The sequence below is a fragment of the Vibrio sp. ZF 223 genome (assembly GCF_003050585.1).
In the GTDB taxonomy this organism is placed as follows: Bacteria; Pseudomonadota; Gammaproteobacteria; order Enterobacterales; family Vibrionaceae; genus Vibrio; species Vibrio crassostreae.
The window spans coordinates 1-114,886 of record NZ_PIGB01000005.1 but is presented as its reverse complement, the minus strand read 5'-3'; the positions used below and the strand labels follow the sequence as shown (position 1 = coordinate 114,886).

The window sequence follows — 114,886 nt, the reverse complement described above, 5'->3', positions numbered from 1 at the left end:
GAGCGTTCAAACCGTATGGGCTTAGCACCTATGGTTCAAGACAACAATGCACAGTACACCACTAACTTTACGGTTTCGATTGAAGCGGCAGAGGGTGTAACAACCGGTATTTCAGCATCCGATCGTGCAGTGACGGTTCAAGCTGCAGTAGCGAAAGACGCAAAAGCGGCTGACTTAGTTCAACCTGGTCATATCTTCCCACTGACAGCTCAAGAAGGCGGCGTATTAACGCGCGCTGGCCACACTGAAGCGGGTTGCGATTTAGCTCGATTAGCAGGCTGTGAACCAGCATCGGTTATCGTTGAGATCCTAAATGACGACGGCACCATGGCACGTCGCCCTGATCTTGAAGTCTTCGCTGAAAAACACGATATCAAATTAGGCACCATTGCTGACTTGATTGAATACCGCAACAACACAGAAACGACGATTGAACGTGTAGCACAATGTCATTTGCCAACAGAGTTTGGTGATTTTGAGCTTGTGACTTACCGTGACACGATTGATAACCAGATCCACTACGCGATGCAAAAGGGTGATTTGTCTGTAGGCGCTCCTTTAGTGCGTGTTCACCTGCATGATACATTTACCGATCTGCTTCACTCAGACCGCGGTACCGAGCGCAGCTGGTCGTTAGATAAAGCGATGAAGCGCATTGGTGATGAAGGCGGCGTGTTGGTTATTCTTGGCAACGAAGAGTCGTCTGATTCTTTGATCCACAAAGTGAAGACATTCGAAGCGCAAGATAAGAACGAGCAGCCAACCATGGCTAAGAAGCAAGGTACTTCTCGTCGTGTTGGTGTCGGTTCTCAGATTCTTCAAGATCTAGGCGTGCACGATATGCGTCTGCTTTCTTCGAGCACTAAGCGTTACCACGCATTGGGTGGTTTTGGTCTTAACGTTGTTGAGTACGTTTGCGAATAAATCCTATGTCAACGAGCAGACGTTTCTCCGTTTGTAGCGACATAATTTACCGTTGATTTCAGTGGCTCTTTTGGTGATAAATCTTGCTAAAAGAGCAAAGTAGCCAAGTTCGACTCAAAACGTGTTCAATACATAAACTTGGCTACTCTCTGTTCCCATATGCTTGGGATTAGCGCTGCATTATCATCTTTACATTGCCGGTGTCTGTTCTTCTAAATTACCATTAGATATTGCTCACAGTTTTGTGCTAGAATCCGGCGATTCTCACTTGATGAAAATAGTTAAAGGAAGGCTTATGAAAGTGATCGAGGGTGGCTTCCCAGCGCCAAATGCAAAAATTGCTATCGTTATTGCTCGTTTCAACAGTTTTATTAACGAAAGTTTACTTTCTGGTGCAATCGATACTTTAAAGCGTCATGGACAAGTAAGCGAAGACAACATCACTGTTGTTCGTTGCCCTGGTGCAGTTGAACTTCCACTTGTAGCGCAGCGCGTTGCAAAAACAGGCAAGTTCGATGCGATTGTATCTCTTGGTACAGTAATTCGTGGCGGTACACCTCACTTTGACTATGTTTGTAGTGAATGTAATAAAGGTTTGGCACAAGTGTCTCTGGAATACTCTCTTCCAGTAGCGTTTGGTGTTCTTACTGTTGATACGATCGATCAAGCTATTGAACGCGCAGGAACCAAGGCTGGTAATAAGGGTGCAGAAGCAGCACTTAGCGCACTTGAGATGATCAACGTTCTTTCTGAAATCGATTCCTAATGGGGGCCAGTGTGAAACCAGCCGCACGTCGTAACGCACGTCAATTTGCTCTACAAGCAATTTATTCTTGGCAAATTACTAAAGAAAATATTGCTACCGTTGAAGAACAGTTCTTATCTGGTGGTAAGTATGATGAAGAAGAGCATCATGCTGCAGAACCTGCACTTGCTATGCCAGAAACAGACGTTGCATACTTCCGCGACCTGCTAACTGGTGTTGCTCTTAGCCACATGGAACTTGATAGCAAGCTTCGTCCATTCGTATCTCGCCCTATGCAAGATCTGGATCTGATGGAACTAGCGCTTCTACGTTTAGCTATGTACGAGATGACTCGTCGCGAAGATGTACCATACAAAGTGGTTATCAACGAGGCTATCGAGCTTGCGAAAGTATTCGCAGCAGAAGACAGCCATAAGTTTGTTAACGGTGTGCTTGATAAAGCTGCACCGCACGTTCGTAAGAAATAAGACGTTCGTATATTGAATCTAAAGGTCAGCTATCATGCTGGCCTTTTTTGTAACTAAATTTCTGTAATATCAATAATTACGGTGATTTGTATGAAGACTAAGGATAGGGCATGTGATGTCTGGCGAATTTAACCTGATTGAAAAATATTTTGTAAATCGACAACCACAACGTAAAGATGTACATCTGGCTGCGGGTGATGATTGTGCTTTGGTCAAAGCGCCAAGCAATGTTGAGATAGCGATCAGTACGGACACCTTAGTGGCTGGTACCCATTTCTTGGCTGAGGCTAATCCTGCATGGGTGGCACATAAAGCCTTGGCGTCTAACATTAGTGACCTGGCTGCTATGGGGGCGACGCCTGCTTGGGTTTCATTTGCGTTAACCATGCCTGAAGTGGATGAGGCATGGCTTGCTCCTTTCTGTGACTCCTTTTTTAAACTCGCAGACTACTTTGGTATCCAGTTAATTGGTGGTGACACAACTAAAGGACCACTAAGCCTGACATTGACTGTACAGGGCTTTGTTCCTGAAGGACGAGCACTGCGTAGAGATGGCGCTAAAGTGGGTGACTGGATTTACGTAACGGGTAACCTAGGTGACAGTAAAGCTGGCCTCGAAGTGCTACTTAACCCTGAACAGAACAAAGCTAAGCCTTATGCACTTGAGCTTGAAGAGAGACACTACATCAGCTCTCCACGAGTGCTCGCGGGCCAGGCGCTCGTTAATCTTGCTTCGTCTGCTATTGATATCTCTGACGGCGTGATTGCTGACCTAAAGCATATCCTGAAGCGTTCAGAGGTTGGTGCAAGCATTGATGTGAGTTGCCTTCCTATCTCTCCAGAGCTACGCCAGTTTGCTTCTGATGTCGCTTCGGCTCAACAGTATGCGCTCACCAGTGGTGAAGAGTACGAACTGTGCTTTACTGTGCCGGAAGAGAATAAAGGGTCATTGGAAAGTGCTTTGTCACACACTGGCACAAAAGTCACCTGCATTGGCCAGATAAGACCTGTAGAATATTTTGAATTACACAATAATGGTGAACCACTGAGTTGGAACTTAACTGGTTACGATCACTTTAAGGTTAATTGATGACAAATCCACTTTCTCTTATTTCTCTTAAAAACCCTTGGCATTTCTTAGCAACGGGTTTTGGTAGTGGCTTATCGCCTATTATTCCCGGCACCATGGGTACGCTCGCGTCTATTCCATTGTACTTATTGTTGGTTCAGCTACCGTTCCCTGCTTACGTTGCTGTGGTGGTTGTAAGCTGCATTATTGGTATTAAGATCTGCCAAGTAACGTCTGATGATATGGGCGTGCATGACCACGGTTCTATCGTTTGGGATGAGTTTGCGGGCTTTTGGATCACCATGAGCTTGGTGCCGATGCTGAATATCCCTGCTGATGACTGGAAATGGCTTCTGACTGGTTTTGTGCTTTTCCGCTTCTTTGACATGGTAAAACCATGGCCGATTGGTTGGTTAGATGCGCGAGTTCATGGTGGTTTGGGTATCATGATTGACGATATTGTGGCGGGTATTATGGCGTCGATTTCGTTGTATGCCGTAGCGCATTTCGCAGGTTGGTTAGTGTGAGTTAGCTGAAGGCTTAGTTGGTGGTACACCAAACTAATTAACGGATACTAAAAAGGTTGACCCTAGGGCCAACCTTTTTTGTTTTGTCGTTTATGCCGCTTGCTTGTGAAAGTTATTTAGCAAGGTAGTCAGAAATAGACTTCTCAATACCTTTCGCGTCTAAGCCTAGCTCTTCATGTAGCTCGCCTTGAGTGCCTTGAGCAATGAACTTGTCAGGTAGGCCAAGGTTCAATACTGGCATCAGTAGTTTCTCTTGCATCAAGAATTCAATCACACCCGCACCCGCACCACCTGCGATTGCGTTTTCCTCGATAGTAACCAGTACATCGTGGTCAGCAGCAAGTTGCTTGATCAGAGCTTCGTCTAGCGGTTTCACAAAACGCATGTCTGCAACGGTCGCATCGATAGCGTCAGCGGTTTGAAGTGCGCTCTCAAGGAAAGTGCCGAAGCTTAGGATAGCGACTTTCGAGCCATCTTTTGCTTTCGCACTTTCACGAACGATACGACCCTTACCAATCTCAAGCGCAGTAAACTCACTTTGGATCTCAGTGCCCATGCCATTACCTCGAGGGTAACGAACGGCACTTGGACCTGTGTGTTGGTGGCCAGTGTATAGCATTTGGCGACATTCGTTTTCGTCACTTGGTGCCATGATCACCATGTTTGGAATACAACGCATAAAGCTTAAGTCGAACGCACCTTGGTGTGTTTGACCATCGGCACCGACAAGACCTGCACGGTCAATCGCGAACATGACCGGTAGATCCATGATCGCTACATCGTGGATCAACTGATCGTAGCCACGTTGTAGGAAAGTCGAGTAGATAGCCACAATCGGTTTATCACCCGCAATCGCCATACCGGTTGCTAGCGTCACAGCGTGCTGCTCAGCAATAGCAACGTCGAAGTATTGTTCTGGATATTCTTTAGAGAAACGTACCATGCCAGAGCCTTCACGCATTGCAGGCGTGATCGCCATCAGCTTAGGATCTTGCGCGGCCATATCACACAGGAAGTCGCCAAAAATCTTAGAGAAAGTTGGTTTAGAGCTGGTGCTCTTAGGCAGACTTGAGTGTGCTGGATCGAATTTCGGTACGCCGTGGTAACCGATTGGATCTTTCTCTGCTGGCTCGTAACCTTTGCCTTTCTTAGTCATGATATGCAGGAACTGAGGGCCTTTAAGGTCTCTCATGTTCTTCAGCGTTTTAATCAGCTCATTCACATCGTGCCCATCAATTGGACCAATGTAATTAAAGCCTAACTCTTCAAACATGGTGCCAGGAACAACCATGCCTTTTAGGTGTTCTTCTGTACGACGAACCAGCTCTTTAATCGGCGGAACGCCAGATAGCACTTTCTTGCCGCCCTCACGAATAGACGTGTAAAGACTGCCAGAAAGAACTTGAGCTAGGTGGTTGTTCAGAGCACCTACGTTTTCAGAGATCGACATCTCGTTATCGTTAAGGATAACCAGCATGTCATTGTGAATATCGCCCGCGTGGTTCATAGCTTCGAATGCCATACCCGCAGTAATCGCGCCGTCACCAATCACACTCACGACTTTACGATTCTTGCCTTCTTTCTTTGCACTGATAGCCATACCAAGTGCAGCACTGATCGAAGTTGAAGAGTGACCAACCGAAAGGGTGTCGTATACGCTCTCTTGACGCCATGGGAATGGGTGTAGCCCATCTTTTTGACGGATAGTCGACAAGCGGTCGCGACGACCAGTAAGAATTTTATGCGGGTATGCTTGGTGGCCAACATCCCAAACCAACTGGTCAAAAGGTGTGTTGTACACGTAGTGCAGAGCAACGGTTAGCTCTACTGTACCTAAGCCTGACGCTAAGTGACCACTTGATTGGCTCACCGAGTTAAGAAGATAGGTACGTAATTCATCACAAAGCTGTGTAAGCGTCTCTTTCGGGAGGAGACGCAAATCCTCTGGCTTATCAGCTAAAGCAAGAGTAGGGTACTTTGATATATCAAGAGTCATAGGTAATGCGCGCTTATTGTCTAGTTCTTGCGCTCGATGACGTATCGGGCGAACTCTTCGAGTAACTGGGTATTGTATGGGATTGCAGCCAAAGCTTGAAGCGCTTCCTGTAGCAGAGTTTGCGCTTTTTCTTGAGCGCCCTCTAAACCTAGCAAAGAAGGGTAGGTGCTTTTGTTCAATTCTTGGTCAGAACCCTGTGGTTTACCCAAAGTTTCAGTATCGCTGGTGATATCTAAAATATCATCTTGAACCTGGAATGCTAATCCAATGGCATCGGCGTACTTGTCTAATTGAGGCATCACTTCAAACGCTTTTTCGCCAGCAGCGAGTGCACCTAAACGAATCGCACATTTCATTAGAGCGCCCGTTTTATTGCGGTGAACCTCTTCTAACTCTTCTAGCGTGACAGAGCGGTTTTCAGCTTCAATATCAAGTGCTTGTCCAATACACATACCTTGTGCACCAGAGGCTTCTGCTAGGCGTTGAATCATTCGAACGCGATTGCTTTCACCGTCAGCATTTAATGTGCCTTCCGCAAGTATAGTAAAGGCGAGAGTTTGTAGTGCATCGCCAGTTAAAATTGCCGTTGCTTCATCGTATTTGATGTGACAAGTCTGATGACCACGACGCAGTTCATCGTCATCCATTGCTGGAAGGTCGTCGTGAATCAGAGAGTAGGCATGAATACATTCGATTGCAGAGGCTGGAGTGTCGAGTTCTTCAGCGGTGCAGCCGAGCATTTCCCCTGTAATGTAGACAAGAAATGGACGTGCGCGTTTACCGCCTAAAAGTAACCCATAACGCATTGCGTTGATCAGGTTCTGATTTTGGTGTGGCAGGCGATCAAGCCAAAGGTTCAGTTGCTCGTTATTACGTGCTTGATAAGACAATAAAGTCTCGATCATAGGGGATCTCATACAATTCGTTATTCTGGTTGTGGGTTAAAGTCACTAAGTTCTGCGTTTTCATCATTTTGCAGTAGGATGCTAACACGCTGTTCAGCATCGTTTAGTTTGCTTTGACCGGCACGAGCGAGGGAGATACCTCGTTCGAACTTCTTCAGCGCATCATCTAAAGCTAGATCACCATTTTCTAGTTGATCAACCAAGCCATCAAGCTCTTCGATTGCTGCTTCAAAGCTCATATTTTCAGGTTTCTTAGTAGCCATAATAAATCTGCGTTTGGAAAGATGAACGAACGTTACCCTAGGCCGCTAAGATGGTCAAATGTAACCAAGAAATTTTGCTAGAAAGTTCGTTTTTAAGGGGCTTGAACTCACTTTGCTTGAATAACCTTAGCTTTATCGAGTTTATGCGCTACTTATAAGAGCAAAGTAAGCCAATAGTTGGGATTCAAAAACGAAAAGTGTGATACTTAGGCCAAGAATTTACTAAAAGATCTTATAGTCTTGCCGATACAAAGATTATCGTCGACATAGAGCTACAAAAAAGCATGAGGAGTGCTCAGTGGATTTAGCAACCCTAATAGGTTTGATTGGTGGATTTGCCTTTGTAATCATGGCAATGATCCTAGGTGGAAGCCTCGGGATGTTCTATGACACGACATCCATTTTGATCGTGGTTGGTGGCTCAACCTTTGTTGTTCTGATGAAGTTCACCATGGGGCAGTTCTTTGGTGCGACTAAAATTGCAGGCAAAGCCTTCATGTTTAAAGCCGATGAACCTGAAGATCTTATCGCTAAAGTGGTAGAGATGGCGGATGCAGCGCGTAAAGGTGGCTTCTTAGCACTCGAAGAGATGGAAATCAGTAACAGCTTCATGCAAAAGGGCATAGACCTGTTGGTAGATGGCCATGATGGAGATGTAGTACGTGCAGCATTGCAAAAAGACATCGCATTAACGACTGAACGTCACGAGCAGGGCGCGAAAGTGTTCTCTGCATTTGGTGATGTTGCTCCTGCGATGGGTATGATTGGTACCTTGGTTGGTCTGGTTGCCATGCTTTCGAACATGGATGATCCAAAAGCGATCGGTCCTGCGATGGCGGTAGCACTTTTGACCACTCTGTACGGTGCGATTCTTTCGAACATGGTGTTCTTCCCAATTGCTGACAAGCTTGCGCTACGTCGTGACCAAGAGACACTTAACCGTCGTCTAGTTATGGATGGTGTACTGGCTATTCAAGATGGTCAGAATCCACGAGTTATTGATGGTTACCTCAAGAGCTACCTCAACGAAGGTAAGCGCACGATTGATGGTGAACCCGCGTAAGAGGAGTTTAAGATGGATGAAGAGAATCCATGTAAATGTCCTCCTCCGGGGTTACCTCAATGGATGGGGACATTTGCTGACTTGATGTCACTGCTGATGTGTTTCTTCGTACTGCTGCTCTCATTTTCTGAGATGGACGTACTGAAGTTCAAACAGATCGCTGGCTCGATGAAATTCGCGTTTGGTGTACAAAACCGCTTGGAAGTGAAAGACATTCCTAAAGGCACCAGCATTATTGCACAAGAGTTCCGCCCTGGTCGCCCAGAACCAACACCTATTGATGTGATCATGCAGCAGACTATTGATATTACGCAGCAAACGCTTGAGTTTCATGAAGGTGAATCTGAGCGAGCTGGCGGCACCATGCGTGACCAAGGCAAGATGACCGGAGGCAAGTCGCCAGAGGTTTCGACTCACGACAATCAAAATTCTGAGTCAGACCAACAGCAACAACAAGCTGAAGCTCAATCGCAAGAGATGGAAACCTTGATGGAAAGCATCAAGAAAGCGTTGGAACGAGAAATCGACCAAGGCGCGATTGAGGTGGAAAATCTTGGCCAGCAGATTGTTATTCGAATTCGTGAGAAAGGCGCATTCCCATCGGGTTCTGCTTTCTTACAACCTAAATTTCGCCCATTGGTGAGACAGGTCGCTGAACTAGTAAAAGATGTACCGGGCATTGTCCGAATCTCAGGACATACCGATAACCAACGTCTTGATTCAGAGCTTTATCGCTCAAATTGGGACTTGTCATCACAGCGAGCAGTGTCTGTTGCTCAAGAGATGGAGAAGGTTCGTGGGTTTTCTCATCAACGCTTGAGAGTGCGTGGCATGGCCGATACTGAGCCAGTCGAGCCGAACGATACTGAATGGCAACGTAGCCTTAACCGCCGCGTTGAAATCAGCATCATGCAGGGTGAACCGCTTTACAGTGATGAAGTGCCTGTTATTAATGAGTAGCCGATATGTGCACGCGGTAGTTAACAGATAGCATCGAAAGCCCAACCTTACAATGAGGTTGGGCTTTTTGTTTGCTGGTCTTCAATCATCTCTCTGCTGTATTTATGTCGTTTCGAAACCTGCTACTTTTAATAACAGGCAGTTTAATGATGGTGTTGCAGCAAGCACTCTTTTCCTTGCTTCACTTTCTCATGTATAATTCGCGCCCTTAGATTTAGATATGATCTATTCTTGCTTCAAGTGCTGGGTAAATTCTCTAATTTGTTTGGCGATGAGCGTTTTCAAAATTTTGAACATTAATGTTGTGAAAGTACTATGAAATTTATTGTTAAGCCCCATCCGGAAATTTTTGTAAAAAGTGAATCGGTGCGTAAGCGCTTCACAAGGATTCTAGAGTGCAACATTCGTAACGTTATTCAACGTCGCTGTGAAAGTGTTGCGGTATTCAACCGTCGCGATCATATAGAAGTGACGTCTGAGAGTGACCAGTACTACACAGAAGTGTTAGAGGCTCTGACTCACACTCCAGGTATTCACCACTCTCTTGAAGTACAACAGTCTGAATTCAAAGACTTGCACGATATTTACGAGCAAGTACTAGAACGCAGCCGTGCTGACATTGAAGGCAAGACTTTCTCTGTTCGTGCTAAGCGTCGTGGTAAGCATGACTTTACATCTATTGAACTTGAACGCTACGTAGGTGGTGGTCTAAACCAAGCCGTTGAGTCAGCGAAAGTTCGACTTAAGAACCCTGATGTAACCGTTAAGGTTGAAGTGGCTAACGATAAGCTAAACCAAGTTCTAGCTCGCCATAAAGGCCTAGGTGGTTTCCCTCTTGGTACTCAAGAAGACCTACTGAGCTTGATCTCTGGTGGTTTCGACTCTGGTGTTTCAAGCTACCTGCACATCAAGCGTGGCTCTAAGGTTCACTACTGTTTCTTCAACCTTGGTGGCCCAGCGCACGAGATTGGCGTTAAGCAAGTAGCTCACTACCTATGGAACAAATACGGCTCATCTGCAAAGGTGAAGTTCATTTCTGTAGATTTTGAACCCGTGGTTGCTGAAATCCTAGAGAACGTTGAAGACGGCCAAATGGGCGTTGTTCTTAAGCGTATGTTCATGCGTGCTGGTGGTATGGTTGCAGAGCGTTTCGGTATTGAAGCGCTAGTAACGGGTGAAGCACTTGGTCAGGTTTCTAGCCAAACGCTAACTAACCTTCGCCACATCGACAACGTGACTGATACTTTGATTCTTCGTCCGCTTATCAACTGGGACAAAGAAGACATCATTGACCTTTCTCGTATCATCGGTACTGAAGACTTCGCTAAAGTAATGCCTGAGTACTGTGGTGTTATCTCTAAGAAGCCAACAGTGAAAGCGAAGAAAGGCAAACTGGAAGCAGAAGAAGCTAAGTTTAACTTTGAAGTGCTGGATCAAGTGATCGAGAACGCTCGTGTTATGGATATCCGTGACATCGAGAAAGAGAGCCAAGAGCAAGCGCCTGAAGTTGAACAAGTTCAAGCTGTTGCTGAGCACGCTATCGTTCTTGATATCCGTAGCCCAGAAGAAGAAGACGAAAGCCCACTAGAGATCGATGGTGTTGAAATTAAACACATTCCGTTCTTCAAGCTTTCGACTCAGTTCGGTGACCTAGACCAAGATAAAGAGTACTTGCTGTACTGTGACCGTGGTGTAATGAGCCGTCTACAGGCGCTCTACCTACAAGAGCAAGGCTTCCATAACGTTAAGGTTTACCGCCCATAGTGGAGTGTTGACCAACCGTTAATCATTTGCAAAGCCGCTTACTGAAAAGTAAGCGGCTTTTTTATTTTCTATTGTGAATGATTTACAGTAGTCAGACAGAGTCGTGAGTTTGGGCGTCCTATCGTCATGCTCAGATTCAAAATTTTTGATTGATAGAGAGAGTGAGCTCTAAACAGGTTTATAAGTACCGAAGAAGTGTGAGTATCTTGAAGTATTCTGTTACTTTTTAGTGCAACTCAATGGTGCTGTTTGTATGTGTTCAGTTGATTATTTGAGTGGGTATCTGATTCTGTGATTAGTGATGAAAAATAATAAAGATTAATTAGCACAGCTATTGATAAACTTGTTGTTACATTTCTTTGCACATAAAAAAACACCGCCCATAAGGCGGTGTAAACAAATTTGACAGACAGGTCAAAATAAATACAGGAAGTACATGCCTCGTTTCAGTATAGAACTGCAACAAAACATTTGGTAGAACTCTACCCAACTCGAAAAGAACGAGTTTGCAAACACAACATCGCAGGAGCTAAGCCAATTGATTCTAGAGAGAATCAAGCCGTTCAGGCTAGCTGCTGCGGGATGAAATATAGAATTTCTCTGGCCGCTAGGCAATGGACAAATTATAATGTTTCAGATAAAAAAAACTAATGCTTATTTAGAGAGTAACTATGTCTCGTCGATTACCCCCATTAAACTCGCTAAGAGTGTTTGAAGCTGCTGCTCGACACTTGAGTTTTACGCGTGCCGCAGAAGAGTTGTTTGTTACTCAAGCGGCGGTCAGTCATCAGATCAAAGCGCTTGAAGAATTCTTATCTTTGAAGCTGTTTCGCCGAAGAAACCGCTCTTTGCTGCTGACTGAAGAAGGCCAAAGCTACTTCTTGGATATCAAAGATATTTTCACATCACTGGCAGAAGCGACGGACAAAGTGCTTGAGCGAAGTGAAAAGGGCGCATTGACCATCAGTTTACCGCCGAGTTTTGCCATTCAATGGTTGGTACCAAGGCTTGCCGACTTTAATCAGCAAGAACCTGACATTGATGTAAGAATCAAAGCCGTTGATATGGATGAAGGTTCGCTGACTGATGATGTAGATGTGGCTATTTACTATGGCCGAGGTAATTGGTCAGGGCTTAGAGCCGATAAGCTTTACCAAGAATACTTGATCCCTCTTTGCTCACCTTCCGTGCTGCTAGGAGCTAAACCATTAGAATCTCTCAGCGATTTGGCATGTCATACGTTACTGCATGATACTTCTCGAAAGGATTGGAAACAGTTTGCTAAGCAAAATGGCATTGACGGGGTTAATGTTAATCACGGTCCTATCTTCAGTCACTCAACCATGGTGCTGCAGGCGGCTGCTCACGGCCAGGGGATTGCTCTTGGTAACAATGTGTTGGCGCAGCCTGAAATCGAAGCAGGTCGTTTGATTGCGCCTTTTGATGAAGTGTTGGTGAGTAAGAACGCCTTCTATGTGGTTTGTCATGAGAAACAAGCTGACATGGGTCGTATCGCCACTTTCCGTGACTGGATGCTAGCGAAAGCGCAAAGTGAACAAGAGGACTTACTCGATGAATAACGTCATCATTGATGGTGAAAACAACCCAATCACCTTTATCTTCGCTCACGGCGCGGGTGCCGGCATGGACCACGAGTTCATGCAGTCAGTGACAAAAGGGTTGACCTTTAAAGGGATACGAGTGATTCGTTTCAACTTCCCTTACATGATCAAGCGTGCTGAAGATGGCAAGCGTCGCCCACCTGACAGAGCCCCTAAGCTCCTTGAAGCCTACCAAGAGATCATAGAGCAATGCGACGCTGATAAGCTTGTGATTGGTGGTAAGTCGATGGGAGGGCGCATGGCGAGTCATTTGTCTGAAGTTGATAAAGTGGCAGCGATGGCGTGCTTGGGTTTTCCTTTCCACCCTCCGGGCAAACCAGAGAAATACAAAGGCGAACATCTCGCTGAGTTAGCTAAGCCGTGTCTTATTTTACAAGGCGAGCGCGATACCTTTGGTAAGCGAGAAGAGTTTGCTGACTTCAATCTATCGGATTCAATTCGAGTTGAGTTTATTCCCGATGGCGACCATAGTTTTAAGCCTCGTAAGAGTTCTGGTTACACCGAACAGCAGAATATTGCGTTAACCGTTGAGAAGTTGTCAGCGTTTATCAAAGAGGTGCTCAATGAAAAGTAAGTATTTACTCACTTTTGCAGGCATTTCTGGTGCGATCGCTGTGATGCTTGGGGCATTCGCCGCGCACGGTTTGAAGGCTATCTTGCCAGAGTATCTTTTAGGTGTGTTCGAGACCGGTGTTCAGTACCAATTTATCCATACTCTAGCGATATTGGCGTGTGGTGCTCTGCTACAGATGAAACTTGGCGCTAAATCACAAAAATATTTTTTCATTGCGGCAATTTGCTTTATCATCGGCATCCTTTGTTTTAGTGGCAGCCTTTATGGCTTAGCACTGACAGGAATAAAATGGTTTGGCCCTATAACACCGTTTGGTGGTCTACTATTTATCATTGGTTGGGGAGTCTTCTCCTTCGCTGCTTTGAATATAAAAGAGGTAACTCAGTGAAACACGTACTACTTTATTGTCGCTCTGGTTTTGAAAAAGAATGTGCTGGCGAAATTCAAGACAAGGCAACACAACTGGAAGTGTTTGGTTTTCCTCGCCTAAAGAACAATACAGGCTTTGTATTGTTTGAATGTTACCAAGCAGGTGAAGCGGACAAGTTGATTAAAGAGATCGACTTCCAATCACTGATCTTTGCTCGTCAGATGCTAGCAGTGGCAGTTGAAATCAAAGACCTGCCAACCGATGACCGTATCTCTCCAATTCTTGAAGCGCTTTCTGAAAAAGAAGGTTTCCCTCGTTGTGGTGATATCCGTATCGAAACACCAGATACTAACGAAGCAAAAGAGCTTTTGAAGTTCTGCCGTAAGTTTACTGTGCCGATGCGTCAAGCGATGCGTGGTAAAGGCCTGATGACAGCGAAAGATAACGCTAAGAAGCCTGTGCTTCATTTATGCTTCATCGCTCCGGGTCACTGCTTTGTGGGTTACTCTTACCCAACCAATAACTCACAGTTCTTTATGGGGATCCCTCGTCTGAAATTCCCATCAGATGCGCCAAGCCGTTCTACATTGAAGCTAGAAGAAGCATTCCACGTATTCATACCTCGTGATGAGTGGGACGAGCGTCTGGCTCCAGGTATGTGGGGTGTTGATTTAGGTGCATGTCCAGGTGGTTGGACTTACCAATTGGTTAAGCGCTCGATGTTCGTTCACTGTGTTGATAACGGCATGATGGCAGACAGCCTAATGGAAACGGGTCAAATTAAGCACCACATGGTGGATGGCTTTAAGTTTGAACCAGACCGTAAGAACGTAACTTGGATTATCTGTGACATGGTTGAGAAGCCAGCGCGCGTTGCACACCTTATGGGTGAGTGGATTATCAAAGGCTGGGCGAAAGAAGCACTATTCAACCTTAAACTGCCTATGAAAGGCCGTTACGATGAAGTACTGCAAGATATCGAGAACCTAAAAGTGTTCCTTATTGAGAATAAAGTGAAGTTCAAGATGCAGGCTAAGCACCTTTACCACGATCGCGAAGAGATCACGGTTCACATTCAGGCGCTTTCAAACATCTCACCGCACTAATATTTACGTTAGGGTGTCAGTGAAAAAATGCTCCTTTAAGGAGCATTTTTTGTATCAATACCATCGAGTCACAGCGACTTAAGCGTGTGCTTCGTAGCGAATATCTTGCAGATTGAACCCTAAATCGATATCGGTTTTGAGTGCCGATACTTGCTTACATACACGAGCGGATTCGATGTGCTCGTCGAACTTCTTACGGTATTTTTTCGGTAGATCTTCTGCTTGGTAGGCCGTTTCAATATCTGGGTAGGTGGTTAATATCTCTTTGGCTGCTTTTGGTCCGACACCTGGAATTCCCGGTACTTGGCTAGAGCTGACACCTGTTAACCCCCAGTAATCCGCCAGTTGTTCAGGCTTAACGCCAAACTCAGCTTCGATAAAGGGTTTGTCTAGCCAACGGTGCTGGAAGTAGTCACGGATCTGCAGAGTGGGTGATAGCAGTTGGCAGTAGCCTTTATCCGTCGAAATGATGGTGACGGTTTCTCCGTGGTCAGCCACTTTCTTTGCCAGTGTTGCGACTAGGTCATCCGCTTCATCGCCATCAGACAGCAGTGAATCAATGCCTAATTCCCACCAAGCTTGTTGAATAGCATCAAGACCTTTCATCAATGGCTCTGGCATCGGTTTACGGTTCTGCTTATAAGAAGGGAGCACGTCTGCGCGCCAGCCACGGTCTTGTAAATGGTGATCAAATACCGCGATGATGTGGGTGGGTTTTGATTCATTCAGAATCTTATTGAGAGTGCGAGTTGTCGTGGTGATGGTTCTTGCTATATCGGTTGGGTCCGGCTGAACAGAGTGCACGCGTCGGATGAGGTTTAAGGCATCGATAATAACAAGATGGATAGACATAAGTTTCCACTAAATAGGCAATAAAAAAGGGGCTGCTAGCCCCTTATAGTAACGTATCACTTGGTGAGTTGAAACGTTAGCGACGTATACGTCATGACTTGTTTAGTTTTACGCTTGTCACCTGTTATCAGTTGCTTGCCATTATTAGCTACTAGACACAATCTGATAGCAAGGCACGTAGTCCGTACCACCCGGTAGCTTCATTCGATGTTGCTCCACAAAGTCATTTAGCAGTTGGTCCATTTTGGTCATTAGCTCTTTGTCGCCATCAATCAGGAATGGACCGTGCTTCTCGATCTCTAGAATACCCTCAGCTTTGACGTTACCTGCGACAATGCCTGAGAACGCTTTACGTAAATTAGCGGCTAGGCTTTCTGTTTTTTGGTCCATATGAAGATCAAGCGCCGCCATAGATTCGTGTGTCGGATCGAATGGCAGTTGGAACTCCGGCTCAATATGCAGTGACCAGTTATAGCTGTAGGCATCGCCGGTCTCTTTACGGTGAGATCGCACATCTGGCATCGCTTGTTTCATGATTTTTGCAGCGCGAGCAGGATCATCAATCACGATCTCATAGTGTTTCTGCGCATCAGGCCCTAAGGTTTCACCGATGAACTTATCGATAGAGCGGAAGTAAGCCTCACTCTCTTTCGAACCCGTTAAGACAATCGGCATTGGCTGCTCAGCGTTGTTCGGGTGCATCATGATCCCTAAGATGTACAGCAGCTCTTCGGCTGTGCCTGGGCCGCCTGGGAAAATGATGATGCCATGCGCCATACGAACGAATGCCTCAAGACGTTTCTCGATATCTGGCATGATCACCAGTTCGTTCACGATTGGGTTTGGTGGCTCAGCAGCAATGATTGAAGGTTCTGTCAGCCCTAAGTAACGATGATCAGTATAACGTTGCTTAGCGTGACCAATAGCCGCGCCTTTCATTGGCCCTTCCATCGCACCCGGTCCACAACCGGTACAGATGTTCAGCTCACGTAGGCCAAGTTCATTACCCACTTCGCGAGTGTATTGGTATTCAGTGGCATTAATAGAGTGACCACCCCAACATACAATCAGGTTAGGCTCGATACCCGGTGTAAGTGCGCCTGCATTTCTCAGAATACCAAATACGAGGTTGGTAATGTGAGTGGCATTAGTCAGGTTGAGCCTTTGGTTATCTGCGAGGTGCATGTTGACGTAAACAATGTCACGCAGCACTGAAAATAGGTGCTCTTGGATACCTTTGATGATTTCACCATCGACAAAGGCATGCTCTGGAGGGTTGCTCAGCTCGAGTTTGATACCACGCTCACGTCGCACTACCTCAACATCAAACGATTGATACTTGTCGAGTAACTCTTTGGAGTTGTCGGTGTGGCTACCTGAGTTGAGTACCGCTAACGTACAGTTACGATACAGTTGGTACAGATCACTAGACGCGGTTTTCTTAAGACGCTCAACCTCAAGTTGAGAGAGTAAATCCATGCTACCGGCAGGGCTGATATGAGTGATCATAGTGCCTCCTTGTTGAAAAGAGCAGGGGACGTTGAAGTGACCCTCTGGCTCGAGAGTGAGAAGCAAACGTTGAAAGTGTTTGGTTAAAGGTGGGAGAGAGTTAACCAGACGAAACGGATACGACAGCGTTGCTTGCCAAGAATGCTTGTTAAGCGAATGTTAATCATTAGCTTAGCAAACATTGAGGGAAATGGTATGTGATAAGTATTTGAAAAAATGAAATAAATTAAATCTAAGGTGGCTTAGTTCCAAACAAGTTGGTTAGTGCCGCGTTGTTTTGCTTTGTTTAGCGTCTTATTGAGTCTTTCCAATACTTCTTCTGGTGTATCTGACTCTTTAAACTGAGTGCTTGCCGCACACAAGGTAATCGTGATTTGTTGGTCACGGAACTTAAAGGGCAAACGACTTACTTGAGTTTGGATGTTTTGAATGACCTGGTGGCAATATTCATCAGTTTGCTCTGGCAGCAATAAGACAAATTCTTCACCTGAAAAACGCGCCACAGTATCAGTGGTGCCTGCTTCTTTGGTGATGGTTCTTGCGATGATTTTGAGTGCTTTGTCGCCCGCGGTATAACCAAAGCTATCGTTAATCGCTTTGAAGTTGTCTATATCGAGCAGTACTACGCGCAGTGAGTGTTGTGCGCGGATCCAGCGGCGATACTCAAGCTCTAAGCGGTCAGTAAAGGCGGTGCGATTGTAAACCTTTGTTAGCGGGTCAAGCAGCATGCGTTGAGCCTGATCTTCCAAACGCTTACGGTAATCTTGGGTGACTTCATACAGTGAATCTAACTGAGTCTTTCCGTAATTCATTCTCTCTATTAGAGCTTGTTCTTTTTGCTCTGCGTGGTTCAATCTTTCCGAAAGAGAGGCTATTTCACTGAGCAGCGGGTTAATCGAGCGCTTTAAACTATCAATATCTTTTGCTTTCTCTACAGAGTTTTGGCTCTTAGTGACAAGTTCATTTAACTCAGAGTTAAGCCCTTGGCGGTGCTCAAAGTAGCTTTGGCTCTGGTCGGTATTTTGGTCTGCCGTTTTGATGCTGGAAGCTAGAGATGAATTAAGCTGATCAACAAATTGTTCAGACTTCTTACGTTCTAGGTTGGTGCCTTCAATGACCAGTTTGAGGATCTGAAGTGTCAACTCAAGTAGGTTTTGTGTGGAAACACCAAGCAGCAGCTTCGCTCGAATATCGGTAAGGAGATCACCCGATTCACCCTCGAAATCAAGTTCAGTGATCAGATGTTGTAATTCATTTGATAGGTCGGAAAGGAGCTCTTGTTCCGGAGAATACGTAGCGTCGGCAAAATGAGTGCGTGAGTTATTCGCCATAATCTTAATGGCACGCTCATAAATACCGAGAAGTTTCATGGCATGATCGACTTTTTGACTGCCATTGCATTCGGAGAAGCTAAGTAAGTTTCGTAGGTCGCGTTTAAGCTGCGCTGGAAGGCCTGTTATGCGCTGCAGCGTTTCCCCACTGTGCTTAATGCTATCGTCCAGATATCCGTTCTGTTTATCCATAGCCAACGTTTTCTGCTTAAGCATCCTTTCTAATACTGCCAGCTTTGGGATCATTGAGCTAATGTCTTTTTGCTTTTCTAGCTCTTCCCTAAGGGCAATGAGGTTTTCATCTAAATGACTGTTACTGCCAACACATGCGTCACTTAAAGATGTGACGATACGCTTTAGAACTTTCTGTTCTCTAATAAACTTGAACGAGGTGTCTCTTTGCGTCAAACGAACCTGCTCCAACTGAGATTTCAGCTGGTGGAGTTGCGCCTGAATGTCTTTTTCAAGAATGCCCATAGATGTATTAATTAGCGCCGCGTAGACCGATCTCGATCATTTTGATGAAATTCCGTTACATCGATAATAACAAAACTAAAAATAAGGTCACGACTTGCCGCTCTTAACCGCTCGCAAATCAGTCATCTTTTAGCATTTTTTTGATGTTGTCCTCATTCTGGTACGACGATTGTATTTTTATTAACCCTTGATTAATCGCATGTTTACACGCTTCTCTTATGTTACCAGTTGCAAGGCTCGCTGCTGGTGCATTATCGATAGCTTTTAGGTATACCCATTGGCTGCTGCGCTCTTTGAGACTGATCTCACGAGCTAGATTGGTCGACATTAACAATACGTCGAGCAGCTCTTGATCGTTAATTGCGGTGTAAGCGCGTGGTAAAAACGGGTAGTCAGCGATGCCCATGCGGACCGTTCGATTGATGTTACGCTCTGTTTCGAAGTCATTCACCCAAGACTGAATCTTTCTGAACATGGCCTCAGGCGATAAATCACGGTCGGCGTTGGGCTCGATATAAAGCAGGTTCGCATCCGAGAAATGGTAAACACGAGCTGGACCTTCAAGCTTAGATTTGAGGAATTCACCGAAAGCATCTTCCAGTTCTAAACCGGCTTTGTAACCGTTCTGCGTGTACATGTTGCGCAAGAACGGCAAATCAATCATCACAAAGCGCAAACGGTCGTTCAGTGGTTCATGAATCAATTCCCCCATCTGCCATTGCTCAAAGGTCTGGCTGGTTTGCTCCAAAGAGTTCGAGAGCTTCGCATTGAGCATTCTTAGGTTAGGAAGCTTCGAACGCGAGTGCGTAAAGAGATCTGTGCGTAGTGAGTCCACTTCTTTGGCCAAGGTTTGAATGAGGTAGCCTCGGCGTAGCACAAAGAAGAACAAGACAATGCTGAACAAGAATAGGGCGAACGATATTTTTTGGAACTTACGATGCTCCAGTTTGTATTTTTCTAGCTCTTGCGCTTGGCCTGCATAGTGCAAGGTCTGCTCGGCAAACTCTTTCTGTTGGCGGAATGCATCTTCGCCAACACGGTTAAGTTTTTGCTGCTCTAAAGAAACAAGGCTGTTGTACTGCTTGAGGTTTGCTAGCGCCTGCTGTGGACGACCAGCCTGCTCATAACCTAAAGAAAGTAAGTAGTACGAGCGTTGTGAAAGGCGCATGTTTTCTATCTGGCGTGAGATCTCAAGTGCGCGTGTTGCATGCTTAATCACGTCTTCGCTTTCTTGCAGGTGATAAGCCAACCCAGCCGATAACAGTGCGGCACGACCTTCCAGCTTTGGTATGTCGGTGTATTCCAGCAGCTCAAGGGCACGTGTTAGGTACTGTTCTGCTAAAGGGTAATTATAAAGGCGTAGGTAAGTCGCTGATAGGCTTAGGCGAATATCAATGACTTCGTGGATATCTCGGTCAGTACTTTCGTGATCAAGAACGTTGAAGAAGTGCACCAGGGCAAGGTTATATTTCCCTTGATAGAAGTACACGTCACCCATTTTCTTAAGCACTTGCGCTAAGACAGGTGAGTTTTCAAAGTTATCATAGAAATCAGCAGCTTGAGAAAGGTGCTCTAGCGCTTTATCTAAAACTTGGCGCTCAAAGAAAAGCTGAGCAAGTAGGCGGTTTACCTTGGCCAAGCGTGAACTCAGGTTGCCTTCGACTGATTTCCAATAGCCATACAACAACTCAGACAGCGCGTGGTTGTACTCTTTGTGGGTCAGATAAAACTCACCGACTGAGATGTGGTAGTCGATGGTGACTTTTTCAGAGTAGCGCTGGTCGAGGTAGGTTTTGGCTTCTTGATAGAACTTCTCAGCTTCGTCGACCTTGTTGTCGTAAGAGGCGATGTCGGCTTTTAACATGATCAAGCGATAGGTGATGCCTTCCGTCAAGCGTAAGGTTTTATTCACCGATTCTAGGTTTGCTTCAATACCTGCTAGCTCTGATTTTGCTTTGGCTGATTTTCTATCATTAAGCCAAACCAAGCGAACTTTTAGGATCTGGAGATCCAGCTTTAGGTAATCAAGCTTATAGGTTTTCGCTAGCTCAGAGGCCTTTTCGATGTGCTTGATAGCAATGCGAATATTGCCAAGGTTGTACTCTGCTTTAGCTAAGATCTTATACGCATCGATACTGCTGTTTGGTGTTCGAATAGAAGAGTCTGTCTCTTCGCGAGAAATAGCAGAAGGGCTTTTCTCGCGTTGATCGGAAAGGACACGAAGCGTGAGGTAGCTGTTGGCCATTTGTTTTGCTTGGCTCGGCTCGATCTCAACCAAGTTATTGGCTTCATTGAGCAGCGCCGACGAGTAGACCGACGCATTAACCGATGTGCTTAAGCTTAAAATAAATAGGCTAACGACGTATAACCAACGCATTTCAATGTCCCTTTAAAGATGAGGTAGGTTCCAATAAGTGTGTGGTTTGTATGCCTATTATTGGCGAGCCATACGCTTGTTGTGGCTTGGTCTATCTTGCTCTGTTGAACGGTACGGGTTGATATCCAGACCACCACGACGCGTGTAACGAGCAAATACGGTTAGCTTCGATGGGCCACAGTATTTCATGATGTCAGTGAAGATACGTTCGACACATTGTTCGTGGAATTCGTTGTGTTCACGGAAAGAAACTAAATAGCGTAGCAGAGCTTCACGGTCAATTTGCTTACCTGAATATGCGATCTCAACGCTGCCCCAATCCGGTTGATTAGTGATCAAACAGTTCGACTTCAATAGGTGGCTGTGCAGTGTTTCTTCGACTTCTTGTTCGCCAGCAGCGCCCTCAAGCAGTGATGCTTCAAAGTCATAGCTAGTGATGTGGATGTCTTGGTTGTCGATACATTCGCCTTCCATCGTTACGATAGGTTGGTTGGTGTAGTCGGTTACTGAGTTTACATTCACAATGACGGTTTCGCCTGCACATGCTGACAAATCTTGGGTCAGGCGCTCAGTGACTTGTTCCCAGTTTTCAAATTGAGTCTGGTTGTAGCTGTTCAGGTACAGTTTGAAAGATTTTGATTCAATTAAATTTGGGCTGGTTGCCGGGATGAAAACTTCGCCAACAGCCACTTGTGGTAGGCCATTGGTGTTTAGCCACGAAAGCTCGTACATAGTCCAAATATCATGACCAACAAAAGGCAGCTCGCCGTTTAGCGCAAGATCATCGCGATTAAGGCTACGAGGCACTGGTTGCAATAAACTTGCATCGTATTGGTTAGAGTACTCAGTTTTTTGGCCTAGGGTTAAACCCGCTAGCTCTTTTGCGTCAGAATATTTGCTCATACTTTCGTTTCAAATTCGATTAGAATGGGGTCGATTTTACTGAATCCCCATTACCCTGTCATTAAGTCATCGCTTATTCGGCAAGGAAAGGCCCAGATTCTATTTATTATTATGTGTTTAGGAGATTTTCATGACTCAACGTGCTCAAGACGCACTACTTTCTTTCAGTCAGCGATACGTTGACGCGTGGCAGCAGCAACACCAAAGCTTACCTCGTAATGAGGAGTTGGTGGACATCGTATCGCCATGCGTAGAAGAAAAGAGTGGCGACGCCGTGTTGTGGAAGCACTATCCACGTGAGCAATTCGCGGATTTCACCAACGTTGAAACCGGTATTGAGTTGACTCTGCATGAAGACATCAAGACTTTCTATGGCGCACAATTCAGCGCAGATATGAATGCGACTTTTGATGGTAACGAGCTGACTCTATTACAGATTTGGAGTGATGAAGACTTCGAATGCCTACAAGAAAACATTTTGGGTCACCTAGTGACTCAGCGTCGCTTGAAGCTAAAGCCTACGGTTTTCATTGCCGCGACCGATGCAGAGCTGGATGTTATCTCTATCTGTAACCTAACGGGTAACGTGATTTTGGAGCGCTTAGGCACCAAAAATCGTGATGTACTAGCCGAGACATTGGCAGAGTTTTTAGAAAAGCTACAACCAGCGGTATAAATAGATGTACGTACTAGAACTTCAATTTGAGTGTTTTGACAACACAACGGTAAGCGCTGTCGACAAGGCTGTTAATGGCTTAATGGATGCACTTCGTTATAACGGGCAAGTGTTGGGTCGTGAATTTCCTATCGTGATGGGTGACGGCGAATTTTATGTTCGCGTTGTCTGCCCAGAGCAAGACAGCTTGCACCCGCGTAACCACTCAGATTTCGTAAAAGTGTGTTTTGATCGCTTGTCTAACGCGAGCCTGCTTGCGCCTAAAATGCGTTTACTGGGGCGAGATCTTAACTCTGAAGAAGTGGCCGAAGACGAAGCGCCAAGCTGGCAGGTGTTGTACACGACGTTCGTTCATACCTGTTCGCCGCTACGCAGTGGTGACAGCTTGTTGCCGATCCCTCTGTATCGCAACCCGCCAACCTTCAATGGTGACCATAAAGCCGTATTGAAATGGCAGACTGAATGGCAAGCTTGTGATGAAGTCCAAATGGGTGGTGGTTGTCGTGCTGAACACGCAACTCTGACAGAGATTAGTGATACTAAAAGTGTGTTGTTCAAACGCGGTTGGGGCTTGAGAGGACGCATTGAATATCTCACGAAGATCCCGACTTATTACTACTTGTACCGCGTGGGTGGCATTAGCTTAAAAGCTGAAAAAGAGCGCAAATGCCCGCAATGTGGTGGCGAATGGCTGCTAGATGCGCCTATCCACGATATTTTCTATTTCAAGTGTGATGACTGCCGTCTGGTATCAAACATCTCTTGGGATCATCTTAAGTAATCCATAAAGCTTAATTTTCGATTCAAGGTATCGAAGTGTTGATCAATACTTCGATACTTATTCCTCTGTTTTCTCTCTGCTAGCTTCTCGTCTGTTTCTCTTTCTTTGACCTCCATATTGAGCATTAATCAGTATTGGGCTTTTCCAATATTGTCGAATCTATTTCGCCCTTAAGTACGCTCATTCTGTGCTGTATGTCTATCTCTGTAGTCCTCATGTATTCACAGAAATAATTCCACACCCATCAACTTTTAGTTACCTCAATAGTTAGCCTGATCACAATAATCAATCAGTTCTCTTTCAATTTATATTCTTCTCAATATAAATGGGATCGATCCCATGGGAATGTTCCCATTTATAAAAATAACCTGATTCTAGATCTGAAAGGAATGGACGATGAAACTGTTACCTATTGCTGCTGCACTCTCTACTGCTTTACTTGCCCCTAATTTATACGCTGATGAAACCAAGCCATTGGAGTTCAATGGTTACATGCGCGGAGGCGTTGGCCTGAGTAATGAAGGCGGCTCAAACAGCAAGTGGGAGGTGAGTAAAGTTGGACGACTCGGCAACGAAAATGACCTGTATGGCGAGTTTGGTTTTAGAAAAGAAGTGTATGCTGAGGACGACGTTTCATTTTTAGTTGATTCCATGTTGTCGTACTGGCAAGGCCAAGATGAGAACGCGGCGGATAAAAGCGTTGATGTAGTTCAACTCAATGTTCAAGCAGTAGGGCTTTTTGAAGATAAAGATATTGGTATTTGGGCGGGTGAGCGCTACTACCAACGCCATGATGTTCACATCGTTGATAACTACTACTGGGATGTAAGCGGTATTGGTGCGGGGGTTGAACACATCAATATGGGACCAGGTAAATTATCGGTGGCTTTGATTCAAGACACGGTTACTGGCGATGTGTTTGATGGCAAAGAAACCACAGCCATGATTGCTGATATACGTTATGCGGGTATTCCATTGTGGAAAAATGCTGATCTTGAGGTCGGTATTGATATGAACTTCGCCAATGAAAAGCAGGGCCAAACGGTGGACGCGGATGATAGCGTGATGCTGACTGCCAGCCTAAATCAAAAACTAGCGGGTGGTTTCAACAAAACCATTCTCCAAGTGGCTAACTCTGGTTATGCGGAGCAGATGACAACCTTTGGTACAGGTAAGGGCATCGTTCGTGATGTAAATAACAACGATGCGGATGGCTTCCGATTGATTAACTGGGGTGTGCTTGCTATCGGTGAGAACATCGAATTTGGTCACACGGTTCGTTATGCCGCGTCATCGGGTGTTGGTGCGAATAACAGTGATGACGAGTCGTTCAGTGCTGTAATCCGTCCGCTTTATAAGTGGGACAAGCGCATGCGTACCATTCTTGAAATTGGTGGTTTTGTAGAAACGATTGATAACAAAGATGGGGCGGGTGGTAAATTTACAATCGCTCAGGCTTGGGTTCCACAAGTGGGTTTCTGGTCTCGTCCTGAATTTCGTATCTTCGCCACTTACCTAAATGATGCAGAAAACGACAATGCCTTCGGTGAAGGAAAAAACAGTGAAATGAGCGTTGGTATGCAAGTGGAAGCTTGGTGGTAAGTCGAGCCTTTTTAACTAATTGCGGTACATAAAAAACTGCCGTAAATAAAAAGGGGCTGACGTTATGTCAGCCCCTTCGGGTATCTATACGATGCTGCAGTTTAGGTGATTACCAACCTTTAACTACGCCACCTTGGAAGATATCAGAAGCTGCGTTGTACACTTCTTCAGTTTGGTAAGCTTTAACGAAGTTCTGTACGTTTTCAGCGTTTAGGTTGTCTTCACGAGAAACGATTAGGTTTACGTAAGGAGAATCTTTGTCTTCAACGAATACGCCATCTTTTTGTGGAGTCAGGTTGATAGAGCTCGCGTAAGTTGTGTTGATGATAGAAAGCGCTACATCATCAAGAGAACGTGGCAGTTGTGCTGCGTCTAGTTCAACAATTGTTAGGTTCTTAGGGTTCTTAACGATGTCACGAACAGTTGCTAGAAGACCAGCACCTTCACGAAGCTCAAGAAGACCTTGTTGCTCAAGAAGCAGAAGAGAACGACCTAGGTTTGTAGGGTCATTTGGTACTGCAATACGAGCACCGTCTTGGATTTCGTCGACAGATTTCACTTCTTTAGAGTAACCAGCAATTGGGTAAACAAACGTGTTACCAGCGATAGTCAGTTTGTAACCACGGTCAGCCACTTGCTGATCTAGGTACGGAGCGTGTTGGAATGCGTTGATGTCGATAGAGCCATCATCCAGTGCTGCGTTTGGTGTTACGTAATCTGTAAAAGTAACCAGTTCAACGTCTAGGCCGTACTGCTCTTTTGCTACTTTAGCTGCAACTTCAGCAACTTGCGCTTCAGCACCTGCCATTACGCCAACTTTTACTTTAGAAGTATCCAATTCTTTATCACCACAACCTGCTAGTACTAGCGCTGATGCTGCTGCTGCGATAGTAAGTAAACCTTTAAGGCTAAATTTCATAATAATCTCCTTTTAATAAATCTATTTAATTTGGTTCAGACGACTCTTGTCTTAGATAGTTTGCGTTTAAACGTTGAGTCTTTATCTGTGGTCAACGCGGCGAACTAATGAATCACCGATTGATTGAATAATTTGTACAAGCACAATCAACATCACTACCGTTACAGCCATGATGGTCACATCGTAACGGTGGAATCCGTAACGAATCGCGACATCACCTAGACCACCACCGCCTACAGTACCTGCCATTGCCGAGTAGCTCACCAGCGTCACTAGCGTAATCGTTACTGAGTTGATAATCGTCGGTAGTGCTTCAGGAAGCAGAACCTTATTGATGATTTGTGTTGGTGTTGCGCCCATCGATTGAGCTGCTTCTACTAGACCTGTTGGTACTTCAAGTAGTGCACTTTCGATAAGTCGAGCTACGAATGGGATAGCGCCAATTGTCAGTGGAACAATCGCTGCTGTTGTACCGATGAAGGTACCAATCAGCATCTTAGTCAGTGGGATAATCGCAACCATCAACACTAAGAAAGGCACTGAACGACCCACGTTCACAATCGCACCTAGAATCTTGTTTACTTTGGTGTTCTCTAACAGGCCACCTTTTTTAGTCGTGTGTAGAATCACGCCTAGTGGAATACCGACAGCGAAGCCTACAATGCCAGCGACAGCAACCATGTAAAGTGTTTCGCCTGTTGCGCCTAATAGAAGGTTACCGTTAAGGCTGATCCAGTCAGCAATCTCGTTGAAACTAAAGGACATAACCAAGCACCTCTACTTTTACATTGTTATCGCGTAAGAATTGGATAGCAGCATTATCATCTGCTTCATTACCGAACAGTTCAGCAACCATCATGCCGAACTTCACACCGCCGGCGTAATCAAGGTCAGAGCTTAGGATGCTGACATCGATATTGAATTTGCGTGCAATCTGCGTCATCAGCGGAGCATCAACCGTTGCGCCTGTAAACTCAAGGCGTACCAGCGGGTAGCTGCTGTTTACACGAGTCTGTTGCAAGCGTGCTTGGTAATCTTCGGGAATCGTCAGATCCAGCGTTGAACGAATGAATTGATGCGCAAGCTCAGTTTTAGGGTGAGCAAAGATGTCACCAACTGTGCCTTTCTCTACCAATTCACCACCGCCGATGATCGCCACTTCGTGACAAATGCTCTTAACTACATCCATCTCGTGCGTAATAAGCAGGATCGTGATGTTCAGCTTACGGTTGATTTCACGCAGTAGCTCAAGAATCGATTGAGTGGTTGCAGGATCCAGTGCGCTGGTCGCTTCATCACACAGAAGTACTTTCGGATCAGAGGCCAGGGCACGAGCAATCGCAACACGCTGTTTTTGACCGCCACTTAGATTTGCAGGGTAAGTGTCACGCTTATCAGCTAAGCCAACGAGTTCAAGTAACTCACTCACTTTCGCTTCAATAATTGCTTTATCTTTACCAGCAAGCTCTAAAGGCAGTGCTACATTGTTAAATACAGTACGAGAAGACAGCAGGTTGAAGTGTTGGAATATCATGCCGATATTACGGCGCGCTTCGCTAAGTTCAGATTTGCTGAGTTTTGTCAGGTCGATACCGTCAACAATCACTTCACCTGAAGTCGGGGCTTCCAACATATTTACACAGCGGATTAGGGTACTTTTGCCTGCACCTGAAGAGCCGATGACTCCAAAGATTTGACCTTGAGGAATGTGGAGGTTGATATCAATTAAGGCATTGATTTCTTTAGTGCCTTGATAAAAAACCTTGTTGACTTGATTCACTTTAATCATAGAGAAACCCGTGCAGGTAGAACAGAATAATATCTCGATAGCTCGCTCGATTTACAGACGATGCTATGGTGTTCTATGATCTAAGTCAATAGATATTTTTACGTCTAGACGGCTAAACGTCGATTGTGTTGATAAGCTAGAAACAAATCGTTAACGAACGCAAAACTAAATAGATAGTGATGAAGCAAATAAAGCGTGTAATAATTAATGATTAATAGAGAGTTGATAGAGAACAAAATTTTGTCTAAACCTGCTGTTTTTTTAGATCGTGATGGTGTGATTAACGTTGATCACGGCTACGTACATGATGAGCATGACTTTGAATACATCGATGGTGTGTTTGAAGCGGCGAAAGCGTTTAAAGATATGGGTTATTTATTGGTGCTAGTGACCAACCAATCTGGTATTGCTCGCGGCATGTTTAGTGAAGACCGTTTTCTTTCTTTAACGCAGTGGATGGATTGGAACTTTGTCGATAACGGCGTTGAGCTTGATGGCATCTATTACTGCCCGCACCACGCTGAACACGGTATTGGTGACTACAAGCAAGATTGTGAATGTCGTAAACCAAAGCCAGGTATGTTCATTTCTGCTCGTGACTTTCTGAAGATTGATATGGCTAACTCGGTCATGATCGGCGATAAAGCTGAAGACATGATGGCTGCAGAAGCGGCAGGTGTTGGCACAAAAGTACTGGTAAGAACCGGTAAGCCAATCACTGAAAAGGGTGAAGCACTTGCAAGTGTCGTGCTTGACAGTATTAAAGATGTACCAGCATTCTTAAAAGGTTAAGACACTAAGTCTCTTTCACTTAGATATAAATGTTGTTCACTATATAAAGATGAGGAACGCAGTATGAAAGCATTGTTGATAGCATCTCTATGTACGGTAGCGTTATTCGGGTGTTCTAAATCCGCAGCGCCTGATGGTGCAGTATCGGACGATCAATTCGTGACTTATCAATGTGAGTCTGACGCTTCATTTAAGGTCGCTTACCTTGGTAATGAAAAAGCGGTATTACGTTTGCCAGAGAATGAATATCGCCTCACTCAAATAGCGGCAGGTTCAGGAACGAAGTACATCTTAGATGATGGAACCTCTGAACTGATCAATAGCGTCACTTTACGTACCAAAGGTGACAACGCACGTCTAGAACTTGGTCGTGTCGTCTATAAAAATTGTCGAAAGTAAGCCATAGTTAACTCCTAAGATTTACAAACAGTTAAGTGAGGGGATCTACCCTCACTTTTTTTTCTCTTCCCTTTAACGTTAGACTTTTTATGAGCAAAAAACTCACTATTCTCGATATTGCTAAGCTGTCCGGTGTTGGTAAGTCAACCGTATCTCGCGTTCTGACCAATGATCCAAAAGTGAAACCTGAAACCCGTGAAAGGGTGGAAAGAGTAATTCAAGAATCTGGGTACACGCCTTCAAAGTCTGCGCAATCAATGCGTGGTGGCAGTCAAAAAGTCATCGGCGTGATCATCTCTCGTTTAGATTCTCCCTCTGAAAACAAAGCCGTTAGCACCATGCTAGCTGAGTTGTATCGAGCGGATTACGACGTGGTGATCATGGAAAGCCAACTCGATAGAGATAAAGCCAACGAGCATCTTCAGGTTCTTAAGCGTCGTAACGTTGATGGCATTATTGTGTTTGGCTTTACGGACTGTGACATTCCAGCGATCGAAGCGTGGGAACACAAAGCCGTTGTTATCGCTCTGGATACCGAGAACGTAACGTCGATTAACTATGATAACCAACAGGTGATCAATAGTGCGTTAGCGCATCTATCGGATCAGGGTATCTCAGATGTCGGTTTTATTGGTGTTGATCCTAGCGATAAATCAACCGGTGAGTTGCGTCTTAAGGCTTACCTCGATTGGTGTGAAAGCACTGGAGTGATTGCGAACTATCGTACTGGCCAACTTCATCATGAAAGCGCTTATCAGCTGGTGGATGAGGTACTGACTCCTACAACTCAAGCACTTGTTTGTGCTAGTGACACATTGGCTCTTGGCGTGATCAAGCGTCTACAAGAACTACAACGTGAAGATGTGGTTGTAACAGGCGTTGGTGGCAATGATCTTCTCTCTTTCTTGTTCCCTCGCGTATTTAGTATTGATCCAGGCTATCAATCTGCAGGTAAGTTGGCGGCTAATCTATTGATCTCTCAGCTTTTAGGCAATTCAGAGATCTCTCATCACACTCAATCTCCGATTCTATAATCCACTCAATTAAGCGAAATTGAACCGCTTAGATTAAAATTAGAGTGTGATCTCTTTCAATTAATGGGACTGTTCCCATTTAAATTTATCATTCGTGCGGGCATTATAATAACTGTGATTGGGAATGTTCCCATAGGTCTGAATCTTGAGTGGTTATCACTGCATGGTTTAGATGAGTAATTGAATGAAACCAGGGTGGGGTAGTATGAGTAAGATAGCGAAGCAAGACGTTGCGCGTCTTATCGAGTTAGTCGGTGGCAAAGAAAATATTGCGAGTGTCAGCCATTGTCTGACTCGACTGCGTTTTGTATTGAACGATACAGAGCAGGCCAACAAAGCTGAACTCGAAAAATTGAAGCTAGTAAAAGGCTGTTTTACGAACGCAGGCCAATTCCAAGTTGTGATTGGCACTGAAGTTGATGAAGTGTACGCACTTCTGATTGAACAGACAGGTAAAGAGGCATCATCAAAAGATGAGGCGAAGCTGGCTGCTCGTCAAAATATGAACTTCCTTGAGCGTGGTATCTCCCATTTAGCCGAAATTTTCGTACCACTGCTGCCAGCCATCATTACTGGTGGTTTGATTCTTGGTTTCCGTAATGTGATTGGCGACATTCGTATGTTCGACGGCAAAACCCTCGTTGAAATCAGCCAATTCTGGGCAACTGTTCACTCTTTCTTATGGCTGATTGGCGAAGCGATTTTCTTCTTCCTACCGGTTGGTGTGTGTTGGGCGACGGTTAAGAAGCTTGGCGGAACCCCTATTTTGGGTATCACGCTCGGTGTGACCTTGGTTTCCCCGCAATTGATGAACGCTTACATGATAGGTAAATCGGTACCTGAGGTGTGGGACTTTGGCTTGTTCGTGATTGAGAAAGTCGGTTATCAAGCACAGGTGATCCCTGCGATGCTAGCGGGTGTGGCTCTGGCGTTCATTGAGACTAACCTTAAGCGTATTGTACCTTCTTATTTGTACCTTGTTGTCGTGCCATTTGTATCGATTATTTTGTCTGTGATTTTAGCTCACGCTTTCATTGGTCCATTTGGCCGTATGTTAGGTGATGGCGTGGCATTCGCGGCTAAAGCAGCAATGACGGGTGATTTTGCGATTCTTGGTTCAGTGGTATTTGGCTTCCTATACGCACCTTTGGTTATTACGGGTATTCACCACACAACCAACGCAGTCGACCTACAACTGATGCAAGACTTAGGCGGCACACCAATCTGGCCTTTGATTGCGCTATCTAATATTGCACAAGCTTCAGCGGTTGTTGGCATCATCATCTTAAGCAAACGCGAAGGTGAACGAGACATCTCGGTTCCAGCTGCAATCTCTGCCTACTTAGGTGTGACGGAGCCTGCGATGTACGGCATCAACCTTAAATACAAATTCCCAATGCTGAGCGCAATGATCGGCAGTGCTGCAGCGGCTGCAATCTGTGGTAGTGCAGGTGTGATGGCGAATGGTATCGGTGTTGGTGGCTTGCCGGGTATCTTATCGATTCAACCGCAATATTGGTCTGTTTACTTAATTGCGATGCTGGTGGCGATTGTACTACCCGTCACGTTAACACTGTTCTTCTATAAACGAGCACAGATGAAAGGCGAGCTAGAAACCGCCAACGCGTAATGCATTAAATAAGCGATGACTCCAAAGTGAGCCATCGCTTTTTCTCTTAGTTATAGCTTTTTCTTTTAGTTATATCGGCTATTCGACCATGATTTGCATGGTGATTTTTATTTTATATTTTCTGGTAAGTGAGTGTTAGAGATGGCGATGACTGAGCATGATGAAAGTTGGTGGAAAACCGCAACCATCTATCAAATCTACCCAAAGAGCTTTTGTGACAGTGGCAGTAAAGGTACTGGCGATATCAAAGGGATCATTTCAAAACTGGATTATCTTAAACACTTGAGTGTGGATGCAATTTGGTTAACCCCAGTTTACGCATCCCCAATGATCGATAACGGCTACGATATTTCAGATTACTACGCGATTAACCCGCAATTCGGCACCATGGAAGACTTCGACCTATTGCTGGCTGAAGCGCACCAACGTGGTATTCGTATCGTGATGGACATCGTGGTAAACCACACTTCAACAGAACATGCGTGGTTTCAGTCGGCATTGGGTGACAAAAACAGCCCATACCGCGACTACTATATCTGGAAAGATCCAGTAGATGGTCAAGCACCAACTAACTGGCAGTCTAAGTTCGGTGGTAATGCGTGGGAACTAGATGAGGCGACTGGGCAATACTTCCTACACTTATTCGCTAAAGAACAGGCTGACCTCAACTGGGAGAACCCAGTTGTACGCGAAGAAGTAAAAGACGTTATCAGCTTTTGGGCAGAGAAGGGCGTTGATGGTTTCCGCTTGGATGTGATCAACCTTATTTCGAAACAACAAGATTTTCCTAACGATGATATCGGTGATGGTCGTCGTTTTTACACTGATGGCCCACGTGTACACGAATACCTGAAAGAGATCAGCGAAGCAGTATTCCAGAAATACGGCAGCGTGACTGTAGGTGAGATGTCTTCAACTACGTTGGAGCATTGTCAGCAATACTCAAATGTTGATAACAGCGAGCTATCAATGGTGTTTAACTTCCACCACCTTAAGGTCGATTACACCAATGGTGAGAAGTGGACTAATGCGCCGTTTGATTTCTTACAGCTCAAGTCGATCTTCAATCATTGGCAAACAGGCTTGAACGGAAAAGGGTGGGGCGCATTGTTCTGGTGTAACCACGACCAACCGCGAGTGGTGAGCCGCTTAGGTGATGATCTGCAGTATCGTGTTGAGTCGGCGAAGATGCTGGCTGCGTCTGTACACATGATGCAAGGCACGCCGTATATCTATCAAGGTGAAGAGATTGGCATGACTAACCCGGGTTATACTGAGATCAGCCAGTATCGTGATGTAGAGAGCACCAACATGTATGACATCATGGTTAACCGTGATGGTGTGGCTCATCAAGATATGATAGCGATTTTAGCGCAGAAGTCTCGTGATAACTCTCGTACACCAATGCAATGGAACAGTGAGCCTTACGCAGGATTCTCACAAGCTAAGCCGTGGCTAGATGTTGCAAATAACTACACTGAGATCAACGCTGAGCAAGCGCTAGAAGATAAAGACTCTGTTTTTTACTTCTATAAGAGCTTGATTGAGTTACGTAAAGAAGTGCCAGCGATTACTCATGGTAGCTACAAAGATTTGTTGCCTGAGCACCCATCGGTATTTGCGTATTCTCGTGAGACTGATAGTCAGACTTTGTTGTGTATTAATAACTACTACGGTGAAGCGTGTCAGGTTGAGTTACCTAATGAATTTGAACTTGATAAAACGCAACTGTTATTGGGGAATTACTCTGATGAGCAGTCGCCAGTTTCTGCAAATACGGTAGCCTTACGACCGTATGAAACAAGAATTCTCTTGATAGAGCAATAATACTCGTTCCCCTATGCGAGTATAAGCTTTGAGCCTGAAATCTAAGTGTCAGGCTCAAAGCTTTCCTTCCTATTTTTCAATGGAAGGTTTTGGTTATTAGCCTTTATTGACCGTAAATGAATCGAGAACCCATGTCGTTTCGCTCAGTTGGGTGCCATTCTTTTCGTCCCAGTCCATCATTTTCACAACGCCAAAGTTTGGGTTAAACCATGTCTCGGTATTGCTTTGAAATTCAGCTGAATCATACCCATCACAAACAACGTTGTAAGTGTTTTCAACTTTAAGGTACGCCGTTTCAATTTTCTTGTCTTGAACCGTTACCGTTGAGCGCTGCCCATTTTCGGAAACTTGTTGCAGCCAATGGAAGTCACATTGTGTGTCTGACGGCCCTAAATCGTCGATCTCGCCTTCGTAGAAATCATCAAGCAAGGCTTCTAGTTGGCCAGTAGTAACCTCAAACGAAAGTCCGACAGAACTACTGCTGTGACTAATATTGGGGCTTTTTTCTTTTACTGTACTGCCTGAGGATTTGAATACCGGGTTGGTTACTAAAAAGTCGACAGTCTCACCATTACTCAATTCTATATTGGAATCAACTGAGTTAACAAAGCCATCACTGCCTTTGTAAAACAGGCCACTGTCTGTTTCACCTTGTACCGTCATATCAGCTGCGTAGAAGTCGTTGATGCCGCTGTTTACCATGCTCTCTAACGTTGTTTTTAGCTTCTCCAATTCAGCTACGCCTTCAGTTTTATTAGCGATCGCTAATTTATCTAATTCCAACTGAATATTGGCTAACATCTGCTGTGAACTGATATCTCGGTATGCAAGATCCAGTGCTACGTTTTCTCCACCATCTTCAGAGGTCAGGTAAGACAACAATGTGATGCTTTGTGGTGCAAACTGAGAGTTGTTGATCGGGTAGTCGAACTGAGTTGCACCTGATGAAGAAGAGCCGCCTCCGCCGCCACAGCCATAAAGAGCAAAGAGAGAAGTCGCAAGCAACGTCATGGATTTTTTCATGTTGAGCATTCCTAATATAGTTGGCCTTGAGCGGCCTGAAGTTTTTAGGAATGCTATTGGTGAGAGAGTTAATAGGGCAAAAAATGAAGATACATAAGATCTTAATTTATATTTAAATTTTTGTTTTTAAATGCTTTATTTTCCTTTACTCAGAAAGTTGATGGCCAACATTTGTGCAGTAGTTAAGCATCAGGTTTTCCCACTGCTTAATGATTGGTGGCTCTTTGATACTCAATTTTAGATTTTTCCAAGGCTGGAGACAGGTCGACTTCGACTCAGGTTTGGATAAGCGATTGAACAACTCTTCAGAAGGAACTACTCGTAATAACGCGACTAAGGATTCCATGTAGTTGAGGCGAAACTTATCCATGTCCCCTTGCTTGTAAGCAATATGGGAAATCATCATATAGACCAGTGCGTTCTCAATGGTCGAATTGCCCGCCGTGTTGGTCAGAAATTCCTTGGCGGTTTGCAAGTCTCTTAATTTGAAGTGAATAATCCCAAGCCAGAGTTTTAGCTCGTCGGGAATCAACTTAAAGTGGGTTTGCACTAGGCTAGTAAATCGAATCAGTCGCTGGTGATCTGTCTCAAATAGCGCTAGCTGGCGAGCGATCAGCGTTGAGGTCATCACGTTGAGTGGTACGTTCTCAAGATCGATAGTCGTGCCATTCAATAGAGCACTTAATGCGTGATTGTCGACAGACCATTCCGGATAGAGCGGAGCAGGCAGAGCAAAGTAGCTCGCAAGTTCTTGGTTAATCTCCATCAAGCTCTCGCTGAGATTATCTATCTCAATAGAGTAAACGCCACGAAAGGCAAGCTTACCTGAGCTCGGGTAGATAAGGCTGACCTTGGCTGCGAGTCGTTTGTCGACCTCTTGGTCCTTCAGCTGAATATTAAGCAGATAGTCACTGGTGCGCATGTTCTTTGCGCCAGGGAAGAAAGGAGAGCTATCTACCGGGTCTAGGAAGTAACTTGGGGCATCTTGGTTGGCTAAATCGGTATAGGCGTACTCAATTTGTTGTTGAAGCAACAGAGCTTTAACCATCTTGCGATAATGTCTTGCATTGTCACCGACCGCATCGATGCGATTGAGTAGCAGCTCAACCTTAGGAATTAACCTCTGTTCACGTTCAACCTCAGAGGCATGGTTCGACGAATGCCATAACATGTAACCCAAGCTTGCTGTAGTGATCAGTAACACCAGAGTCGTTAACAGGAGAACAGAGGTCACTAGCGTCGGAGTCTTTCGCGCTTTAGGTTGTTCTGTTTCCAAAACTGTTTCTGCTGTTTCAGATGCTGCATTAGATAAACTGACCGAGCTAGGGCTAAGAAAGTAGCCTTTGCGTGGGTAAGTGACCAAAATTTTGGTAGCGTCGTTCTCTGGCAAGTGTTTTTGTAGTACCGAGCGAAGTGTGCTGATTCGGTTGGTGAGTACGTTTTTGGATATGAAATTACTTTGCCAAACCGTCGCGATAATTTGCTCTGCCGCTAATGGCTCTCCGACGCTCGTGAGAAATAGCTCAAGTAACTCGATAGAACGAGGCTCTAAATCGATGACCTGCTCGTTGCAACTCAAGACACGTGTCATTGGGTTGAATTCTAAACCTTCAATGAAGATCGAGGTTTGAGTGTCTTTGGCGCTGGAGAGGTAATCTTGCATAACGAAAGAGGGGTAGCTTATAAAAGCTAAATACTAGCTGTTTTCGTTATGAAAAACAGCTAGTAATTCATTGATTGGATAGCTGGCGTTAAGACGCGTAGTTCACCGAATAGCGTGTAGGCTTATGATTCATCGCTAATACGATGTTCAATACCGCAGTGCCCAATACAGAAACCGCAATCACCCAAGGCGATACGAAGAAGAATGATGCAAACAGAATACACGCATCAATAGCCATTTGGGTTTTGCCTACTGAGATACCGTAGCGATCCTGAATGAATAAGCACAAGACGTTGAATCCACCCAAGCTTGAGCGATGACGGAATAAGATCAGCATACCCAAGCCCATCAATAAACCACCGGCTACTGCACAGTAGATCTCATTATGAACTTCGAGCGAAATAACCAAGTATAAATGATCGGCAAACACAGACACTAAAGCGCCGGAAATCGCACTGCTGATCGCAAAGCTGCGACCAAAACGTTTCCACGCCAATAGATAGAATGGACAGTTAGCGACAAAGTATAGAATACCGAAGGTTACAGGCAAAAATTGACTCAACAGTAGAGCCAAACCAGTAGTACCACCGGTAAGCAGGTGCGCAGACTGTAAAAAGAAGACGCCTAACGCTACTAAAAACGTGCCCGTCAGGACTGCAATCCAATCTTCTTTACGTGAGTGTTTTTCCATCGTTTTAATAATTACCTAATCAATAAAGGCGTGCATAGTAGAGAAAAACTTAAGCTTTCGGTAGCTAGAGGGGCAAAATTAAGGTAAACCTATGTAATCTGCGTTTTACAGGGTGTAAATCGTAAAATTGACAGTAAGGAACATCTTTGGTTGGATAAGCCCAATAACCATGATGAATCTTATTTGTGATTATGAAAAAACTGCATGATAAAATTGCAATTAGCTCTTTATGACCTAGATCAAATTATGTAGAATGCGTCACATCAAAACGGTGACGGAAACGTTTGCTTTCGGTCGTTGTGTGGTTTTTTTGAAACTTTCAGTACAATCTGAGTCAGGAGATACAGATGCTTAAGCGTGACATGAACATTGCTGATTACGATGCGGATCTATTCGCAGCTATCCAAGAAGAAACTCTTCGTCAGGAAGAGCACATCGAACTTATCGCTTCAGAAAACTACACAAGCCCACGTGTAATGGAAGCTCAAGGTTCTCAGCTAACAAACAAATACGCTGAAGGCTACCCAGGCAAGCGTTACTACGGTGGTTGTGAGTACGTAGACAAAGTTGAAACTCTAGCAATTGAACGTGCATGTGAGCTGTTTGGTGCCGAGTACGCGAACGTACAGCCTCACTCAGGTTCTCAAGCAAACAACGCTGTATACATGGCGCTACTGAACGCAGGCGACACAGTTCTAGGTATGAGCCTAGCGCACGGTGGTCACCTAACTCACGGTTCTCCAGTAAACTTCTCTGGTAAGCTTTACAACATCATCCCTTACGGTATCGACGAAGCAGGCCAAATCGATTACGAAGAGATGGAAAAGCTGGCTATCGAGAACAAACCTAAGATGATCATCGGTGGTTTCTCTGCTTACTCTCAAATCTGTGATTGGAAGCGCATGCGTGAAATCGCTGACAAAGTAGGTGCTTACCTATTCGTAGATATGGCTCACGTAGCGGGTCTAATCGCGGCAGGTGTTTACCCGAACCCAGTTCCACACGCGCACGTTGTTACAACAACAACGCACAAAACGCTAGCAGGCCCACGTGGCGGTCTAATCCTTTCTAACGAAGGCGAAGACCTTTACAAGAAGCTGAACTCAGCAGTATTCCCAGGCGGTCAAGGTGGCCCTCTAATGCACGTTATCGCTGGTAAAGCAGTAGCGTTCAAAGAAGCTCTAGAGCCAGAGTTCAAAGAATACCAAGCACGTGTAGTTGCTAACGCAAAAGCAATGGTTGCTGAATTCCTTGAGCGTGGTTACAACATCGTTTCAGGTTCTACAGAGAACCACCTGTTCCTAGTTGACCTAATCAACAAAGACATCACAGGTAAAGAAGCAGACGCAGCACTAGGTGCAGCAAACATCACAGTAAACAAGAACTCAGTACCAAATGATCCACGTAGCCCGTTCGTTACTTCAGGTATCCGTATCGGTTCTCCTTCTATCACTCGTCGCGGTTTCTCAGAAGCAGACGCGAAAGAGCTAGCAGGTTGGATCTGTGACATCCTAGATAACATGGGCGATGAGTCTGTTATCGAAGCGACTAAAGCAAAAGTACTAAATATCTGTAAGCGTCTACCGGTTTACGCTTAATTTTTCTTCGTAGTAATTTGAACTTCGTTGTCGAGCATGCTCACTTACATCCGTAAGCTCCGCGTGCTCTCCTAGAATTTCAAACGACTACTTTGAAAAATACTTTTAAAGGGGCTCATTGAGTCTCTTTTGTTTTAGGGAAAGGTGCTGAAAACTCCGCGCCTGTTCCTTGAACTTAAGCTATTTGATTGAAAGTACGATTTGAAGGGCTCCTTGCTAGGGGCCTTTTTGGTATCTGTCGGTATGGAGTTGGGTTATCTGAGAATGCAGAAAGGCGGTACTAAAAAGGGCTGATGTCTGCACATCAACCCTTTGTGGTTTTCTTATGTTGGTTCTACTTTCTGATGCTAAGCAGGGTGCCAGACTTACACTTGAATGAGTAATAATGGCGGCTCTCGTTGAATTTTCCTAAGCCTTCGCCGTCACAGTAGTCGATATTGATGTCACGCATCACTTCTAGTGTGTCTTCGCTTTTCAGAGCGAATTTAGAGCCATCAGAGCAGACAATACGCACTCTTTCATCATGGCTTACTGAGTAAATATCGACTTCGGTGTTACACAGCTCAAAAGAGGCTTCACGAAAGTTGTCTTGCTGTGTATTTGAAGCGCAACCTGCAGTCAGTGTTGCTGCGAAAACTGCCAAAAGTCCGAGTCTTTTCATTGTTAATCCTTCGCTATCATCAGATTGATTGATGAGTTTTATATGTTATTTCAGGTAGCCTATACAACAACACGCTTTGGTTCAAGGAGCGTTCGTTGACTCTAAGATATAAAAGTATAGATGTAGACAGACAATTTATAATTGGCTAACTGCATGTTTATCCAATACGTATCACCAATAAAAAAGACCAACACTGAGGTTGGCCTTTCAAAATCAAGCGTGTTCTAAATGACTATCGAAACTGTTTGGCTTCTGGAAGGAACTCAAAACCAGCAGACGCAAGTTTAGCGATCAATGCTGCTTTGTCGATCTCGTAGAAGTTGACCACTCGATCCAAATCACCACCGAAGTCGTCACGTAGCTTCATGTTGACGATGCTCATCAACATTACAGGATCCATTTTTTCAAAATTAGCGAGGTTCATATTAGTCCTCGAAATCTGAGATCAGCAGGTTTGCAGCGGCAAAGGCTGCACGCTCACGCGCTTCTTTAGGAAGAGATTCGTCTGCAGCAAGGTCATTCAATGTTTTTACCGCGCAGGTGATCGCTTTAGGGATATAGCCTTGGTCGCCACTGCCAATTTGAGAATACAGTTCACGAACCAAATCACAACAATCGTATACTTTCATTTTTATACCTAACCAAATGATAACTTATCTCAATATACACATAGAGATAAGCAAAAACAAAGTGGATCTGATCAAGTTCAGAGTTAGTTTGTTCTTGCTCAATATCTCACTTAGTTAGTTCGCGGCTTAGGTTACTATTTACCTATTCATTTGGTATTTAACGATTAGCCAGAGACTTGTTGTTCAAGTTGATAGGTGACTTCATCAGCAAGATTGAGCTGTTTCGCGAGCTCTTTCAGGTACGCCTTTTCCATGAAGTTCTGTTCGTCGGCCACAATCAAAGAGGCTAAGTAGATCTCACTCGCCTGTTGAGGTGACGTTGCTAATTGAGCGATTTCGCTTGGGTCGAGTGGTTTGTGCAGTTCTTCAGAGACCAATTTAGTCAGTTGATAATCGGCACCCATGTTCTCGACGGCTTGTTCAATCTTAGCCATCTCTTCTTCATCGACATGGCCATCGGCTTTGGATGCGGCAATCATTGATCTGAGAATCAGTACGCTATGGTTTGAGTCGTTCTCATCAAATTTAGCTTGCTCGGCATTCGGTGTTTGGCCTTGTTTAGATTGGTAGTCGTTGTAGACCTTGTAAGCGAGAGCGCCCAGAGCTGCTGCGCCACCAATACCTGCGGCTTTCTTACCCATTTTCTTGGTTTTCTTAGAACCCATTAATGCACCTAATAGCCCGCCACCAACAGCGCCTGCACCGAAGGCTCCGAGTGTACTTTTACTGCTACTCTTGCCATTGTTGCCTTGAGAAAGGCCACTTAAACTTGAAGACCCTTGTGAAAGTTTCTGAGTGCCTTGTTTAACGAGATCTGACTTAAGTGCTTGGTTCAGTAAGCTTTTGATATCCATCGATACCTCCAATGGTGAGCATGTCCAAAAAGTTGATGACACCAATATACGGATTTGAAGATGAACAGGGGATTAACTTACGTTATTTACTCTACTGATAAATAGAAGGGAGTTTGAAGGGAAAAAATAGGTATAAAAAAGGCCACCTGATGGTAGCCTTTCAATGTTTATCTAGTGAGTAATCTGATTACTAAGCTAGTTGAGCTTTAAGGTGCTCGATAACCGTGTCCATTGCGATAGCTTCTTTATCACCAGTACGACGGTTTTTGTATTCGAAGTTACCTTCGTCCATGCTGCGATCACCGATAACGATAGTGTGAGGAATACCCACTAGCTCGATATCTTTAAACATAACACCTGGGCGCTCTTTACGGTCATCGAATAGAACTTCGATACCCATAGCTGTTAATTCAGCGTATAGCTTCTCAGCTGCTTCTTTAACGCGCTCAGATTTGTGCATGTTCATTGGTACGATAGCAACTTGGAACGGCGCTAGTGCGTCTGGCCAAGTGATACCGAATTTATCGTGATTTTGCTCGATAGCAGATGCAACAACACGTGAAACACCGATACCGTAACAACCCATTTCTAGGATTACGCTCTTGCCGTCAGGACCAAGCACGTTACAGTTCATTGCTTTAGAGTAAGTATTACCCAGCTGGAAGATGTGACCAACTTCGATACCACGCTTAAGTTGGATAGTACCTTGACCACATGGGCTTAGGTCGCCTTCAACTACGTTACGTAGATCTTCAATTTGAGCAAGCTCAACATTACGACCCCAGTTAATACCGAAGTAGTGCTTACCGTCTACGTTTGCGCCAGCGCCAAAGTCGCTCATTACAGCAACAGAGCGGTCAACGATGAATGGTAGCTCTAGGCCAACAGGGCCAAGTGAACCTGGACCTGCACCAACAAGTGCGCGGATTTCTTCTTCAGAAGCCATCTCTAGCGGAGCAGCAACTTGTGGAAGGTTCTCTGCTTTCACTTCGTTAAGCTCGTGGTCACCACGGATGATCAGAGCAATAATATCTGCTTCTACTTCATCAGAAGCTTTAACGAATAGAGTCTTAACTGTCTTCTCGATTGCTAGACCGTGTTGCTCTACCAATTCTGCGATAGTTTTCGCGTTTGGTGTATCAACCAGTTCCATCTCTTGAGTTGGTGCTGCAGCATCTTCAGTAGGAGCAAGTGCTTCTGCTTTTTCGATGTTTGCTGCGTAATCTGACTCAGTTGAGAATGCGATTAGGTCTTCGCCGCTTTCAGCAAGAACGTGGAACTCTTGAGAGCCGCTGCCGCCGATTGCGCCAGAGTCTGCCAATACTGGACGGTACTCAAGGCCCATGCGGTCGAATGCTTTACAGTAAGCATCGTGCATCGCTTGGTAAGACTTTTCTAAGCCTTCTTTATCGATATCAAAGCTGTACGCATCCATCATAGAGAATTCACGTGCACGCATTACGCCAAAACGAGGGCGGCGCTCATCACGGAATTTAGTCTGGATTTGGTACAGGTTTAAAGGTAGCTGTTTGTAAGAGCTGATCTCGTTACGTACTAGGCTCGTCACTACTTCTTCAGCTGTTGGGCTAAGAACAAACGGACGAGAGTGACGGTCTGTGAAACGAAGTAGCTCAGGACCCATCTTTTCAGAACGGCCAGTCTCTTCCCAAAGCTCAAACGGTTGAACTACGGGCATCAAGATTTCAACGGCACCTGCATTATCGATCTCTTGGCGAACGATATTTTCGACTTTACGCAGTACACGTAGACCAGTAGGTAGCCAAGTATATAAACCTGAAGCTAGCTTACGGATCATACCTGCACGTAGCATCAGCTGGTGGCTGATAACTTCTGCGTCGTTTGGAGTCTCTTTCAGAGTAGAAAGAAGGTAGTTACTGGTACGCATTCTATGGTATCCGTTTCATCATTGACAAAAGAAAACTTGCTGTCGTTCGTGACCACAGCAAATCTGATATAGCCGCATATAATATCAGCCTATTTGGGATCTCAAAAGCGTTCAATGTCAGTTACATTGATGAAAAGTGTTTCAACTACGAATTTCACGTTAAGATCGAACAAATTTACCGCATATTCCTTGTTGTCAGGTTTACCTTTCTTATAGGCAGGACGAGGATCTTGGCCTAATACTTCTTTGATCACCTGAACGATATGGCGCGCTTGTGGATGACTGGCTAGCTTACTTTGCGCTTGCTGCGAAAAGTTAACTTCGAGCACTTCTGGTTCATCGGCAGCAAACCCTCCCAATGCGTCCGGAATCGAATCTGAGTAGGGGATATAAGGCTTGATGTCGATGATCGGTGTGCCATCTACTAAGTCGACGCTGCCGAGATCCAACCAAGTTTGTCCTTTCTCTTGAGACACACCTTTTAGTTCAACCGCAGACATGCCAATTCCATTCGGTCTGAATGTGGCACGAGACGCGAATACACCAATACGTTCATTCCCGCCAAGGCGAGGTGGCCTCACGGTTGGTTTCCAGCCTGCTTCAAGGTTCTTGTCGAACAGAAATAGTAACCAAACATGGCTAAATTGCTCAATACCACGAACAGACTCAAGGCAGTTTGCTGCATCAACTAACCTGACTCTTGAGGTGGATGTGGGTACCAACCTAGGCTGCCTTGGCACAGCGAACTTCTCTTTATAAGGAGAGTCAATAAAGCCAACAGGTTCAATGGTGTACATAGTTGGGTGTTCTCTGATTACGATTAAGACGGAAAAATATCATAAAATTGCTTGTTTTTCCTTTGATAATAATTATCATTTGAAATGTTATAACATATCAAATTAGTTATTGAGGGAAATACAATGAAACCGAATATCCATCCAGATTACCGTCCCGTGGTCTTTCATGACACCAGTGTCGATGAGTACTTCTTAATCGGCTCAACGCTAAAAACAGACCGTACTATCGAATGGGAAGACGGTAATATTTATCCTTACTTCACGATTGAGGTGTCGTCAAAGTCGCACCCTTTCTATACCGGTAAACAGAGAGTGCTACATAAAGAGGGACGTGTTGCGAACTTCACTCGTCGTTTTGGTCAATTAGGTAAGGGAGCGAAATAAATGAAAGTCGTGAAATCACTGAAAAGTGCAAAGAGCCGTCACCCGGATTGTCAGATAGTAAAACGCAGAGGCCGACACTATGTTATCTGTAAAACTAATCCGAGATTCAAAGCGGTTCAGAAATAAGCCGTCAATTTGATGTGACACGTGTGTAAAAAACGAGGGGAAAGTCAAACTTCATTCATTTGCCTGCTTTTCTTTTCCCTCAAGAGGAACGTGATTAAAGATAGAGTGTTTATTTAGCGTACGATGTGTTTTATTTTTAAGTGAATCAATAGGTTATATCGTTAGGTATATTTGTAGTGAATGCGTAGTTGTGAATTATAAATCTAGATTTTGTATTTAATGTGGATTTATTTGCTAATTAATTGTTCAAATAGAGTTAAATATCGTCGCTTGTTACACATTTTGTAACATTTTGAATTTCTAATTGATAATTTTGTCGCGTACCCTTCGCTGGCAATTTGAACATTTTTGTCACAATTGCATAGGAATCACTACAAGGAGGGAACTGATGAGTTCATCAGCTTCAATAAAAAACAACTCGCCAAAGAAACCTATTTTTACCCGTTTTCTCGATGGTGTTGAATATTTGGGGAACCTATTACCCCACCCAATCACTCTTTTCGCAATCTTCTGCGTCGCTATTCTAGTTACTTCAGGTATCGCTGGATATTTTGAAGTGTCTGTTATGGACCCTCGCCCAGAAGGTGCTCCAGGTCGTGCTGCTGACGGCATGATCTACGTTGTAAGCTTACTTAACGCTGAAGGCTTACAGCTCATTGTTACTAATCTAGTTAAAAACTTTGTTGGCTTTGCGCCATTAGGTACCGTGCTTGTTGCAATGCTAGGTGTAGCGATTGCTGAACACTCAGGTCTATTATCTGCGGCGATGCGTGGCATGGTAATGGGCGCATCTAAGCGTATGGTTACGGTAACCGTAGTTTTTGCCGGTATTATCTCTAACACGGCTTCAGAGCTTGGTTACGTAGTACTTATCCCTCTTGCAGCAATGCTTTTCCACTCTTTGGGTCGCCACCCATTAGCGGGTCTAGCGGCAGCATTTGCTGGTGTATCTGGTGGTTACTCTGCAAACCTTCTAATCGGTACGGTTGATCCACTGCTTTCTGGTATTACAGAAACAGCAGCACAAATGATCGACCCGACTTACAGCGTCGGTCCTGAATCAAACTGGTACTTCATGTTTGTTTCGACTTTCTTCATTGCGATTACAGGTGCATTTGTAACTGAGAAGATTGTTGAGCCAAAACTGGGTAAATACAACGATGAAGAAGCGTCTGAAGACCTATCAAATGATTCGATGGGTAAACTAACAGACGTTGAGAAGAAAGGCCTTAAGCTTGCGGGTATCGCAGTGCTAGCGGTATCTGCACTTCTTGCTTGGACGATTGTTCCAGCTGACGGCGTTCTACGTTCAGCCGCAGGTACGGTTTCAGGTTCTCCATTCCTGAAAAGTATCGTAGCGTTCATCTTCGTATTCTTCGCAGTTCCTGGTTTCGTTTACGGTAAAGTTACCGGCACAATGAAAACCGACCGTGATGTAATCGATGCAATGTCTAAATCTATGTCTTCAATGGGTATGTACATAGTACTTGTGTTCTTTGCTGCTCAGTTTGTTGCTTTCTTCAAGTGGACTAACTTCGGTCAAGTATTCGCAGTTGCAGGTGCTACGTTCCTACAGGATATCGGCCTAACGGGTCCAATGTTGTTTTTCGCATTCATCCTAATGTGTGGCTTCATTAACCTGATGATCGGTTCGGCTTCTGCTCAGTGGGCCGTTACAGCACCTATCTTCGTTCCAATGCTAATGCTAGTAGGCTACGCACCAGAAACGATTCAAGCGGCTTACCGTATCGGTGACTCAACAACGAACATCATTACTCCAATGATGAGCTACTTCGGTCTTATCCTTGCTGTAGCGACGCGTTACATGAAGAACTTAGGTATCGGTACTCTGATTGCAACTATGCTTCCATACTCAATCGTATTCTTGGTTGGTTGGAGCTTAATGTTCTACGTTTGGGTATTCGTATTTGGCCTACCAGTAGGTCCGGGCGCTGCAACTTACTACACGCCTTAGTGGTCGAGTAGGGGAGCCCCCTTTTAATCGACAATAAAAAACCTGCATTGATTGCAGGTTTTTTTGTTCTTGTCATGAAGAGATAGAACTAAGTTAATCTAGAATTAGATTGTTAGCGTTTTGCTAGCAGGCGATCGAGGTGGTTGGCGAACTCACGGCGATCGGTCTGTGATAGGGCACTTGGGCCACCCGTTTGGATGCCACTTGAGCGCATGGTATCCATAAAGTCACGAATGTTCAGACGTGCTTTGATGGTCTCTTTGGTGTAAAGCTCACCACGAGAGCTGAGAGCTTGGCCACCTTTGGTGATCACTTCGTCAGCCAGAGGGATATCGGATGTAATCACAAGATCGCCAGGTTCAGTGCGCTTTACGATTTCATCATCAGCAATATCAAATCCGCTTGGTACTTGAATCGAGTGAATGTTATTGCGTTTAGGAACGGGAACCAGATGGTTTGCCACAAAGGTACATTCAACCCCTGTGCGCTCAGCTGCGCGTACGATTGTTTCTCGGATAACCTTTGGACAAGCGTCCGCATCAACCCATATCTTCATAGTGTTCTATTTCTCTATTCGCTTATTTATCTGTCAACTTATTGCTCGGTTAACTTATTACTCAGTTAATTTGGCTTCAAGCGTGGCAACGCGAGCGGTAAGTTCAAGGATTTGCTTTTCCAGTTGGCCAACACGGTCTAGTGCCGGCTCTTCTTGTGTCGCGACTTCAACTTTAGGAACGCGATTCGCACTTTTCCAGCTCTTGATGGTTGTGATTAAAGCAGGCATTGGAACCGATGTACTCATACGAGCTTTCACTAATGCAACGGTCGGCTCTTTACCTTGTGCTTGCAGTCCTTCAAGCACTGATTTCAACTCTTCAGAAACATCTTTTGTCAGCATGTTGACCTCCATTTTTAGTCTTCAATCATTTTACTCGCTCCGCTGGATGATAGCGAATCATAAAACATCCCATGGCGTGTGAGAGATCTCTTACAAAGGCTGTGAGATAACACGAATAGTTGTCTAGAGAGATTGATATGCATATAGTTAACTTGTTGAATTTTAATTGTTTTATATAATTAACAACTCGGATGAATTCAAAGTGTGATGCAAATCTATTGTCCGAAACCCTAAATCGCGTAAATTAAACCTTGTCGGAAGGATTCTGACACGGAACAGGAAAGCACCAAGGATTTGGTTATCTTCAGGATGAAGATTTGGTTACTTAGGATTGAGTGATCAAGCATGGAGCGTAAGGACATTGTAGGGATACAGTCAGTTAACAGGAAGTTAGCTGCAACGGAATGACAATGGACACCTTTAGGATTAAAGGGTTGGATTAGCATCAGGACGATGTAAAGGACACCGCTCACGGAACAAGTGATGTGCGCTAACTAGGATTGTTAGCTTTCAGGATGATTGGACACCGCTAGGACGGCGAAGTAAAGGAAAGAGCTGAAGGATTACAGCCACTATTATGGATGATGCATGGAGCATTAATTAGTAGCCGGACTGCTGCGAGTAAGACCCTAGCCCTGACACTTCGGTGTCGGGGCTTTTCTTTTCCTGAGGCTTTTCTCTATCTAGGAGACTCTTTTAAATCTAGAGCGTCTTTATCTAAGAGCTTCTTCATTTAAGAGCGCAACATCTGCTTTTCTGCTAATGGTCAACACAAGGAGTGTTTTATGACGATAGCAACCTCAAGAACGCTGTTGGTACCTTATACTGAACAGCTAGAACTCGACTTTATCAAGTTAAATTGCTGCCCCATTAATCGTGCCGAAATGAATGGACCTCACTCTGTCGCCTCTGCGAAGCACCTTTTTCAAGAAATACTGCAAGATAACGTTGGCTTCTGCCGCGCGATCATCCACAACCAAACCCGTGAATATCTTGGACATGTCTTTGTTTCATCGGAAAAGGGTAAGCATGAACTTGGCTTTATTTTGGATAAAGAATACTGGAATCAAGGTATTGCTAGTGAGGTACTAAAACCTTTCTTTAGTTTGGTGCGCTTTGAAGAGCGTTTAACGAATGTTGTTGCGACTGTGAATGTCGGACACAACCCATCCATTAAGCTATTAGAAAAATTAGGCTTTGCATTTAAAGAGACCAAACAAGATCAGTTTGGCCCTTATCATGAATATCGTTATACCGAGTATTGCGACGTTACATTCTATGAGGCTGTAGCTCAAACCGCATAGAGCGGAAACCGACCATGATCAGTTTACCTTGGTATAGGTCATCACCTAACGCTGAAAATTCAAATTGGTACACAGTATGCCAGCGCCAAATCGTGGTTAACTCATGGCGCATCTTAAGCTTATGACCACTAAAAGCGACACTCAACAATTGTAAGTCCAGCTCTTTACACTTTCTCGCAATGGCAGCCTTCGCAAGCTCTGATTGCCTGCGCTGCTGCCAAAATAAAAAGCAAAAGAAGCACAGAAACAAAATAGCCAATAAGTTATCTATCATTTAATCCATACTTCCTTTTTTATCTCTTCATTCCAATTGTGATAGTTGCGCATTTTGATGAACTACAGAGTGAGTCTCTCTGTGAACTTAATTAGCTTTAGCCGCTTGTTGCAGTTCGACCAGTGCGTTTGCAAGTTCTGGTGATGGATTTGAGTTCAGTAGCGGTAAAAATACCATTCTCAGAGTTGGAATCATCACTAAATCTGCAAATAACTGATTGAACAAGTTTTGGTTACCTGTTTGTGCGAGGCGCAGCAAGAATTGCTCAGCAATCGCAGGATCTTGCAGTGCGTGCCAGCTTCGACCAGCCAAACCAATTAACACTTCTTGGTGACTTAAGCGTGGGCTCGCCAGAACTTGGTTAATTACGGCATTCGTTGTGCTTGGTTCTGCACCAGAAAGGGCACGAACCAACGCAGACAGCAAGAACAGATCCGGTTCTTGGCTATTGATCTCATTTTCGGCCATCTCTTGTAAGCGTTGAGCCAGCTTGTCATTGATTTGCGTGTGCTCAAGCGCCCCTAGTGTTGCGTATAGAGGTTCTGATGGTAGTTTGTTCAATGCTTTACGAATCGCGACACCGTTTTGTTGGCTGCCTAGGCGAGCACACATATCGGTGATACCTTGAAGACCAACAGTTTTCCAGTTATCCCAGCCTAGATCACCAGTGAAGTAGTGTTGAGCGTGTTCGTAGTATTGGCTAGTCGCCAGATCTAAACCTGATCTTACTTGGCTATGGAACACGGCCATCTTGTCCTCTGAAGGCTTAAACGTGTATGGGTTGTTAGACAGCTTTTGTTGTTGCTCTTCGCTGATCTCGCCGTTTAGACGTGTGCCCATTGCTTCTATGACAAACTTAAGGAAGTTACCTACATCGCCTTGATGCAACAGGCCCCTTTCGTCCAGCTTGAACTTTAGAAACCAAATCCAAGGCTGCTTGTGTTCGTTCCAGTAACTAATGGCTAAGTGAGCTTGTTTCTGAAGTGGAAATGGGTACGGCTGTTTCCCTTGCTCAACATCAGAGAATAAGGTGTTGTCGATCTTCTGAATGCGACGACCTAGGTCGTAGATATCGTATTGGCAACCGCTATTCTTGAGTAACTGAGTGAGCGTGTGAATCGTTTCCATAGTAATAAAGCTCCTAACTTTCTTTCCTAAATAGATGGTACTCTATGCCCCAATTTCAAGGTCACTAGATAAATAACTTGGTGAAAAATGACAGCTGCCACAAAGTTACCTCCTTTACTTCAACAATTAGAACAACAAATGCGCCAATGTTCGCTGTGGAGTGATGTTCCACCTTCGGACGAAGCTCTGGCCAGTGTTGAACCTTTCGCGATTGATTCGTTACAACCGGAAGAGTGGTTGCAGTGGATCTTTATCGTTAAGATCAACGCAATGATGGATGCGAAAATGCTCCTACCGAAGGGCTTTGCTATCCATCCTTATTTTGGTGAAGTTTGGAAAAATGAGGCAGACAAGGCTGAACTGCTAGTGACGATTCAGAGCATTGATGAGGTATGCGCGTAATGTTAGAGATCATTTATCAAGATGAGTATTTTGTCGCGGTGAATAAGCCCGCTGGCATGCTGGTGCATCGCTCATGGTTGGATAAACACGAAACGCAATTTGTGATGCAAACACTGCGTGATCAAATTGGTCAGCACGTATTTCCTCTGCATCGCTTAGATCGCCCAACGTCTGGCGTATTGGTGTTTGCGCTATCGAGTGAGGTCGCCTCTGAGGTGATGCCAATGTTCGCTAACCATGAGATGCAAAAGACTTACCATGCAATTGTTCGTGGTTGGATAGAAGAGGGCGATACGCTAGATTACGCACTTAAGGTTGAGCTGGATAAGATCGCAGATAAGTTCGCGAAAGAAGACAAAGAAGCGCAAGAGGCTGTGACGGTTTATGAACCGATAGCAAAAGTCGAAGTACCCTATTCAACGGGACGTTTCCCTACGAGCCGCTACTGCTTGGTTGAGATGATGCCAAAAACAGGCCGTAAACATCAGCTGCGTCGTCATATGGCTCACCTAAGACACCCAATCGTGGGTGATACCTCACATGGTGATGGTAAACACAACCGACTGTTTCGTGATGATTTAGACTCGCACCGTTTGTTGCTACATGCCTCTGAATTGCGCTTCATTCATCCTTTCACTAAAGAAGAGTTGGTCATGAAGGCGAACCTGGATGAAACTTGGCTAAGGTTGTTTGAAACCTTTGAGTGGGATACCAACTTAATCGATGCTCAAACTTGCTTGTCGAAGTAAGTCACGCGTATTTAAGCAATCGCGAGTCTAAGTGAAAAGAAAAATATAATAAAAACAAAGGGCTGATAGTGATATCAGCCCTTTTTGTATCTGTACAACCTTAACGGCATCACTATTGTTGACTAGTTCGTCGTTAATCGTGGGATCATTTTAGCTTTTCTAGATCGGCTTCGATCTCAGCGATCTTACTTGATACCACTTTCTCTAGATGGCGTAAGTCGGTAAGGATCTTCTGCTTCACATCCACCTCAGCTGTTGGCGTCGGTTTGGTTATCTTGTTGAGTTCATCAATTACAAGAGTGAGGTTGCGGTTAATCTCGGTCACTTCTTTGTATTGATTATTGCCACCGCTAACAAGCACACTTTTCACTTGTCGTGGGTATTTAAACTTAACGCTTTTTGCGAACAGTTCACCTTTCTGCTTACGAAAGTAAATTTTCAGGATATCTTTATGAGCTTCTTGGCGAAGGGAATAACGTTCAATCTGTTTAGGTTCGTGGATACCTAAGCCAGTGAGGTTTGGATACATAAGCGACCTCTAGGTTATGAATGTAATACTTTTATGTAATTGACTTGATCAATGTAGCAGCCTAACGACGAGCTAGATAGTTGATATCTGTGAATTGATTGTAAGTTGTGGGCAAGATCGCTCTCTATCTTTACCCACACTTATTTGGCTATTAAAGCTGCCCTCAGACTTAATTCGACTTCTAAGGAGCGAGTTCCGAAACATGCTCGGTTAGCCTTTCTCTTAGCGCTTGTTCTTGCTCTTCAGAAAGCCTTCCTCCTGCTTCACTGGTCAGAATAAACAAATCCTCAGCTCGCTCACCTATGGTGGTGATTTTCGCACCGTGCAAGTTGATACCTAGCTCCGCAAAGGTAGCACCGACTTGAGCCAACAACCCTGGTGTGTCTAGAGCTCTCAACTCCATTAAGGTGCGTTTTTTGCTCTTGGTTGGTAGGAATTCAACCAGAGTCTTCACCTTGAAGTGCTGTAAGTTACGAGGTGTGCGACGTGTCTTGATCTTAGTTGGACGACCATCAGCCAGTACATGAGTCAGATGCTTGGCAACGGCTTTGTGTCTTGCTTCATCGATCGCTTCACCATGTTGGTCTAGTACGATAAAGGTATCTAAAACATGGCCATCTTTGCTGACCATGACCTGCGCGTCATGAACGTTAAAGTTGCGCCTGTCGAGCTCTGCAACCACGGTCGCAAACAGTGCCGCTTGGTCTCTACAGTAAACGAATACTTCTGTACCACCACGTGTCGCTTTTTTGCTGATCAGTACGAGTGGTTGGCTTGGGTCTTCTAGGCGAAGTAGGTGCTCACAGTGCCAAGCGATTTGTTTGTGTGTGTGGCGTAAGAAGTAGTCGGCTTTGAAGCGTTGCCATAACACTTCAATTTCACGAGCGGTGAATCCCTCTTTACGCAGCAAAGCTGACGCCATTTGTTGGTTATGACGAATACGATCTCTGACATCGACAGGGTTTTCTAATCCGCGGCGTAGTGCTCGCTGAGTAGAGTGGAATAGCTCCGCTAACAGCGTTCGCTTCCAGCTGTTCCATAGCTCTGGGTTAGTTGCACAGATATCGGCAACGGTTAAACAAACCAGTAGCTCTAGTGATTCTTCATCACGGACCTTCTTTGCGAATTCAGTGATTACATCTGGGTCGTAGATGTCACGGCGTTGAGCGGTTACAGACATCAACAGGTGATTCTGTACCAACCACGCGACTTGCTTGGCTTCAGGTTTTGATAACCCGTGTTCAATACAGAAAGAGTATGCTTCAACAGCACCAATCTCTGAGTGGTCTCCACCGCGGCCTTTGCCGATGTCGTGGAAGATAGCCGCCAGAATCAGCAGCTCTTTCTTCTGTACGCGTGGGTAAACTTCACAACAGATAGGGTGCTTGTCGTGGTTCTCAATTTGGCCAAAACGGTTAATGTGCTTGAGCAGGCGAATACTGTGCTCATCCACAGTGTATACGTGGAATAGGTCAAACTGCATCTGGCCAACGATCTGGCTCCACTGTGGTAAGTACGCTGAGAGCACGCCTAGCTTATGCATTAAGCTAAAGGCTTTGTGTAGTGCATTTGGGTGGCGAACTAGATCCATGAACTTGTCACGAGCTTCAGGAATAGTATGCAGGAAGCGGTTTAATCGGCGACGTGCCGTTCGCAGTTGTCGCAATGTTGGTGGGCTTACCCCTTCGATAGTCGAGTCATTAGCGATATGGATAAACATATCGAGAATCGTTTCTGGTCTAGCTTGGAATAGAGCTGGCTTGCGCGCTTCGATCAGTGAGCCACGGCGCTGGAAGTCGTTGTCGAGAATCTCAGCGTCTTGAGTCTGGCCACCATTGATGATTGCTTGATCGAACAATTTAAGCAGCATTTTGTTGAGCTCGGCAACGCGACGAAGTGTTCGGTAGAACTCTTTCATCATCATCTCAACGCCACGGTTACCTTCGCCAGTATAACCCAAATGTTCAGCGACTTGAGCTTGGTGGGCAAAGGTGAGGCGGTTGTCGTAACGGCGCAGCTCTATGTGCAGTGCAAAACGAACACGCCATAAGAAATCTTGGCACTCAACTAACTCACGATACTCAGCATCGGTTAGAAAACCGTACTTGCTCATCTCTAACAAAGAGGTCGCACCGAAGTGGCGACGCGCTACCCAGCTCAGGGTATGGATGTCTCTGAGTCCACCTGGAGTCGATTTAATGTCCGGCTCTAGATTGTAAGTGGTGTCGTGGTAGCGAGCATGACGTTCTCTTTGTTCTTGAATCTTAGCCTTGTAGAAGGTTTCACTTGGCCAAAATGAATCGGAATGAATTTTCAGCTTTAGTTCTTGAAAAGTGTCTTCACTACCACACAGCAATCGAGACTCTTGCAGGTTGGTAGCAACGGTTAAATCATCAATACCGATATCAAGACATTCGGCAATGGTACGTACCGCGTGACCAACTTCGAGTCTCAAATCCCAGAGTAGGGTGATGAACTGGCTGACTTTTTCGCCAAGTGCTGGTGGCAATGTTTTTTGCGAGACGATAAGGATATCAATGTCGGACAAGGGGTGGAGTTCACCACGGCCATAACCGCCTACAGCGACGAGTGAAATATGAGGCAGCTTATTGAATCCGAAATGCTCCCATAAACGATTGAGAAGTAAATCCATGTATTCGGAGCGTAGCAACACTAAGTCGGTAACTGGATGATGATTCAGGAATTCATTTTTTTGATACTGCGTGAAGATCTCGAGCTGATTTTTTAATTCGCAGATTTCAATTTGTTCGTCATTGAACGTAAGAGGGCATTGATAAGGCATATGGTCTGCTATCCGTGCAAGCAAATGAGAATAGTAAACAATTTAACAGAAGCTGGTGGAAAGTCGAAATTGAGTGGATAAAAAAATATCCTCGACAAGGCGAGGATATTTTTAAAAGGCTGATGTGTTCAGTTTGATGAACTAAGCGTTTTTCATGATACGTGGAATCGTATCGTCGCTGCGTAGTGTTAGTACTTCACAACCTGTATCTGTCACTACCAGTGTGTGTTCCCACTGCGCCGAGTTTTTGCTGTCTGCTGTGTACACTGTCCAGCTATCTTGGTCATCAAGACGGCAGCCAAACTTACCCGCGTTGATCATTGGCTCGATAGTGAAACACATGCCTGCTTTTAGCACTGTACGGTCGCTGTTCTTGTAGTGAACCACTTGTGGATCTTCGTGGAACTCAGAACCAATACCGTGACCACAGTAATCTTTGACAATAGAGAACTTAGCGCGTGGGTTATTCTTGTTGTTTGTTTTGATGTACTTCTCGATAGCGGTGCCGATTTGGCCAAGTTGAACACCAGGTTTCACTTGGCGCATGCCTTCGTAAAGTGCTTCTTGAGCAACCATGCATAGACGCTTGTTTGCTGGTGAAACTTCACCCACAAGAAACATCTTAGATGTGTCACCGTGGTAGCCTTGTGGACGAACGCTTAAGTCTGCGTTTTCGTCATCAGGGATGATTACTGTGATATCAACGTTAAGAATGTCACCATCTTTTAGTACCGCAGGTTTGAATTGACCTGTGCTGCCAGTCTCATCTTGTGATGCTGGAATACCGTGGCACACAATGTGGTTGATAGAGGTACAGATTGACTTAGGGAAACCGTGATAATCAAGTGGTGCTGAGTATGCGCCTCTTTCCGTAGCGTACTCATGACAGATTTGGTTTAGCTCTTCTGTCGTTGTACCTACTTGGATGTGAGGTTCAATCATCTCTAGAATCTCCGACGCCAGCTTGCCGGCGACGCGCATTTTTTCAATTTCTTCAGCAGTTTTAATTTTTACAGCCATTGCATATCTCTTAATTTGGTAGCACCTAAGTGTGCATATTGGGGCTATTCTATCAGTGCAGCATTTTAGCGCAACATTCCCATATCCATACAATGCTGGTGGATACTACTCAACCTGAGTGGTTTACGTCCGGTCTATTGAGATAGAAGTGAATGAATAGCGACACTATTTATAGGTAAATTTCGCCGATAGGGATCAGTATAGCAGTCGCCATTTTTAGATTTTTTTCTAGCCATAGATAGACAAAATATGGTATAAAGCGCGCCGGACATCAGGAGTGTTTTCTCCAATAGGCGAAACAAGCTTTGTGTCCACTAACTTATTTCTTTAAATCACACACATTCCGACACATGTTCCGGGGTGCCTCAACAACACAGATAACGGCTGAAAAGTGGTTAGTTGTTAGGGGTCGGATTCATGGGGGATGTGGAGGCCTAACCCCATAGAGGATTTTAAAATGGCAACTGTATCAATGCGCGATATGCTTAAAGCTGGTGTTCACTTCGGTCACCAAACTCGTTACTGGAACCCAAAAATGAAGCCATTCATCTTTGGTGCTCGTAACAAAGTACATATCATCAACCTAGAAAAAACTGTACCAATGTTCAACGACGCTCTAGCTGAAATCGCTAAAGTTGGCGAGAAGAAAGGTAAAGTTCTTTTTGTTGGTACTAAGCGCGCTGCATCTGAAGCTGTTAAAGAAGCTGCTATCAACAGCAACCAGTTCTACGTTAACAACCGCTGGTTAGGCGGTATGCTAACGAACTACAAAACTGTTCGTCAGTCTATCAAGCGTCTGAAAGAACTTGAAGCGCAAGCTCAAGACGGTACTTTCGACAAGCTTACTAAGAAAGAAGCTCTAATGCGTACTCGCGAAATGGAGAAGCTAGAGAAATCTCTTGGTGGTATCAAGAACATGGGCGGCCTTCCAGACGCTCTATTCGTAATCGATGCTGATCACGAACACATCGCAGTTAAAGAAGCAAACAACCTAGGTATCCCAGTTTACGCTGTAGTTGATACTAACTCTAACCCAGACGGCGTTGACTTCGTTATCCCAGGTAACGATGATGCAATCCGTGCAGTACAGCTTTACCTAAACGCTGCTGCAGACGCGGTTAAAGAAGGTCGCAACAAAGATGTTGCTGCTGTAGCTGCTGAAAAAGACGGTTTTGTAGAAGCTGAATAATAGCGGCTCTGAGCCATATTTAGTTCATATTAAGCGGTCATAATCGGTGGCTTAACGGACTGAATACAGTCAATATCAGGGGCCAATTAATTAGGCCCCTGTTTTTTATCTTTTTTAGAATTTACTGAGGAATAGAGAATGGCAACTGTAACTGCAGCTCTAGTTAAAGAACTTCGTGAACGCACAGCTGCGGGCATGATGGAATGTAAAAAAGCGCTTGTTGCTGCTGAAGGCGACATCGAGCTAGCAATTGAAAACATGCGTAAATCTGGCGCAGCAAAAGCAGCTAAGAAAGCTGGTAACGTTGCTGCTGAAGGCGCAATCATCATCAAAGAAGCAAACGGCGCAGCTGCTCTTCTTGAAGTTAACTGCCAAACTGATTTCGTAGCTAAAGATGCAGGTTTCCTTGCATTCGCTAACGAAGTTGCTGAAGTTGCTCTAGCAGAACGTCTAGAAATCGCTGATCTTCAAGCTAAATTTGAAGAAGCGCGTATCGCACTAGTAACTAAAATCGGTGAAAACATCAACATCCGTCGCGTACAATTCGTTGAAGGTGTTGCACTAGCTTCTTACCGTCACGGCGAGAAAATCGGTGTTGTTGTTGCTGGTGAAGGCGAAGCTGAAACTCTTAAGCACGTTGCAATGCACGTTGCTGCATCACGTCCTGAGTTCCTAAACCCAGAAGACGTACCTGCAGACGTAGTTGAGAAAGAAAAAGCAGTTCAAGTTGAAATCGCTATGAACGAAGGCAAACCAGCTGAAATCGCAGAGAAAATGGTTGTTGGCCGTATGAAGAAATTCACGGGCGAAATCTCTCTAACTGGTCAAGCTTTCATCATGGAGCCTAAGCAAACTGTTGGCGCTATCCTTAAAGAGAAAGGCGCTTCAGTATCTAACTTCGTACGTCTAGAAGTTGGTGAAGGCATCGAGAAAGCAGCTGAAATGAGCTTTGCTGACGAAGTTGCAGCGGTACAAAAAGGTTAATCCTTAGCGTATTGTTTGAAAAGAGACCGTGGCAAATGCTGCGGTCTTTTTATGAATAGTGAATTATTTTTTAGCTGTTATGAATGCAAACTGAGCTAATCAGTTTTTATCCATGACTGTTAATCATCAACTCTTTGGAAGGTAAACTCCATGACTACGAACCCTAAACCAGCGTATCAACGTATTCTGTTAAAACTTAGCGGTGAAGCATTACAAGGCGAAGAAGGTTTTGGTATTGACCCGACGATCCTTGATCGTATGGCTCAAGAAGTAAAAGAATTGGTTGAACTAGGTGTTCAAGTGGGCGTTGTTATCGGTGGCGGTAACCTGTTCCGTGGCGCTGGCCTTGCAGAAGCTGGTATGAACCGCGTTGTTGGTGACCACATGGGTATGCTTGCAACGGTAATGAACGGCCTTGCGATGCGTGATGCTCTACACCGTGCTTACGTAAACGCTCGTGTAATGTCAGCTATCCCTCTTAAAGGTGTGTGTGACGACTACAACTGGGCAGATGCAATCAGCCAACTGCGTCAAGGTCGCGTTGTGATCTTCTCTGCTGGTACTGGTAACCCATTCTTCACTACAGATTCTGCTGCATGTCTACGTGGTATCGAAATCGAAGCTGACGTAGTTCTAAAAGCGACAAAAGTAGATGGTGTATTTACTTCTGACCCTGTAGCAAACCCAGACGCAGAGTTGTATGATACGTTGTCTTACAACACGGTTCTTGATAAAGAACTTAAAGTAATGGACTTGGCTGCATTTACGCTAGCACGTGATCACAAAATGCCAATCCGTGTATTTAACATGAATAAACCAGGCGCACTACGTCGCGTGGTTATGGGTGAAACTGAAGGTACATTAATCAGCGACGCTGACTAATTTTTCGGGCTTACTGAGGTGTTATACCTTGGTAAGCTTATCCTTATCACTCCAAATAAAAAGCTTTCTTGAAGAAAGAACATAATCAAGGTGAAATTGTGATTAACGAAATCAAAAAAGACGCTCAAGAGCGCATGGTAAAAAGTGTTGATGCACTAAAAAACAGCCTGCAAAAGATTCGTACAGGTCGTGCGCACCCAAGCCTACTTTCTGGTCTTACTGTTGAGTACTACGGTGCTCCAACGCCTTTGACTCAAGTAGCTAACGTTATCGCTGAAGATGCACGTACACTAGCTATTACAGTGTTTGATAAAACACTGACTCCTCTAGTTGAAAAAGCAATTCTGACATCTGACCTAGGCCTAAACCCTATGTCTGCTGGCACAGTTATCCGTGTTCCACTTCCTCCGCTAACGGAAGAGCGTCGTAAAGACCTAGTTAAAATCGTTCGTGGCGAAGCTGAAGGTGGCCGTGTTGCTATCCGTAACATCCGTCGTGACGCGAATGGCGATCTAAAAGCACTTCTTAAAGATAAAGAAATCTCTGAAGATGAAGATCGTAAAGCACAAGACGAAATTCAAAAGCTAACTGACGCTGCGGTTAAGAACGTAGATGAAGTTCTAGCTGTTAAAGAAAAAGAGTTGATGGAAGTTTAATTTTCCATATTCTTTTCTTTCCGGAAAAACGCTGTACTCACGGTGCAGCGTTTTTTTATGCTACTCTGTTCGACTATTAGAATTTGATTCACTCTTTTATGCATAATTCTCAAGCGTTCACAGACTCTCTTCCTAAACACATTGCTATCATTATGGATGGTAATGGTCGCTGGGCAAAAGCTCAGGGCAAGCCTCGCGTCTTTGGCCATAAAAACGGTGTTCAAGCCGTTCGTAAAACTATCTCTTCTGCAGCCAGACTTGGCATTAAAGCCGTTACTCTTTTTGCGTTTAGTAGCGAGAACTGGCGTCGTCCTGAAGAAGAAGTCGGTATTTTGATGGAACTGTTTATTTCAGTGCTGTCGAGTGAAGTAAAAAAGCTTCATAAAAATAATCTACAACTTCGTGTTATTGGTGATAAAAGTCGTTTCAATGATCGACTACAAAAGAAGATAGAAGAAGCGGAAGCTTTGACTAGCACCAATACCGGTATGGTTATTAATATTGCGGCTAACTACGGCGGTAAGTGGGATATTCAGCAAGCAATGACCTCTATTGCTCAACAGGTAAAGTCTGGTGATATTAATGTAGATGACATTGATGAAGCTATGATTACACAGCACCTGACGATGGCAGATATTCCTGAAGTCGATCTACTTATCCGTACCAGTGGTGAATGCCGCATTAGTAATTTTATGCTTTGGCAGTTGGCTTACGCCGAAATGTATTTCACTGAACAATTCTGGCCAGACTTTAATGAAGACAGCTTAGTAGAAGCTGTGACTTGGTTTGTGAACCGTGAACGTCGTTTTGGATGCACTGGTGAGCAAATTAAAGCTCTGATGGACAGTTAATAAGGATTTTTTGGTTTGAAACAACGAATTATTACGGCGTTGATTTTAGCTCCCCTAGTTATTCTAGGCATTTTCGAGTTATCACTTCCTACATTTATTCTTTCATTAGCGGTAATCTCGCTATTAGGTTTTTGGGAGTGGACTCAGTTTGTTGAAAGCAAATCGCGTTATTTAGCGTTGATTCCAACTGTTGTGGTAAGTGCCGCAAGTTTTGCTTTTATCCCTTTTGATGCATTTAGCCTTAATAACTTGTCTACTGCTCACTACTCCATTCTAACGATTGGCTCAATTTGGTGGGTAATCGCGAGTGGTATGGCCGTGACTTATCCTAAGTCTATGCCTGCATGGAAAGACTCTTCTCTTCTTCGTCACGCTTTTGGTGTGCTGACTCTGCTGCCATTCTTCTGGAGTGTGGTTATCCTGCGTGCTAACGGTATCGATGTTGATCCCTACCACGGTGCAAAATTGGTTATGTTTGTTTGTTTGCTCGTTTGGGCAGCGGATAGCGGTGCTTATTTTTCCGGGAAGAGTTTTGGTAAGCGCAAAATGGCCCCAGAGGTAAGCCCGAATAAAACGATTGAAGGTCTTATTGGCGGCATCATTACTGCAGTGATCGTGGCTTGGATCTTTGCTGACTTGTTTAATATCCAATTCACAAGTCCTCTTCACATGATTGTTATTACTCTTGTGACCGTCGTTATCTCTGTTCTTGGTGACCTTGTTGAAAGCATGTTTAAACGTGTTTCTGGGGTGAAAGACAGCAGTAATCTGATTCCTGGTCATGGTGGTATACTAGATAGAATAGATAGCTTAACGGCTGCATTCCCTGTCTTTGCTCTGCTTTATTTAGCATTCTAATAAAAAAGGGCAGTGATTCTGCCCTTTATTACATTTCTACGGTCATATGTGATGCGAAATCTAACTATCCTTGGCGCTACCGGCTCTATTGGTGCAAGTACACTAAAAGTCGTTGAGCAAAACCCAGATCTTTATACGGTCGTGGCACTAGCCGCCGGTTCGAATGTTGAAAAGATGCTGGCGCTAGTTGAAAAGTGGCAACCAAGCTATGTTGCTATGGCTTGCCCCGATGCAGCGTCTCAACTGAGTGATGTGTTGTCTTCGGATTACCCAAACATCAAAGTACTTTCAGGCTCAGAAGGCATGTGTCAGGTCGCTTCCCTAGATGAAGTAGACACTGTTATGGCTGCGATTGTTGGCGCAGCAGGCTTGCTTCCTACTATGGCTGCGGTTAAGGCAAGTAAGCGTATCTTACTTGCTAATAAAGAAGCCTTGGTGATGTCTGGACAGTTGTTTATAGACGCCGTGGAAAAGTACGGTGCTGAGCTACTTCCTGTCGACAGTGAACATAATGCTATCTTTCAGTGTTTGCCGCAAAACGTCCAAACCAATCTAGGTCGCTGTGATTTAGAAGCTAATGGTATTAACCATATTCTACTAACTGGTTCTGGTGGTCCTTTCCGTTATACCGACGTGGCTGAGTTGGAATCAGTGACTCCTGAACGCGCTATTGCACACCCTAACTGGTCTATGGGCCCTAAGATCTCCGTCGATTCAGCGACCATGATGAATAAAGGCTTAGAGTACATTGAAGCGAAATGGTTATTTAATGCCTCTCAAGAGCAGTTGAAAGTGATTATTCATCCTCAATCTGTGATTCATTCGATGGTTCAGTACAAGGACGGCTCTGTGCTTGCTCAAATGGGCGAACCGGATATGGCGACGCCAATCGCTTTAACGATGTCTTACCCTGAGCGCACAGAAGCAGGCGTTAAGTCTCTGGATTTCACTAAAGTGGGCGAGCTTACTTTTCTAGAACCAGACTTTAGTCGTTACCCATGTTTAAGGTTAGCGATTGAAGCTTGCTACTTGGGTCAGCATGCTACAACCGCAATTAACGCGGCAAACGAAATTGCCGTCGATGCTTTCTTGAACAATCGAGTGAGGTTTACCGATATTGCTGTCATTAACGAACATGTTATGAGCAAAGTATGTGAACAACATAACTCTGAGGGCTTAGATAGCTTGGAAAGCCTTCTCGAGCTAGATAATATGTCTCGTCAATTAGCCAATCAATTTATTAAAGAGCAGCTAGCATGAGTGGAATTCTGTGGAACTTCGCATCCTTTATTGTAGCGCTTGGCATTCTGGTCGCTGTTCATGAGTTTGGACACTTCTGGGTTGCTCGTCGCTGTGGTGTGAAAGTTGAGAAATTCTCGATTGGTTTTGGTAAATCAATCTGGAGCAAAGTTGGCCGTGATGGTACGGAATACAGCTTGTCAGTCATTCCATTGGGCGGCTACGTTAAGATGCTTGATGGTCGTGTTGACGACCTTTCTGAAGACGAACAACAATACGCTTTTGATAAGAAGCCATTGTGGAAGAGAACGGCGATAGTTGGTGCAGGTCCTGCATTTAACTTTATCTTTGCCGTCTTTGCATATTGGCTAGTATTTTTGATTGGCGTGCCGGCGGTTAAACCTGTAATCGGTGAAGTCACTCCGCAATCTATTGCTGCACAAGCCGGAATTGAAACTGGGATGGAACTTAAATCTATTTCAGGAATCAAAACCGCAGATTGGGAATCAGTCAATATGGGTTTGATATCACACATTGGTGATCAATCCATGACAGTGACGGTTGCTTCTCAAGACGACATCGGCTTTGAGCAACAAATGACATTGGATATTTCAGACTGGTCGTTCAACCCAGAAACTGAATCTGCAATGACAACGCTGGGTTTTAGACCGTACTCTCCAGAGGTATCGACTGTACTGGCTCAAATCATTGATGATGGCGCTGCATACGATGCAGGTCTTGAAGCCGGTGATAAAATTGTTGAGATTAACGGGCAACCTATTGAACAGTGGCAGTCGGTTGTTGAGTTAATTCGTGCAAATCCAATGACACCCTTGGACTTGGTCGTATTGCGAAATGGTGCTGAGCAATCATTGGTTATGACACCAAAAAGTCGAGAGCTTTCTGATGGTTCGACAATCGGCTATGCAGGTATTGCTCCGGAAGTCGCAGAATGGCCAGAAGATTATCGCTTTGAGTTACAATTTGGTGTAATTGAGTCTGTAGGAAAAGCATTTGATAAAACAGGTCAAATCATTGGTTTGACACTGACAATGCTTAAGAAGCTTATCGTTGGTGATGTTGGCTTAAACAACTTGAGTGGCCCTATTTCAATCGCGAAAGGTGCAGGTACAACCGCCGATTATGGTTTGGTTTACTTCTTAGGCTTTTTGGCTCTGATTAGTGTTAACTTAGGGATTATTAATTTGGTTCCGCTGCCTATGCTTGATGGCGGACATTTGCTGTTTTTCGCTATTGAGGCCGTTACTCGTAAACCGGTACCTGAGAAAGTTCAGGAAATGGGATACAGATTGGGAGGGGCAATCCTCTTCTCATTGATGGCTCTGGCAATATTTAACGATTTTACTCGTCTGTGAATGGTTTCTCACAGGCATTGGTAGTAGCAAGGAATAATTAGAATAAGTATGGCGATTAAGCAAATTCTGTTCGCAAGTCTATTGGCCACTAGTGTGGCTGCGAACGGAGCACAAAACTTTGTAGTTCAAGATATCAAGATCGAAGGTTTACAGCGTGTTGCACTTGGTGCGGCTCTACTGAAAATGCCAGTACGTATTGGCGATGAAGTGGATGAAAGCGATGTATCTGAGATCATTCGTGCATTGTATGCTTCGGGTAACTTTGAGGATGTTAAAGTCCTTCGCGATGAAGGTGTTTTAGTTGTTCAAGTCAAAGAACGACCGACCATCGCGAGCATTTCATTCTCGGGTAACAAAGCGATCAAAGAAGAGCAACTTCAGCAGAACCTAGATGCGTCTGGTGTTCGTGAAGGAGAGGCTCTTGACCGTACGACGCTGAGTAACATTGAGAAAGGCCTTGAAGATTTTTACTACAGTGTTGGTAAGTACAACGCGACAGTAAAAGCGGTTGTGACGCCTTTGCCACGTAACCGTTCTGACCTTAAGTTTGTGTTTACTGAAGGCGTATCCGCTAAGATTCAGCAAATCAACTTTATCGGTAACGAAGTTTTCTCTGACGCTGAACTCCTCAGTCGTTTCAACTTGAACGTTGATGTTGCATGGTGGAATTTCCTTGCGGATGAAAAATACCAGAAGCAAGTATTAGCTGGTGATATCGAAGCGCTGAAATCTTACTACCTTGACCGTGGTTACCTTAAGTTTAAGGTAGATTCTACTCAAGTTGCGATCTCTCCAGATAAGAAAGGCGTGTATATCACGCTTGGTATTGATGAAGGCGAAGCTTATACCGTTAAAGATGTCGCATTTCGTGGTGAGCTCATCGGCCGTGAGGCTGACTTTGAGGCGTTAGTGCCATTTGAAGACGGTGATACTTATAACGGTTCATCGGTAACGTCTTTAGAAGAGAACGTAAAACGAATTCTTGGCGAATCTGGCTATGCGTACCCACAAGTTCGTACTATTCCAGAGTTCAATGATGAGACCAAAGAAGTGTCGTTGGTTATCAATGTAGAAGCGGGCAGCCGTATCTATGTTCGTGACATTCGATTTACGGGTAACAATTCAACGAAAGATGAAGTTCTTCGTCGTGAAATGCGTCAAATGGAAGGCAGCTGGCTTAACTCTAAGTCAATTGATACTGGTAAGAGCCGTCTTAACCGTTTAGGTTTCTTTGAAACGGTTGATGTACAAACAGTTCGTGTTCCTGGCAGTGAAGACCAAGTTGATTTGGTTTACAACGTTAAGGAAGCGAACTCCGGCAGCATCAACTTTGGTGTCGGCTACGGTACGGAATCAGGTGTTAGTTTCCAAGTTGGCCTACAACAAGACAACTTTGCGGGTTCTGGTAACCGTGTTGGCGTAAGTGCCATGATGAACGATTACCAAAAGAACGTGAGCTTAGACTACCGTGACCCATACTGGAACCTTGATGGTGTGAGTCTAGGCGGTAAGATCTTCTACAACGAATTCGAAGCCTCTGAAGCGGGTATTGTCGACTATACCAACCAAAGTTACGGTACGAGCCTTACATGGGGTTTCCCTATGGATGAGCTGAACCGTATCGAGTTTGGTGTTGGCTATACACACAACAAAATCGGTAACGTTCCGACTTATATCCAAGTTGAACAGTTTGCGAGAAGTATTGACCAATATGGTGACGAGCACATCTTAACCGATGATTTCGATATCAATATCTCTTGGACGCGTAATAACTTGAACCGTGGTTTCTTCCCAACAGAAGGTAACCACCAGCGTGCTTTCGCTAAAATGACGGTGCCAGGCTCTGATGCTCAGTACTTCAAAATGCAGTACGATGTAAAACATTACATCCCGCTGACCAAAAAGCATGAGTTCACACTATTGATGCGTGGCCGATTAGGCTATGGTAATGGTTATGGTCAAACGGATGGTAACGATAACTTGTTCCCATTCTACGAGAACTACTACGCAGGTGGTTTTACAACCCTACGTGGTTTTGGTTCTAACTCGGCTGGCCCGAAAGCCGTTTACGGAAGCAGCACAGGTAACAACCCAACCTACGATACTGCTACTGATGATTCAGTGGGTGGTAACGCGGTTGCTTTGGCAAGTCTAGAGTTAATTGTACCTACGCCGTTTGCTTCTGATGAAGCACGCAGCCAGATTCGTACCAGTGTCTTCTTCGATATGGCTAGTGTATGGGATACCGAATTTGTAGACCGTGGCGCGCCTAATAGTGGCGGCCAGTACTACTACGATTACTCTGATCCAACGAATTACCGTTCATCTTATGGTGCAGCCCTTCAATGGATGTCACCGATGGGCCCACTGGTTTTCTCTCTAGCGAAACCAGTTAAAATTTACGAAGGTGATGATGAGGAATTCTTCACATTTACCATTGGTAGAACTTTCTAATATTTAAAGGACAATATTTTGAAAAATATGATTAAAGCAGCAGGTTTAGGCCTTGTAGTTCTTAGCTCTTCTTTCTTTGCAACAGCTGCTGAAGCTGCGCAAAAAGTGGGTTATGTAAACACTGCACAAGTATTCCAGGCTCTACCTCAGCGTGAAGTTGTTCTTCAAAAAATGCAGGAAGAGTTCAAAGACAAAGCAGCTGAGCTGCAGAGCATTCAAGCTGAAGCAAAAACGAAGATTGAAAAGCTTAAGCGTGATGGCGAGCTACTAGGTCCTGACGAAGTTGAAAAGCTACGTATCGAAGTAGGTCAACTAGACAGCAAGTACAAAATCAAAGCTCAAGCACTAGAAAAAGCAAGCCAACGTCGTGAAGCACAAGAGAAGCAGAAGCTATTCAAAGTGATTCAAGATGCTGTAACGAAAGTTGCAGAGAAAGAAGGCTACGATATGATCGTTGATATTCAAGCTCTGCAATACGGCAAGCCAGAATACAACATCTCTGAGAAAGTAATTAAAGCACTGAAATAAGTTTTATGAAGAATCTAACTTTAGCCGAATTGGCAACGATTACCGGGGGAGAGCTACACGGAGATGGTACTATTACCGTTTCAGCAGTCGCTCCTATGGATAAAGCGCAAGAAGGTAACATTACGTTCCTTTCTAACGTAAAGTACAGCAAGCACCTAGGTGACTGTAAAGCATCCGCTATTATGGTTAAAGAGAATGAGCGTGAACTTTGTAAGACGAACGTGATTGTGGTTAATGACCCTTACGTTGCTTTTGCTAAAGTTGCTCAAGCGCTTGATACTACTCCAGCACCCGCTGCGGCTATTGCTGATTCAGCTTCGATTGCAAGTGATGCGACCATTGGACAAAATGTGTCTATTGGTGCAAATGCTGTGATTGAGTCTGGTGTGGTACTTGGTGATGATGTGATCATTGGTGCTGGTTGCTTTATTGGTAAAAACGCGAAAGTTGGCTCTGGCACTAAGCTATGGGCTAACGTAAGTGTTTACCATGAAGTTGTGATTGGCGAAGCATGTTTGATTCAATCAAGCACGGTTATCGGCTCTGATGGCTTTGGTTATGCGAACGAGAAAGGCGAGTGGATTAAAATCCCACAAGTCGGTTCAGTTCGTATCGGTAACCGCGTAGAAATCGGCGCGTGTACTACCATCGACCGTGGTGCATTAGACGACACAATTATTGAAGATAACGTTATCTTAGATAACCAACTTCAAATTGCTCACAATGTTCACATCGGATATGGTTCAGCCCTTGCGGGTGGTACTATTGTAGCTGGCAGCACGACGATAGGTAAGTACTGTATTATTGGTGGTGGCTGTGTGATTAATGGTCACATTGAAATCATTGACGGCGTTACAATCACCGGTATGGGGATGGTAATGCGCAGCATCACTGAGAAAGGCATGTACTCTTCGGGTATTCCTTTACAGCCAAACAAAGATTGGCGTAAAACAGCAACGCGTGTTCATCGTATTGATGAAATGAACAAGCGTTTGAAAACCGTTGAAAAACTTATCGAGAAGAGCGCGGAATCATAATTCCAGCATTTCTAATAAAAGGCTCGCGTATAGCGAGTCTTTTTCGTTTATAATCCTTCTAATTAAATAAAGAATATACATAGGAATACGACTTTGACTACTGAACAGACAACGATGAACATTACTGAAATTCAGGAACTATTACCTCATCGCTACCCATTCTTAATGGTTGATCGTGTGACTAGCTTTGAAAAAGAAAAAACACTGACCGCAATTAAGAATGTCTCTGTTAACGAACCTCAGTTCACAGGCCACTTCCCTCAGCTTCCTGTATTCCCAGGCGTGTTGATCTTAGAAGCAATGGCACAAGCAACAGGCCTTCTAGCATTTAAATCTTTTGGTGCGCCTTCTGGCAACGAACTTTACTACTTTGCAAGTGTTGATAAAGCAAAATTCCGTAAGCCAGTCGTACCTGGTGACCAACTGGTTATCGAAGTTGAATTCTTAAAAGAGCGTCGTGGCATTGCATCGTTTAACGGTGTAGCGAAAGTTGACGGCGACGTTGTATGTTCAGCTGAACTTAAATGTGCTCGTAGAGAGTTTTAATATGATTCATGAAACAGCGAAAATTCACCCGGCAGCAGTAATCGAAGGTGATGTAACTATCGGTGCTAACGTGACAGTTGGGCCTTTCACTTACATTGCTGGTAACGTGACAATTGGTGACGACACTGAAGTGATGTCGCATGTTGTGATCAAAGGTCATACAACCATTGGTAAAGAAAACCGTATCTTCCCTCATGCTGTTATTGGTGAAGAAAACCAAGACAAGAAATACGGTGGTGAAGAGACAACAGTTGTGATCGGTGATCGCAACGTGATCCGTGAAGCGGTTCAAATCCACCGTGGTACGGTTCAAGACAAAGCAACCACTGTAATTGGTGATGACAACCTACTTTGTGTTAATGCTCACGTAGCGCACGATGTTATTGTTGGTAACCATACTCACATTGGTAACAACGCTATTCTTGGTGGACACGTGACGGTTGGCGACTACGCTGGTGTTATGGCACTGTCTGCGATTCACCCATTCTGCTCAATTGGTGCTTACGCATACATTGGCGGCTGTTCTGCTGTTGTTCAAGATGTACTTCCGTACGTACTTGCACAGGGTAACCATGCTGCTCCATTCGGTCTGAACCTAGTGGGCTTGAAGCGTAACGGTTTTGAAAAACCAGAAATTCGTGCACTACAGAAAGCGTACAAAGAGTTATACCGTTCAGGTAAAACACTTGAAGAAGCGAAAGCGGCTTTAGTTGAAATGGCGAAAGAGTTTACTTCGGTGGCTCCTATGCTAGAAATGCTAGAGAATTCTGAGCGCGGTATTATTCGTTAATACTGGATGTGGTTGTGTACCAATCCGCGCAAGTATGACAATAATTACTTAATCAGATTGGTATAACAAAAAGATCGCTAATCATTAGGCGATCTTTTTTGTTTTAGGCAAGAAGGGAATTGGAAAACTATGGCACAGCAAGAAGCAGCAACCAACAGCAAGGACTTTGTTTCGAATGAACCTCTGCGGGTAGGTATCGTTGTCGGAGAACTCTCTGGTGATACGCTTGGTGAAGGTTTTATCAAAGCAATCAAATCACAGTACCCGAATGCTGAATTCGTCGGTATTGGCGGACCCAAAATGAAGGCGCTTGGTTGTGAGTCTCTTTTCGAGATGGAAGAGCTAGCTGTCATGGGCTTAGTTGAAGTACTTGGCCGTTTACCTCGTCTGCTAAAAGTAAAAGCAGAGTTGGTTAAGTATTTCACTCAAAACCCACCAGATGTGTTTGTTGGTATCGATGCACCTGATTTCAACCTAAGACTTGAACTTGATCTTAAGAACGCAGGCATTAAAACGGTCCATTACGTGAGCCCTTCAGTGTGGGCTTGGCGTCCCAAGCGTATCTTTAAAATCGACAAAGCAACCGACTTGGTTTTGGCCTTCCTGCCATTCGAGAAAGCGTTTTACGATAAATACAACGTTGCCTGTGAATTTGTTGGCCACACGCTGGCAGACGCAATTCCTTTAGAACCAAGTAAACAAGATGCACGTGAGCTGTTAGGCTTAGACCAAGACAAACAGTGGTTAGCCGTATTGCCGGGCAGTCGAGGTGGTGAGATGGGGTTGATCGCTCAACCATTTATCGAAACGTGCCAGCGCATTAAGCAAAAATACCCTGACATCAATTTTGTTGTTGCGCTCGTGAATGAACAGCGTAAAAAACAGTTTACCGAAATCTGGCAAACAACAGCGCCTGAGCTTGAATTCACGTTAGTCGAAGATACGGCAACCAACGTGATTACCGCTGCTGACTCTGTGCTTCTGGCTTCCGGCACAGTGGCTCTTGAGTGTATGTTACTGAAGCGTCCAATGGTCGTTGGCTACAAAGTAAATAAGCTGACAGGCTACATTGTGAAGAAGCTAGCAATCACTGATTTCGTATCACTGCCGAATATTTTGGCTGGTGAAGAGATCGTGAAAGAGCATATTCTTGAGGAATGCCACCCAGACTTCTTGTTCCCATCTGTCGACAAAATGCTATCAGCCGACAACAGTGCATTGATCGAACGTTTTACCGAGATGCATCACTGGATTCGTAAAGATGCTGATAAGCAAGCCGCCAACGCAGTACTGAAATTGATTGGTCGAGAGTTTGTTGAATCATAAAGTGCAGCCTCAGAAAGCACTGACTTATAAGTTACAAAGAGAATTGTCATGGCAGTAAAAGAGAAAAAAGAGCTTCCTCCATTTGAATATCCGCAAGGCTACCAGTTGTTTGCTGGTGTGGATGAAGTAGGTCGTGGGCCATTGGTAGGCGATGTGGTGACTGCTGCGGTTATCCTAGATCCAAATAATCCAATCGAAGGCTTAAACGATTCAAAAAAACTGTCTGAGAAAAAGCGTCTTGCTCTGCTTCCTGAAATCAAGGAGAAAGCCTTGGCGTGGTCTGTTGGTCGCTGTTCGCCACAAGAAATTGATGAGCTGAATATTCTACAGGCAACTATGGTCGCTATGCAGCGCGCTATCGCTGGGTTGAGCGTTCAGCCTGACATGGCACTGATCGATGGTAACCGTGTTCCTGAACTGCCAATGGACGGTCTGGCTATTGTAAAGGGCGATTTACGAGTAGCAGAGATAAGTGCAGCGTCTATTATCGCTAAAGTGGTTCGTGACCAAGAGATGGAAGAACTCGACAAGTTGCATCCAGAGTTTGGTTTCGCGAAACACAAAGGTTACCCAACCAAAGCGCATTTCGAAGCGATTGAAAAACATGGTGTTACCGAACATTACCGTAAGAGCTTTAAGCCAGTAAAACGTATCCTTGGCATAGATTAGAGCGTATTGATTAAGCTCTATCTAGACTAGAGCTTTACGTTAGCTAGACCTGGGCATCGAATAAAGTTGCTTACTTGCGTCAGAAAAAAATAGAATACACACAGTTGTAACCCTAGGCTCAAACCTAGAATTCAGGAAAAATAATGTCAGATCCAAAATTTGTTCACCTACGCGTACACAGTGACTTTTCGATGGTGGATGGCCTATCCAAGGTGCCACCATTAGTAAAAAAAGTCGCTGAAATGGGTATGCCTGCTCTAGCATTGACCGACTTTACCAACCTGTGTGGGTTGGTGAAGTTTTACGGTACTGCTCATGGGTGTGGGGTTAAACCAATTATTGGTGCTGACTTCTTGATGCAGTCTCCGGAATTCGGTGACGAGCTAACCAAGCTCACCGTCATTGCAACCGACAATAAAGGTTATAACAACCTAACGCTGCTTATCTCAAAAGCTTACCTTCGTGGTCATGTACAGCATCAGCCTGTTATCGATAAAGAGTGGTTGATTGAGAATGCCGAAGGCCTGATTATTCTATCGGGTGCCAAAGAAGGTGAGATTGGTAAGGCGCTACTGAAAGGTAACCGTGATTTGGTTGCAAGCAGCGTCGAGTTTTACAAGACGTACTTCGCCGACCGTTTTTACTTAGAACTGATTCGTACCGGACGACCGGATGAAGAGTCATACTTACACTTTGCGTTAGAGCTTGCTGAACAGGAAGACCTGCCTGTTGTCGCAACCAACGAAGTGGTTTTCCTAACTGAAGACCTGTTTGATGCTCATGAAATCCGCGTGGCGATCCATGACGGTTTCACTATGGTCGATCCTCGTCGTCCTAAGAACTACAGCGCGCAGCAATATCTTCGTAGTGAAGAAGAGATGTGTGAGCTGTTCTCTGATATTCCGGAAGCGTTAGAGAACAGTGTTGAGATTGCCAAGCGTTGTAACGTGACCGTTCGTTTAGGGGAATACTTCCTGCCTAACTTCCCTACGGAAGGTTTGGCGATTGAAGACTTCTTGATCAAGAAATCTGAAGAAGGTCTTGAACGACGTTTGGCGTTCCTGTTCCCTGACGAAAAAGTTCGCGCTGAGCGCAGACCTGAATACGATGAGCGACTCAAGATCGAGCTCGAAGTTGTCAATAACATGGGTTTCCCAGGTTACTTCTTGATCGTAATGGAGTTCATTCAGTGGTCAAAAGACAACGATGTGCCAGTAGGTCCAGGGCGTGGTTCTGGTGCTGGCTCTTTGGTGGCTTACGCGCTTGATATCACCGACCTTGACCCGCTTGAGTACGATCTCCTTTTCGAACGTTTCTTGAACCCAGAACGTGTATCCATGCCCGATTTCGATATCGACTTCTGTATGGATAAACGTGACCAAGTTATTGATCACGTGGCTGAGATGTACGGTCGTGATGCTGTTTCTCAGATCATCACCTTTGGTACTATGGCGGCAAAAGCGGTAATCCGCGATGTAGGCCGTGTATTGGGTCACCCGTTTGGCTTCGTCGACCGAATTTCAAAGCTTGTACCGCCAGATCCGGGTATGACGCTTGAGAAAGCCTTCCTTGCTGAACCGGCACTGCCGGAGCTTTACGATGGCGATGAAGAAGTTCGTGAACTGATTGATAAGTGTCGCATCCTTGAAGGTTGTACGCGAAACGCCGGTAAACACGCGGGTGGTGTTGTAATATCACCAACCACGATCACTGACTTTGCGCCAATTTATGCCGATGCTGAAGGTAACTTCCCAGTAACGCAATTCGATAAGAATGACGTTGAAACTGCTGGCTTGGTTAAGTTCGACTTCTTGGGTCTGCGTACCTTGACCATCATCGACTGGGCGTTAGGCCTAGTGAACCCACGTTTGAAGAAAGAGGGTAAAGAACCGGTTCGTATCGAGTCGATTCCTCTAGATGACCAAGCGTCGTTTAACCTATTACAAAATTCTGAAACCACCGCGGTATTCCAGCTGGAATCGCGTGGTATGAAAGACCTGATCAAACGTCTACAGCCCGACTGTTTTGAAGATATCATCGCATTGGTAGCCCTGTTCCGTCCGGGTCCTCTGCAATCAGGCATGGTAGATAACTTTATCGACCGTAAACATGGCCGTGAAGCGGTTTCTTACCCTGATGAAACGTGGCAACACGAATCACTGAAAGAGACACTAGAACCTACCTACGGCATCATCCTGTATCAAGAACAGGTAATGCAGATCGCACAGATTCTGGCAGGCTATACGCTTGGCGGCGCGGATATGTTGCGTCGTGCGATGGGTAAGAAAAAGCCAGAAGAGATGGCGAAACAGCGTGGTACCTTTAAAGAGGGTGCTGAAGCCAACGGTGTTGATGGCGAACTTGCCATGAAAATCTTTGACTTGGTAGAGAAATTTGCGGGCTACGGCTTCAACAAATCTCACTCGGCGGCATACGCACTGGTTTCTTACCAAACGCTGTGGTTGAAAACGCACTACCCAGCGGAATTTATGGCTGCGGTAATGACGGCTGATATGGATAACACCGAGAAGGTTATTGGCCTTGTTGATGAGTGTTTCCGTATGAAGCTCAAGCTGCTTCCACCTGATATCAACTCGGGCTTGTACCGCTTTAACGTGGATGAAGATGGCGCGATTGTTTATGGTATCGGCGCGATCAAAGGGGTAGGTGAAGGCCCTATTGAAGCGATTATCGAAGCACGAAATAAGGGCGGTTACTTTAAAGACTTATTCGACTTCTGTGCGCGTCTTGATCTGAAGAAGGTCAACAAACGTGTTATCGAAAAGTTGATTCTATCCGGTGCCTTAGATAGATTAGGTCCTCACCGTGCAGCGATGATGGCTTCATTGCCGGATGCGGTTAAAGCGGCAAGCCAACATCACCACGCTGAGTCCTTTGGACAATCAGATATGTTTGGCGTGTTGACCGATGCTCCGGAAGAGGTTGAACACAAGTATACCCAAGTGCCTAAGTGGCCTGAGAAGGTTTGGCTTGAGGGCGAACGCGAAACGCTTGGTTTGTATCTAACTGGTCACCCGGTTAACGCTTACATCAAAGAGTTAGCGAAATACACTAGCTGTCGCTTGAAAGATGCCACGCCAACGCGTCGTGACCAATCATTAACGATTGCCGGTTTGGTGATTGCTGCGAGAGTGATGACCACTAAGCGCGGTACACGAATCGGTTTGATGACACTTGATGACCGATCTGGGCGAATGGAAGTGATGTTGTTCTCGGATGCCCTCGATCGTTACGCAGAGTTGCTCGAAAAAGACAAAATTGTGGTCGTTTCCGGACAGGTCAGCTTTGATGATTTCAATGGCGGGCTTAAAATGTCCGCGCGCGAGGTCATGGACTTAGGAAGCGCCCGTGAGAAATATGCTCGTGGGGTGTCGATATCTATCGACCAATCCCAAATTAACGGTCAATTTTTTGAACGCTTTAGTCAAATCTTAGAACCTTATAGAGCCGGAACGGTCCCAGTCAATGTATACTACCAGCGTGCCGACGCTAGAGCGCGGTTAACATTGGGCACAGAATGGCGTGTGACGCCAAGTGATACATTACTAGACGAATTAAAACAGCTGCTTGGAAATAGCCAAGTAGAACTCGAATTTAACTAAAATTTAGCTTCGCGAATACGGAGCTGAATCAACAAGGATTCATAGATGAGCCTGAACTTTCTAGAATTTGAAAAGCCTATCGCTGAACTTGAAGCAAAAATCGAAGCGCTACGTGACGTTTCGCGTCATGGTGGTGACACAGCGGTAGATCTAGACAAAGAAATCGAACAACTAGAGAAAAAAAGCTTAGAGCTTAAACAGAAAATCTTTAGTGACTTAGGTGCATGGCAGGTTGCTCAACTTGCTCGTCACCCTCAACGTCCTTACACAAAAGATTACCTGGAGCATGCATTCACAGAGTTTGAAGAGATGGCGGGCGATCGCGCTTACGCTGACGACAAAGCTATTGTGGGTGGTATGGCTCGTCTAAATGGCCGTCCTGTTATGGTTATTGGTCACCAGAAAGGTCGCGAGACTAAAGAGAAAGTGATCCGTAACTTTGGTATGCCAAAGCCAGAAGGTTACCGTAAAGCGCTACGTCTAATGGAAACCGCTGAGCGTTTCAACATGCCTATTATTACTTTCATCGACACAGCGGGCGCATACCCAGGTGTTGGTGCTGAAGAGCGTGGTCAATCTGAAGCTATCGCGAAAAACCTAAAGGTTATGGCTGGTCTTTCTGTTCCAGTTATCTGTAACGTTGTGGGTGAAGGCGGTTCTGGTGGTGCACTAGCGATTGGTGTTGGTGACTACGTGAACATGCTTCAGTACTCTACGTATTCAGTAATCTCTCCAGAAGGTTGTGCTTCAATCCTATGGCGTGATTCAGATAAAGCCCCACAAGCAGCTGAAGCGATGGGCCTGATTGCTCCTCGTCTTAAAGAGCTTGAGCTTATCGACGAAATCATTCCTGAGCCTCTAGGTGGCGCGCACCGCGACCCTGCACAAACCGCTCAGAACATGAAAGACATGCTAGTTAAACAGCTAGAAGAGCTAGAGCAGTTTGATAACGAAACGCTTCTTGAGCGTCGTTACCAGCGTCTAATGAGCTACGGCTACTGCTGATAAGTTACCTTAGTAATAAGGTCTGCTTAACGTAACAAGTTGATGAAAGGGTTGGACTCAGTGCCAACCCTTTTTTATTATTAAAACATTATCCTTTCACACACGACCTCTTGGTTTAGTAGCCTCATGACACACTTAATTGATACTTTCACATCTGTACTTGATCAAAGCGCGCTTAAGCCTCGTAGTAGGTTGGTCGTCGCTTTCAGTGGTGGTGTCGATTCACGAGTGTTGTTGGAGTTATCCGCTCAATATGCCCAAGCGCACGACATTGAGTGCCATGCGGTTCATGTGCACCATGGCTTAAGTACAAATGCAGACCTCTGGGTAGAACAATGCCAAACATGGTGTGATGGTTTGTCTATTCCATTAGCTATTGAGCGAGTGTCGTTGGATGTTAACAGTGGAGAAAGCATAGAAAAACTCGCTAGAGATGCTAGATATCACGCCTTCAAACAATATATTCGATATGGTGATGTGCTTGTTACAGGTCAACACCTCGATGATCAAGTAGAGACTTTCTTGTTAGCGTTGAAGCGTGGCAGTGGGCCTAAAGGCCTCTCTTCAATGGCGAAAGTGATGCCGTTTGTTGATGCTCATATTGTTCGCCCTATGCTATCGGTAACTCGAACCGAGATTGAAGCAGCTGCTTACGGCATGGGCTTAACTTGGGTAGAAGATGAGAGTAATCAGGATCTGCGTTTTGACCGTAATTTTATTCGTCATCAAGTCACTCCGACACTGACCGAGCGTTGGCATAGTTTCCGAGAATCGGTCAGTCGCAGCGCTCAGCTATGTGCAGAGCAAGAGTTACTGTTGGATGAGTTGCTTGAGTCTCACTTACAACAAGCTTTAACTGAGAAGCACAGCTTAAGTATTAAGGCATTGTCTCAGCACTCTGATTTACTGCGTGCACGCCTATTAAGAATGTGGCTGAGCCGCTGTAATCAACCGATGCCGAGCCAAAAGCAGCTCAAACTTATATGGGATGAGGTGGCATGCGCTCAGGCTGACGCCAATCCTAAGTTGGTGTTGAATGAGGTTGAGGTTAGGCGTTTTAATCATCAGCTCTACATAGTGAAAGAGACTAAGGACTTGTCGAGTTGGCATGCCGATGTTGTGCTTGGTGATAGCTTGCAACTGCCCGATGGTTTAGGGAGATTACAATTCATGCCATCACAGAGTGGTGCTGTATCGAATGGTCGTAATTCGCAAAGCTTCAGCTTGAAGGGGTTAAACGGAGCGCTACGAGTGATCTTCAACCCTGAAGGATTATCAGCGCATCCTGTTGGACGCGGTCATAGCAGAAAGCTCAAAAAACTCTTTCAAGAGTACCAAGTACCCAGTTGGTTACGACGCAGAACGCCAATATTAATGGATGGCGATCGAGTGATCGCTGTTTTAGGCTTATTCGTAGATAAAAACTACGAAGGTCAAGATTGTGAAGCGCTTTGGAGCAAGTAGAAAAAGTTTGTGTCACAATTCACCGTCACTTTAATAAAAATAATTAATGGAATATGCAATGAAGAAAATTACACTAGGATTAGTTCTTGGATTTGGACTATTGAGTGGTAACGCTCTGGCGGGTGATGTTGCTGCGGGTCAAGCTAAAGCAGCAATCTGTGCAGCATGTCATGGTGCTGACGGTATCGCAGTGATCCCAGGTTACCCAAACCTTAAAGGTCAAAACGAGCAATACATCGCTTCATCAATTAACGCATATAAGAACGGCCAGCGTACCGGCGGTTTGGCCGCTGTAATGCAGGCTCAAGCTTCAATGCTGAATGATGCAGATATTGCTAATCTAGCCGCTTACTACGCAAGCCTTAAGTAAAACCTTCTTAAAGCGCTGATTAAACAAGATGATAAATTTCGAGCCAGAGCTTTAAAGCTCTGGCTTTTTTCATTGAATGTTTACTATAGCTAACCGATAATGAGCCATTCGCACAGTTTAAGGGATGAACATGAAAAAGATTGAAGCCATTATCAAGCCATTCAAACTTGATGATGTACGTGAAGCACTTGCAGAAGTGGGTATTACGGGTATGACAGTATCTGAAGTGAAAGGCTTTGGACGTCAGAAAGGTCATACTGAGCTATACCGCGGCGCAGAGTACATGGTCGACTTTTTACCTAAAGTGAAATTGGAAATTGTTGTGACCGACGAAGTGGCTGACCAATGTGTTGATACCATTATCGAAACGGCGCAAACAGGCAAAATTGGCGACGGTAAGATCTTCATTACTGACGTTGAACGTGTGGTACGTATTCGTACTGGTGAAGAAGACGAAGACGCCGTATAAAAAAACTATTACCCTAAAAGGAGCGTTTATCGCTCCTTTTTCATCTCTGGTAGGGTGTTGTATGTTTAAGAAAACCATCATTGTTATCACGCTATTGATAACGCTTGCTGTCGTTAGTTTTCATTTAATCTTCGTGATCCCGAATAAACCCAACCTGATCACCTCTTCTCAAAATACCAGCAATGATATCTACAGTTGCTACCAAAATTCTGAGCCGAAAGCAATTGATGTGTCTGATGGCTTAGACATTACGGTGTGGAATATCTACAAGCAAAACCGAAGTAATTGGCAGAGTGAATTAAATAAGCTGTCGGCTGGTAGCGATTTAGTCTTGTTGCAAGAAGCGAGTATGACAGAAGAACTTCGCCAATGGGTAACGAGTGGCCAGTGGGGAAGCACTCGTGTTAATGCGTTTGAAGCCTTTGAGCAAAGTGCTGGTGTACTTAACCTAGCGACGCATTTGCCTATCGAAGCTTGTGCTTATACTCATGAAGAACCTTGGCTTCAATTACCAAAATCCGCGCTTTGGTCGCGTTACCAACTTAGTAACGGCGAACAACTGGCCGTGATTAACATCCATGCTGTGAACTTTACGTTTGGTACGGAAGATTACAAAGCTCAGCTCAAGAGCTTAACTGACAATCTGCAAAAGTATCGTGGGCCTGTTATTTTTGCTGGGGATTTTAATAGTTGGAGTGAAGCCCGCTTTGCTGTCTTGAAAGGTGCATTGAAACAGGTAGGTTTGACGGAAGTAGCCTTTGACCCAGACAACAGAACTCAGTTCATTACAGGACTGGTGCTCGATCATGTGTTCTATCGAGGGCTAGAGGTAGAAAAAGCAAAAGCGCCCATTACGGACGCTTCTGATCATAACCCTATGCGAGTGACTTTTAAGGCTAAATAGGCTAGAGAGTTTTCGCTAGCCTTATATCTTTAACTTAAAAGATTAAAATGTAGAGCGCCCAGATTAGGTAGTAGCCGACCCATGGTAAGCCAGAGATGACCAGTGCCTGACCACGCTCAAACTCAGTCCACGTCAATACAGCGGCATAACCCAACACAATGTACCAAGGCAACAACAGTGGTAATGAGCTAGCAAACTGCGACCAATCATTGGTTAGCGGTAACTTGATTAAGCCGTTTAAGCTATTCAAATCAGCGGCGTAGTTCATCACATGCCCATGCTTGAGTATCAGGCTTGCGTAGCTCGCAATGTCTCCTAAAACTGCAGGGAAGATGATAACGGATGCCGCTGCAAACCATCGCCAAAAGCTATGTTGATGTTGGCTTGGCTTTGTTGCTAGGTTAAACCAGAATGCCAACAAAACGATGGTTAGCGTTCGGCTAAATACGTCGTTGATGATTTCACTTGCGAGTAGGGTGTTGCTGTCAAGTAACGCCAATTGGTCAGGGTTAGTTTGAGCCAATTGCTGTGATAGCTCTGCACTTAACCATGCAAAATCGACATTCGAAAAATAAGCACCCCAAAACAAAAATGGGCTGAGCATTAATACGACGTAGGGTTGCCATCCCCAAGCACTTCGCTGATAAAGCGCTAAGAAACACGCTGTTGGTGAACGGAATATATCCAACAGCATGACGAGTGGGTTACTTGACGGGTTCATACACTTACCTTAGTTACATCAACATACAGCTTGAGTTTTTGTCCTGGCTGTAGGTATTTCTTGTTCTGCAAAGCGTTCCATTTTACAACATCTGTACTTTTTACTTTGAACTTTGATGCAATACCGCTGACTGTGTCACCAGATCTTACGTTATAGAAGATCGTGCGGATGACGGCGCCGTCTGAACCATTCTTCCAAATGACCAGTTCTTGACCAACTCTCAGCGTGTCGCGTGGTCCCATACCGTTCCACTTAGCCAGTGATTGGTGAGATACCTTATTTGCGCGTGCAATCGTCCATAGGCTGTCACCACTTTTTACTGTATGGCTGAGCTTATATTGACCACGACTCTTCGACTGGGTGCTTGCTAGGCGGTTTGAAGCGCTTAGTGCGTATGTCTTGTCATCTTTAGTTGATGTTGGGATTAGCAGGTGCTGTCCAATACGAATATTGTTGTTGCTCAAACCGTTTGCAGAGCGAATCACTTTACTGGTGGTGTTGTATTTGCTTGCTAGCACGCTAATGCTGTCACCAGATTGAACTTTGTAACGCACCAACTTCATGCCTTTGCCTTTATTGGCAGCGACTTCTTTGTTGAATTTTTCAACTGAGTCTAGAGGAAGTAATAGCTGTTGGTGTTTCTCTGGTGCCGTTGCCCACTGGTTGTAAGCAGGGTTGTAGCCTTGCAGCTCTTTAACTGGAATGCCTGCGTAGTTCGCAGCAATCGCTAGATCAAGCTGTTCTTCAGGGTTAACCAGAGTCAGCACTGGCTTGTTCGGGATCGCAGGGATATCGATGCCATACTTTTCTTGATTGGCAATGACATCAGCTAGAGCAAGCAGTTTAGGTACATAGCTGCTGGTCTCTTTTGGTAAATCGAGAGAGAAGAAGTCGATTGGTTTACCCAACTTCTTGTTCTTACGGATTGCGCTGTTTACTCGACCACCGCCACTGTTATAGGCAGCAATCGCATGGTTCCAGTCGCCATCGAAACGTCGGTTAAGGTCTGATAAGAAATCTAATGCGGCGTCGGTAGAGGCGGCAACATCACGGCGGCCGTCATACCAAAAGTTCTGTTCAAGCCCGTAGTCTTTGCCTGTGCCTGAAATGAATTGCCATAGACCTGCAGCACTGCCATGAGAATAGGCAAACGCATCGAAAGAACTTTCTACAACGGGCAATAGGGCCAGCTCTAGTGGTAAGCCTTTTTCTTCAATCTTAGTGGTGATCAGATACAGGAAAGGTTCAGCACGCTTTGATACGGTTTTTAGATGACTCGGGTGCTTGAGGTACCAAGTTCGGTAGTAGTCGACCTTCTTTTGGTCTGGTACTTCCATTTCAAGTTGCATCGCAATGCGTTTCCAAACATCTTGTTGTGTTTGTGGAGTTACGACAGGTGCTTCAACTTTTTGATCTTCTTTGGCTGTGGCTTCTGATGAAACGTTCGCTTGAGAAACTTCTTTAGTAGGAGATGTGTTGGTTTGCTCGGAAGCTTGGTCTGGATTCTCTGACTGAGTTAATTGGCAACCAGAAAGTAGTAATACCAAAGCCCAGCTGTACTTAACTCGCATGTTACAGCCTTTTTAATTAACGGCCGATGATAATACTTGCCACCCCCTATGAGTGACAAGTCTGTATTTGTTAAAATTCGTTCTTCCACGCACGTAAAGCGGTGAATACCGATAAAGGGTCGGTCTGCTCGGTGCGATTAGACACTGATTTCACTACACTTGGCTCGGTATAGCGCAAGAAGGGGTTCACAAACTTCTCTTGTCTCAAATTTGTGGGGATGGTCGACTTATTTTGCGCGCGAAGTCGGTTCACTTGGTCGCGATATTGCTGCAAATGTTGGTTGTCAGGTTCAACCGCTAATGCGAAAGCGATGTTTGCGGCAGTGTATTCATGCGCACAATAAACTTCGGTTTCTTGAGGTAGCGCCGTGATCTTATTCAGTGCATCGAACATCTGTTGTGGTGTGCCTTCCATGATTCGGCCGCAACCCGCAGAGAACAGCACATCACCACAAAACAGTTTTGCATCACCTACATAACCAATATGACCCGCGGTGTGGCCACTGAGCCCTAGGACGAGGAATACTTCGTCAAACAGTTCTAATTGGTCACCATCATCGACTGGGTGAGTTAAGGTGGGGATTGGTTCATTCCTTGGACCCACGACATCAACGCCGGGAAATTGTCTAACTAGTTCTGGAACGCCACCAATGTGATCGTGGTGGTGGTGCGTAATCAAGATTGCATCTAAAGTTAGCTCATGGTGTGCTAAGTACTCTAATACTGGAGCCGCATCACCGGGGTCGACGACAGCACAACGGCGATCGCTATTTTCAATCAGCCAGATGTAATTGTCGTTAAATGCAGGTATGCTTTTGATATGTAACATTATTGGTTCTCCAGTCACTTTTAGTGCGACAGAATAAGTGAGACAGATTATTGATGAAGCCAGCACGTAGCAGAAAGAAGTTTGAACGTCCTTATACTTGGGCGCAATTGCACAATGGGGACTGGTTGAGAGAATCTATTCAAACTCGACTCGATGAGTGGTGCCCAAAGCTATTTGGTTACCATATGCTCAAGCTCGGCGGCCTCAGTAGTGAGATTTCTAGCTGCACATGCAACATTCAACATCAAGTAAACCTAGATATCCAGAACCCATTACATAATGTGATAGCGGATGGCTATAATTTGCCCTTTTTGGAGAAAAGCTTTGATGTTGTGGTGTTGAGTCATCAGTTAGATTATAGCAATGACCCACATCGCTTATTGAGAGAAGTTGATCGAGTCATGATGGACGATGGCTATATCATTATCACTGGCTTTAACCCGATTAGTGTCACTGGGCTTGCCAGTTTGATGCCTTGGCGAAAGAACAGTTTGCCTTGGAGTGGGCGCATGTACACGCCTAACCGAATAAAAGACTGGTTAGGGGTACTTAATTATGAAGTGATTCATTGTGACACCTACGCGCTGTTTCCGATGAGTAAGTATCAAGCGATGTGGACGTGGTTGGAGAACAGCTTAGGTGGATGTGCATCCTTCGCCGGAAGCCAATACTTTATTGTTGCACGTAAACGTACTTACCCGCTTAAACCTATCAAGCCACATTGGCACCTTAAGCGACGTTTCTCACCTGTTGGAGCAAGTTTTAGAACCAATACGCGTCGTACAATGGATTCCGCCAAAGCGTCATATCCGCTAAAAACAGAAAAAGCCGACTAGTTGTCGGCTTTTTATCTACTAGTTCGGTTAAGAAATTATCAATTAATTTAAGGCGTTATCAATCAGTTTCAGGAACAATAAATCATTTTCTGAAATGTACGTCTAATTCTAAAAGACGATTAACTTGGCTGATAGCCCGTATCTTCTTTAGTCGGATTTTCCGCTGCGTTTCTTGCTAAATCATCACACATTTCGTTTTCTCTGTGTCCTGCGTGTCCTTTTACCCAGCGCCAATCAACGCTATGGCGAGCGGTTTCTTTATCAAGCCTTTGCCACAGATCGGCATTTTTAACCGGTTTCTTGTCGGCTGTTTTCCAGTCACGCTTTTTCCAGTTGTGAATCCACTGTGTGATGCCTTGACGCACGTATTGGCTATCTGTGGTCAGAATCACAGAACAAGGCTCTTTGAGGGCTTGGAGAGCAACGACAGCGGCGAGCATTTCCATACGGTTATTGGTTGTTAGCGTGAAACCTTCTGCTAGCGTCTTCTCGACTTTTTTGTAGCGAAGTACGATGCCATAGCCGCCAGGACCAGGGTTGCCTAAACAAGAACCATCAGTGAAAATTTCAACTTGTTTCGTCATGATTTGATACTATTACCTCAAGCACATTATCGGCATAGTCTGACACAGTTATCCTTATGAATACCAGTAGCACTCCAGAACAAAGCACGAACGAAAAAAACAGTTCGAACGAAAATAAGCGCATTGTTGTACTCGATACCGAAACCACCGGTATGAATACAGAAGGTGGCCCTCATTACATGGGTCACCGCATCGTTGAAATTGGTGCAGTAGAGATCATCAACCGTAGGTTGACCGGGCGTCATTTTCACGTCTACATAAAACCTGATCGTGCGATTCAAGAAGAGGCGATTGGCGTTCACGGTATTACCGATGAGTTCTTGATTGATAAGCCTGAATATCAAGACATACATAAAGAGTTTCTCGACTTTATAAAAGGTGCAGAGCTGGTGGCTCATAACGCGCCCTTCGATACCGGCTTTATGGACTATGAGTTTGAGAAGCTTAATCCAGCGATAGGTAAAACGGATGACTACTGTAAAGTTACCGATACCTTGGCGATGGCGAAGAAGATATTCCCAGGTAAAAGAAACAACCTAGATATCTTATGTGACCGTTATGGTATTGATAACTCGCACCGTACTCTCCACGGTGCATTACTCGATGCGGAGATCCTAGCCGACGTCTACTTATTGATGACGGGTGGCCAAACTTCGCTGCAATTTAACGCTGGTCAACAGGAAGGCGAAGCCGAAAGCATACGAAGAGTAGAAAGTGGTCGAAAATCCCTAAAGGTTTTACGAGCTACGGCCGATGAAGTAGAAGCGCATCAAAGTCGTTTAGATCTCGTCGAGAAAAGCGGAAGCTGCCTCTGGCGTCAGTAGGGAGAGAGTATGTTAAGGGTATTGGCTACCGGTTGTTTATTGCTGTTAAGCTTTAGCTTGCATGCGGCAACAGAATCCGTAATGAGTTTATTGGACAACCGTTTTCGAGTTGATTCCAGTATTGAACAAGTCACCTTTGTGATTTATCGAGCCGATAACTCTAAACCTGTCGTTTTGGTTCGTCCTGATGGCAAGAAATACTACTCTTGGCGCAATGCTGATAATGTCCGTTGGTACGAAGAGTCGTCCATGGACATTATATCTATCGACAATCCGATGCCTGGCCCTTGGCAAGCGATAGGTAAAGTTTCCCCTAAGAACAACATCAAGCTCCTGTCTCATCTTGTTTTGGATGCTAATGAGTTTCCCGACAAGTTGTATCAGACTGAGCGCATTAAATTTACCGCCCGTCTCACCTCTGATGGCAAGCCGCTTGTGCTGCGTGATTTTCTCGATCGCGTGAAGCTTAAGGTTACCTTTACTAAGTTTGTTGAAAACGAAGAGTCTTTAGTGAGAGAAGCTCGCCCGGTTCCGGTTGTGATGGGCGAGTTTGCTGATGATGGTGTTGATCTTGATGAAAAAGCGGGAGACGGCGTATTCACAGTATCCTTACCAATTGATATCGAGCCCGGTAAATACCGAGCGCGAATTACCTCTGGTAATGGTGTGTTCCTGCGAGCGCAAGAGCAAGAAGTCTTGGTTTACCCAACACCGCTCACTACCACCTTTATTCAGTCTCGAAAAGAGGGTTTACCTCATACTATTGTGGTGTCTGGTGAACAGGGGATGATCGCACCGAGCTCTTTGGCGGTTCATGTTGAGCACAAGGCTCCTGATGAATATGTTATTTACAAGCAGGGGCAAGCTGAAGTCGACGCAATGAAAGTCGCTTTAGAGCTGCCTTATAATGGCGATTTAGGGATTTATAATTGGTCAGGGATGGTTTATGCCACTGATGCTTCAAGTCAGCGCCCGCTTATCTTTCCAATTACTGAGCAGTCGTACAGCGTTGTTGAAGATATCGACTTAGCAGAGTCACGACGCCTTCAAGAAGAAGCACTTGCTGAACAGAAGCGTATCGCAACAGAGTTGATGATCCTTCAAAAACGTGAAGATGACAGACAGCGCAGTATGATCATTATTGCGGTGGGTAATGTGGTCGCTATTCTATTGGGCTTATTGATTTGGTTTGTGGTTCGTAAGGTCAAGGCGAAGAAAAAAGCGTTACCTGAGATGCAGCTTAAAGCGCCTAAGTAACTCGCTTAGATGATTAGGTTGTCTGGAGAGAATAAGCCGCCAGAGATAAAGCATTAGAATTTTTGACAACGATGTCATGAACAAAAAAACGGGACTCATAGGAGTCCCGTTTTTGTTTCTATTTTTGACCTTAAGCGACGTTATCAATCGATTGGTCTGGGTACTGAGACTTTGCTGCAAGCTCCTCTGGTGAGAAGTCATCAACGTTAATCGTGTACAGTCTGTGTTCCTCAGCGCTAATCAGAAGATTTGCTTCGTCTTGCGTTAAGATACCTTTTTCAAGTCCCAACTGAGCGACAAGGTCGAGTCGTAAGAAAGCACGTTTTTGATGTGTTTCTTTACAAACCTTATCGAACAGAGGTTCAGCTTGAAGAATCACTTCTAGCGCTTTTTCAATCTTACCTACTGGGTTGTATTCCGTTGCTTCTAGGTATTGGCCACGACCGATACGAGAGCGTGTTTCACTTGGTGTTTGTAGAATGTGCGCGACTTTGCTATCCAGCTTGTCGTTTGGTGCACGACGGATACGGCCAAATGGCATTAGCACAACACGAAGCAGACGACCAATCACAGGGTTAGGGAAGTTCGCTAAGAACTCATCAATCGCCACTTCAGTTTGGCGTAAGCTATCTTGCATACCCCAATGTACTAACGGTAGATCTTCAGCGTGGCTGCCTTCGCTTTCAAAGCGTTTCAGCGTTGCTGAGCCGAGGTAAAGTTGACTCAGGATGTCCCCCAATCTTGCTGATAAACGTTCTCTACGCTTCAGTGAGCCACCTAGAACTGCCATTGAGATATCAGACAGTAGCGCTAGGTTTGCACTGTAGCGGTTTAGCTGTTGGTAGTAACGTTGTGTCTGTTTATCGGTTTTATTTGAAGGTGTTGGCGCATCTGAACCACGGCCATCGGTTAAACCAAACCACAAGCTGCGGACTAGGTTACTCATAGTAAAGCTAACGTGTCCTGCTAACGCCGAATCAAACTTATCTAGAGCATCACTGCTTTCAGAATAAGCCGCTTCCATTTCGTTAAGTACGTAAGGGTGACAGCGAATCGCACCTTGACCATAGATGATCATTGAACGAGTCAGGATGTTTGCGCCTTCAACCGTAATCGCGATAGGCGAACCTTGGTAGCCACGAGCTAGGAAGTTCGATGGACCTAAGCAAATACCTTTACCGCCAACAATATCCATAGCATCGATGATGCTGCGCTGACCACGGTGTGTACAGTGGTACTTAACGATTGCTGAGATAACCGAAGGTTTTTCGCCAAGATCGATACCTGCAACGGTTAGATTACTTGCCGCATCCATCACATAAGCGTTACCCGCTAGGCGTGCAAGTGGCTCTTCAACCCCTTCCATGCGGCCAATCGGTTGTTTGAATTGACGACGAATACGAGCATAAGCGCCCGTTGCTAATGCAGCAGACTTAATACCACCCGTTGAGTTTGAAGGCAGTGTGATACCACGACCAACCGACAGACACTCAACCAGCATACGCCAGCCTTGACCTGCCATTTTCTGGCCACCAATGATGAAGTCGATAGGCACAAAGATATCGTCGCCTTGCGTCGGACCGTTCTGGAACGGCACATTCAGCGGGAAGTGGCGATTGCCAATTTCTACGCCTTTTAAATCCGTTGGGATAAGCGCACAAGTGATGCCTAGATCTTTTTGGTCACCAAGCAGACCATCAGGGTCACGCAGTTTAAAGGCCAAGCCTAATACCGTCGCGACAGGTGCTAGGGTGATGTAACGCTTGTTCCAAGTTAGGCGCATGCCCAATACTTCTTCACCTTGCCATTCGCCTTTACATACCACACCGTAATCTGGGATTGAACCTGCATCAGAGCCAGCTTCTGGGCTCGTCAGGGCAAAACAAGGGATCTCTTTACCTTCCGCTAGGCGCGGCAGGTAATGATTTCTTTGTTCTTCTGTACCGTAGTGTTGTAATAACTCACCAGGGCCTAATGAGTTAGGTACGCCAACCGTTGATGACAATACGCTAGAAACGCCGGTTAGCTTCTGAAGAACCAAAGACTGAGCGTAAGCCGAGAATTCTAAACCGCCGTATTTTTTCTTGATGATCATGGCGAAGAATTTATGGTCTTTCAGGTATTGCCATACTTCTGGTGGCAAATCTGCAAGCTCATGGGTGACTTGGTAATCATTGACCATTTCACACACCGTGTTTACCGGGCCGTCTAGGAACGCTTGTTCTGCGCCAGACAGTTTTGGATCAGCGATGTTTTGTAGCTTTTTCCATTCAGGCTTGCCTTTGAACAACTCTGCTTCCCACCAAACGGTGCCGGCTTCCAGTGCTTCTTTTTCTGTTTGAGACATTGCCGGTAGTACTTTCTTAAATACAGAAAGCGCTTTTTGGCTGATGAGAGTTTGACGAATGGCTGGCACAGCAAAGATCGCAACGGCTAACAAGTAACAAAGCCAACCAGTGACTGCCACGCCGCCGAACAGTGTTAATGCTACCATTGCGCCAGTTAATACAACTAATGCACGTACCAGACTAACTCTATGGTAAAGACAGACGCCTAAGATGGCTGTCATGCCGAGTAGGGAGAGCAATATGTTCATGATCGATTTCCTTTTCAGAGATCACTTATTGTTATTAAGTTTTAGGTAAGAGGTCTAACCAGTCAAGTGTAAACAAAATATTAAATATTTGTAAAACTCCAAAGTGAATAAAAAGTGATCTCAATAGAGTTAAAGTTCTAATTGTGAGAGGTTGGTGGCGAATATTTGGACGGATCGGCAGCGAGACTCTAATTAAGGTGGCAATCTTTGGGCTTAAGTGTCGACACTATTTCATGTTTGTGGGTAAACTCAGGTAAAAGAGGGGAAAACCCTCAGCTCTCATTTCACGTACTTTAAGTTGCGTAAAAAAATATAAGAGATAAGCCTTATGTACCATGACCTAATCAAAAGTGAATTGAACGAAGCTGCTGACGTTCTGAATAAGTTCCTGAGTGATGACCATAACATCGCTCAAATTGAAGCGGCGGCAAAACTGATTGCTGACTCATTCAAGCAAGAGGGCAAAGTGCTTTCTTGTGGTAACGGTGGTTCACACTGTGATGCAATGCACTTCGCAGAAGAGCTTACTGGCCGATACCGTGAAAACCGTCCAGGTTACGCTGGTATTGCGATTTCAGATCCAAGCCACCTGTCTTGCGTGAGTAATGATTTTGGCTACGACCACGTATTTTCTCGTTATGTAGAAGCGGTAGGTCGTAAAGGTGATGTGTTGTTCGGTCTGTCGACTTCAGGTAACTCTGCCAACATTTTGAAAGCGATTGAAGCTGCTCAAGCTAAAGGCATGAAGACGATTGCATTGACGGGTAAAGATGGCGGTAAAATGGCGGGTTGCGCTGATATCGAAATCCGAGTGCCACATTTTGGTTACGCAGACCGTATCCAAGAGATTCACATTAAGATCATTCATATTGTGATTCAGCTTGTTGAAAAAGAAATGGAATAATAGTTTTACAGACATTTGGAGCCCAGGTTTGTGGCTCCATTGGTTTTAAAAGGGAGTAGATTAAACCATGTGTGAATTGCTCGGTATGAGCGCGAATGTGCCAACTGATATTTGTTTTAGTTTCACCGGCCTGATGCAGCGTGGAGGTAATACCGGACCACATCGTGATGGTTGGGGAATCACCTTTTATGAAGGGAAGGGCTTTCGAACGTTCAAAGATCCTAACCCTAGCTGTGAATCAAAGATTGCTGAGTTAGTTCAAAACTACCCAATTAAAAGCCAAGCTGTTGTCAGTCATATCCGTCAAGCCAATCGTGGTGGCGTTAATCTAGAAAATACTCACCCATTTACCCGTGAGCTATGGGGACGATACTGGACCTTCGCTCATAATGGCCAATTAACGGATTACGATGATCTGGTTAGTGGTCGTTTCAGACCTGTCGGCGAGACGGACAGTGAACTTTCTTTTTGTTGGTTAGTGAAACAGCTAGAAGATCGTTTCCCTGAACCACCACAAGACATGGAAGGTATGTTTCGCTTTGTCGCGGAATGTTGTGACCAGTTGCGTGAGAAAGGTGTCTTTAACATGCTACTCAGTGATGGTGAGTATGTGATGACCTATTGTACGAATCACTTGTACTGGATAACAAGACGTGCACCTTTTGGTAATGCGAGCCTGATTGATGAAGATGTTGAGATAAACTTTCAAGAAGAGACCACGCCAAATGATGTGGTTACGGTCGTCGCAACGCAGCCTCTAACATGCAATGAAGAGTGGTTTAGAATGAAGCCAGGCGAATACGCACTGTTTCATTTTGGTGAGCTGATTGGTAATAACCATAAAGCGTTGGAAGATGTTGCTTACGCACCTAAAAAGGTTGCAAGCCAAGCACCAACTGAGCCATTGAGCTAAGTATTCCGAATAGTATTAATTTGAAACGCATAAAAGAAAGGCCGCTTACTGAACTAATGAATCAGTAAGCGGCCTTTTTATTTGGTTTAGTTTTAACGAATCACTCTTCTGCGTAACCGTGTTTGCCCAATGCCTTGCTGTCTAAGATAGCTTGTCCGTTTGCCATTGATAAACGATCTTCCGCGAACCACTTGCAGACCAGAGGATAAATGCAGTGTTCTTGGGTGAGTACTCGGCTCGCTAGCATGTCGGCATCATCCCCTTCAAATACTGGCACCTTAGCTTGTAAGATTACAGGACCACCATCGAGCTCTTCGGTAACAAAGTGGACGCTGGTGCCATGCTCTTTGTCCTGAGCATCAATAGCACGCTGGTGGGTGTGCAGCCCCGGATACTTAGGTAACAGAGAAGGGTGGATATTGATCATTTTACCCGCGTAATGACGAACAAACTCTGAACTCAGAATGCGCATATAGCCAGCGAGTACAATCAGGTCGGGTTGGTAAGCATCGATCTGAACCATCAATTCATGATCAAATTCTTCACGCGAATTAAATTCTTTTGGATTCACCGAATGAGCGTCAACACCTGCTGACTTTGCTCTCTCTAGACCAAAAGCCTCTGCTTTGTTTGAGAAAACGGCCTTAACAGAGGCATCAATCGTGTGGCTCTCACAGGCATCCAAAATTGCCTGCAAGTTACTTCCGCTTCCTGAGACTAAAACGACGATGTTTTTCTTAGAGTGACTGTTATTCATAGAATGGCTGTTCTTCATAGAGTGGGTCATGCGATTGGTTAACTGGACTGTTTACAATGTACCTACATAAACTAAGGTTTTCTGCGGGCTAAATAGCAAAATGAGGACCATTAGGTCCTCATTGATTAACTAAGTAAGTGAGCGTATCACTTATTTGATTTCTACTTGCTCTTCGCCAGCTTCAGCGTTTGCGATCTCACCGATAACCCAAGCGTTTTCGCCTTCTGCTTTCAGTAGTTCAACAGCAGCGTCTGCTTGATCTTTAGGTAGAGCAACAACTAGGCCTACACCACAGTTGAAAGTGCGGTACATTTCAAATGTTTCCACGTTACCTTTCTCTTGTAGCCAGTTGAAGATAGCTGGCCATTCCCAGCTCTTGCCATCAATGACTGCTTTAGTGCCTTCAGGAAGTACGCGTGGGATATTTTCCCAGAAACCACCACCTGTGATGTGCGAGATAGCATGAATGTCATGCTCAGCAATCATCTTAAGTGCCGATTTGATGTAAATCTTAGTAGGTTCTAGTAGGTGCTCACCGATAGTGCGACCTTCTAGTTCTTCACTCTTATCAGCACCAGAAACTTCTAGAACTTTACGAATTAAAGAGTAACCGTTTGAGTGTGGACCACTTGAACCAACAGCGATAAGTGCGTCGCCTGCTGCTACTTTAGTGCCGTCAATGATGTCAGCTTTTTCTACAACACCAACACAGAAACCAGCTACGTCGTAGTCGTCGCCTTCGTACATGCCTGGCATTTCAGCCGTTTCACCACCGATTAGTGCACAACCAGCTTGAACACAACCTTCAGCGATACCAGAAACAACGTCTGCTGCTGTATCTACATCTAGCTTACCTGTTGCGTAGTAGTCTAGGAAGAATAGCGGCTCACCACCTTGAACGATTAGGTCGTTCACACACATTGCCACTAGGTCGATACCAATGGTGTCGTGTTTTTTCAGATCCAAAGCAAGGCGAAGTTTAGTACCAACACCATCAGTACCTGAAACAAGTACCGGCTCTTTGTATTTCGTTGGAAGTTCACATAGGGCGCCAAAGCCACCAATACCGCCCATTACTTCAGGGCGACGAGTGCGTTTAACAGCACCTTTAATACGGTCTACTAGTGCATTACCTGCGTCGATATCAACACCAGCGTCTTTGTAGCTTAGAGAAGAAGTATTACCACTCACGGGATAGTCCTCGAACTTAAGTTGGATGTGAAAACGGCGCTATTCTAACAGGGCTTGATTACCAAGAGCAAACGTTTGCGCGGTTTTTTTTATTAGAATAAAGATTCTGAAATAACCTTAGAGTTCGTGTATAATCTACAGGTTTGTTTAAATATTGCCGGAGTTGGAAATGAAAGTTGTTGAAGTGAAACACCCGCTAGTAAAACATAAAATTGGCCTGATGCGTGAAGGTGAGATTAGCACTAAGCGTTTTCGTGAGCTAGCGACAGAAGTGGGTAGCCTTCTAACATACGAAGCGACATCAGACTTTGAAACTGAGCGTGTGACGATTAACGGTTGGAACGGTCCAGTAGAAGTTGACCAAATTAAAGGTAAAAAAGTAACGGTAGTGCCAATCCTACGTGCTGGTCTAGGCATGATGGACGGCGTTCTTGAGCACATCCCAAGTGCACGTATCAGCGTTGTTGGTATTTACCGTGACGAAGAAACACTTGAGCCAGTACCATACTTCAACAAGCTTGCATCTAACATCGACGAGCGTATTGCTCTAGTGGTAGACCCAATGCTTGCGACAGGTGGTTCTATGATCGCGACTATCGACCTAATGAAAGAGAAAGGTTGTAAGCACTTTAAGATTCTTGTGCTTGTTGCTGCTCCTGAAGGTATCGCTGCTCTAGAAAAAGCGCACCCAGACGTTGAGCTTTACACCGCTGCAATCGATGAGAAGCTAAACGACAAGGGCTACATTGTTCCTGGTCTTGGCGATGCTGGTGATAAGATCTTCGGTACTAAGTAATTCGGTTTCAGCTTAAGTGACTCTAAACCGTTTCTTAACTCGCTGAATTAGCCGTATTAGTAAAAAGGGAGAGCATTCAATGCTCTCCCTTTTTTGATCTTGTTGGTTTGTGATTCTTTTGAATCTAGCCTTACCGATTCATTAATCGATTTGAGCTTTGTCTACCACAGTGTTGTCACCTAACTCTTCTGGAAGCACTAGGTTAAGTAGAATCGCCACGATACCGCACAAGCTTACGCCCTGTAGGCTGAAATCACCGATACCAAAGGCCATGCCGCCAATACCAAAGACTAAAGTAATGCCGACAATCACAAGGTTGCGTGATTTGTGTAGGTCAACTTTGTTCTGAATTAGAGTATTCAAGCCAACGGTTGCGATAGAGCCAAACAGTAGAATCATGATGCCGCCCATTACTGGAACCGGAATCGTTTGAAGTAGTGCACCTAGCTTACCGACCAATGCAAGAACGATAGCTGTTACAGCTGCCCAAGTCATGATCACTGGGTTGAATGCTTTGGTCAGCATTACTGCACCTGTTACTTCACTGTACGTAGTGTTTGGTGGCGCGCCCAGCATTGAAGCGGCAATGGTTGCCACGCCGTCGCCAGTAATAGTGCGGTGTAAACCTGGTTTCTTAAGGTAGTCTTTACCTGTTACATTAGAAATAGCAAGCATGTCGCCTACGTGCTCAACAGCAGGTGCAATCGCGACAAACACCATAAAGAAGATAGCGTTGATGTTGAACTCTGGCGCAGTGAAGTTTGGTAGTGCTAACCAAGATGCTTGCGCTACTGGTGTGAAGTCTACCGCGCCGTATACCAAGCTGGTGATGTAACCCGCAACAATACCACCGAAGATTGGCAGCAGCTTAAGGAAGCCTTTTGAGAACACACTGATGACAATCGTCACTAACAGTGAAATAGAAGAGATCCACAGTGCAGCGTCTGCATCAACAAGTTGAACCGCGCCATCGCCTGTCTTACCTAGCGCCATGTTAACTGCAACAGGTGCAAGACCTAAACCAATAACCATAATTACTGGGCCAACAACGACTGGTGGGAGCAGTTTATGGATAAAGCCAACGCCACGAACTTTAATTAACGCGCCCATTAGTACATACACAACACCTGCCGCCATTAGGCCACCCATGGTTGCGCCTACACCCCAAGTTTGAATACCAAACATGATAGGCGCGATGAATGCAAAAGAAGATGCTAAGAAGATTGGCACTGAACGGCGTGTAATAAGTTGGAATAAAAGGGTACCAATACCTGCGCCAAAGAGTGCAACGTTGGGGTCAAGTCCTGTTAGTAGCGGCACGAGTACAAGCGCACCAAATGCTACAAACAGCATTTGCGCACCTTGCAGAGCATTTTTCATGTTATGTCCTTAAAAATGGTCGTTATATGAAAAGCGAAAAATAAAATTCGCGGGATTCTATCACTTAGCAATCGATTGCCACACCAAATAGATCAAATTTATTTATCTTAGTGATGTTTTATATCCATCTAAGCCCTAGAAATTCAGTTTATAAGTGAGCGATTTATCATGGCCAGGTGATATTTTGTGGTTATTAAACACAGTGGGCGCTATCGACCTTGCCCCTCAATCCATAGTTGCTTATCATCTAGGCACAAGATTTGAATATTAGGATCAGTATGCGCTACATAGCATTGTTGTTGATGGGACTATTAGCCTCTCCGAGTTATGCCTTAACTCAAGTAGATATTTTTAGTGCTGAAGTTGCGATTAACGCTGAAGACAAACAGCCAGAACAAGTGGCAAGAAATACAGGTATGGAGCAGGTATTGATACGTGCGACCGGCCAAACTGATGTCGCTTCGAATGAGACGATTCAAAAGGCGATGCGCAAGAGTTCGCAGTACATGTCTCAAATGAGTTTTGGTGAAAGCAATGACCAGTCAACATTGCGTATGCGTTTTAACGGTGCTCAAATCCGTTCGCTATTGACTCAAGCACAGTTACCGTACTGGCCTGACACGCGTTCAAACATCCTTGTTTGGCTGGTGGAAGAGGACAACTACGACAAGAATATCGTCTGGGAACACTCTAACTCGCAGTTAGCAGCGGGCTTGCAAGCAAACGCAAAAGAGCGCGGTTTGCCTCTAACGCTGCCTGTGGGTGACTTTGACGATATTACGGGTATTGCAACTTCTGATTTGTGGGGCAGCTTTGTTACGCCAATCAGTAAAGCGAGTCAGCGTTACCCAGTAGATGCTGTATTGGTGATCAAGGCTCAATCTTCAGGTCTACGTTGGACTCTATACGATCAAAAGCCAAGTCAATTGACGAGCGCACCAACATCGCCTGTAAGTGGTTCTTTATCAGGTAACAGTGCCACGACTTCTAAGAAGTTAGTCGACCAAATCAGTAACTACTACGCAGGAAAAAGTGCTGTGACGGTAGCGAGTGAGTCATCAGAATCGATTTTAACGCAGTTTATTAGCCTGAATAATGCTCAAGACTTCTTTCAGTTGGAAAACGCACTTAAGCGTCTCAACTCGGTGGCAAGCCTAGATATTCTGAAGATTCAGAACAACGAAGTAACTTTCCGAATTCACTTATTGTCGACTCAACAAGAGTTTGAGCAAGAAGTTGCAAGTATTCGCCAAGTTGCAAAGGTTGAAGAATCTTACATTGAGCCTGAAGTGAGCCCTGAATTTGAAACTCAAGACAACACCATGTCTGTAGGCGATGATTCAACAGATGCTGCTGAAGTTGTTGGTGACGAAACTGACTCAGGCGTACAAGTGATTACTAGCAACGAGGTATCTGAGGATACTGAGCTAACGAACACGCCTGACGCAACGCTAGAGGAATCTAACACAGCTGATACTGCGCCTGTACATGCTAAGCCAAGCTTGGTCTACGAGTGGGTTCGCTCATAATTGTCTGCTGACATGACTGATTAAAATGAAACATTAAAAAGCCCTGCAAGAGCAATCCTGCAGGGCTTTTTGTTTATCTAGTGTCAGTGTTCAAGAGCAACGTATCAATATTATTGCTCGAATTTCGCTTTTTCTTTCTTTTCTACTTCCGAAAGGCGCTTCAACTTGATGCCTAACTCTTTAGCCCTAAAGCGAGTAAATAAGATATTGCCCGCGAAACCAAGAGTCGTCAGAAGCAGTTCTACAGCCGCTAACAAGCGTTCACCATCATCTACATACAAAATAGTTAATGCGTGTAGGAAATAGAGCATCAGGACGAAATTCGCCCAAGCGTGCGTATAAGGCTTACCGGCTAAAATGCCTGGTAATGGCAGTAACAGCGGTATTGCCCAAGCAATTGCCAGTGTTACATTACTGAGATGAGGATGCGGCGAAAGCGTCATCTGCCAAGCCACAACCCAACCTAACAGCAATAGGTTGCCTGCTAATGCGAGATAGCGGAATAGCTTAGTCTTAGGAGACATCGTCTTCTCTGACATGTACATCATTGAGAGATTCCTTTCTGATTCATAGCAATGCGCGCGAGGCGTTTACCTAGGTTCTGCGCCAACTCAATTTCTTCTTTGCTTAATGAAGCACTTTCGCCTGTGCTGCTTGCACCATAAGGCGTACCACCGGTTTGAGTGGTGTGCAGCGCAGGTTCTGAGTAGGGGATGCCCACGACTAACATGCCATGATGCAGCAGGGGCAACATCATGCTTTGTTGTGTCGTCTCTTGACCACCATGCAGTGATGAAGAAGAAGTGAATACACAAGCTGGCTTATCGATGAGATCGCCATTGATCCACAGTGACGTCGTGCTATCCCAAAAGTGCTTCATCGGCCCGGCCATGTTACCAAACCAAACCGGACTGCCTAGCGCTAAACCATCACAAGAGCGTAACTCTTGTAATGTTGCAATAGGGTCGGTTGGTTGATGACGCGAATCAGGCTGCTCTTCTACGGTATACACGTCGTTCACTGTTCTCAGCATAGCTTCACACTCAGGGATGGACTCCACCCCTCGTGCAATCTGTCTTGCTAAAGCTTGTGTGTTGCCGTGGCGACTATAATAAAGAACAAGAATGTTAATGCTCATATCGGATTACAGAATCTCTAATACTTGCTCTGGTGGACGACCAATCTTTGCTTTGTTGTTCGCAACAACCACAGGGCGCTCGAACAGTTTTGGATTTGTTGCCATTGCTGAGAAAAGATCTTCATCAGTTACTGATGCATCATCCAAGTTTGCTTCTTTGTAGTCCGCTTCTTTGGTACGCATCATGTCGCGAACATTGTCAAAACCCAGTTGAGTGAAAAGCACTTTTAGCTGCTCGACAGTTAAAGGCGTGTCTAGGTACTTGATAACTTCAGGTTGTACACCGTTTGTTTCAAGCAATTCGAGAGTTTGACGGCTCTTTGAGCAACGTGGATTATGATAAATCACGACAGACATGGTTCTTCCTCATTATTATTTTTGATTTAATTGTTTAGCTGAAGCCACCAGAGGCGACTTCTTTTTTGTGTAACGTTGAGCTTTCTTTTTATTCTTGCAACGAGCGGTTACCAGTAAATATATTATTGTAGCGACAAGAAGCGCTCTCGTTGAATCATTAGTTGATCAATTCGAGCGTCGTAGCGTGCTTGTTTTAGGCTGCCTAGTTCTGCGATTTGGCTCGCCTGCGTGTAGTACTGAATCGCTTTGTTCCAGTTGGCTTGTAGTGCCAAAATTTCTGCACGAGCAGCCAGTTCTTCGTCGCTATTACCAAGGCTCGTATTTACTTTTGAAAGTAGGTGCCAGCCATTGGTGTCATTCGGGTTATCGTGCGTGTAACGCTGCAATACGCGAACTGCTTCTTGTAGATTTTCATTTTCAATTAGTGCATTGGCGTAGTTGATGGTCAGAACTGGGTTGTTTGGCTGACGAACCAGTGCCGACTTAAGTTCTTTAATCGCAATCTCAGGCTGTTTCTTCTCGATGTGCAGATCGGAAATAGCATCTAGATAAAACAGGTTGGTCGGGTCGCTGTTAATCAGTTTGTTCAGAATTGGCTCTGCTTTGTCTAATTTTTTAGAATCTAGGTAAACCAGCGCTTGCCCATACTCTAACGATGGAACCAAGGCTTTAGGGGCTTTCTTCAGCTGACGCTCAAACCAATCAAGAGCAGCATCGTTATTAATGCCAGCATAGCGCGCAACAATGCGGGCTCTTGCAAGATGGTAGTCCAAAGACGGAGCTAGTTTCAGTGGCGGGTAACTACGAGCACGAGCACGTGAATCTGTAATTCGGTCTTCTGGTAATGGGTGAGTCAGTAGCATTGGAGGTGGTGTGCTCGCATAGCGGTATTCATCGGCTAAGCGGCCAAAGAAGCGTGGCATTGCATTCACATCAAAGCCAGCTTTCGCAAGCGTGTTGATACCAAAGCGGTCAGCTTCTTTTTCATTACTACGTGTGTAGTTGATCTGGCTTTGCATATTACCCGCTGTCGTTGCCGTTAGGGCTGCAATGCCCGCTTCAGGAGCTGCAATCGCCAGTAATACAGAAGCCGCAAGTGCAGCAATGGTTGCTGGAGAACGGCGAGCTTGATCTTCCATACTACGTGCTAAGTGACGTTGGGTAACGTGCGCGATTTCGTGCGCTAATACTGAAGCCAATTCACTTTCAGATTGTGCATGCAGGAATAGACCTGAATGCAAAGCAACATAGCCACCAAAGAAAGCAAAGGCGTTGATGTTGCGGTCACGGATCATAAAGAACTGGAAAGGCGTCTTTACATCATTTGCGTTAGCGACCAGACGATGACCAAGCGTATCAATATATAAGTTTAAAACTGGGTCGTTTACGATAGGCTGGCTGCTTCTGATGATACGCATGTAGGCATCACCATAGATAAGCTCTTGGTCGATAGAGAGTGTGCCGCCAGCAGCGGTACCGATATCGGGTAGCTCCAAACTATTGGTATTCGCCAACGTTGGGGTGCTTAATGTAGCTGCGATGCATAAGCAAGCAATTGAGCGAGCGCGTTTAAACATATTAGTCAGTAATACTCCGTTTCTTCTGACAGTAAGACAAGTGCAATGCAAATTGGTTCTTTATCTGGTTTAACCTTTGTTAAGTGCGTGCGCTATCCTGAAGGAAGATGAATCAATGATGGCACGTTTTCAAAAACAGATTACAATATGCCCCTTATAATAAGCATCGAGCCCAAGAATGACACCTAATATTCTAGATTTACGCCAAGAGCGCTGCCCAATGGCGTTATTATTAGCCAAGCGTCACAGTGTAAAGTTAGAAGTAGGGCAATCTTTGTCAATTTATGTATCAGATAACAGTTCGATGAAAGATATTGTTACTTTTTTGTCTAAGCAAGCTTATGTTGTCATGACAGAAGTTTGTTCTAATTACCACCATCTCCTCGTCACTAAAAAGGAATCGCAGTCAGATGCTTGAAATGGTCAGTCGTTGGTATAAACGACGTTTCTCTGATCCACACGCTGTCAGTTTGGTTGCCATCATTCTATTCGGCTTTATTACTATCTACTTCTTTGGTCACCTGATCGCACCGCTGTTGGTGGCGATTGTGTTGGCTTATTTACTTGAGTGGCCAGTGACTCAACTTCAACGACTCGGTATTCCCAGAACGCCATCGGTGATGTTGGTGATCTTGATGTTCTTTAGCCTAATGCTACTAGCGATATTCGGATTAGTGCCAACCATTTGGGAGCAAGTGGGTAACCTGATCAATGATATTCCTAGCATGTACGGTAGCTTGCAGAAGTTCATTGCAACGATTCCAGAGCGTTACCCTGAGCTTGCTAACTTACAGATTGTTGAATCTGTAATGTCTAACGCGAAGAACAAGGCGTTGGGTATGGGTGAGAGTGTGGTGAAAGGCTCGTTAGCGTCTCTGGTTAGCTTAGCGACGCTAGGTGTTTATCTGATCTTAGTACCACTGCTTATTTTCTTCTTACTGAAAGATAAAGAAGAGATGATCAGAATGGCAAGTGGTGTGCTTCCTCGAAACCGTCGCTTAGCGACCAAAGTATGGGAAGAGATGAACGAACAAATCTCGAACTACATCCGCGGCAAGGTGCTAGAGATCTTAATCGTGGGTGGCGTCAGCTATGTAACTTTCGCTATTTTAGACCTTCGCTACTCTGTGCTGTTAGCGGTTGCTGTCGGTTTCTCGGTATTGATTCCATACATTGGTGCAGCGGCGGTAACCGTACCGGTTGCTATTGTTGGCTTGTTCCAGTGGGGGCTTGAGCCTCAATTCTACTGGCTATTGTTGGCTTACGGCATTATTCAAGCCCTAGATGGTAACGTGTTAGTGCCGGTTCTGTTCTCTGAAGCAGTGAATCTGCATCCTGTTGCGATTATTGTGGCGGTATTAGTGTTTGGTGGACTTTGGGGCTTCTGGGGCGTGTTCTTCGCGATTCCACTGGCGACTTTAGTGAAGGCGGTTTGGAATGCCTTGCCGAGCCATGCGCTAGATGATGACCCTGTACACCATCAGTAACGAAATAAGTGACAAAAAAGGCGAAATGACTTATAAGCAAGTTCAAGAGCGTTATGGGATCCAAGGTCGCTCTACCGTTTTAGTTTGGCTTCGCAAACATGGTCAACTAGATTGGTCTAAAGGAATAGAACAATCGAGAGCGTTAGGAGCGACTGTGTCAAACTCTTCCTCAACTCAAACCCCAGAGCAACGAATCAAAGAACTCGATCAGCAATTAGAAGAAATTCAGCTCAAAGCTGAGTTCTTTGAAGCGGTTGTAAAAGTCATGGATCGAGATTTCGAAGTCCGAATCTCAAAGAAGCGCAAGGCCGAGTAATTAAGGAAAAAACGGTCAGAAAGTTGACCGTCACCAAAGCTTGTCACTTCATAGGTATTACACGACAAGCTTTCTACAAGCGCTGTGTTGCAGAAATTCATCAGACAAAGAAAGATGAATCTGTACTCGGTTCTGTGAAGGAGCAAAGGATGATGCACCCTCGTATAGGGACTCGTAAGATCAAGTATTTACTTGCTCAAAACGATATTGAAATCGGGCGAGACCGCTTATTCTCTCTGCTGAGAATGAATCGATTATTAGTACCGAATCGAAGGGCTTACCATCGAACCACAAACAGTAATCATCGCTTTTACTGCCATCCAAATCGAATCAAAGAAGGCTTAATACCGGAAGGACAAGAGCAATTATGGGTTGCCGATATTACTTATCTAGCAACGCGGCGTGGTAGTACTTATCTCAGTTTAGTGACGGACGCTTACTCAAGAAAAATCGTGGGCTATCACATAAGTGATTATATGAAAGCTCGCACGGTCAAGCAGGCCTTTTTAAACGCGTTGAAAGAGCGGAAGAATACAGGTGAGCTTGTCCATCACTCAGATCTAGGTGTTCAGTACTGCTCTGTAGAATACCAAGAGTTGCATCGACAGTATGATGTATCATTGCTCAATGACTGATGGCTATGACTGTTATCAGAATGCGTTGGCAGAGAGGATCAACGGAATACTGAAGATGGAGTATCTGTTGAATAAGCCTAATGATTTAGATGAAGCAAAGAAAATGGTCGCTGAATCAGTAAAAATCTATAATGAATATAGGCCTCACACAGCTCTAAAATACAAAACGCCCGATGAAGTACATCGAGCGTTTTAGTCAATCAAGTGTCAACCCATATCAGGACGGGTCAATACTGGCGATTTAAAAAGGTATCTGCCTATCTATTTTCCAGAGCCGCTAATCTCTCAGTAAATACCTTAGTTTTTCGATAATGACTTTCCCAAATCTTTTATCATCTAGGACTGCGCACATACCGACTCTGTCTTCTTTCATTATCAAATCACAGACAAACTCACCATTGAATCGGCTTGGGTCGTTAAGATTTATCTTCAAATCAATCGTTTTGGTCTTAACTTCTCTGTTTTCTAATTTTTTCTCATAACCAATAATATGAAGCTCAACCGCCTCTTTTGGAAACATAACTTCATAGCTTTGTTCCCAATCAACATCGGCATCATACCATTTCAGTTCGCCCATTATGTCTAGTTGGTTACAAGGTTGGCCCGAAAGGAGCAGACACTGCGAGGATTCTGGTTCGTAACAATGACTCCATTGATAAGTATTAGCACAGTTCATTTGCATCTCTTGATATTGTTGCCGAGTAAGAGAACATAAAGACTTCACATCGCGGTACTGGCACCGTTCTGGGTGCTTAAATACCATAAATTGATGCCATTTTACCATCGTATTTCTAACGGGACGGTAGTCTTCAAAGGTTTGCCAATACTCCATTTGTTCTGGTACTTGGTAGGCGGAGGTTTGATAACTGAGAATACTGTCTTGCCTGTTTGAGCTACTTTCAAAGGCTCTCAATTTTTCGGCAAAGTTTAATAAATTGGTGTCAGAAAGCGTTATAGGCTCTCCCGCAGCATAGGCCTTTATCACGATGTCATAATCTTGTTGGTACTGTCGATATTTCTCTATGGTCTCATGATCTAGGTCACCGGAAACGAGCGTCATGTAATTGGCTGATATCTGTGCCGCCGTTTTTGCCACATCCTCGTTCCGCAGTGTCTTTGATTTAACTTGTAACAGCAAAGAGATCTCACGTCCGTATTGCACACCATCGATAAATTCATCACCACAGAGAGATCTAAAATTACGTTTGCTGATTTCAGTATTGGTCTCCAGCAATGCTTGTGCTCTTTGGTCAATGGTGGGCCAGGCGTCACGGATGAGTTTTCTTGTTCTTTCTTGAATAATAAAGGCCACTGTATTGTTTTGTTCTAGGTTTTGAAAGCTATTGGATACGTCTCGTCGAAAGCGGGCAGAAGCAGAAACGCCACCGTAGCGCCCATCGACATTCATGGAAAGTGCAGAAGAGAAAAATTCATCGACCTCCGATTTGCTAGCAACAATTCGCCCTTCAACGTATCGGCTGAAGTTATCTATTGTTTGATACTCACGGTTAAGGATGCAGCGATTTCTTATCGGTTGCTCGGAAACAAGGTTGAAGCCATAACCGAGTATATTGGCCTCAGAAGTCGCGGGGCTGTCTTTATTATTGGAGCGCACAGAACGAGAGAAACGGTGCCTTGCATCAAAGCGCAATTGATCGATTTCACTTGGTGTTAAGCGAACCACTCGCGCTTTCTCCCATAGGTTTACTTTATCTACAGAGTTCGGCTGTGCGATAGTCTGTGTACTGATGAAAAAAGCACACAGAAAAATGCACCTGACTAAATCAAACATTTTGATACCGTTATCAGAAAAATTAATACTATTTAATGAGATAAGGTTTATTTTTGCACTGAATAAGGCTGTGAATTGTGAAGTGATAGGGAATATTGCGTGAAGATGGCCCGTTGGATGTAGTGCAAGAAGCGATCACTAACCGCGGTTACACCGGCCACGAAGAGATTGTGGAAGTCGGCTTAGTGCACATGAATGGCCGGGTTTACGATCAGGAATTAGGGCGATTTATTAGCCCAGATCCGTTTGTTCAAGCTCCGTATGTCACTAACAGCTTTAACCGATATGCTTATGTGATGAATTAATCCTCTAAAGTATACTGATCCTACTGGGTACTTTTGGGGAGGGAGTTGCAATACCGATGGAACGATGCGTGATGATCGTGGTAGGGAAATTGGGCGTTGGGATAACGGGAATGGCAGAAGAAATCAGGATAGGAGTAATGTCTCAAGGACATCTTCTAGAACAAAGGAAAAAGAGGAGTTTATTTCAGACTCGGTTACTGAAATAGCATCTTTCCCGGGCAAAACAGACCCAACACTAAGCGCGGAAATGGAGAGGCTAGAAGGGGTATTGGGAGATCTACAAACGCGAGCCAATCTCTTGATGTCAATGCGAGTAAACTAGCATCGGCTTCATTCTCTGATGTAATGGGGCCATTTAGTGAGATGAAGCCGAAGGATCCTACAAAGTTAGAATTTGACTTTAGTTATTCTAAAGGTACTCAGGTTGGAAAGAGAAAGAGCTTTGATATAACAACGAGTTCAAATGGTGAAACAGTGACAAACTCGATATCAATAAACGTTGGCCGAACTGGTGTTGAGTTTACCAGAGATGAACAAACAAACGAGATTAATGTTACTGGCAAATATGGAGTAGGTGTTGGTGGGAAACACCTAGGTGCAGGTGCTCATGGGGCATCTTGGTATAGCTGCGGATGCAAGCATAGGTGGTGCTGGAGGCTCAATGAAATATGATGTAGATATGAAGCAACTTAATGAAAATAGTCAAATCAATGGAATTCATGACTTTATAGATAACACCAATACTCAAATTCATGGCAATCCACTAAATAGCTTCTAGGGAGTTTTATGTATCAAATATTAGTTTTTTTGTTAGCACTATTTATGTCATCACAAGTTTTCGCTGATGGAGATATAAGCTGGGTTAACGCTAAGAATAAGTATTCTTGTACAAAAGAATTAGATACCTGCTTCTTGGAGGACTTTACTTCAGAAGAAGACTCAAAGGTTGTTGATGGGATATTTTTCTACTTGGATAATATCAATTATCTCAGTCATTATTATAACAAAACCAAGTTCCTCGATAGGCTAGATAGCATATCTAAAAAAAATGAGAACTACGCGTTTTTGATCGAAGCTATGCGACAAGAGAGTTAGCTTTTATTCTTATTAAATCTAGAGATTTAGATGATTTAGAGCTGGCAGGAGATATATTCAGAATATTTTCTGAGATTGGTGATGAAGAGGATGTATATAACTATGAAGTATATATTAAAGGAATGAAGAACTTAAACGACAACCAATAATTTCTTTCTCACCTTATTCATTGTTTTTTGATATGGAAAGACGTTTGTTAGGCTTAGAAAATGAAATTTTGCGTTGTCAATAGTATTTTTATTTCTTCAATAGGACTTTTCAATATCAAGTTTTATATTGGGCAAGTGGAGTGTAGTCGTGCTGATAATACTGATGAAATATTTACATGGAGGCGTTAGTGAAGGCAGTTTGGAATGCCTTACCGAGTCATGCTCTCGATGATGACCCTGAACATCAGCAGTAGCCTCTGATAGCCAATAGCAATTGAACAAGCTATTAATTTGAATAAGTATAAAAAAGGCGACTATCGATGATAGTCGCCTTTTTGCATTTGGCTTAGTGAGTGGTGTATTTAGATTCGCTAGGTATGAACTTAGAGAATCAACTCACTGAAATCGAGATTAAGCTTCTGGGTTGAAGTAATTTAAAACCACTTCGTGGTGAGTCTTGGTTTTGAACTTATTGAAGACGTGTTCAATCTGACCTTCTTCATCGATTAGGAAGCTAATACGATGCAGACCATCGTATATTTTACCCATAAACTTCTTCTCGCCCCAAACGCCAAACTGCTCAGCAACGCTGTGGTCTTCGTCAGACAGCAGTGTGAAGTTTAGAGATTTCTTCGCAACGAAGTTTGGTAGGCGTTTTACAGGGTCAACACTTACACCTAAAACAACCACATTTAGGTCATCAAGCTGTGCTTTGATATCACGCAGGCCTTCAGCTTGCACAATACAACCCGGAGTCATTGCTTTTGGGTAAAAGTAGAAAAGTACTTTTTTACCTTTGAAGTCACCAAGAGATACGATATTGCCATCTTGATCTGGAAGAGAAAAAGCAGGTGCTGGAACACCAGCCGTTAGCGTATTCATGACATTTCCTTTTTAAAGACTGTTTTTGATAAAGTTGAGCGAGCCTTGGACTGATAGGCTCTGACACAGCGAATTGAATTCTTCTTGTAGCTGCATCAAATTACATTCTGATTGCACAGAAGCGGTAATAGAGATATGGAATTGGTCGTTATCGAGCTGAACCTTGGACTTATTGATGGTCTGCGCGCTAAGCGAGTCGAGGCCGATATTGCGGTCTGCGAAGAACTGAGTGAATTGCTCGGTCAGGCCGAGTTTGTCGTCTGACTCAACGAAAACTTCCAGCGTGTAGGAGTTCTCAATAACATCATGAGGCGAGGTTCGCTTCATAATCGTAATCAAGTCGTGCTCTTGGCCAAGCAAGGGCAGGGTGGTTTCAACGCGGGTAATGTTATTTGCCTTTCCAGACAGTAGCATGATAAGCGTAAATTCTTCGCCAAACAGAGCGATACGGCTATCAATAATGTTACAGCCTGATTGGGTGACTAAATGAACCACTTGGTTGCATACACCTGGGCGATCAGTGCCCACAGCTGTGATTACTAGATGTTGAGTCATAAAATCACGTCTCTTTATATTCCATTGATTCATGCATGTTAGCACAGTTAGCTTGTGGAATAAGCGTGCGTAAGGGGCTTTTTATGAGCCACCTTGCTTCTAACATGTAACCAATGATAAGAATGTCAGGTGCGTTAAAAAACGAGATAGAGTGATGAGAGCACAGCTTACTTGTTACTGACATCCAGTTAGGTGCTATCCGCTAGATTGAGCGCAGGTTACCCAAATTCTAGGTAGAACGCTGTTAGAAGTCGTTTTACCTCAAACATACGACAATATTTAATGCAGATGTTGCCGGTAAGCCACTTTAATGTCTTGTGTTTATTGATTGGCTTACAGTAACATGCAAAAAGAATAAATTAAGGGAGATAGACATGTTTTCAGGAAGTATCGTTGCGCTAGTTACGCCATTTAACGCAGATGGCGAAGTGGATTTCGACAGCCTTAAAAAGTTGGTTGATCACCATGTTGCTGCAGGTAGTGATGGTCTGGTTGCGGTTGGCACAACAGGTGAGTCTTCAACACTCACAATTGAAGAGCATGTCAAAGTCGTCAACAAGATCGTTGAATTTGCTGATGGTCGTATTCCCGTTATCGCTGGTACAGGTGCAAATGCAACTCACGAATCTGTTCTATTCAGCCGTTTGTTGAATGGTTCTGGTATTGCAGGCTGTCTGAGCGTAACGCCTTACTACAACAAACCGACTCAAGAGGGTTTGTACCAACACTACAAAGCGATTGCTGAAGTCAGTGACGTTCCACAAATCCTATACAATGTTCCTGGTCGTACTGCTGTAGACTTGTTGCCAGAAACGGTTGCTCGCCTTGCTGAGATCGAAAACATCGTTGCACTTAAAGATGCGACGGGTGATCTCGACAGAATTGCAATTCACCGTGAACTTTGTGGCGAAGACTTTATCTTACTAAGTGGTGATGACTTAACAGGTCTAGAATTTGTTAAGCGTGGTGGCGATGGCGTGATCTCTGTAACGAATAATGTTGCAGCCGCTGATATGGCAACCATGTTCAAGCTAGCAAAAGAAGGTAAGTTTGAAGAAGCAGAAGCGATCAATGAGCGTTTGATGCCTCTACATAAGAATTTGTTCGTTGAATCTAACCCTATTCCCGTAAAATGGGCGGTTCATAAAATGGGTCTGATCGCTGAAGGTGGCTTACGTCTACCGCTGACTGAACTGTCAGAACCAGCTCAACCTGTTGTTGCTCAAGCAATGACTGAAGCGTGCATTTACTAAAACGTATGAAGTGATGCCGAAGCGAACTTTCGGCATTTAGGAGTATAAATGAAGTATTCTCACCAGCTAGTGATTGGGTCACTGGCTGTTTTCGTTCTTACAGCATGTTCTGGCAGCCCGACTCAACGTCGCCAAGCCAAAGATGATTTCGAATACTTAGAAACACCTGAGTTTTCACAATGGCAGTTGCCTGAAGATGCTCAGCCTCAGTTCTACCCAAATTTTGACATCCCAAGCGGTGAGTTCAGTGGTGGTACAGGTCGTGAAGTTGATATTCGCCCACCGCAACAGGTTCTTGAATTGATCCCGGGTGCTCGCGCTGAGCGTCAAAATGGTGAAGTGACACTATGGCTTCTTCGTGCTGAAGAGGCAGACAGAGTGTGGCAAACAGCAGTAGATATGCTAGCTCAACGTGGTATTGGTATTCGTGAGCAATCCGAGAATGAGATTGAGACTGATTGGGTAACTTGGGTTTCTGAAGATGAAGACGTAGAGCTTGGCAGCCGCTACTCTATCTCTCGTTTCCAAGCGAACAACCGTCATGGCTTTAAGATTAACCTTATTGATTGGCGTGAAGGTACTGAAGAGAAGCCAGTAACGGCAACCAATAAAGAGCGTTACAACGCGTTCTTAACTAACTTAGTGATGGCTAAGTACGATGAAAACCTTCGTGCTGAAGCAGCTTTGAAAGCACAAGAGTTGGTGAAGCGTATTCCGATCTCAATGGGTGCTGACCGAAGTGGTTTCCCTGTGATTATTGCTCGTACACCATACAATGTATTCTGGCAGCGTCTGCCAAACTTGTTGCCTGCTATGGGCTTTGAGCTTGAAGAGCGCAACCAGTCTCAAGGTACAGTGAAAGCTAAGTACGCCGCGCCAGATGATGAGTTCTGGGAAGAAATTGGCCTACAGCCTATCGATTTAGCGCCAGGTACTTACAACTTCCTATTTGGTGACCTTGGTAACCGTACGTCGATTAACGTAACGGATGCATCAGGTAAGCCAGTAGAGGAAGAGCTGCTTAAGTCAATGGTTCCGGTACTAGCGCATATTGCTGACCAGACCAAAGATGACAAAGAAGCGAAAGCTGAGTAGTAGCACTTAAGCAATCACAGAGCTGGTTTCAATCAGCTCTGTGATTAGCTAAAGCCAATAAAAAAGAGGACACATTGTGTCCTCTTTTTTTTTGTTCGTTGTTATCAGACTATTAGTTAATCAAGTGGATACCCAAAGTAAAAAGCTATGCGTCTTTGTTGTCTTTGGATTCTTCTTTTTCAGCTTTCTCTTGATTCTGCTTATCCAAGCGATTGAGTTTATCTAAATCTCGCTCTGTTTTACCACGACCTGTCAGATCCATATTGGCAGTCTGTTTAAGAGCTGCGATGTTACCCACCACGACGCTAACCACGATGATGATGATAACCCAAGGGTTTGTAAGCCACTCCAACATAAGCGCTCCTAATGACTGATATTCGCTACGAAGCGTGCGTAGATCTCGTCTAGCTGCTCCATAATAATCTCATACCCTAATATTGGCTTAGATTGGAGTTGCTTGCCAAGTAAAGTGGGAGATAACTGTGATAAACACGACTCCGAAACGTTACGATGGCTAATATGCCAAGGTTCTATCGCCACACCACCCAGGTCTTGACTGTAAGGGAAGAAGAACCCAAATTGTTCAGCATGAACCGATAGCCATTGGTAAAACGCTTGCTGGTGGCCGGTAAGGTATTCCCATGGTTCTAATTGCAGCTGTGTGCTTTCAGGTAAGAGGTTACGAGCAAAGACATCGAAGTCACAACCCCAATGGTGACGACTCGCACCGGGAAGCGCAGACCATCTCAAGATAGCCGACAACTTTTGATGTTCAGTCAGTGTTGAAGCATCAAGTGGTTGGCTCTCTGAATCTAATATCAGAGCTTCGCCAGAAAACTTACGGTTCCAAATCAAAGATTGTCTTTCATAGTCGCGAAAGCCACTGGCAATCTCCATTTTAAAACCAGCGAGTTGAGCAGCTTCAATCAAATTGTTTAGGTCATTCTTAACCTCACTGTGAACCAAGAAGGTCTTGGTACCGATCAGGCTAGGTTCTAGATGAGAATCTGATTGTCCGGTAAGCTGCTCTGGTGTCATAACGAGTCTCTCAATAATTAGATGCTATGAATCGCTGATGAAAGACTATTTAGCGAACAGGTTCACTAATGTTCTTTCGTACATGTCAGTTAGCTTTTCTAAATCAGCCACTTTCACGCATTCGTTAACTTTGTGAATCGTCGCGTTCACAGGGCCTAGTTCAACGACTTGTCCGCCCATGCGCGCAATGAAGCGGCCATCAGACGTACCGCCAGTCGTTAGTAGTGCTGGTTTAACATCATTCACGTGACCTACTGCATCAACAATAGCATCAAGCAGTGAACCTGCGTCCGTTAGGAACGGGTCGCCATTGAATGTCCACTTAAGATCGTATTCGAAATCATACTTATCGAGTGTTGTTGTGATTCGCTCAACGATGATGTCGTTGCTTAACTCGGTACTAAAACGCAGGTTAAACTGAACATTAAACTCACCAGGGATCACGTTTGACGCGCCAGTACCTGCACTTACATTTGGAATCTGGAAGCTTGTTGGTGGGAAGTAATCATTACCCTTGTCCCACTCAGTTGTTGCCAACTCGTTGATAGCAAGCAGAGAGCTGTGTACTGGGTTGTTCGCTAGGTGAGGGTAGGCAACATGACCTTGTGTACCTTTGATCGTTAGATCGCCTGTGATAGAGCCACGACGGCCGTTCTTCACAACATCACCTACGAACTCAGTGCTTGATGGTTCACCAACAATACACATGTCGATGTTCTCACCACGAGCCATCAGCGTTTCGACAACACGTACCGTACCGTTGATGAATGGGCCTTCTTCATCCGATGTGATAAGGAAACCGATTGAACCTGTGTGGTCTGGATGCTGAGCGATGAACTGCTCAACAGCAACAATCATTGAAGCCAGAGAGCCTTTCATGTCCGCTGCGCCGCGGCCGTGTAGGAAACCATCTACGATAGTCGGTTCGAATGGTTTAGTGTTCCACTGCTCAATCGGGCCAGCAGGAACAACATCAGTGTGGCCAGCAAAGGCAAACAGAGGCGCTTCAGTACCACGACGAGCCCAAAAGTTCGTCGTATCTTCAAATACCATTACTTCGATTTCAAAACCGAGCGCTTTTAAGCGATTAATCATCAGCTCTTGGCAGCCTGCATCTTCAGGGGTTACCGATTGACGGCTAATGAGGTCTTTTGCCAGAGCCAAAGTTGGGCTATCTGTCATCCTTGAATTCCTTGTTTAAATAAAACGTCTAGTCATTAATTTCAGGCGTTGAACAGGGGAAGTTCAACGTCTTGTTATCTGTTCTAATTTGCTTATTACGAAAATTGCTGATTACGCAAAAATAGCAGCGTATTGGTCAGCTTTGAAGCCAATATGAAGCTTGCCATCGACTTTCAAGACAGGACGCTTAATCATTGCTGGTTGTTCAACAAGCAGAGTGATTGCAGTTTGCTCCGTTAACGTGTCTTTTTGCTCTTGAGAAAGTTGGCGATAAGTCGTGCCACGTTTGTTTAGTACAAGCTCCCAGCCAAGCTCTGAGCAAAAGTTTGTTACTAGCTCTTCAGTGATGCCTTGTTTGCGATAATCGTGAAATTCGAACTCGATACCTTCAGCTTCGAGCCATTTCTTTGCTTTTTTGATGGTGTCGCAATTTGGGATACCAAACATAGTGATAGTCATTATTCTTCCTTTGGGTGATTTTATTTCATTGTTATGAGTCGAATCCTATCAGGAAGCGGCAATTCAGACAAAATAGAGTGAGGAATATTTCATTGAGCGAAAAAAAACAGTAAGAAAATGTCACTATTGGAGACTTATTGATCAGCCTCAACATGTTGTTAGCGAAAAAAGAAATAATTGAGTTGCACATATATAGGAGGTGTCAATGGAGTTGAGTCCTGTTTTTGCAAGGCGGCTATATTTAGCATTGTTAGTCGAAAGCCTTGATAGGCCAAATGTGCCTAAACTCATCGAAAAAACGGGTTGGCCTCGTCGTACTATTCAAGATGTACTCAAGGCGTTACCGGGGATCGGTATCGAACTTATGTTTGTTCAAGATGGGCGACGTCATAATGATGGTTATTACCAGTTATCCGACTGGGGACCATTTGACAGTCAGTGGGTTCTAGAACGTAAAGGCGATATAGCAACAAGCCTTGGATTTAGTGCATAAGCCAGCGAAAGCTGGCTTTCTTTTTTTGTATGCCGCTAAGTAGAGCTGTTGGTTACTCGCAAAGATAAGCGGTGCCAAGCATGGTAACCGAAGTCGCAAAATCTTGAGGTAAGGTAAAGATGACGGTATCTGCGCCTAGCTTAATGGCATTCGACTTAAGCTCATTCATCGCACCTTGAATCAGGGTGTCATTGGGAAAGAACAAATAGCTGTACCAGTGACCTTCGCTGCCAGTGACTTCCCCTTTATATTCGCATTGGTCGATATTAATCAGGCCGTGGTAGTCCATTTGTACTTTGTCAGCTTCGCTATGGGGCATTGATGTGGGTGTCGTGCAACCTAGCAATGCACCACTTATAATCAAAGCGACCAATTCCTTTTTCATACGATTACCCTGTTATTTCATCAAATAAATTGCGAAGCCTATCCAGCTAGCGACCAATAGTAGCCACGGCAATTTGTTGGCGTGATTTGATGCGGTTTCAACGCTAGTGTCGATATCCAGCTCTTGAGCTTGGTGCGCTTGTTGAGTCTGCTTCTCTTTCTGTACACGTTTCTTTGCTTTATCAGCTTGGCGACTGCGCTCTTTTTGCTGTTTCTTATAGAGCGCAATGCCTTTCTCAATCCCCTGAGCAATCAATTTAGTTTGTTCTTTGGTCTGAGCAGGTTTTTGAGTCGCTTTGGCTATCTTCAGTGCTTCTTGTTGAGATTCAACAGACGGCGTATTAGTTTTCTTTTTCATACTGAGTTCGATAATTAAAACGGATTGGCTACTAAGATAACGCAAAGCTAGTTAAGTATGAATGATTTGCGTTAAAGTGTTGGTTTGAAAATAAGTGAAAGTGAGATTTGTGCGGTACTCCATAGAACAATACGACAAGCACGGCTTTTTGAAAGCCCCGATCTTGCTCTGGTTAGGTTGGTTGTTTCTTGCTAAAGCCTTGGTCGTTTTCATTGTTGCAGGCGCAAGCCGAGAATCGGGAACGGATATCCTCGAGATAGTCTACCCAGATCATCAGATGTTTTATGTTGGGATTGCATTGAGTATCCCTAGCTTATTACTGATGTGGTTGTTTGGACTCAGAGCGCCAGATAGAAAACGCCTTAATAAAGTGGTGTCGTGGGGGCGCGGGGTGACCATGATGGCTATCTTGGCACAGAGCTCCCATACGATTTATTTAATCTATTTGGATAACGGATGGTTCCGTTGGTCAAATGGCATCACCCTATTGTTGCTGCTGTGGTTGGCGCTTTACCTAACCAATAGCCATGCTGCAAGGGATTGCTTTAAAGTGGTTGAGCACGAAGACTGATTCTCATCAAAACATTTGTCCCATTCACAATTATACTTAGAAGCTAAAACTGGAAGGAATAATCTATGCTTAATGTTTCAAATGAGCAGCCTAACGTTCAAAGTGCTATTTTGCCTGAAGCTGGGCCTTTCGCTCTTTACGTTCAACTTAAAGTGAACGCTAATACTGCTAATGTACTAGCAGAAATTCAAAAGCTTCCGACTCTAATCGAAGAGCTAAACCAAACTCAACCTGATGCGAACCTAACGGCGTCGGTTGCGTTCTCAAAAGCTTTTTGGGATAAGTTCGAGCAAGCTGCTCCCTCTGATCTAATTGATTTCCCTGCGCTTGGCGAAGGTGATGTGACAGCACCGAGCACACTGTCTGATGTTTTGATTCACTGTCATTCAAACCGACATGATCTGCACTTCTTCATCCTACGTAAATTGCTATCTGAAGTAGCGGCAGACGTTGAAGTAGTGGATGAAACTTACGGTTACCGCTTCCTCGACTCACGTGACATGACTGATTTCGTTGATGGCACTGAAAACCCGAAAGACGCACAGCGCGCTGAAGTGGCGATTGTGCCTGAAGGTGAATTCGCGGGTGGTAGCTACGTGATGGTGCAACGTTTTGTGCATAACCTACCTGCTTGGAACCGATTAAACGTATCGGCACAAGAGAAAGTGGTTGGCCGTACTAAACCAGACTCTATCGAGTTAGATGATGTTCCAGCAGCGTCTCACGTTGGCCGTGTGGATATTAAAGAAGAAGGCAAGGGTCTTAAAATCGTTCGTCACAGCCTGCCCTACGGCACAGCAACGGGCGATCACGGTTTACTGTTCATTGCTTACTGTAACGTTCGTCATAACTTTGATGCGATGTTAGAGAGCATGTACGGCGTAACCGATGGCAAAACAGACCAACTGCTTCGCTTTACTAAAGCCGTTACTGGCGCTTACTACTTTGCTCCTTCAACTGAGATGTTGAGTGCATTAACGATTAAGTAAGCCGTCTCAAAAAGAATGAACAAAAGGAGCCTCAGGGCTCCTTTTTTATTAAAGCTTTATATGAATTGGTCGATATAAGAGCAATCGTGAGTTTTATTCATCTTTTTGTAAGTGAAGGTCTATGGCTATAACTGTTAATACAAATGTCTCAGCGCTGGTGGCTCAGAGAAACCTCTCTAATGCCAACAACATGCTGAACCAATCTTTGGAGCGCTTGGCTTCAGGGAGTCGTATTAACAGCGCTAAAGACGACGCTGCAGGCCTGCAAATCTCGAATCGACTTGAAGCGCAGATGAGCGGTATTGATGTCGCTGTTCGCAATGCGAATGACGGCATCTCCATTATGCAAACTGCAGAAGGTGCGATGAATGAAACCACCAATATCATGCAACGCATGCGTGACTTGTCCCTACAAGCGAGTAACGGCTCGAATAGTTCATCAGAACGAATCGCCATTCAAGAAGAAGTGACCGCCTTAAATGACGAGTTGAATCGAATTGCAGAAACCACCTCATTTGGTGGAAAAAAGCTCCTTAACGGTAGTTTTGGTAGCTCGTCATTTCAGATCGGTGGTAGTTCTGGTGAAGCGGTGCAAATCGGCCTGAAAAGCATGCGCACCGATGACATCAACATGGGGGGCTTTAGTTATGTTGCCAGTGGCATGGCAAGTGACTCGTGGGAAGTAAAATCCAACCAGAATGATATGACGATGTCTTTTACCGACCGTTTTGGTCAGCCTCAAGAGATCGCCATTAATGCTAAAGCGGGCGATGACATTGAAGAGCTGGCGACTTACATCAATGGTCAAACAGATCTGGTATCGGCTTCCGTCAATGACGAAGGGCAACTTCAGATCTACATGTCTGGCGAAGATACGGCCGGCACGATCTCTTTCTCAGGTTCGTTAGCCAGTGAACTTTCGATGTCGGCGGGTTATTACGAATCTGTCGACGACATCAACGTGACCGATGTGGGTGGTGCGCAGCGTGCTGTCTCTATTTTGGATACAGCGATGAAGTACGTGGATAGTCATCGTTCTGAATTAGGCGCAATGCAAAACCGCTTTGATCATGCGATTAATAATCTCGAAAATGTTCATGAGAACTTGGCGACATCAAATAGTAGAATTAAAGATACTGATTACGCCAAGGAAACCACTCAAATGCTTAAGCAACAAATTTTGCAGCAGGTGAGCACCACAATATTGGCCCAAGCAAAGCAGGCGCCGAACCTTGCCTTAACCTTATTGGGTTAATAAATTGCCTAAAATATTATAAATGTGTTTCGGCTTAATCAGTCCGTTTGGTTAATTAAAATACAAATTGTCACTCGACCGACTTCTCGGCAACTTTAGTGTTTTTCTCATCTTTTTTTGATAATTTTACTGCCAGTCACGCTTTCTTCTCCTTTATCGCTATTTCTTTAATTTTGTTGTTTTTTTCCTAAAGGTTTCGCCAATCACGCCGTTATTAAAAGTAACTTAGAGATAACTACTTGGTTTTCCGAGACGTCGGAAACCGCTATACCGGAAAATCAATTGGAGAAGTCACCATGGCAGTGAATGTAAATACAAACGTATCAGCGATGACAGCGCAACGTTACCTAAACAACGCAAACAGCGCACAACAAACATCAATGGAGCGTCTAGCTTCAGGTTCTAAAATCAACAGCGCAAAAGATGACGCTGCGGGCCTACAAATCTCGAACCGTTTGAACGTTCAGAGCCGTGGCCTTGATGTTGCTGTACGTAACGCGAACGACGGTATCTCGATTGCACAAACTGCTGAAGGTGCAATGAACGAGACAACGAACATCCTGCAACGTATGCGTGATTTGTCTCTGCAATCTTCAAACGGCTCAAACTCAAAATCTGAGCGTGTAGCGATTCAAGAAGAAGTAACAGCACTGAACGACGAGCTAAACCGTATCGCGGAAACGACGTCTTTCGGTGGTAACAAGCTGCTTAACGGTACTCACGGTACTAAATCATTCCAAATCGGCGCGGATAACGGTGAAGCGGTAATGCTTCAACTGAAAGACATGCGCTCTGATAATGCTCAGATGGGTGGTAAGAGCTACCAAACTGAGAACGCGAAAGACAAAGATTGGAACGTTCAAGCAGGTTCTAACGACCTAAAATTGTCTTTCACTGACAACTTCGGTCAAGCCCAAGAAATCGA

Annotated in this window: 114 protein-coding genes and 2 pseudogenes (1 of these 116 cut by a window edge); 68 read left to right on the top strand and 48 right to left on the bottom strand. The window is 44.7% G+C overall.

Annotated features, from left to right (window positions below):
* The 5 genes from ribBA to pgpA all read left to right on the top strand — a co-directional run.
* On the top strand, nt 1-924 hold the 3' portion of the coding sequence (gene ribBA / locus CWO13_RS12130; protein WP_004734397.1) for a bifunctional 3,4-dihydroxy-2-butanone-4-phosphate synthase/GTP cyclohydrolase II. The gene continues 186 nt to the left of window position 1, outside the view; 924 of the gene's 1,110 nt are visible here — the last part of the coding sequence; its start codon lies off the left edge, out of view; its stop codon occupies nt 922-924.
* A gap of 295 nt (nt 925-1,219) precedes the next feature.
* The gene (gene ribH, locus CWO13_RS12125; protein WP_004741508.1) at nt 1,220-1,690 is read left to right on the top strand and encodes a 6,7-dimethyl-8-ribityllumazine synthase; all 471 of its coding nucleotides are present in this window, start codon (nt 1,220-1,222) and stop codon (nt 1,688-1,690) included.
* Nucleotides 1,690-2,157, top strand: a complete 468-nt coding sequence (gene nusB, locus CWO13_RS12120) for a transcription antitermination factor NusB (protein WP_004734399.1) — start codon at nt 1,690-1,692, stop codon at nt 2,155-2,157. Before ribH ends, nusB begins: the two co-directional genes overlap by 1 nt.
* A gap of 115 nt (nt 2,158-2,272) precedes the next feature.
* Nucleotides 2,273-3,247 (top strand): thiamine-phosphate kinase, encoded by a 975-nt coding sequence (thiL, locus tag CWO13_RS12115; RefSeq protein ID WP_055319579.1) that lies wholly within the window; start codon nt 2,273-2,275, stop codon nt 3,245-3,247.
* Nucleotides 3,247-3,753, top strand: a complete 507-nt coding sequence (gene pgpA, locus CWO13_RS12110; protein WP_055319564.1) for a phosphatidylglycerophosphatase A — start codon at nt 3,247-3,249, stop codon at nt 3,751-3,753. Before thiL ends, pgpA begins: the two co-directional genes overlap by 1 nt.
* Nucleotides 3,754-3,865: 112 nt before the next feature.
* Here pgpA and dxs read toward each other — a convergent pair whose 3' ends face one another.
* Genes dxs through xseB form a run of 3 tightly spaced genes read right to left on the bottom strand, consistent with a single transcriptional unit; the run spans nt 3,866 to nt 6,917 of the window.
* The gene (dxs, locus tag CWO13_RS12105) at nt 3,866-5,749 is read right to left on the bottom strand and encodes a 1-deoxy-D-xylulose-5-phosphate synthase (RefSeq protein WP_108083020.1); all 1,884 of its coding nucleotides are present in this window, start codon (nt 5,747-5,749) and stop codon (nt 3,866-3,868) included.
* Nucleotides 5,750-5,769: 20 nt separating this feature from the next.
* Nucleotides 5,770-6,654, bottom strand: coding sequence for a (2E,6E)-farnesyl diphosphate synthase (gene ispA / locus CWO13_RS12100; RefSeq protein ID WP_102432642.1), 885 nt, complete (start codon nt 6,652-6,654; stop codon nt 5,770-5,772).
* Nucleotides 6,655-6,674: 20 nt separating this feature from the next.
* Nucleotides 6,675-6,917 carry an exodeoxyribonuclease VII small subunit gene (gene xseB / locus CWO13_RS12095; RefSeq protein ID WP_004734405.1) on the bottom strand — a complete coding sequence of 81 codons (243 nt, stop codon included), beginning with the start codon at nt 6,915-6,917 and terminating at the stop codon, nt 6,675-6,677.
* A gap of 298 nt (nt 6,918-7,215) precedes the next feature.
* Between xseB and pomA the strand changes: the two genes are divergently transcribed.
* The 7 genes from pomA to rlmM all read left to right on the top strand — a co-directional run bounded on the left by pomA (nt 7,216) and on the right by rlmM (nt 14,376).
* Nucleotides 7,216-7,980, top strand: a complete 765-nt coding sequence (gene pomA / locus CWO13_RS12090) for a flagellar motor protein PomA (RefSeq protein ID WP_004734406.1) — start codon at nt 7,216-7,218, stop codon at nt 7,978-7,980.
* A 12-nt stretch (nt 7,981-7,992) separates the two neighbouring features.
* The gene (locus tag CWO13_RS12085) at nt 7,993-8,940 is read left to right on the top strand and encodes a flagellar motor protein MotB (RefSeq protein WP_017060777.1); all 948 of its coding nucleotides are present in this window, start codon (nt 7,993-7,995) and stop codon (nt 8,938-8,940) included.
* A 315-nt stretch (nt 8,941-9,255) separates the two neighbouring features.
* Nucleotides 9,256-10,704 (top strand): tRNA uracil 4-sulfurtransferase ThiI, encoded by a 1,449-nt coding sequence (thiI, locus tag CWO13_RS12080; protein WP_048658100.1) that lies wholly within the window; start codon nt 9,256-9,258, stop codon nt 10,702-10,704.
* 671 nt (nt 10,705-11,375) lie between these two features.
* Nucleotides 11,376-12,284, top strand: a complete 909-nt coding sequence (locus CWO13_RS12075) for a transcriptional regulator GcvA (RefSeq protein WP_017063339.1) — start codon at nt 11,376-11,378, stop codon at nt 12,282-12,284.
* Entirely contained in the window at nt 12,277-12,900 is a 624-nt protein-coding gene (locus tag CWO13_RS12070) for an alpha/beta family hydrolase (protein WP_102398338.1), read from the top strand. Before CWO13_RS12075 ends, CWO13_RS12070 begins: the two co-directional genes overlap by 8 nt.
* Entirely contained in the window at nt 12,890-13,288 is a 399-nt protein-coding gene (locus tag CWO13_RS12065) for a DUF423 domain-containing protein (RefSeq protein WP_017632369.1), read from the top strand. The genes CWO13_RS12070 and CWO13_RS12065 overlap by 11 nt, the downstream gene beginning before the upstream one ends.
* Nucleotides 13,285-14,376 (top strand): 23S rRNA (cytidine(2498)-2'-O)-methyltransferase RlmM, encoded by a 1,092-nt coding sequence (gene rlmM / locus CWO13_RS12060; RefSeq protein ID WP_017070491.1) that lies wholly within the window; start codon nt 13,285-13,287, stop codon nt 14,374-14,376. Before CWO13_RS12065 ends, rlmM begins: the two co-directional genes overlap by 4 nt.
* A gap of 78 nt (nt 14,377-14,454) precedes the next feature.
* Here the strand turns inward: rlmM and xni are convergent, their stop codons facing one another.
* The 5 genes from xni to queF form a co-directional block, all read right to left on the bottom strand.
* Nucleotides 14,455-15,228, bottom strand: coding sequence for a flap endonuclease Xni (gene xni, locus CWO13_RS12055; RefSeq protein WP_108083019.1), 774 nt, complete (start codon nt 15,226-15,228; stop codon nt 14,455-14,457).
* A 144-nt stretch (nt 15,229-15,372) separates the two neighbouring features.
* Nucleotides 15,373-16,737, bottom strand: coding sequence for a nucleotide 5'-monophosphate nucleosidase PpnN (gene ppnN / locus CWO13_RS12050; protein ID WP_108083018.1), 1,365 nt, complete (start codon nt 16,735-16,737; stop codon nt 15,373-15,375).
* A 242-nt stretch (nt 16,738-16,979) separates the two neighbouring features.
* Nucleotides 16,980-18,545: a sensor domain-containing diguanylate cyclase gene (locus tag CWO13_RS12045; RefSeq protein WP_102478919.1), complete on the bottom strand. Its 1,566-nt coding sequence runs from the start codon at nt 18,543-18,545 to the stop codon at nt 16,980-16,982.
* Between the two features lie 118 nt (nt 18,546-18,663).
* The gene (locus CWO13_RS12040; RefSeq protein ID WP_048658093.1) at nt 18,664-20,922 is read right to left on the bottom strand and encodes a tetratricopeptide repeat protein; all 2,259 of its coding nucleotides are present in this window, start codon (nt 20,920-20,922) and stop codon (nt 18,664-18,666) included.
* 57 nt (nt 20,923-20,979) lie between these two features.
* Nucleotides 20,980-21,825 carry an NADPH-dependent 7-cyano-7-deazaguanine reductase QueF gene (gene queF, locus CWO13_RS12035; RefSeq protein WP_048658092.1) on the bottom strand — a complete coding sequence of 282 codons (846 nt, stop codon included), beginning with the start codon at nt 21,823-21,825 and terminating at the stop codon, nt 20,980-20,982.
* Nucleotides 21,826-21,955: 130 nt separating this feature from the next.
* Here queF and syd point away from each other — a divergent pair, with 130 nt between their 5' ends.
* From syd to CWO13_RS12020, 3 genes are all read left to right on the top strand, one after another.
* Nucleotides 21,956-22,501, top strand: a complete 546-nt coding sequence (gene syd, locus CWO13_RS12030; RefSeq protein ID WP_017089736.1) for a SecY-interacting protein — start codon at nt 21,956-21,958, stop codon at nt 22,499-22,501.
* 4 nt (nt 22,502-22,505) lie between these two features.
* Nucleotides 22,506-23,282: a Zn-ribbon-containing protein gene (locus tag CWO13_RS12025; RefSeq protein ID WP_017630798.1), complete on the top strand. Its 777-nt coding sequence runs from the start codon at nt 22,506-22,508 to the stop codon at nt 23,280-23,282.
* 396 nt (nt 23,283-23,678) lie between these two features.
* On the top strand, nt 23,679-24,884 hold the full coding sequence (locus CWO13_RS12020) for a carbohydrate porin (RefSeq protein WP_102432638.1): 1,206 nt from the start codon (nt 23,679-23,681) through the stop codon (nt 24,882-24,884).
* A 109-nt stretch (nt 24,885-24,993) separates the two neighbouring features.
* Here the strand turns inward: CWO13_RS12020 and CWO13_RS12015 are convergent, their stop codons facing one another.
* The 3 genes from CWO13_RS12015 to metN form a co-directional block, all read right to left on the bottom strand.
* Nucleotides 24,994-25,803: a MetQ/NlpA family lipoprotein gene (locus tag CWO13_RS12015; RefSeq protein ID WP_102432637.1), complete on the bottom strand. Its 810-nt coding sequence runs from the start codon at nt 25,801-25,803 to the stop codon at nt 24,994-24,996.
* 81 nt (nt 25,804-25,884) lie between these two features.
* A complete protein-coding gene (locus CWO13_RS12010; RefSeq protein WP_017060764.1) occupies nt 25,885-26,568 on the bottom strand; it encodes a methionine ABC transporter permease in 684 nt (227 codons plus the stop codon).
* The gene (gene metN / locus CWO13_RS12005; protein WP_048661199.1) at nt 26,558-27,592 is read right to left on the bottom strand and encodes a methionine ABC transporter ATP-binding protein MetN; all 1,035 of its coding nucleotides are present in this window, start codon (nt 27,590-27,592) and stop codon (nt 26,558-26,560) included. The genes CWO13_RS12010 and metN overlap by 11 nt, the downstream gene beginning before the upstream one ends.
* A 207-nt stretch (nt 27,593-27,799) precedes the next feature.
* Here metN and gmhB point away from each other — a divergent pair, with 207 nt between their 5' ends.
* The 5 genes from gmhB (at nt 27,800) to treC (ending at nt 33,274) form a co-directional block, all read left to right on the top strand.
* Nucleotides 27,800-28,384, top strand: coding sequence for a D-glycero-beta-D-manno-heptose 1,7-bisphosphate 7-phosphatase (gene gmhB, locus CWO13_RS12000; RefSeq protein ID WP_017060762.1), 585 nt, complete (start codon nt 27,800-27,802; stop codon nt 28,382-28,384).
* A 63-nt stretch (nt 28,385-28,447) separates the two neighbouring features.
* Nucleotides 28,448-28,783: an MliC family protein gene (locus CWO13_RS11995; RefSeq protein ID WP_048664565.1), complete on the top strand. Its 336-nt coding sequence runs from the start codon at nt 28,448-28,450 to the stop codon at nt 28,781-28,783.
* Between the two features lie 89 nt (nt 28,784-28,872).
* Nucleotides 28,873-29,817, top strand: coding sequence for a trehalose operon repressor TreR (gene treR / locus CWO13_RS11990; protein WP_019824953.1), 945 nt, complete (start codon nt 28,873-28,875; stop codon nt 29,815-29,817).
* 205 nt (nt 29,818-30,022) lie between these two features.
* Entirely contained in the window at nt 30,023-31,447 is a 1,425-nt protein-coding gene (treB, locus tag CWO13_RS11985; protein WP_017069492.1) for a PTS trehalose transporter subunit IIBC, read from the top strand.
* A gap of 141 nt (nt 31,448-31,588) precedes the next feature.
* Complete coding sequence (gene treC / locus CWO13_RS11980) at nt 31,589-33,274, top strand: alpha,alpha-phosphotrehalase (RefSeq protein ID WP_108083017.1); 1,686 nt, start codon at nt 31,589-31,591, stop codon at nt 33,272-33,274.
* 96 nt (nt 33,275-33,370) lie between these two features.
* Here treC and CWO13_RS11975 read toward each other — a convergent pair whose 3' ends face one another.
* From CWO13_RS11975 to CWO13_RS11965, 3 genes are all read right to left on the bottom strand, one after another.
* The gene (locus tag CWO13_RS11975) at nt 33,371-34,297 is read right to left on the bottom strand and encodes a hypothetical protein (protein ID WP_258186382.1); all 927 of its coding nucleotides are present in this window, start codon (nt 34,295-34,297) and stop codon (nt 33,371-33,373) included.
* Nucleotides 34,298-34,442: 145 nt separating this feature from the next.
* Nucleotides 34,443-35,960, bottom strand: a complete 1,518-nt coding sequence (locus CWO13_RS11970; RefSeq protein ID WP_108083016.1) for a winged helix-turn-helix domain-containing protein — start codon at nt 35,958-35,960, stop codon at nt 34,443-34,445.
* 88 nt (nt 35,961-36,048) lie between these two features.
* Nucleotides 36,049-36,651 (bottom strand): YitT family protein, encoded by a 603-nt coding sequence (locus tag CWO13_RS11965; protein ID WP_061032592.1) that lies wholly within the window; start codon nt 36,649-36,651, stop codon nt 36,049-36,051.
* 347 nt (nt 36,652-36,998) lie between these two features.
* Here CWO13_RS11965 and glyA point away from each other — a divergent pair, with 347 nt between their 5' ends.
* Entirely contained in the window at nt 36,999-38,249 is a 1,251-nt protein-coding gene (glyA, locus tag CWO13_RS11960; protein WP_102432631.1) for a serine hydroxymethyltransferase, read from the top strand.
* Between the two features lie 334 nt (nt 38,250-38,583).
* Here glyA and CWO13_RS11955 read toward each other — a convergent pair whose 3' ends face one another.
* The 6 genes from CWO13_RS11955 to tsaA all read right to left on the bottom strand — a co-directional run bounded on the left by CWO13_RS11955 (nt 38,584) and on the right by tsaA (nt 43,096).
* Nucleotides 38,584-38,910 carry a hypothetical protein gene (locus CWO13_RS11955; protein WP_017063350.1) on the bottom strand — a complete coding sequence of 109 codons (327 nt, stop codon included), beginning with the start codon at nt 38,908-38,910 and terminating at the stop codon, nt 38,584-38,586.
* Between the two features lie 232 nt (nt 38,911-39,142).
* Nucleotides 39,143-39,334: a DUF4250 domain-containing protein gene (locus tag CWO13_RS11950; RefSeq protein WP_010436438.1), complete on the bottom strand. Its 192-nt coding sequence runs from the start codon at nt 39,332-39,334 to the stop codon at nt 39,143-39,145.
* 1 nt (nt 39,335) lies between these two features.
* On the bottom strand, nt 39,336-39,539 hold the full coding sequence (locus CWO13_RS11945; RefSeq protein WP_008222923.1) for a YaeP family protein: 204 nt from the start codon (nt 39,537-39,539) through the stop codon (nt 39,336-39,338).
* 164 nt (nt 39,540-39,703) lie between these two features.
* Complete coding sequence (locus CWO13_RS11940) at nt 39,704-40,393, bottom strand: tellurite resistance TerB family protein (RefSeq protein ID WP_102432057.1); 690 nt, start codon at nt 40,391-40,393, stop codon at nt 39,704-39,706.
* Nucleotides 40,394-40,583: 190 nt separating this feature from the next.
* Complete coding sequence (locus CWO13_RS11935) at nt 40,584-42,299, bottom strand: proline--tRNA ligase (RefSeq protein WP_108083015.1); 1,716 nt, start codon at nt 42,297-42,299, stop codon at nt 40,584-40,586.
* 101 nt (nt 42,300-42,400) lie between these two features.
* Entirely contained in the window at nt 42,401-43,096 is a 696-nt protein-coding gene (gene tsaA / locus CWO13_RS11930) for a tRNA (N6-threonylcarbamoyladenosine(37)-N6)-methyltransferase TrmO (RefSeq protein ID WP_102432056.1), read from the bottom strand.
* A gap of 123 nt (nt 43,097-43,219) precedes the next feature.
* On the opposite strand from tsaA, the gene CWO13_RS11925 reads away from it, so the two are divergent.
* From CWO13_RS11925 to CWO13_RS11915, 3 genes are all read left to right on the top strand, one after another.
* Nucleotides 43,220-43,480: a type B 50S ribosomal protein L31 gene (locus CWO13_RS11925; protein ID WP_048661210.1), complete on the top strand. Its 261-nt coding sequence runs from the start codon at nt 43,220-43,222 to the stop codon at nt 43,478-43,480.
* On the top strand, nt 43,481-43,606 hold the full coding sequence (gene ykgO, locus CWO13_RS11920) for a type B 50S ribosomal protein L36 (RefSeq protein ID WP_004734365.1): 126 nt from the start codon (nt 43,481-43,483) through the stop codon (nt 43,604-43,606).
* Nucleotides 43,607-43,994: 388 nt separating this feature from the next.
* Nucleotides 43,995-45,581 carry an AbgT family transporter gene (locus CWO13_RS11915; RefSeq protein ID WP_048661211.1) on the top strand — a complete coding sequence of 529 codons (1,587 nt, stop codon included), beginning with the start codon at nt 43,995-43,997 and terminating at the stop codon, nt 45,579-45,581.
* A 112-nt stretch (nt 45,582-45,693) separates the two neighbouring features.
* Here the strand turns inward: CWO13_RS11915 and CWO13_RS11910 are convergent, their stop codons facing one another.
* Both CWO13_RS11910 and CWO13_RS11905 read right to left on the bottom strand, forming a co-directional pair.
* A complete protein-coding gene (locus CWO13_RS11910) occupies nt 45,694-46,137 on the bottom strand; it encodes a YaiI/YqxD family protein (RefSeq protein ID WP_009847429.1) in 444 nt (147 codons plus the stop codon).
* Between the two features lie 57 nt (nt 46,138-46,194).
* On the bottom strand, nt 46,195-46,479 hold the full coding sequence (locus CWO13_RS11905) for a hypothetical protein (RefSeq protein WP_055319552.1): 285 nt from the start codon (nt 46,477-46,479) through the stop codon (nt 46,195-46,197).
* Nucleotides 46,480-47,264: 785 nt separating this feature from the next.
* Between CWO13_RS11905 and CWO13_RS11900 the strand changes: the two genes are divergently transcribed.
* On the top strand, nt 47,265-47,783 hold the full coding sequence (locus CWO13_RS11900) for a GNAT family N-acetyltransferase (protein ID WP_048664574.1): 519 nt from the start codon (nt 47,265-47,267) through the stop codon (nt 47,781-47,783).
* Here the strand turns inward: CWO13_RS11900 and CWO13_RS11895 are convergent.
* Both CWO13_RS11895 and CWO13_RS11890 read right to left on the bottom strand, forming a co-directional pair.
* Nucleotides 47,749-48,057, bottom strand: a complete 309-nt coding sequence (locus tag CWO13_RS11895) for a DUF3301 domain-containing protein (protein WP_048664575.1) — start codon at nt 48,055-48,057, stop codon at nt 47,749-47,751. The genes CWO13_RS11900 and CWO13_RS11895 overlap by 35 nt on opposite strands.
* A gap of 87 nt (nt 48,058-48,144) precedes the next feature.
* A complete protein-coding gene (locus CWO13_RS11890) occupies nt 48,145-49,185 on the bottom strand; it encodes a DUF3549 family protein (RefSeq protein WP_048661213.1) in 1,041 nt (346 codons plus the stop codon).
* An 87-nt stretch (nt 49,186-49,272) separates the two neighbouring features.
* On the opposite strand from CWO13_RS11890, the gene CWO13_RS11885 reads away from it, so the two are divergent.
* Together CWO13_RS11885 and truC are read left to right on the top strand one after the other, a co-directional pair.
* Nucleotides 49,273-49,587 carry a YqcC family protein gene (locus tag CWO13_RS11885; RefSeq protein ID WP_048661214.1) on the top strand — a complete coding sequence of 105 codons (315 nt, stop codon included), beginning with the start codon at nt 49,273-49,275 and terminating at the stop codon, nt 49,585-49,587.
* A complete protein-coding gene (gene truC, locus CWO13_RS11880; protein WP_055319550.1) occupies nt 49,587-50,336 on the top strand; it encodes a tRNA pseudouridine(65) synthase TruC in 750 nt (249 codons plus the stop codon). The genes CWO13_RS11885 and truC overlap by 1 nt, the downstream gene beginning before the upstream one ends.
* Nucleotides 50,337-50,481: 145 nt before the next feature.
* Here truC and CWO13_RS11875 read toward each other — a convergent pair whose 3' ends face one another.
* From CWO13_RS11875 to map, 3 genes are all read right to left on the bottom strand, one after another.
* Nucleotides 50,482-50,865: a DUF3461 family protein gene (locus CWO13_RS11875; RefSeq protein ID WP_004734354.1), complete on the bottom strand. Its 384-nt coding sequence runs from the start codon at nt 50,863-50,865 to the stop codon at nt 50,482-50,484.
* A gap of 181 nt (nt 50,866-51,046) precedes the next feature.
* Nucleotides 51,047-53,668 carry a bifunctional uridylyltransferase/uridylyl-removing protein GlnD gene (gene glnD, locus CWO13_RS11870; RefSeq protein WP_048661216.1) on the bottom strand — a complete coding sequence of 874 codons (2,622 nt, stop codon included), beginning with the start codon at nt 53,666-53,668 and terminating at the stop codon, nt 51,047-51,049.
* 141 nt (nt 53,669-53,809) lie between these two features.
* Entirely contained in the window at nt 53,810-54,688 is an 879-nt protein-coding gene (gene map, locus CWO13_RS11865) for a type I methionyl aminopeptidase (RefSeq protein WP_048661217.1), read from the bottom strand.
* 457 nt (nt 54,689-55,145) lie between these two features.
* On the opposite strand from map, the gene rpsB reads away from it, so the two are divergent.
* The 21 genes from rpsB (at nt 55,146) to CWO13_RS11755 (ending at nt 77,908) form a co-directional block, all read left to right on the top strand.
* On the top strand, nt 55,146-55,877 hold the full coding sequence (rpsB, locus tag CWO13_RS11860) for a 30S ribosomal protein S2 (RefSeq protein ID WP_009847420.1): 732 nt from the start codon (nt 55,146-55,148) through the stop codon (nt 55,875-55,877).
* A gap of 138 nt (nt 55,878-56,015) precedes the next feature.
* Nucleotides 56,016-56,861 (top strand): translation elongation factor Ts, encoded by an 846-nt coding sequence (tsf, locus tag CWO13_RS11855; RefSeq protein ID WP_048606678.1) that lies wholly within the window; start codon nt 56,016-56,018, stop codon nt 56,859-56,861.
* A gap of 150 nt (nt 56,862-57,011) precedes the next feature.
* Nucleotides 57,012-57,743: a UMP kinase gene (gene pyrH, locus CWO13_RS11850; RefSeq protein WP_017630771.1), complete on the top strand. Its 732-nt coding sequence runs from the start codon at nt 57,012-57,014 to the stop codon at nt 57,741-57,743.
* Between the two features lie 98 nt (nt 57,744-57,841).
* Complete coding sequence (gene frr / locus CWO13_RS11845; RefSeq protein WP_017060741.1) at nt 57,842-58,399, top strand: ribosome recycling factor; 558 nt, start codon at nt 57,842-57,844, stop codon at nt 58,397-58,399.
* 98 nt (nt 58,400-58,497) lie between these two features.
* Nucleotides 58,498-59,250: an isoprenyl transferase gene (locus CWO13_RS11835; RefSeq protein WP_017063364.1), complete on the top strand. Its 753-nt coding sequence runs from the start codon at nt 58,498-58,500 to the stop codon at nt 59,248-59,250.
* A 15-nt stretch (nt 59,251-59,265) separates the two neighbouring features.
* Nucleotides 59,266-60,108 carry a phosphatidate cytidylyltransferase gene (locus tag CWO13_RS11830; RefSeq protein WP_107898678.1) on the top strand — a complete coding sequence of 281 codons (843 nt, stop codon included), beginning with the start codon at nt 59,266-59,268 and terminating at the stop codon, nt 60,106-60,108.
* 51 nt (nt 60,109-60,159) lie between these two features.
* Nucleotides 60,160-61,368 carry a 1-deoxy-D-xylulose-5-phosphate reductoisomerase gene (gene ispC, locus CWO13_RS11825; protein WP_108019928.1) on the top strand — a complete coding sequence of 403 codons (1,209 nt, stop codon included), beginning with the start codon at nt 60,160-60,162 and terminating at the stop codon, nt 61,366-61,368.
* Nucleotides 61,365-62,723, top strand: a complete 1,359-nt coding sequence (rseP, locus tag CWO13_RS11820) for a sigma E protease regulator RseP (RefSeq protein ID WP_048664583.1) — start codon at nt 61,365-61,367, stop codon at nt 62,721-62,723. Before ispC ends, rseP begins: the two co-directional genes overlap by 4 nt.
* A 48-nt stretch (nt 62,724-62,771) precedes the next feature.
* Complete coding sequence (bamA, locus tag CWO13_RS11815) at nt 62,772-65,177, top strand: outer membrane protein assembly factor BamA (protein WP_048661222.1); 2,406 nt, start codon at nt 62,772-62,774, stop codon at nt 65,175-65,177.
* Nucleotides 65,178-65,204: 27 nt separating this feature from the next.
* Nucleotides 65,205-65,705: an OmpH family outer membrane protein gene (locus tag CWO13_RS11810; RefSeq protein WP_017056311.1), complete on the top strand. Its 501-nt coding sequence runs from the start codon at nt 65,205-65,207 to the stop codon at nt 65,703-65,705.
* Nucleotides 65,706-65,710: 5 nt separating this feature from the next.
* The gene (gene lpxD, locus CWO13_RS11805; protein WP_102432050.1) at nt 65,711-66,742 is read left to right on the top strand and encodes a UDP-3-O-(3-hydroxymyristoyl)glucosamine N-acyltransferase; all 1,032 of its coding nucleotides are present in this window, start codon (nt 65,711-65,713) and stop codon (nt 66,740-66,742) included.
* A gap of 93 nt (nt 66,743-66,835) precedes the next feature.
* Nucleotides 66,836-67,288: a 3-hydroxyacyl-ACP dehydratase FabZ gene (fabZ, locus tag CWO13_RS11800; RefSeq protein WP_048661224.1), complete on the top strand. Its 453-nt coding sequence runs from the start codon at nt 66,836-66,838 to the stop codon at nt 67,286-67,288.
* A 1-nt stretch (nt 67,289) separates the two neighbouring features.
* Complete coding sequence (gene lpxA / locus CWO13_RS11795) at nt 67,290-68,078, top strand: acyl-ACP--UDP-N-acetylglucosamine O-acyltransferase (protein WP_048606664.1); 789 nt, start codon at nt 67,290-67,292, stop codon at nt 68,076-68,078.
* 129 nt (nt 68,079-68,207) lie between these two features.
* Nucleotides 68,208-69,404: a lipid-A-disaccharide synthase gene (lpxB, locus tag CWO13_RS11790; protein WP_108019932.1), complete on the top strand. Its 1,197-nt coding sequence runs from the start codon at nt 68,208-68,210 to the stop codon at nt 69,402-69,404.
* Between the two features lie 48 nt (nt 69,405-69,452).
* Complete coding sequence (gene rnhB, locus CWO13_RS11785; protein WP_048606660.1) at nt 69,453-70,073, top strand: ribonuclease HII; 621 nt, start codon at nt 69,453-69,455, stop codon at nt 70,071-70,073.
* 143 nt (nt 70,074-70,216) lie between these two features.
* Nucleotides 70,217-73,696 (top strand): DNA polymerase III subunit alpha, encoded by a 3,480-nt coding sequence (dnaE, locus tag CWO13_RS11780; RefSeq protein ID WP_048664589.1) that lies wholly within the window; start codon nt 70,217-70,219, stop codon nt 73,694-73,696.
* Nucleotides 73,697-73,741: 45 nt separating this feature from the next.
* Nucleotides 73,742-74,701: an acetyl-CoA carboxylase carboxyl transferase subunit alpha gene (accA, locus tag CWO13_RS11775; protein ID WP_017060731.1), complete on the top strand. Its 960-nt coding sequence runs from the start codon at nt 73,742-73,744 to the stop codon at nt 74,699-74,701.
* Between the two features lie 126 nt (nt 74,702-74,827).
* Nucleotides 74,828-76,165: a tRNA lysidine(34) synthetase TilS gene (gene tilS / locus CWO13_RS11770; protein WP_107898673.1), complete on the top strand. Its 1,338-nt coding sequence runs from the start codon at nt 74,828-74,830 to the stop codon at nt 76,163-76,165.
* Between the two features lie 58 nt (nt 76,166-76,223).
* Nucleotides 76,224-76,535, top strand: coding sequence for a c-type cytochrome (locus CWO13_RS11765; RefSeq protein WP_048661228.1), 312 nt, complete (start codon nt 76,224-76,226; stop codon nt 76,533-76,535).
* Between the two features lie 130 nt (nt 76,536-76,665).
* Nucleotides 76,666-77,004 (top strand): nitrogen regulatory protein P-II, encoded by a 339-nt coding sequence (gene glnB, locus CWO13_RS11760; protein WP_004738609.1) that lies wholly within the window; start codon nt 76,666-76,668, stop codon nt 77,002-77,004.
* A gap of 61 nt (nt 77,005-77,065) precedes the next feature.
* Complete coding sequence (locus CWO13_RS11755) at nt 77,066-77,908, top strand: endonuclease/exonuclease/phosphatase family protein (RefSeq protein WP_107898672.1); 843 nt, start codon at nt 77,066-77,068, stop codon at nt 77,906-77,908.
* 34 nt (nt 77,909-77,942) lie between these two features.
* Here the strand turns inward: CWO13_RS11755 and CWO13_RS11750 are convergent, their stop codons facing one another.
* The 3 genes from CWO13_RS11750 to gloB form a co-directional block, all read right to left on the bottom strand.
* Nucleotides 77,943-78,629 (bottom strand): YIP1 family protein, encoded by a 687-nt coding sequence (locus CWO13_RS11750; RefSeq protein WP_048661230.1) that lies wholly within the window; start codon nt 78,627-78,629, stop codon nt 77,943-77,945.
* Nucleotides 78,626-80,200, bottom strand: a complete 1,575-nt coding sequence (locus CWO13_RS11745) for a LysM peptidoglycan-binding domain-containing protein (RefSeq protein ID WP_102432045.1) — start codon at nt 80,198-80,200, stop codon at nt 78,626-78,628. Before CWO13_RS11745 ends, CWO13_RS11750 begins: the two co-directional genes overlap by 4 nt.
* Before the next feature lie 70 nt (nt 80,201-80,270).
* A complete protein-coding gene (gene gloB / locus CWO13_RS11740) occupies nt 80,271-81,029 on the bottom strand; it encodes a hydroxyacylglutathione hydrolase (RefSeq protein ID WP_048664593.1) in 759 nt (252 codons plus the stop codon).
* 53 nt (nt 81,030-81,082) lie between these two features.
* On the opposite strand from gloB, the gene CWO13_RS11735 reads away from it, so the two are divergent.
* Complete coding sequence (locus CWO13_RS11735; protein ID WP_048661233.1) at nt 81,083-81,865, top strand: class I SAM-dependent methyltransferase; 783 nt, start codon at nt 81,083-81,085, stop codon at nt 81,863-81,865.
* Between the two features lie 119 nt (nt 81,866-81,984).
* On the opposite strand, the gene rnhA is transcribed toward CWO13_RS11735, so the two are convergent.
* Entirely contained in the window at nt 81,985-82,449 is a 465-nt protein-coding gene (gene rnhA / locus CWO13_RS11730) for a ribonuclease HI (RefSeq protein ID WP_048661234.1), read from the bottom strand.
* A 56-nt stretch (nt 82,450-82,505) separates the two neighbouring features.
* Here rnhA and dnaQ point away from each other — a divergent pair, with 56 nt between their 5' ends.
* Nucleotides 82,506-83,273 (top strand): DNA polymerase III subunit epsilon, encoded by a 768-nt coding sequence (gene dnaQ, locus CWO13_RS11725; protein ID WP_017060722.1) that lies wholly within the window; start codon nt 82,506-82,508, stop codon nt 83,271-83,273.
* 9 nt (nt 83,274-83,282) lie between these two features.
* Nucleotides 83,283-84,530, top strand: coding sequence for a TIGR03503 family protein (locus tag CWO13_RS11720; RefSeq protein ID WP_102432044.1), 1,248 nt, complete (start codon nt 83,283-83,285; stop codon nt 84,528-84,530).
* Between the two features lie 130 nt (nt 84,531-84,660).
* Here the strand turns inward: CWO13_RS11720 and fadE are convergent, their stop codons facing one another.
* Nucleotides 84,661-87,126, bottom strand: coding sequence for an acyl-CoA dehydrogenase FadE (gene fadE / locus CWO13_RS11715; protein ID WP_102432043.1), 2,466 nt, complete (start codon nt 87,124-87,126; stop codon nt 84,661-84,663).
* Nucleotides 87,127-87,454: 328 nt separating this feature from the next.
* Between fadE and lpcA the strand changes: the two genes are divergently transcribed.
* Nucleotides 87,455-88,030, top strand: coding sequence for a D-sedoheptulose 7-phosphate isomerase (gene lpcA, locus CWO13_RS11705; RefSeq protein ID WP_004734322.1), 576 nt, complete (start codon nt 87,455-87,457; stop codon nt 88,028-88,030).
* A gap of 67 nt (nt 88,031-88,097) precedes the next feature.
* Entirely contained in the window at nt 88,098-88,943 is an 846-nt protein-coding gene (locus CWO13_RS11700; protein WP_017079424.1) for a class II glutamine amidotransferase, read from the top strand.
* 100 nt (nt 88,944-89,043) lie between these two features.
* Here CWO13_RS11700 and purN read toward each other — a convergent pair whose 3' ends face one another.
* Both purN and purM read right to left on the bottom strand, forming a co-directional pair.
* Nucleotides 89,044-89,730: a phosphoribosylglycinamide formyltransferase gene (purN, locus tag CWO13_RS11695; RefSeq protein ID WP_102432042.1), complete on the bottom strand. Its 687-nt coding sequence runs from the start codon at nt 89,728-89,730 to the stop codon at nt 89,044-89,046.
* Nucleotides 89,731-89,850: 120 nt separating this feature from the next.
* Entirely contained in the window at nt 89,851-90,891 is a 1,041-nt protein-coding gene (purM, locus tag CWO13_RS11690) for a phosphoribosylformylglycinamidine cyclo-ligase (protein WP_008222945.1), read from the bottom strand.
* Between the two features lie 169 nt (nt 90,892-91,060).
* Here purM and upp point away from each other — a divergent pair, with 169 nt between their 5' ends.
* Nucleotides 91,061-91,687, top strand: coding sequence for a uracil phosphoribosyltransferase (upp, locus tag CWO13_RS11685; RefSeq protein ID WP_017060716.1), 627 nt, complete (start codon nt 91,061-91,063; stop codon nt 91,685-91,687).
* Nucleotides 91,688-91,828: 141 nt separating this feature from the next.
* Here the strand turns inward: upp and CWO13_RS11680 are convergent, their stop codons facing one another.
* Nucleotides 91,829-93,067: a uracil-xanthine permease family protein gene (locus tag CWO13_RS11680; protein ID WP_048661237.1), complete on the bottom strand. Its 1,239-nt coding sequence runs from the start codon at nt 93,065-93,067 to the stop codon at nt 91,829-91,831.
* A 278-nt stretch (nt 93,068-93,345) separates the two neighbouring features.
* Between CWO13_RS11680 and CWO13_RS11675 the strand changes: the two genes are divergently transcribed.
* Nucleotides 93,346-94,596 (top strand): DUF2066 domain-containing protein, encoded by a 1,251-nt coding sequence (locus tag CWO13_RS11675; protein ID WP_108083014.1) that lies wholly within the window; start codon nt 93,346-93,348, stop codon nt 94,594-94,596.
* 110 nt (nt 94,597-94,706) lie between these two features.
* Here the strand turns inward: CWO13_RS11675 and CWO13_RS11670 are convergent, their stop codons facing one another.
* The 4 genes from CWO13_RS11670 to CWO13_RS11655 form a co-directional block, all read right to left on the bottom strand.
* A complete protein-coding gene (locus tag CWO13_RS11670) occupies nt 94,707-95,144 on the bottom strand; it encodes a DUF2069 domain-containing protein (RefSeq protein ID WP_108083013.1) in 438 nt (145 codons plus the stop codon).
* Nucleotides 95,141-95,734: an NAD(P)H:quinone oxidoreductase gene (gene wrbA / locus CWO13_RS11665; RefSeq protein WP_048661240.1), complete on the bottom strand. Its 594-nt coding sequence runs from the start codon at nt 95,732-95,734 to the stop codon at nt 95,141-95,143. Before wrbA ends, CWO13_RS11670 begins: the two co-directional genes overlap by 4 nt.
* A 6-nt stretch (nt 95,735-95,740) precedes the next feature.
* Entirely contained in the window at nt 95,741-96,091 is a 351-nt protein-coding gene (gene arsC, locus CWO13_RS11660) for an arsenate reductase (glutaredoxin) (protein ID WP_102479007.1), read from the bottom strand.
* A 122-nt stretch (nt 96,092-96,213) separates the two neighbouring features.
* Nucleotides 96,214-97,668, bottom strand: a complete 1,455-nt coding sequence (locus CWO13_RS11655; protein WP_057622310.1) for a tetratricopeptide repeat protein — start codon at nt 97,666-97,668, stop codon at nt 96,214-96,216.
* A gap of 178 nt (nt 97,669-97,846) precedes the next feature.
* Between CWO13_RS11655 and CWO13_RS11650 the strand changes: the two genes are divergently transcribed.
* From CWO13_RS11650 to CWO13_RS11640, 3 genes and pseudogenes are all read left to right on the top strand, one after another.
* Nucleotides 97,847-98,086 carry a sulfurtransferase TusA family protein gene (locus CWO13_RS11650; protein ID WP_004738640.1) on the top strand — a complete coding sequence of 80 codons (240 nt, stop codon included), beginning with the start codon at nt 97,847-97,849 and terminating at the stop codon, nt 98,084-98,086.
* On the top strand, nt 98,079-99,155 hold the full coding sequence (locus tag CWO13_RS11645) for an AI-2E family transporter (RefSeq protein WP_008222960.1): 1,077 nt from the start codon (nt 98,079-98,081) through the stop codon (nt 99,153-99,155). The genes CWO13_RS11650 and CWO13_RS11645 overlap by 8 nt, the downstream gene beginning before the upstream one ends.
* A pseudogene (locus CWO13_RS11640) lies at nt 99,130-100,302 on the top strand (IS3 family transposase). The gene CWO13_RS11645 and the pseudogene CWO13_RS11640 overlap by 26 nt, the downstream one beginning before the upstream one ends.
* A gap of 81 nt (nt 100,303-100,383) precedes the next feature.
* Here CWO13_RS11640 and CWO13_RS11635 read toward each other — a convergent pair.
* Entirely contained in the window at nt 100,384-101,898 is a 1,515-nt protein-coding gene (locus tag CWO13_RS11635; RefSeq protein WP_108083012.1) for a hypothetical protein, read from the bottom strand.
* Between the two features lie 119 nt (nt 101,899-102,017).
* Between CWO13_RS11635 and CWO13_RS23705 the strand changes: the two are divergent.
* The 3 genes and pseudogenes from CWO13_RS23705 to CWO13_RS11620 form a co-directional block, all read left to right on the top strand.
* Nucleotides 102,018-102,240 (top strand): annotated as a pseudogene (locus CWO13_RS23705) (RHS repeat-associated core domain-containing protein); the annotation flags it as partial.
* A gap of 570 nt (nt 102,241-102,810) precedes the next feature.
* A complete protein-coding gene (locus tag CWO13_RS23470) occupies nt 102,811-102,981 on the top strand; it encodes a hypothetical protein (protein ID WP_157933146.1) in 171 nt (56 codons plus the stop codon).
* Between the two features lie 8 nt (nt 102,982-102,989).
* Nucleotides 102,990-103,298, top strand: a complete 309-nt coding sequence (locus tag CWO13_RS11620; RefSeq protein WP_102432039.1) for a hypothetical protein — start codon at nt 102,990-102,992, stop codon at nt 103,296-103,298.
* A gap of 560 nt (nt 103,299-103,858) precedes the next feature.
* Here CWO13_RS11620 and bcp read toward each other — a convergent pair.
* Together bcp and CWO13_RS11610 are read right to left on the bottom strand one after the other, a co-directional pair.
* Nucleotides 103,859-104,329, bottom strand: a complete 471-nt coding sequence (gene bcp, locus CWO13_RS11615) for a thioredoxin-dependent thiol peroxidase (RefSeq protein ID WP_102432038.1) — start codon at nt 104,327-104,329, stop codon at nt 103,859-103,861.
* A gap of 12 nt (nt 104,330-104,341) precedes the next feature.
* The gene (locus CWO13_RS11610) at nt 104,342-104,884 is read right to left on the bottom strand and encodes a glycine cleavage system protein R (protein ID WP_017632494.1); all 543 of its coding nucleotides are present in this window, start codon (nt 104,882-104,884) and stop codon (nt 104,342-104,344) included.
* Nucleotides 104,885-105,258: 374 nt separating this feature from the next.
* Between CWO13_RS11610 and dapA the strand changes: the two genes are divergently transcribed.
* Nucleotides 105,259-106,137 (top strand): 4-hydroxy-tetrahydrodipicolinate synthase, encoded by an 879-nt coding sequence (gene dapA, locus CWO13_RS11605; protein ID WP_017632493.1) that lies wholly within the window; start codon nt 105,259-105,261, stop codon nt 106,135-106,137.
* Between the two features lie 48 nt (nt 106,138-106,185).
* The gene (bamC, locus tag CWO13_RS11600; protein ID WP_102432037.1) at nt 106,186-107,232 is read left to right on the top strand and encodes an outer membrane protein assembly factor BamC; all 1,047 of its coding nucleotides are present in this window, start codon (nt 106,186-106,188) and stop codon (nt 107,230-107,232) included.
* Between the two features lie 145 nt (nt 107,233-107,377).
* On the opposite strand, the gene CWO13_RS11595 is transcribed toward bamC, so the two are convergent.
* The 4 genes from CWO13_RS11595 to CWO13_RS11580 all read right to left on the bottom strand — a co-directional run bounded on the left by CWO13_RS11595 (nt 107,378) and on the right by CWO13_RS11580 (nt 109,911).
* Nucleotides 107,378-107,587 (bottom strand): DUF2897 family protein, encoded by a 210-nt coding sequence (locus CWO13_RS11595; protein WP_102432036.1) that lies wholly within the window; start codon nt 107,585-107,587, stop codon nt 107,378-107,380.
* An 8-nt stretch (nt 107,588-107,595) separates the two neighbouring features.
* Nucleotides 107,596-108,270, bottom strand: coding sequence for a M15 family metallopeptidase (locus CWO13_RS11590; RefSeq protein ID WP_048661246.1), 675 nt, complete (start codon nt 108,268-108,270; stop codon nt 107,596-107,598).
* A gap of 45 nt (nt 108,271-108,315) precedes the next feature.
* Nucleotides 108,316-109,452, bottom strand: coding sequence for a succinyl-diaminopimelate desuccinylase (gene dapE, locus CWO13_RS11585; RefSeq protein WP_108019948.1), 1,137 nt, complete (start codon nt 109,450-109,452; stop codon nt 108,316-108,318).
* A gap of 111 nt (nt 109,453-109,563) precedes the next feature.
* The gene (locus CWO13_RS11580) at nt 109,564-109,911 is read right to left on the bottom strand and encodes an ArsC family reductase (protein ID WP_108019950.1); all 348 of its coding nucleotides are present in this window, start codon (nt 109,909-109,911) and stop codon (nt 109,564-109,566) included.
* 205 nt (nt 109,912-110,116) lie between these two features.
* Between CWO13_RS11580 and CWO13_RS11575 the strand changes: the two genes are divergently transcribed.
* Nucleotides 110,117-110,404 carry a winged helix-turn-helix domain-containing protein gene (locus tag CWO13_RS11575; RefSeq protein ID WP_004741665.1) on the top strand — a complete coding sequence of 96 codons (288 nt, stop codon included), beginning with the start codon at nt 110,117-110,119 and terminating at the stop codon, nt 110,402-110,404.
* A gap of 52 nt (nt 110,405-110,456) precedes the next feature.
* Here CWO13_RS11575 and CWO13_RS11570 read toward each other — a convergent pair whose 3' ends face one another.
* Both CWO13_RS11570 and CWO13_RS11565 read right to left on the bottom strand, forming a co-directional pair.
* Nucleotides 110,457-110,789, bottom strand: coding sequence for a DUF4156 domain-containing protein (locus CWO13_RS11570; protein ID WP_108083011.1), 333 nt, complete (start codon nt 110,787-110,789; stop codon nt 110,457-110,459).
* A gap of 12 nt (nt 110,790-110,801) precedes the next feature.
* Nucleotides 110,802-111,146, bottom strand: coding sequence for a DUF2956 domain-containing protein (locus tag CWO13_RS11565; protein ID WP_048664614.1), 345 nt, complete (start codon nt 111,144-111,146; stop codon nt 110,802-110,804).
* A gap of 109 nt (nt 111,147-111,255) precedes the next feature.
* Between CWO13_RS11565 and CWO13_RS11560 the strand changes: the two genes are divergently transcribed.
* The 4 genes from CWO13_RS11560 to CWO13_RS11545 all read left to right on the top strand — a co-directional run.
* The gene (locus CWO13_RS11560; RefSeq protein WP_048661250.1) at nt 111,256-111,717 is read left to right on the top strand and encodes a DUF2919 domain-containing protein; all 462 of its coding nucleotides are present in this window, start codon (nt 111,256-111,258) and stop codon (nt 111,715-111,717) included.
* A 65-nt stretch (nt 111,718-111,782) separates the two neighbouring features.
* Nucleotides 111,783-112,706, top strand: coding sequence for a Dyp-type peroxidase (locus CWO13_RS11555; protein WP_102432031.1), 924 nt, complete (start codon nt 111,783-111,785; stop codon nt 112,704-112,706).
* A 121-nt stretch (nt 112,707-112,827) separates the two neighbouring features.
* On the top strand, nt 112,828-113,961 hold the full coding sequence (locus CWO13_RS11550; protein WP_102432030.1) for a flagellin: 1,134 nt from the start codon (nt 112,828-112,830) through the stop codon (nt 113,959-113,961).
* Nucleotides 113,962-114,257: 296 nt separating this feature from the next.
* On the top strand, nt 114,258-114,886 hold a 629-nt coding region (locus CWO13_RS11545; RefSeq protein ID WP_108083010.1), incomplete at its 3' end, for a flagellin N-terminal helical domain-containing protein.

Coding starts and splice junctions, on each gene's coding strand:
- ribH (WP_004741508.1), top strand. CDS start 1,220: ATGAAAGTGATCGAGGGTGGCTTCCCAGCGCCAAATGCAAAAATTGCT.
- nusB (WP_004734399.1), top strand. CDS start 1,690: ATGGGGGCCAGTGTGAAACCAGCCGCACGTCGTAACGCACGTCAATTT.
- thiL (WP_055319579.1), top strand. CDS start 2,273: ATGTCTGGCGAATTTAACCTGATTGAAAAATATTTTGTAAATCGACAA.
- pgpA (WP_055319564.1), top strand. CDS start 3,247: ATGACAAATCCACTTTCTCTTATTTCTCTTAAAAACCCTTGGCATTTC.
- dxs (WP_108083020.1), bottom strand. CDS start 5,749: ATGACTCTTGATATATCAAAGTACCCTACTCTTGCTTTAGCTGATAAG.
- ispA (WP_102432642.1), bottom strand. CDS start 6,654: ATGATCGAGACTTTATTGTCTTATCAAGCACGTAATAACGAGCAACTG.
- xseB (WP_004734405.1), bottom strand. CDS start 6,917: ATGGCTACTAAGAAACCTGAAAATATGAGCTTTGAAGCAGCAATCGAA.
- CWO13_RS12085 (WP_017060777.1), top strand. CDS start 7,993: ATGGATGAAGAGAATCCATGTAAATGTCCTCCTCCGGGGTTACCTCAA.
- thiI (WP_048658100.1), top strand. CDS start 9,256: ATGAAATTTATTGTTAAGCCCCATCCGGAAATTTTTGTAAAAAGTGAA.
- CWO13_RS12075 (WP_017063339.1), top strand. CDS start 11,376: ATGTCTCGTCGATTACCCCCATTAAACTCGCTAAGAGTGTTTGAAGCT.
- CWO13_RS12070 (WP_102398338.1), top strand. CDS start 12,277: ATGAATAACGTCATCATTGATGGTGAAAACAACCCAATCACCTTTATC.
- CWO13_RS12065 (WP_017632369.1), top strand. CDS start 12,890: ATGAAAAGTAAGTATTTACTCACTTTTGCAGGCATTTCTGGTGCGATC.
- xni (WP_108083019.1), bottom strand. CDS start 15,228: ATGTCTATCCATCTTGTTATTATCGATGCCTTAAACCTCATCCGACGC.
- ppnN (WP_108083018.1), bottom strand. CDS start 16,737: ATGATCACTCATATCAGCCCTGCCGGTAGCATGGATTTACTCTCTCAA.
- CWO13_RS12045 (WP_102478919.1), bottom strand. CDS start 18,545: ATGGGCATTCTTGAAAAAGACATTCAGGCGCAACTCCACCAGCTGAAA.
- CWO13_RS12040 (WP_048658093.1), bottom strand. CDS start 20,922: ATGCGTTGGTTATACGTCGTTAGCCTATTTATTTTAAGCTTAAGCACA.
- queF (WP_048658092.1), bottom strand. CDS start 21,825: ATGAGCAAATATTCTGACGCAAAAGAGCTAGCGGGTTTAACCCTAGGC.
- syd (WP_017089736.1), top strand. CDS start 21,956: ATGACTCAACGTGCTCAAGACGCACTACTTTCTTTCAGTCAGCGATAC.
- CWO13_RS12025 (WP_017630798.1), top strand. CDS start 22,506: ATGTACGTACTAGAACTTCAATTTGAGTGTTTTGACAACACAACGGTA.
- CWO13_RS12020 (WP_102432638.1), top strand. CDS start 23,679: ATGAAACTGTTACCTATTGCTGCTGCACTCTCTACTGCTTTACTTGCC.
- CWO13_RS12015 (WP_102432637.1), bottom strand. CDS start 25,803: ATGAAATTTAGCCTTAAAGGTTTACTTACTATCGCAGCAGCAGCATCA.
- CWO13_RS12010 (WP_017060764.1), bottom strand. CDS start 26,568: ATGTCCTTTAGTTTCAACGAGATTGCTGACTGGATCAGCCTTAACGGT.
- metN (WP_048661199.1), bottom strand. CDS start 27,592: ATGATTAAAGTGAATCAAGTCAACAAGGTTTTTTATCAAGGCACTAAA.
- gmhB (WP_017060762.1), top strand. CDS start 27,800: ATGATTAATAGAGAGTTGATAGAGAACAAAATTTTGTCTAAACCTGCT.
- CWO13_RS11995 (WP_048664565.1), top strand. CDS start 28,448: ATGAAAGCATTGTTGATAGCATCTCTATGTACGGTAGCGTTATTCGGG.
- treR (WP_019824953.1), top strand. CDS start 28,873: ATGAGCAAAAAACTCACTATTCTCGATATTGCTAAGCTGTCCGGTGTT.
- treB (WP_017069492.1), top strand. CDS start 30,023: ATGAGTAAGATAGCGAAGCAAGACGTTGCGCGTCTTATCGAGTTAGTC.
- treC (WP_108083017.1), top strand. CDS start 31,589: ATGGCGATGACTGAGCATGATGAAAGTTGGTGGAAAACCGCAACCATC.
- CWO13_RS11975 (WP_258186382.1), bottom strand. CDS start 34,297: ATGAAAAAATCCATGACGTTGCTTGCGACTTCTCTCTTTGCTCTTTAT.
- CWO13_RS11970 (WP_108083016.1), bottom strand. CDS start 35,960: ATGCAAGATTACCTCTCCAGCGCCAAAGACACTCAAACCTCGATCTTC.
- CWO13_RS11965 (WP_061032592.1), bottom strand. CDS start 36,651: ATGGAAAAACACTCACGTAAAGAAGATTGGATTGCAGTCCTGACGGGC.
- glyA (WP_102432631.1), top strand. CDS start 36,999: ATGCTTAAGCGTGACATGAACATTGCTGATTACGATGCGGATCTATTC.
- CWO13_RS11955 (WP_017063350.1), bottom strand. CDS start 38,910: ATGAAAAGACTCGGACTTTTGGCAGTTTTCGCAGCAACACTGACTGCA.
- CWO13_RS11950 (WP_010436438.1), bottom strand. CDS start 39,334: ATGAACCTCGCTAATTTTGAAAAAATGGATCCTGTAATGTTGATGAGC.
- CWO13_RS11945 (WP_008222923.1), bottom strand. CDS start 39,539: ATGAAAGTATACGATTGTTGTGATTTGGTTCGTGAACTGTATTCTCAA.
- CWO13_RS11940 (WP_102432057.1), bottom strand. CDS start 40,393: ATGGATATCAAAAGCTTACTGAACCAAGCACTTAAGTCAGATCTCGTT.
- CWO13_RS11935 (WP_108083015.1), bottom strand. CDS start 42,299: ATGCGTACCAGTAACTACCTTCTTTCTACTCTGAAAGAGACTCCAAAC.
- tsaA (WP_102432056.1), bottom strand. CDS start 43,096: ATGTACACCATTGAACCTGTTGGCTTTATTGACTCTCCTTATAAAGAG.
- CWO13_RS11925 (WP_048661210.1), top strand. CDS start 43,220: ATGAAACCGAATATCCATCCAGATTACCGTCCCGTGGTCTTTCATGAC.
- ykgO (WP_004734365.1), top strand. CDS start 43,481: ATGAAAGTCGTGAAATCACTGAAAAGTGCAAAGAGCCGTCACCCGGAT.
- CWO13_RS11915 (WP_048661211.1), top strand. CDS start 43,995: ATGAGTTCATCAGCTTCAATAAAAAACAACTCGCCAAAGAAACCTATT.
- CWO13_RS11910 (WP_009847429.1), bottom strand. CDS start 46,137: ATGAAGATATGGGTTGATGCGGACGCTTGTCCAAAGGTTATCCGAGAA.
- CWO13_RS11905 (WP_055319552.1), bottom strand. CDS start 46,479: ATGCTGACAAAAGATGTTTCTGAAGAGTTGAAATCAGTGCTTGAAGGA.
- CWO13_RS11900 (WP_048664574.1), top strand. CDS start 47,265: ATGACGATAGCAACCTCAAGAACGCTGTTGGTACCTTATACTGAACAG.
- CWO13_RS11895 (WP_048664575.1), bottom strand. CDS start 48,057: ATGATAGATAACTTATTGGCTATTTTGTTTCTGTGCTTCTTTTGCTTT.
- CWO13_RS11890 (WP_048661213.1), bottom strand. CDS start 49,185: ATGGAAACGATTCACACGCTCACTCAGTTACTCAAGAATAGCGGTTGC.
- CWO13_RS11885 (WP_048661214.1), top strand. CDS start 49,273: ATGACAGCTGCCACAAAGTTACCTCCTTTACTTCAACAATTAGAACAA.
- truC (WP_055319550.1), top strand. CDS start 49,587: ATGTTAGAGATCATTTATCAAGATGAGTATTTTGTCGCGGTGAATAAG.
- CWO13_RS11875 (WP_004734354.1), bottom strand. CDS start 50,865: ATGTATCCAAACCTCACTGGCTTAGGTATCCACGAACCTAAACAGATT.
- glnD (WP_048661216.1), bottom strand. CDS start 53,668: ATGCCTTATCAATGCCCTCTTACGTTCAATGACGAACAAATTGAAATC.
- map (WP_048661217.1), bottom strand. CDS start 54,688: ATGGCTGTAAAAATTAAAACTGCTGAAGAAATTGAAAAAATGCGCGTC.
- rpsB (WP_009847420.1), top strand. CDS start 55,146: ATGGCAACTGTATCAATGCGCGATATGCTTAAAGCTGGTGTTCACTTC.
- tsf (WP_048606678.1), top strand. CDS start 56,016: ATGGCAACTGTAACTGCAGCTCTAGTTAAAGAACTTCGTGAACGCACA.
- pyrH (WP_017630771.1), top strand. CDS start 57,012: ATGACTACGAACCCTAAACCAGCGTATCAACGTATTCTGTTAAAACTT.
- CWO13_RS11835 (WP_017063364.1), top strand. CDS start 58,498: ATGCATAATTCTCAAGCGTTCACAGACTCTCTTCCTAAACACATTGCT.
- ispC (WP_108019928.1), top strand. CDS start 60,160: ATGCGAAATCTAACTATCCTTGGCGCTACCGGCTCTATTGGTGCAAGT.
- rseP (WP_048664583.1), top strand. CDS start 61,365: ATGAGTGGAATTCTGTGGAACTTCGCATCCTTTATTGTAGCGCTTGGC.
- bamA (WP_048661222.1), top strand. CDS start 62,772: ATGGCGATTAAGCAAATTCTGTTCGCAAGTCTATTGGCCACTAGTGTG.
- CWO13_RS11810 (WP_017056311.1), top strand. CDS start 65,205: ATGATTAAAGCAGCAGGTTTAGGCCTTGTAGTTCTTAGCTCTTCTTTC.
- lpxD (WP_102432050.1), top strand. CDS start 65,711: ATGAAGAATCTAACTTTAGCCGAATTGGCAACGATTACCGGGGGAGAG.
- lpxA (WP_048606664.1), top strand. CDS start 67,290: ATGATTCATGAAACAGCGAAAATTCACCCGGCAGCAGTAATCGAAGGT.
- lpxB (WP_108019932.1), top strand. CDS start 68,208: ATGGCACAGCAAGAAGCAGCAACCAACAGCAAGGACTTTGTTTCGAAT.
- rnhB (WP_048606660.1), top strand. CDS start 69,453: ATGGCAGTAAAAGAGAAAAAAGAGCTTCCTCCATTTGAATATCCGCAA.
- dnaE (WP_048664589.1), top strand. CDS start 70,217: ATGTCAGATCCAAAATTTGTTCACCTACGCGTACACAGTGACTTTTCG.
- accA (WP_017060731.1), top strand. CDS start 73,742: ATGAGCCTGAACTTTCTAGAATTTGAAAAGCCTATCGCTGAACTTGAA.
- tilS (WP_107898673.1), top strand. CDS start 74,828: ATGACACACTTAATTGATACTTTCACATCTGTACTTGATCAAAGCGCG.
- CWO13_RS11765 (WP_048661228.1), top strand. CDS start 76,224: ATGAAGAAAATTACACTAGGATTAGTTCTTGGATTTGGACTATTGAGT.
- glnB (WP_004738609.1), top strand. CDS start 76,666: ATGAAAAAGATTGAAGCCATTATCAAGCCATTCAAACTTGATGATGTA.
- CWO13_RS11755 (WP_107898672.1), top strand. CDS start 77,066: ATGTTTAAGAAAACCATCATTGTTATCACGCTATTGATAACGCTTGCT.
- CWO13_RS11750 (WP_048661230.1), bottom strand. CDS start 78,629: ATGAACCCGTCAAGTAACCCACTCGTCATGCTGTTGGATATATTCCGT.
- CWO13_RS11745 (WP_102432045.1), bottom strand. CDS start 80,200: ATGCGAGTTAAGTACAGCTGGGCTTTGGTATTACTACTTTCTGGTTGC.
- gloB (WP_048664593.1), bottom strand. CDS start 81,029: ATGTTACATATCAAAAGCATACCTGCATTTAACGACAATTACATCTGG.
- CWO13_RS11735 (WP_048661233.1), top strand. CDS start 81,083: ATGAAGCCAGCACGTAGCAGAAAGAAGTTTGAACGTCCTTATACTTGG.
- rnhA (WP_048661234.1), bottom strand. CDS start 82,449: ATGACGAAACAAGTTGAAATTTTCACTGATGGTTCTTGTTTAGGCAAC.
- dnaQ (WP_017060722.1), top strand. CDS start 82,506: ATGAATACCAGTAGCACTCCAGAACAAAGCACGAACGAAAAAAACAGT.
- CWO13_RS11720 (WP_102432044.1), top strand. CDS start 83,283: ATGTTAAGGGTATTGGCTACCGGTTGTTTATTGCTGTTAAGCTTTAGC.
- fadE (WP_102432043.1), bottom strand. CDS start 87,126: ATGAACATATTGCTCTCCCTACTCGGCATGACAGCCATCTTAGGCGTC.
- lpcA (WP_004734322.1), top strand. CDS start 87,455: ATGTACCATGACCTAATCAAAAGTGAATTGAACGAAGCTGCTGACGTT.
- CWO13_RS11700 (WP_017079424.1), top strand. CDS start 88,098: ATGTGTGAATTGCTCGGTATGAGCGCGAATGTGCCAACTGATATTTGT.
- purN (WP_102432042.1), bottom strand. CDS start 89,730: ATGACCCACTCTATGAAGAACAGCCATTCTATGAATAACAGTCACTCT.
- upp (WP_017060716.1), top strand. CDS start 91,061: ATGAAAGTTGTTGAAGTGAAACACCCGCTAGTAAAACATAAAATTGGC.
- CWO13_RS11680 (WP_048661237.1), bottom strand. CDS start 93,067: ATGAAAAATGCTCTGCAAGGTGCGCAAATGCTGTTTGTAGCATTTGGT.
- CWO13_RS11675 (WP_108083014.1), top strand. CDS start 93,346: ATGCGCTACATAGCATTGTTGTTGATGGGACTATTAGCCTCTCCGAGT.
- CWO13_RS11670 (WP_108083013.1), bottom strand. CDS start 95,144: ATGATGTACATGTCAGAGAAGACGATGTCTCCTAAGACTAAGCTATTC.
- wrbA (WP_048661240.1), bottom strand. CDS start 95,734: ATGAGCATTAACATTCTTGTTCTTTATTATAGTCGCCACGGCAACACA.
- arsC (WP_102479007.1), bottom strand. CDS start 96,091: ATGTCTGTCGTGATTTATCATAATCCACGTTGCTCAAAGAGCCGTCAA.
- CWO13_RS11655 (WP_057622310.1), bottom strand. CDS start 97,668: ATGTTTAAACGCGCTCGCTCAATTGCTTGCTTATGCATCGCAGCTACA.
- CWO13_RS11650 (WP_004738640.1), top strand. CDS start 97,847: ATGACACCTAATATTCTAGATTTACGCCAAGAGCGCTGCCCAATGGCG.
- CWO13_RS11645 (WP_008222960.1), top strand. CDS start 98,079: ATGCTTGAAATGGTCAGTCGTTGGTATAAACGACGTTTCTCTGATCCA.
- CWO13_RS11635 (WP_108083012.1), bottom strand. CDS start 101,898: ATGTTTGATTTAGTCAGGTGCATTTTTCTGTGTGCTTTTTTCATCAGT.
- CWO13_RS23470 (WP_157933146.1), top strand. CDS start 102,811: ATGGGGCATCTTGGTATAGCTGCGGATGCAAGCATAGGTGGTGCTGGA.
- CWO13_RS11620 (WP_102432039.1), top strand. CDS start 102,990: ATGTATCAAATATTAGTTTTTTTGTTAGCACTATTTATGTCATCACAA.
- bcp (WP_102432038.1), bottom strand. CDS start 104,329: ATGAATACGCTAACGGCTGGTGTTCCAGCACCTGCTTTTTCTCTTCCA.
- CWO13_RS11610 (WP_017632494.1), bottom strand. CDS start 104,884: ATGACTCAACATCTAGTAATCACAGCTGTGGGCACTGATCGCCCAGGT.
- dapA (WP_017632493.1), top strand. CDS start 105,259: ATGTTTTCAGGAAGTATCGTTGCGCTAGTTACGCCATTTAACGCAGAT.
- bamC (WP_102432037.1), top strand. CDS start 106,186: ATGAAGTATTCTCACCAGCTAGTGATTGGGTCACTGGCTGTTTTCGTT.
- CWO13_RS11595 (WP_102432036.1), bottom strand. CDS start 107,587: ATGTTGGAGTGGCTTACAAACCCTTGGGTTATCATCATCATCGTGGTT.
- CWO13_RS11590 (WP_048661246.1), bottom strand. CDS start 108,270: ATGACACCAGAGCAGCTTACCGGACAATCAGATTCTCATCTAGAACCT.
- dapE (WP_108019948.1), bottom strand. CDS start 109,452: ATGACAGATAGCCCAACTTTGGCTCTGGCAAAAGACCTCATTAGCCGT.
- CWO13_RS11580 (WP_108019950.1), bottom strand. CDS start 109,911: ATGACTATCACTATGTTTGGTATCCCAAATTGCGACACCATCAAAAAA.
- CWO13_RS11575 (WP_004741665.1), top strand. CDS start 110,117: ATGGAGTTGAGTCCTGTTTTTGCAAGGCGGCTATATTTAGCATTGTTA.
- CWO13_RS11570 (WP_108083011.1), bottom strand. CDS start 110,789: ATGAAAAAGGAATTGGTCGCTTTGATTATAAGTGGTGCATTGCTAGGT.
- CWO13_RS11565 (WP_048664614.1), bottom strand. CDS start 111,146: ATGAAAAAGAAAACTAATACGCCGTCTGTTGAATCTCAACAAGAAGCA.
- CWO13_RS11555 (WP_102432031.1), top strand. CDS start 111,783: ATGCTTAATGTTTCAAATGAGCAGCCTAACGTTCAAAGTGCTATTTTG.
- CWO13_RS11550 (WP_102432030.1), top strand. CDS start 112,828: ATGGCTATAACTGTTAATACAAATGTCTCAGCGCTGGTGGCTCAGAGA.